The sequence below is a fragment of the Sphingobacterium tabacisoli genome, from assembly GCF_017908035.1.
Classification (GTDB): domain Bacteria; phylum Bacteroidota; class Bacteroidia; order Sphingobacteriales; family Sphingobacteriaceae; genus Sphingobacterium; species Sphingobacterium tabacisoli.
The window spans coordinates 403,700-519,042 of sequence record NZ_JAEQMU010000001.1 but is presented as its reverse complement, the minus strand read 5'-3'; the positions used below and the strand labels follow the sequence as shown (position 1 = coordinate 519,042).

Genomic DNA, 115,343 nt, shown 5'->3' with positions numbered 1-115,343 from the left:
TTTAAAAACATCCAGCGTCCTATCAACAAAGGAAATAGATTAATAGACAAAAGACATAACAAAAAAAAGCAACCATGTACAAACTCATCGCCATCATCACAGCCAGCTTATTTGCATTCGCATCTGGATTTAACGCCTCAGCGCGAGAAACAGTCAACCCACTAAAAAACGTAACCGCTAACAAAATAGTCCTTACTTATGCAGAGGCTATCACTTCGGGCAATACGGACTTCAATAAGCACCTATTCACAGCAGATTTTGAGTACCTCAATTCAGCAAGCAACGACACGTACGATAGAGCAGCCTATTTAGGTTTCTTAAAAGCAAACAAAGGTATCAAATACAATTGCTCCACCGACTATGAGATATTAGACCAAGCAGGCAAAACCTCCGTAGCCAAAGTATCCATGAAATTCGAAAACTTCACCCGTGTCGACTATATTACTATGGTACAATCTACTGACGGATGGAAAGTCAGCAAAGTCGTATCCACATATCCATAAGCGTTTACTAATTTTTACTATAGTTTAATCGTTAAAGCCCCGATAATCGGGGCTTTTTCTTTATTTCGTTTGTTAACCTGCGTAGTGAAACGAAGTCCCGATTTTTCATCGGGAATAACTCGATACCTTCACCACCTCCTCTTTCATAGATTGCTTCACTACGTTCGCAATGACGTAGAAACAATGCACTTGTTAACTCGATAACTCAATACCGTCACCATGTCCTCCCTCACAGACTGCTTTCCCGAAATAAGTTCCCGATTTTCGGGACAGGCGGGACAGGCACCTTCTCCTCTCGCAATGACGTAGAAACAATACACTTGTTAACTCGATAACTTGTTAACCTGATAACTCGATACCGTCACCATGTCCTCCCTCACAGATTGCTTCACCATGTTCGCAATGACGTAGAAACAATACACTTGTTAACTCGATAACTTGTTAACCTGATAACTCAATACCTTCACCATGTCCTCCCTCACAGACTGCTTCGCCATGTTCGCAATGACGTAGAAACAATACACTTGTTAACTCGATAACCTGATAACTTCATAACCTCCATCATCCGATAACTCAATACCTCATCCCCACTAGAAACGTCAGCCGTATAAAAGCGACCTCGCTCTTATCCTGAAGCTGCATTGGAGCATCCAGCGATTTAAGCTCCATACCATCCACAAAAACTACATACAGGCCATCTTCAAAAGCCTGCATCGCCGTATCCAAGGCCTTCTCTATAGCTACCTCTTCCAGGTTATCAATATCACCAAATGCAATCTTTCCCCCTTCCGCCTGTTCTCCTATCTGTTGTGGATTAAGGAAGGAGACCAGTGGTATCTCCTCCCTCTTTTGATTGTACCGTTGTACTTCATTCTTTACACATTCCGTTATCAGCTCTTTCAAGGTAGCGGGCACCACTTCCAGCTGATAAGGGACGTTGATCACCCTCTTCTTGCCCAGTCGCTTCAATTGTAAAGTCAGCTCCATCAGTTAAGCATTAATCTGTTCCAGAATAGTTGGATCCTTAATCTTATTATCCTGAGCCAGGTAGCGCATCTTACTTATTATCTCAGCCGATTTCGGATCATCATCTACAAACGGTAAGAACACCCTTCCCCTATGCTGACTCTGCACCGGTATAATCGAGAGCTGTCTTCCTCCTTTGCTCACCATACCACTGCCTAAGTGTATACTGTACTCCGCCAGTTCCCCACGCACCAGAATATGACGATCTTTAACCTCAATATTATCCAGGCCAAATAGCTGCGCACTTTCGCGTGCCAGTGCCGCCCGCATCTCCATACTGCTGTGACTAGCCTCTGGATCCACCTCGCCCACATGCGCTACAGACACTACCAGATCCATATCCCGCATTACCTCCGAAAAGATGACCGGATCAATAGCATCAAACGGCAATAAAGACCGGTCTTTTAGCGAGTAGAAACAAATCAGTTCCAGTGTCGGAGCTTCCACATCCGATGGTGTAAACCAGTCCGCCATAGCAAACATCGTTACCAGATAACCTTCTTTATGAAACACCTTCTGCAATCCCTCTTCGTAGCTTACCGTCCATCCACGTCCGCGCAATAGCGCTACCGTCTTCTGTGGCTGTATCTGATGTCCCTGATAGCGGGTCGATCGCGTGCGTTGCTCCATTTCATCTGCCGTAGGTACATACAGTTCCCGGAAGACCTGCTTGAAAGGCTGCTTCATCTCGTTAACAAAGAGATAGCGCTGGAAAAGATCCCATTGTACCGAATGGAATAAATCATAAGGGTGCGCAATCACCAGTTCGTCCGTATCCGTCACCGCTATGCCCTTGCCATCGGTATCCATCAGACCAGACTCCGACCAGAAGCCCGCCTTTTGTGTTGTAGGCATATAGAGTACCAACTTGCTCAGCATCGCCCTCACGATCGGGTGTTCCATAATCTGCCTCAATTCAGCGACCGAGTACCTGTCCCTGCGTAGCATTGAATTTTCCAGAGCCAGCTTAGTTCTCGAAAACTGTTTCGTCAGATACGTCTTTCCATCTTTCAGTGCTTCGACCAGCTTGTTCTTCTTATATTTATCCGGAATACTCTTCAGCGCTTTATCCTTTCTGCTCACCAGCAGTTCCGCCTTACCTTCCTCATCCACGATCAGCTCCACCCGCACATCGTCCACCTCGACCACCGACTCCTGCATGATCTGCTGTGTGGCCTTGCCTTCCATCGCCCATACAAAACGGACGCTATCGTCAAATCCCGCATTCCGAGCCAGGTTATCCATTCCAATCTCTACGGCATTCTTTTCACTCTCCTGCCGTTGCGCGCCAAACTGCTTGCTTTCCTTGAGGAAAGTCTGCAATATATTATACCTTTTCAGCAGATCTGCCTCCGGGTTAGCTTTGGATATAGGGATCAGTCCCAATGCCATGACATAGTCCTTATCACGCTTTTCATTGATCTTTTTCAAGGTCTCCGTAATCTTGGTTTCCCCCAATAGTACCGACGAATACGTTTTCACCCGACGGTAGCCCATACCATCCGACAGGTACTTGGCCGATTCGTGCAGCAATTTCCAATTGGCCTTGCCCAGATTGCCATACACCCGTTTGAACCAATCGATATCGATCGCTCCTTTTTGGAAGTCATTACGAGGCACATTCGAATAGCGCGACAGAATAGTTTCCTTTTCTGCATCCATATAGTCCGTCGTATGCGCCAGGAACCACCATACAGCCTCTTCCAGACTTGGTATCTGCATATAGTCCCCCAACCAGTCCGCCCATTGCGTAGCGTAGCAGGATACCTCTACAAGCCGCTTCTTCTCCAGTTTACTGGCTTTAAGCTGCTTGGCAAATTCTTCAAAAAGCTCCTCTTCTGCAGGACGGCATTTTTTTAGGATATGGCTAAAAGTATACTTTCTATCCGTATCCCTACCGTAGCTATACCCTCTATCAAAATTCTCTTTTCCTATACGTTGCAGTACCTCAAAAAAATAGCTGGTTCCTTCCACTTGCTGAATCTTAGCCATATAAGGCGAAGCTTCTGTCGGCATATCGCCCCGTTCCAGTTCGACCGTCAGCATATTTTTCTTCAGCAGACCATTGATTTCCGGCATGGTATAATGCTTGAGGCGTTGCGTATGATAATTCTGTCCCCCATCCAACAGGAAAAACAAATCCTTATTCAAAAGAGATAGAAATAGCAGATCATCGTTATTTAGTAACTGCAGACTATACGCTTTGAACAGCAGTTCAAAACCCGGAATCTCCACTTTTAGGTTATTAGAAGTATCAAATACCTTCTTTAAGAAAGGCACCACATCCTGTATCTTTTCGATAGGCTGTCCCTGTGCCAGCTGCTGACCGGTGATATATAACCGCAATTGATACAGGCGCAACAATTGCTTTTCATCATAGTACGCGTAATCATCGTCCATGATCGGATAGAACATAGCTCCTATCAGATCAGTCCACAGCTGCTGCTGGTTATAATAATATTCGACATTATTAAAGGTCATACTTTTCAGCTCCTCTGGAAAGCGTCCCATGCTATCCTCTAGAACATCCAACTTATACGCCGCCCATGTCGGCTTATCCGCATACGCATCCAACAGATGCGTCAATATCGTTATTATCTTGTTCGAATCACTATAATAGAAATAGTTGACCTTATCATAATTAAGCCCTTCAAATTCAGGAATGTATTGCAAGTGAAATGCTTTTAGTTCCGCTTTAGTCTCTTGCCTATTGTATGCCCCTCTGATATACCATATTACAGCATAGAGTTCAAAATCATTGAGCCCGGCTTCCTTATACCAGGATTTCCAAAGATCAGCCAAAGGCAGATTGTCCAGTCGCAGCATCGGATCACTGTTATCTTCCAAACGTTTTAGATGGGTTATCGAGTTCATCAGCATTACAGTTTCCTGAGATCCCTGATACCCTTCGTATGTATACTCTGTCTTCCTATTTTCATCGAATAGCGCATAGAGCTTATTGATCCCTTTGACAGTTTTTTTGACATCGATCAGATCCGGGAAAAGAAAATCAGATTTCTTGAAGCTAAGTAACTTCTTTTTAGGTTGTTCAAACTGAAGTTTAGGCAATCTGAAATCCGTCAGTCCACTATAGTCTATCGCACCAAAACCATTCGCCAATGTAAACGCTGCTCCCTGAGCGGTATTGTCCAGTTTGGCCAATAAAATAGATTCGTTCTTTCCGACTTTACGTGTTGCATATAAGTCCTTCTGTTCCTGAATAAAGGTATCCCATTCTGCCTCATCCTGTAACATCGTCAACATTTCAAGCCCGCCCAGACGCTGATCTACACTCGACGAAACTAACAAACGTGACAACACATCTTTCAAGGTATCCGTTGGTTGCTGTAACAAAAGCTCCATTGAAGCCTTCCGCAGATCCTTTCCTTTGCGTGTCAGCAAATTTTCCAATAAGGCAACGTCTTCCGCAAGAATGGATACCGACCGCATGAGATTAATCCCCGTAAACGAGACAGAAGTATTCCGATCCACTATCGCCTGCCGGATCACCTTGCGCTGCCAATCATCCTCCTGGAGATCCATCTGACTGACCTTCTCCCCATTATTCTTGAACGACCAACTGTAGGTATAGTGATCTGGGAATAACTTTCGCATTAGATTTTCACGCGAACTGGACGGAACTGCGGCCAGGTCATTCGCCAATAGTACGAATTGATGCGGCTGCAGATAGTCAAACAAGCCGTCATAGATATATTCTGGTTTTATCGTATAGCTCTTCCACGAGAACGCCCTCTCTGTATAGCTCTTTCCGGCTGAAGGCAACTTGGCTGCTGTTGCGACATATTTCGCCATCAGCGCGTCCGACATATCGTGCTGAAATAGATTGACCAATAGCCAGTAGTCCAGCTCAATATCCTCACCCACATGTGCTTCGGCATAATCTATTAAATCCGAATTCGTCCTTGCGGTCTCCCGCATAAAAAACAGCGCAACCAACTTGGATTCCAAAGCACTCTTTTCATCCGTAACAACACGAACAACAAGCGTATTAGCTTCATCTACATCGACTATTGCTTTCGACCACAGCGCAACGTACAATTCCAGATTATCCTTGCTATGCAACGCCCCTTCGACCAACTCCGGCTGATCCAAAAACTGTAGTGCCAACTCCAGCGTCCGCTTTATCGTAGCTGTCTTTGGAGCGTCCCACCCAAATCCGAACCAAGTATCCACCGCTCGTACCACCGACGAAAAACGCACCAGATTATGCTCCAGAATCAGGCGTATAAAACGCTTCAGCGCTTTAACCGAAGTAAAATCCAGCGTTTCCAGTATGGTCTGCCGCAATCCCTCCTGTTGCTGTGCCGCCAATAGCAACTTCTCTACCAACAAATGGTTAGCGTCGTCCTCCGTCAGGAGCAAGGCCCTTATCAGCTCTGCCGATACCCCTCCGATCTCATGCTCCCCTAAAAATATCTCCTCCAGCAGAGGGTAATATTTCTGCGGTTCATCCATCAATAATAAGGCATAATACAGACCGATATCCTGCACATTCTGATACACATCGTATTGCATCTGATCCAGCGGATCCATCGTATTAAAAGAAGTGTAACCACCGTAATACAGCGAATTTAACCTCCCCAGCTTCGTTTTGGAATACGCCCTTGACGGATCTATCCGAAACGGTCTCCGGCTATACCTATCCTGAAAAGGCAGGCTATCCATCAAGTCCCATATCCGGACGATGTAAGGTCCCATCTTAGCGCCGAACAATAAGTTTGCAAGCTCCCCTCCCTCCTTTGTATTCCAGGGATTGGTTTTCGGATCCGTACCAAACTGCTCCTGATAAATACGGAAATTGGCACTGTAGTCATAATATTCAGACAACTGGTTGCTTATATATAGCCCCAGTATTCTATAAGGTTCAGAAAAACGTTCAAAATCTTCCTTAGGAATAGCAATCCTATCATGTTTGTTTATAAATTCTCTGGCTTTCTCAGCAGGGATCATATGTTGTAGTTTTTAAGTTGAAAATCGAAAGATTACGCCCATCCTAAAATAACGAATTAATACGGATGGCTAAAATTTATTGTCCCAACAACTATACCATGATTGTTGTGGAATGAGCCTCTACCCGAAAACTTCATTATTATCGAATGAATCCTACCAGACAATCTACGAAAAACACCACATACCGATCGCTTCTGTCTTATATTCGCACCGTGCGGTTTACAATACGTACTTTTTCCTGCAGAAGCTCGGTTTGTAAACGATGTCGTCTTTGCAAACGGAATAACATAAAGCGAAGCAACCCCGAAGGGCTCATCATAGATAATCCTCTATTAACAATGAGATTGCTTCACTACGTTCGCAATGACGAACGACCTCCTTACTCCTTAGAAATAAGCAAAACATAGATACTGGAAGATAACATCATTACCGCATAGCAGATCACACATATCTTAGTGCTGAGAGTCAAATTATTCGGTTTCCGCTGTATTAGAGGAATCCAAAATAGGCCTAAGACTACAGCTACGGAGACAAGCGACAGTATACAGGAAGTAATCAATAAAAGCGCTTCAAAGTCATACTTCAAGACAAACAAGATACTTCCTACCGCAATGATTAATAGATGTAAACTATTCTTCCGTTCAGAAGTATCTCCGCTCCATAAAAGTTCTTTATATCTTAAAGACACCTGCGCCCCCGCCCAGATCATCGCACTTACATTTCCGATCAGTAGCAGACCAATGATAGACACCACGACACCGCCGTATACAGGGCCAAATACCGCATTACCTACGACCTGTCCTACTTCCGTCACTCCTCTCAACAAGTCTACATCTACACTGCACATAAATACCAAATTCAACAGCACATACAATACAGTAACTAATACTACGGAAAGAAATAAAGAAAAGTAAACCGTACGCTTGTTTTCCAATTGATCAAATACATAGACACTTGTGTTCCACCCTGAATAAGCATAATGTACAAACATTAATGCTCCCAAAAAAGGCGCTGTAAAGATAGGACTGAGCTGTTCACTTTGCATAGTCCAGTTCAGTGTATTCGGATCACCAATATGCAGCAGTCCCCCTATGATAAAAAGTAGGATCATTCCTATTTTAACTACCGCCAGTCCCGTCTGAAAAACCCCGCGCACCGTTAGGCTCAACAGGTGTACTAGACTGACCAGCACGATAGCTAGACTGGCCAGTATTTTTAGATCCCAAGGTATTAGCGTACGCATATAACTGGCAAAAGCAATGGCTGACAATGCTATTGGAGCCATAAAGCCGAAGACAATCGACAGTAAAGCGACAGCATGTCCCCAAGACCTACCGTACATTTGCGTTACAAAATGCGTCTCACCACCAGAGCCAGGATAGCGTAGTATTAAGTTATAATACGCTACAGCACCACAAAAAGCGGTCCCCCCGCCTAAGATCCATAGTAGAGCCACAGACCACACCGAGCTACCGTCATACAGCTGATAGCCCAGACTTGTAAATGCCCCCGTTCCAACCATATTGGAGACCGTGAGTGCTATACCCGCACTCACGCCCAGTTTTTTCCCAGACCTTCCCTTTATGAATAGCTTCATCTACCGTTCGCTCTGCGCTATGTCTCGTAATAGTTCATATGCACTCAGCGTACTATCACTCTTTATGTAACGGCTACGCAGTAGTTTATATTCCTTCAATACGGTTTCAGACCTGCGGTATAAGGCAGAGTCCTGCGGACCGGGAGTATAGTCCATTGGGTATGCATACACAAAATTACCTTCCTCTTTTTCAAAAGTCGGTATATGAAAAAACTTACGGTTTACATGCTTTCCTGTAGCGTCAGACTGCTGGAAGGCAAGAACGAAGAAATCTACCGCATAATCCGGATAACCGAAAAGATACCCATAACCCCGTAGTCGCTCATACTTCTTTTCATACTCATTTACTGTGAGCAGTACTGTAGGATCTGTCCCCGGCACAAAACCATATTGTCCAAAAAACTGTGACTTAGCCTCTAACAGACTGTCCAATCTGGAGACTCGGATCACACTCAACTGTAGTATCCTGTTCTTTGAATATGCACTTCGATAAGGCACAAGAACGAACTTAAGATCCGGTAGGTCGATTAGCGCTACTGCCTGCTGTATTTGGTTAACACGCGCCAGATAACGCAAAGAATCGATCGGTAGCACCGCTTCATCCAGCCGCATACTGCTATCTGCATTTCCTATAGGCAAGGAGAAAGCCACTACACTGCTCAAGGGTTTGATATCCCCCATCAACGTATACAGGGCTTCCCCATCCAACCCCTGCTGCAATATAGAATCCCTCAACCGTACGATGGAGGGTTCTATTATTTCATTTTTCAGTTGAACAGGCTTTACTGCTCGACAACCCGCCAACAATAGTAAACCAAAGTATGCTATTAAAAGTATTTTGTACATATCTATAATTATTAAATGATTTGCCAAGCGGCGGATCGGTTTAGTTCTTAAAATGTCATTCCTAAGGCCAACTCACCACCTTTTCTGTTCGTAACCCCAGCTCCGGCGGGGTCAATCCAAAACAGATTTCCGCGGATATACAGTTCCTGTTGGTTGCCCTTTGGTAGCGCAAAGGTGTAGGTCAGCGGCACATCTACACGCCAGTAGCTGGCCCCTAGATAGCGTAGATCACCCTGCATCAGTTCTGTCACCGGCCATTCATCAGGTCTATTACCCCCATAGCTGTAGTCCGCTGTCAGATTTTGCTTCCTCCAGACTTTAGCTCCGATAGCACATACAGATCCACTCCAACTAAAGGCTCTCGAAAGACCAATTCCGTAGTCAACATGCGCTATATTCATCCTTGACTCCGGCAAGATATAGCGGTCATTCTCTTTTTCATAAGCCACAGTAGCATCAATCTTCCATCGGTATCCCCAAGCTGTCCCATCCATCCACAGATAGCTCGCCTTCCATTGTTGCCCTCCATAGCGGCTACGATTGGCCCGATACCGGTTTACATAACCTTCGCTTTCCAGTCCGGAGACAAATTCATTCCAGAATTCCGTTCCGACGGTACGATTCCAACGATGAGCAAGTGTAATCCGATGCACATGCTGCCCCGTAATTCGTTTGGCCCTAACTTCCGTCGAAATATCCTTCCTTAATAGTAGTCCCTCACTTCGGGTTTCCAAAAGTCCCATGGTGACACGTTCTGCACCTATACCATAAGCGGAGGATACGAATAGATCCCAATCCCCCTCTACCTCATACTGTAGACCAGCTCCCCAGGTATCCCCCTTATAATTGAGATTGGTACCACTACCCACATACGGGACAGCGTGACCTAGACCATAATGTAAATAGTAGCCCTGATCCACATACACATTGACGTTACTATTTTCCGACTCCTCTTTTCTATTTCTATAGGAAATGTGTGCACCTATACGTTGTTTCGAAGTTAGTGCGTAGACCACCCCCGGGGATATCTCTAGTGCATACGAACTGATGTTTGCTCGGATGTCCCGTTGTTTAGCTCCACTTGAAGCCTCATAATTCATCACTACCCCCACAGACCAGCGGTCACGAAATACACGGCTTGTCCAATCAAATCCCATTTTATAATGTTGGTTAATCCAATCACTGGCATTGCTATCCAACACCCGATAAGGCATATCCCGTGTTGGGTCGATCAGCGAGGCATTGAAAGAGGCATCCTCCCGCTTATGCCTGTTATAAGACAGAAATCCTTGGATATAAGAATCCTTGATATGGGTATTTCCGATTGCATATACCCCTTGGCTATTGCTACGCGCCGGCGCTTCTGGACGTTTAAAGTTTCCATCTTCCAAGGCATAGTCCATCTGAATCCTGGAAAAGGCCATCGGCTTATCCCAGCTCAGACCAGCGGCATTCCTGCTATTACGCCAGCTCCCGAGCGAATCCCCCATCTCCAACGTAAAGACATTTTTTTTCGGTACGATCTCCTGCGCCGACAAGGACGATACCGTTAATACAAGCCCTGCTACTAATACAAGCCCTGCTACACCGCAAGTAATGATCTCTTTAAAAATGTTCATATTATACATAGTAGTAGGTAGATTAATTTGCGTTAGACCATGCCGGTATTCCTTGTCCGTAATGACGGAACTGAAGTACTACCTGTCTTTCAAAGTCAACAGTACTATTATTCGTATCCATAAAAATGGGACTGCCATCTGCACGTCTGCCAGCTACCTTACGCCTTACACCTAGCGAATTATACGTAGCGCCTACCCAAGTCATTCCTGCGTCTATCACTGACGGCACCCGTTTAGCACTGATCATACTCTCGTTATGCCCAGCTTCAACGGCGTCCACCACGTATTTCAGCGGCACTTTAGCATAGCGCGTGGCAGAAGTCGTACCTAGATCCCTTGTCTGTAAACTGGCATTTTCTACTGGGTCATAAGTTTCATCTTCAGGTACACGAAATATGATGTAAGCCGCTCCAAACACAGAGGTCAGGTATTGGGGTACGGAACCCTTGGCTGCTCGCCCATCATAAAATACATGCTGCATATCGATTGCCGGCTGATCCGGAAAATTGGGGTTGTTCATATTAAATTCAAACTCAGACTTTGAACAGTCTATCGGTGAGTCTGGATTGTATTGAGGTAGTTTGTGGTTGGCCGCAAACTGTGCGATAGTTACCGCCTCACCGGGTTTTATCGGATAGTCCCGACCAGATCCAGGAATCTTCCATATCCGCTGTGCATAGGCATACGCACCTTGATCTTCTGCCGGCCAAACCGGTAGCGTCGTTGTAGCGATCGTAGGATGCAAATTGGCAAAATACAAGCCATCCAGATAGACCAGTTCGTCCGAGTTGTTCGTAATCTCATAAAATTGGTTCCTGAAGTAAAACGGAGAAGTTCCCGCATAGAAAATTTCCGTAAAAGCAAGCGGTCCCACCTTTGCGCCATCAACATGTACCTGTACCTTTTCGTTGCCAGGCAGCAACATATAGTTGGGTAAACTTCCGTTCAAAAAGAAGCGCTCTCCACCGTTATCCAGCTCTCCCGATATCGTGATACTATAACGCCCAGGTATGATACTATCAATTTTCGTCGTTCCTTCATTCAGTTCACGTTCGATACGGTATTTTTCGGTATAGTTTTCCAATACCACCTTTAGACCAGCCGTAGATTTAATATCTGCCAGCATGGGGAGAGCCTCCAGCTCCAGCTGGATGTACTTGATATCATCTGTCTCTAGGGCTGTATTAATCTTTGCACAGGATAGCACCGTCACAGCAGACAATAGAACACCTGTTTTTAATAGCATATATAGTGTTTTCATTGTTGTATAAATCATTATAAATAGACACCCATTTTAAATCCAAAAAAGAACGGTATGTTTCTACGGTGATAGTCAGAACGAACCCTATCGGAACGCACCACCTGATGGTAGCGAAACATATTATTGGCGAAGAATGACACCCGCATAAAATCCTTTATTTCCTTTGTCAGATTGATATTAAAATTCACCATTGGTGGGTAACTTTCCACCGTTTCCATAGTACGGGCTACAGGACGTAATAAAGCTTTGAACTCTGGTTTTTCGCGGTTTTCGGGATTGAAATCATGAACCTGTCCATCATTCTTATTGATATACTTAACTGGAATAGAATCATTCCCGTACACTGTCCAGTCGGATTCATTCCAGATGATATCCGTCGTAAGCGTAACCACCAGTCCTATCTTAGGGATATTATGTACCATTTTCAATGTCGAGACCAAAGAGCGGTCATACACCTGTGTCATTTCCGGCTCATACAGTCCGATGTGCGTACGGCTATTGGCTCCAGCTCCACTCTGTCCGTCGTAATAAAAATAATCAGCCGAATAGGCCTTCTGGCGGATATAAGCTCCGTACAGTCCAAACTGCGTACGTATACTGTTGATACGGGCCAGATCTAATTGAAATTCCACTCCCGCTTTATCCAACCGATTGTTGTTATGAGGCCTATTAAATTTCGCCAATACAGCATCCGAAGAAATCTCCTTGAATGCAGAGGAAGTACTATTGACTCGTTCATACTGTACAAACTGTACCGGCCTGAAAGATTGGATCGTATTACCTATCCCATAGCCGTTATCTCTGTTTTCCTTAAACCCCGTGATATTCAGTTTGGATTTGCCCAGTTTAAAATCCAGCCCAAGCTCACGTTTGACATTTGTTTCAATCTTTAGTTCCCGATTCTGGGTTTCAAACACGCGCGTTGTCGTCATAAATACGGCATCCTCCCTGCCACTGGCCATCTCGTTAACATTAACATAGTCGAAGTAAGCATTCTCAGGATACTGATACAGTAAGCTAGGCGCCTTGGCCAGCACGCCGTATCCAGCCCGTAAAGTCAATAAATCAGGAAGCACTTCCATACTAGCATTTATACGCGGAGCCCATACCGACCTTCCTTGTCCGAAATAATCGTAACGTAGCCCTGCTGCTATACTTACGTTATGTCCCTTGAACTGAGCAACCATATTATCTTCTATATAAAGTCCCAATTGATGTAAAGCCGGAACATCCAAGTAGCTTCTGTTGCGGTAAGCCGAATTTACATACTGCAGGTTGCGGTATGGCGGAAGGCTATCGGCGAAACTTTTACCCCTCCCGTTATTTGCATCCAAACGGTAATCAGCCCCGATATTCCAGCTATGCTCGGTAGCGCCCAGTCGATTGAAAAATTGTGCTCCCGCATTTAAAAATAGATTGAGTTCCTTCCCATCGATATGATGCTTGCCCAGATAAGTACTAGGCAGATAGACAGCGTACTTATCTTCCTCGCCATCAGGTATCCGTGTAATCTCGATACCGTTGGCATCATAAAGCCGAAGACCAGGCTGATTGCTCAGTATAGTGCCGTCCAGATAGGTCATACTATAAGCAGCGGTAGCTGCAGTATACTGTTCCTGATAGTCCCCGCTCTTGTGCGTGTAGGACAGTCTCGCTGCATAATCCAGGCTTCTCAACCAGTCTTTCTCCGTTCTGTAGTTTCCTCGGGTATTAATAGAGATACCTTTCTCCTGAGCCGACGATCGAATTCTGGTGATTTCATCGTCGGGATTGAGTCTACGGCTATCCCGACCGAGATGCAAAGTAAGCCCTAACGTGTTCGACAGACGATTAGCGAGATAACTATTGCTATACAAAGCATCTAGAGAGGCGCGTTGGTAATACCTATAGGACTGCACCGGATCACTGACATTGTAGGCATAGGTACTTCCGATATTCAACGCTCCCTGGTCCTGCCCTAGCAACATCCCTTTTGAGGCATTTATACTGTACACATTCGGGTTGGTATTGGCTTCGACCAGTAGCGGTTGGCGCCCAGCCTTTTGGTTTACGATAACAGCACCCGAGGCGATATCCCCATACCGTGCTCCGGGTATTCCGCGAATCACCTCGACTGATTCTACGTTATACATCGGGATATTGCGTGTATCGATTCCGCCTCTGGGGATACCTCCCCCTCCTAGGCCTGCAGCTCCACCCGTCATCACTGGTGATAACGATTGTAGGTTTGCGTTGTTTGACAAGGGAGATCCGTTGATAATAATGGACGTCCCGAATGCATTTGCATCACTGCCACCGTCTGCTACCGATCGGATATTAAACTGTTTCGCACCCGTCAGATCGGGATTTGCCGTAAGCCCTCCCGGTAGTAAAGACATCATATCCGCCAGGCTATTGGCTTGTAGATGCGCTATCGCATTCTGACCGATATACGATGTAGATCCTTTAGCCTGACCCGCGGATCGAGCCAGCACGTCCACTTCGCGTAAGCGAAACGAAAGATCAGAAAGTAAAATATCCAATTTTGAACGAAGTGGCACCTGCAATACGGTATCGACAGTGACTTTTCCTACGTATGAAATCTGCATCCGTATTGCACCATTTGGTACAGCAGTAAATGAAAATGCACCATTGGCATCACTGACCGTTGTAAATCCATAAGGTTGTAGTACGATAGAAGCCGAACGGACAGGCCTGGACTGTCCGTTGACCATTTCTGTTACAAGCCCTTGTATGGTGTGCCGATCCTGTGCGTTTCCCCGAAACGAAAAGAACAATAGGATTAATAAATAACACAGTCCAATGAAGGGCCGTATTCGGTAAAGGTGGTAATTTGGCATAGTTGTATAAATAAAGTATTTGATCTTCTTTTCTTCAAATGCAACAATATTGCAAATGTAAAAACAATAAAATCAAATGCAACAATATTGCAACAAATTATTATACATTCCTGATCTTGGGTGACCGGATTTCCCTGCAAAAAAACTTATAGAATAGAAAAAAGAAACTATAGGTCTTTTCAAATTTCAGTTTCAAGCATATATACATTCAAGGCTTAAAGCCAGTCATTAGACGAATGCACCTTGATACACCTTAGGGCAAATTGTCATACCCCTCATCTTATTCCCCCTAAAAGCACAATAAAAACTCCATTTTAAAATTAATATGTATATTCACCCCGCTATTTTCAAACAGACGTTAAAATGACCCAAGTGACACTCAAAGACCAAGAGCATCTTTTCGAATCCTTCAAAAATGGAGATGAAAAATCCTTTGCCCATATCTTTGATATACACTACCGATCCCTTTGTTATTTTGCTACCCCGATTACACAGGATGCACTGCAGGCCGAAGACATCGTCGCCGACTGTATGTACAAGTTATGGCAACAACGTGCCACATTTAAGACTTTACAAAACATCAAGGCTTTTCTATACATCAGCTGTCGCAATGCCTGCTTAAATCATTTACGTAATTTAAAACGGAGAAATTCGGCCCAGGAATTATATCTATCCCAACTGGAAAGTTCTGAAGACACCATCCTTTACCAGATTATTGAGACAGAGGTCCTCAGTCTACTGGATGACGAAATCGAATCACTTCCTGAAAAATGCAGAGCAGTATTCAAACTGATCTATATCGACAACAAGAAAACGGACGAGATTGCAGCTATTTTAGGAATATCTGACAAGACTGTACGTGGCCACAAGGCGCGGGCAATTGAACTCCTCAAAACCCAATTGCTCAAAAAAGGAGTTTCTTCCCTTATTTTGCTTGCCTTCCTCTTCTTGATCGATGCATCTTAAATTATTTTCAAAAAAAACAAAATACTTTCGAGCGTTTGTACCTCCTTTGGTGTTTCTATAAGTAAGAAGACTATATTTTTTGCCACATGGAGACCATAGAAACCGCCTTACGCATTTCATATCTTATTAATGCCCATTTACGGGGTACCATTAGTGATATAGAAGAACAAGAACTTCAAAAATGGCTGACGTCAAAAGCGGACAACCGGGCGCATTTTGACAGCACTTACCAACAAGATATCCTGCAACAAAAAATGCAGGACTATCAGCACGTTGATAAGGCGTCCGTATGGAGAAAAACTTCAGATAAAATACAGAATGAACTTGAGCAACAGCCAAAAAATAAAAATCTAAGACAGCTCTTCCAGAAAATAACAACAGCCGCGGCGGCAGTACTGTTACTATCATTAGGCACCTACTACATACTGCTTCGGCAGCCGGATACGCAACAGCAGAATGAGATAGCGCAGACCGAGATTGCAGACCTGCCGGCGGGCACTAATAGAGCCATACTTACCTTAGAAAACGGTCAATCGATCGATCTTAGCGAACAGGAGACGGGGATCGTTATGAACGGAGAATCCATTACATACAAAGACGGCAGCCCCATCTTATCGAGACCAGAAGAGAGCCAGACCTTGACCCTACATACCCCAAAAGGAGGCAGATACGAACTTACCCTATCCGACGGCACCAAGGTATGGCTTAACGCGGCCTCTACACTGCGCTATCCAGCCAGATTCAACGGACAGGAGCGCCGCGTACAGCTTGACGGAGAAGCTTACTTTGAAGTAGCCCATCAGTCTAACAGCACCTTTAAAGTAGCCAGTAGCGTACAGGAAGTATCCGTACTGGGTACCCATTTCAATGTTAAAGCCTATACGGACGAGCCACTGATTACGACCACCTTGCTAGAAGGTAGCGTACGTGTTATCAATACAGCGGCACAGGCATCCAGCGCCCTGTTAAAACCGGGACAACAATCGACCTTATCTTCATCAGGGCAATTGAAAGTCAGTACCGCTTCTACCGAAGATGCTATTGCCTGGAAAGAGAATATATTTGTCTTTCACCATACCGGCCTACAGACCATCCTATTAGAACTAAGCCGTTGGTACAATTTCAACATCGACATACATACCATCCCGAATAATGAGCTCTACGGCGAGATACCGAAAGACCTCCCCTTATCCGAAGTGCTTAAAGTATTATCCGATATCAGCGGTTACCGATTCAAACTTATTAAAGATGAAACCACTAAAGAAGAAAGGAGGCTTTTATTGATAAATAACTAATCTATTAAAAGCCAAAAACCGGAAGTGCTACCCACACTCCCGGCGAATGTTAAGGCTATAAACCAAATTTATAAATGAAGTAATTTAAGTTCTAACCATCTTAACAAAACAAATATATGTTAAAATATGTCCTTGTTATGAAGTTAACCGTATTTTTTAGCTTATTTTTTAGCTTCACAGCACTGTCCAATGGCTTTTCTCAGGTAACCCTATCTGCCAGAAACAGCCATTTGGGGAGCGTTCTTCAAAATCTCCGAAAGCAAACCGGCTATGCCTTTTTAGTAGACAGCGATGCGTTGAAGACTGCCAATAGTGTAACCGTCGAATTAAAGAATAAATCGATAGAAGAGAGTCTCTCCATGATATTTAAGTCCCAACCTCTAGATTACCGTATAGAAGGCAAGACCATACGTATCAAACCCCGGCAGAGCAAGGCGGACGTTCCGGCGCAACCGTCCCAAAAAGACATCGATATCAAAGGAAAAGTGGTTAACGAATCAGGCAAAGCTCTACGGGGAGCCACGGTCAGCATCGTTGTACAACACACCAAGGCAGATGAGAAAACAGGTGAATTTGCTGTAGTCATGGTCGGTCGTAAGACCGCTGCTATCACTGATGCGGACGGCGCATTCCAGCTCAAAGACGTCGATACACATAGCATTGTCACGGTCAGCTACCTCGGTTATGAACCTCAGTCCTTTGAGGTCAAAGCCGACCTCGGCACTATCAAATTGAAACCGGATGATAGTGCGATACAAGAAGTATACGTGAGCACTGGGTATCAGACATTATCCAAAGAGCGTAGTGCAGGTTCTGCTTCCAAACCGGATATGGCTACGATAGCCGACCGCTCGTCAAGTATGAACGTGCTTCAACGTATGGATGGCCTGATTCCAGGATTAGCGATCAACAATGCCCCTATAGGGCAAGAAGAAGACCGCACTCCATTTTTGATACGCGGTCTCAACACCCTCAATTCGGACAAAAACCCTCTGGTCGTTGTAGATGGTATGCCGATGGATATGGCCAATATCAATTCCATCAACCCACAGGATGTCGCAGACATCACCGTCCTGAAGGATGCCACAGCCAGTTCAATCTGGGGAGCCCGTGCTTCCAACGGAGTCATTGTAATCACCACCAAACGAGGTAGCGAAGGACGTACAAAAGTAAGCTACGATGGCTTTGTCAACATACAGGGCAAGCCACAGTACGATTATTTCCCCGTATTAAACAGTGCCCAGTACATACAGGCCTCACGGGAGACCTTTGATCCTATCAGCTTTCCTTATGCTACTGCATCCATCTATCAGCCTTCGTCCGTCGCTGTAGGTATCGCTCCTGATAGACAGATCCTCTACGACATCGACCGTGGGGTGCTCAGCTCACAAGAAGGCGATCGTAAACTAGACAGTCTCGCACGCCTGGACAACCTTGGACAGATCGGTTCCCTTTGGTATAGACCCGCGGTCCTGACCAACCACAACCTATCGGTATCCGGTGGTGGGCCTAAGCATAACTTTTACAACTCCTTATCTTTTACCAACGCACAGGACTATACCCCTGGCAACACAGATCAGACCTTCAAGTTGAACACCCGTCAGGACTTTGTGCTCAACAAAAGTCTCAGTGCCTACCTCATTGCCGATCTGAACTATCAGACCACTGGGGCGGACAATAGCAAGTCTGTAGACAACCGCTTTATACCTTACCAGTTATTCAGGGACGTTGGCGGTCAGAACCTTGCCATGCCTTATCTGGGATATCTCAGCGAAGCCCAGCGGGGTCATTACGAATCGCTGACCGAGTTAGATCTCAACTATAACCCACTGGACGATGTCAAGAGCGGATTCCACAAACGCAATAATTTTTCTGGTCGCTTCCACGCCGGTCTCAACGCCAAATTATATAAGGGACTCCGTTTCGAAGGTTTCTATGGATACATCCGTGGCAATCGGCGTTCCCAACGGTATATGGACCATACCGGCTATCAGCAGCGCATCAATACCGCTAATTTTTCGGAGCAGGAGTCCGATGGCACCATACGCCGTCATTTACCCAACAGCGGTGGCGAGTACCTAATCGATCATGCGCAACAGGAAAATTGGGTCGTGCGCAATCAACTGGCCTACGACTACCAATCCGAATCCGGCCGTCATCAGCTCACGGCACTATTAGGACATGAGGCACAGCAGCTCCGCACGATCAATAACCACAGTCTGGTATATGGATACGATATCGACCTGCAGACCTCCGCAAAGATAGACTATCACAGCTTGGCACTCACTGGCCCTGCAAATCCGATACTACCAAGAGATGACCGGGGCTCACTGCTCGAACAGGAATATTTTGAGGAGTTTGAAAGCGTACCACGTACCCGCTTTCTTTCCTACTACGCCAACGCAGCGTATACGCTGGATCGCAAGTATACCCTCAATGCCAGTTGGCGTAACGACCAGAGCAACCTATTTGGTGTAAGTCGCTCTGCACAGAACAAACCCGTATGGAGTGTAGGCGTCAAATGGGATATCAACCGCGAAGCATGGATGGCACCATTACAGGAGACCATCTCCGCCTTGGCCCTACGGGCTACTTACGGCATCACCGGAATAGCGCCCAAGCCAGGATTTGCGTCATCCAAAGATATCTTTAAACCCTACTATACGGTCAGTGCGCCAGGAGGTCAGGCCATCGTTATCTCTACGCTGAGCAATCCTTACCTCACCTGGGAGAGCACCCAAAACTATAATATAGGGGTCGATTTCGCTTTCCTGAAGAACCGCCTATCCGGCGCATTAGATCTCTACGAAAAGCGGACTTCCAACCTACTGGGATTACTTCCTGTCAATCCGTTGGCAGGTGTCGAGTATATCAATGGCAATGTCGGCAATCTAAGCAACAAAGGTATCGAGCTAAGCCTAAGCAGTAAAAATATCATACAGCAGGACTTCACTTGGACCAGTATACTCACCATGGCTTATAACAAAAACAAGATTACCGAATTGGGTGCTCTAGTAACACCGATTACTACAGGAAGACAAGTACTCGAACAGGAGTATATTGCCAATCATCCCGCATTTGGCCTATTTGCGTACAACTATGCCGGTCTCGATCACCTAGGCGATCCCCAGATCAAAAAAGCTGATGGCAGTATCACCAAACTAGAATTCGACAACAAACCCGAAGACATGTTATACATGGGCGTATACCAGGCTCCTTGGACCGGAGGACTTTCCAATATGTTTCAGTACAAATCCTGGTCTTTAAATCTGAACATGGTATACCATCTTGGGCATGTATTCTTCAAGGATATCAACCGTACCTATTCGGGCAATGGATTAATCGCTAACCAAAGCCTGCAGGCAGGCAACTATCATGCAGACTTTGCGCAACGATGGAAAGAAGCAGGCGACGAACTGAATACTGATATCCCTTCCTTTGTAGCCAATTCAGGGATATCCCTTAGCAGGCGCTACATCGACTACTATATCTATGGAAATCAGAATATAGCCGATGCCTCCTTCGTCAAGCTACGTGACATTACCCTATCCTACGCCTTACCTACAGAATGGTTAAAGCGCATCAAGGCAGAAGGGCTTTCCTTCCGTTTTCAGGTTTCCAATCTGATGCTATGGAAGGCAAACAAAGACGGAATAGATCCCGAATTTCATGATGCACGCTACCGCTATTCCAGCGCGATGCCGATTAATCAGGGAACATTCACCATAGGCGCACATTTAACCTTATAACACGGAAGATCATGTACAATTTAAGAAAACATCTCGTCCCATTTGTGAGCCTGATTTTGATAGGCTTGACTACAGCAAGCTGTTCGAAGGATTTTTTAGAGATCGATCCGAAAGGCTACCTCATTGCACAGAAAACAGCAGACTATGACCTCATGCTCAATGATCCCACGCTTTCAGTGATATCATCGGTATCGCATATCGTCATGTCGGACGAAGTAGCCGCTTCCTCCAGCTATTTCCCATCGGTATCGCTACCTCATCAAAATGCCTTTAGATGGAAGGATGACATCTACCAATCCAGTGACAAGACCGTAGAGCTCACCTATCTCGTCAAGCAGATCTACATCTATAACAAGGTCATCAATGAAGTAATGGCTTCACAGGGCGGTAGTGAAAAACAGAAGCAGGCCCTACGGGCCGAAGCCCTGGCTGGACGAGCCTGGTGCAATTTCATATTGGCCAACTACTATGGTAAGCCTTATCAGGCCTCCACGGCAGGAACTGACCTAGCAGCTTACTTAGCGACCGAGGCCAATGTCACCAATACCAGCTTCGAGCGCGCTACCGTACAGGCGACCTATGAGAGCATCATTGAAGATCTCAAGACGGCCATTCCATTGTTGCCCAATGTCGCAGTAGCCACAAGCCGGATGTCGCAACCTGCAGCCGAAGCCCTATTAGCTAAAGTCTATGTCAGCATGGGTACCTTCGATCAGGCCCTTGTCCTGCTCGAATCAGCCTTGACAAAACTGACACAGACCGGAAGAGCGGATCTCTATGACCTCAATGTAGAATTTGCACCTGGCGGTATCTATTTCCCGATCAATCCCTATTTCGGTCCACTGCGTACCACACCGAGACAACATCGGGAGATTGTGCTCTTACGTTATTCGCCTACGTACTACAGCTATTTCGTATCCGCGTTGGTAATGGCACCGCAGACTGCGGCACTGTACGGGCAGACGGATACCCGTCTCCATTTTTCATCAGTCAATCCATTTGGCGAATTTGACAAAGTGTACCCTTTAGGGATGCGTCGTGGACAGGGCAAAACCTATAGCGAAATGGGCATAAGCTTAGCAGACATCTATCTGTTACAGGCCGAATGCCTGTCAAGATTAGGCAATACTACCGCCGCCGTTCAGGTTCTCACAGCATTCCGTAGCAAACGCATGCCTATGGCAGATGCTCCTGTACCTGCTCACATTGCAAGCGATCAAGTAGCACTCACCGAGTTTATCTTTCAGGAACGCATCCGCGAATTTGCACTCCATGGCGAGCGCTGGTTTGATATGCGCCGCTTGTCCGTAGATCCGATCTACAAGCATACCGTAGGGCAGACACACACCCTGTACAACGATTCCGGTGCGGTCGTAGAGGTCTACACCCTGAAGCCTGAACGGTTGACGTTCCGCTTTCCACAGTATATCATGGCCGCCAATCCAGAGATGCAACAGAATCCATAAATAAAAATCAAAACTTACAAAATGAAAAAATCGATTATATTGGCACTTTTCTGCCTAACAACCGTTCTAACGACAATAGCACAGACAAAAGATGCACAGCTCATTGTAGATATCAAACCACTCAAAATAGATTCGATATGGATTTCCGTCGATGGAGAAACCGAATTTCTACACAAAAACCAGCAGGGAGATTTCACATTTGATTTCTCCGGAAAATTTCCTAAACAGATTGTGATCGGTGTAGACTCTCCTATAAAAGGCAACCATCTCCTGTTTATAGATAAAGGAAACAAACTGACCGTAAAAACCGATTTTGACCAAAATACTACCTTTTGGGGCAATGGCGCAGAGAACAATAAAGTACTGCATACCTATATGACGGAGTATATCAAAGCCCAGCGAGCTGCAGATGCTACCAAGCTTTCGCCTGAAGAATTCTACGCATTAGGACGCGGTATAGACCAGCGATCGATAGATATTCTCGAGGCCAATAAGAAAAAGGTAACTCCTGGTTTTTACAAAGAGGCTTCCATCACCCTCAAGTATCAGAAACTAAACTCAGAAGTTATGGCCCCGGTACTCTACAGCCAAGGATTCCAAAAACCACTTTCTACGGTCGTTCCTAAGGGCTTCTGGCATCTTGACAAGACTTTTGAATATAACGCAGACTGGCTGGACAACGAGGCGTACAACATATTTATGAGAGGAACCTATCCGCTGTACCTACACCTCAAGGAAATGAACCGTTTGGGCCAACTGGATAACCTTACCAATATTCCTATGGACGAGCGCTTTGCTCAACGCTATACCCTTGTCGAAAAAGCACTTACAGGGAAGCTCCGTAGTTTTTCGTTAAGCGCTACCCTTACTGTACTATTCGAAATAACTAAAGGCGACGAGCAAACAAAGGCTCTATTAGACAACTATCTGGCTAAATACGCTACTCCGGAAGATGGACAGAAAATGCGTGAAAACTATGAGAAAATGCAGAATCTAGCAGCAGGCAAGACACCTCCTCCATTCACGTTAAAAGACACCAATGGAAAAGATGTAAGCTTAGCCGATTTTGCGGGTAAGGTCGTATACATGGACTTTTGGGCTAGCTGGTGTGCACCGTGCCGCTTCGAAATGAAGAACGGCAGTCCCAAGTTACATGATCAATTCAAAGACAACAAAGATGTCGTATTCCTGTACATCAGTATCGATGACAAAGAAACACAATGGCACAAAGCAATTGCAGACGATCATATTGAAGGCGTAAACCTACTGTCCAAAGGTGGGATGAATAGTGTGGTCGCAAAAGCATTCAATATCCAGGGAGTGCCCCGCTACATTATTATTGGTCGTGACGGCAAGATCTTTGACAACGATGCACCTCGTCCTAGTGACAATAAAACACCTGCACGGATTAATGAAGCATTAAATGTCCAATCCTGATAATACCTAAACAGTAGGTATCCTTAAAAACACAGAGGCCGTGACTATTCACGGCCTTTGTGTTTTGTATCTCTTTATACGTATCATGCTCATAAACTTTATCACCGTTACTTTTTTGCTCCCCGGCTAATCAAAGCAAGGGAAGACAAGAACACAAAGTTCCAATCAGCCCGTGTCCAGATCACGGATGATATCCTTCGTGAATTAGGGATATTATAGTGCTGTAAGGAAGGTAAGTACCTACCTGTACAGTTGTAGTAAAGTCGAGTGTATAGTTGATCATGAAATAGAAGCTCTTTTCTATTTTTATGGGGATGTATCGTGGTTAATGAGCTTCTAAAAGGTAAAACAATGGATAGAGGCGATTACTTCAACTCCTTCAGATGTTCAATATGTAAACCAGTCGCTTCAGCAATAACTGCCAGAGACAATCCCATTTTCAATAAATTAGAAGCAATTTGTAAAACCTTTTCTTCAACAGCCTTTTGCCGTACATCCTCTAATAATAATTCTGCAATTCCCATAGTTGTATCTCCTCCAAAATCTCTTTTTAATTGGTTCTCAAATTTAAGCATATTTTCCTGATTATCAAAGTGTACATATCTTGCAAGAAAGTCATAAACACCTCGCATACAATCCACTGTCATATCTCTTCTTATCATCTGTGCATACAGATCCCGTTTGATTGATAAAAGCTCTTCGTCATCCGCCTTTCTATTTTTTAATGCTAGCAGCGCCGTCAGCACAACTACTGCAAAAGGGTTAGGGTTCTCCCGTAACTCACTTTCATCCTGATCTAAAATCTTGTAAGAATTGAATTTAAAGCGAGCTTCTGTCCCCATAAAACTTATGTCATAGCTATTGGGTCGGTACGACCTTGTCCCATCTGCCAGAATTGCTATAGTAGTCACTGGAACCTGGTACTTGTCGTATAATCTATACCAATACTCAAATACCCTTTTTGCAAGACCACCATCTCCTTTTGTAGATTGTACCTCGATATGTATCAAGAAGTAATGATACATTCCATTTTCCAAGATAACTTTCGCTAACTTGTCTACATTACGTACTCCTTTCCTTCCATTTGCTCCAGGTAATAACTGCTGTAATTCCTTATCCAAAAATTCGACTTCACAACTTTCATCCCATTCTAACGTCTTGTCAGGAAACATAAAGTTCATGAAATGCCAAAATGTTGATTCTAGAACCCCTTTCCATAGTAAGTCATATTGGCTTTCACATTTCTCCCCCTCCACTGGTTCTTCTAAGGCCAATAGGATTTCTTCATAACCATAGTATTCTATCATAGCATTAAGTTTATAAACATCTAAAAACCAACACTAATATAAAGAACAAAAACAATAAATACTAATTATTTTAGCAATTAATAAAAATACGTATTACTTCAATAACAATCCCCCTTCTTTTCCCTACACTTCAAAATAGAACCCTGATTCCTTGAGCATTTTATATTTTTCTTTGTTAAAACTGTAGATCTTAGCGGCTGTACTCCCTCTGTCCAACTGCTTCGCACTATGATCGACCAATAATCCCATACCAAGTATCTTCTTTCTAAAATTGCCCCGATCTATACTACGTTGCAGAATAGTCTCATAAAGCTTATGTAGCTCGGGCATGGTAAATTCTTCAGACAGCAATTCGAAGCCAATAGGTTCGTACCGAATCTTTCCCTTTAACCGGTCTACAGCAACTTCCAGTATTTTTTTATGGTCAAATGCCAGCTCGTTAATTTCATCCAACCTGAACCATTGCACCTCATCGATATCTGTACCCGCCTGCACCACATAATCCGTAGATTTGACCAATGCATAATAAGCGATACTAATGACGCGATACCTTGGATCCCGTTGTACCTCCGAAAAGGTATACAGCTGTTCCAGAAAGATATCCTTCAAACCAGCCTCTTCCTGCAGTTTTCTACGTGCACAGTCTTCCGCAGTTTCCATTTCCTGGATGAAACCACCTGGAAAGGCCCATTTACCCATGAAGGGTTCGATACCCCGTTTAGTTAGCAACACTTTAATTTCCCCCTTATCAAAACCGAACAACACACAATCCACTGTCACAGCAGGTCGCGGGTATCTGTACTTATATTCCTTCTCCATAGTTATCTCTTACAATGTCACATCTGTCGATTTTTGGATCTGTATCCCATATTTTTCCTGCAGTAGCTTAAACTGTTCCATCGTACCGGCTTCAAATCCCGCTATGGGCGACATACAATCTTCCAACAACGTGATACGCGATGTAATCTCCCTTTCATCTTTATAATATTCCAGAATCTGCTCTAGAGAGGCCAATACGCAGTGACTAGAAGCTTCCCCAGCCAGATATATAGCATCATACTCTTTTACCGCGTCCAGCACAGCCTGATTCATATAACCATCCGTATCGTACTCGGCTTTAATAATACCGTACATCTCGGTATATGGATTCTGTCCTTTATAAATCATCTGTGGAGCACAGCCGCGTGCGGTAGCGTGAAAATAGAGCATCTTCGTAAACTCACTTTCTAATTTTGCACCGAAAGTACCTTCCAAACAGTGGTAAGGCCATATACAGAGTTGCTTTTTATTCCCCATCTCCAGGTTACGGAGATATTCCAGCGAACGCTCCGTCTCTCCGTTTGCCACTTTCCAGCGTCCCGACTCCACATCCTTAAAGGTAATCATTGTAAATGGCTCGGGACGGTTCCCTTCTTTATCTATCCACCAACTTGCATGGAACACCTGCTCTACCGAGTGACAGTCCAGACTGCATATCACCTGCGTGAGGCCCTCCATATTGTGGTACATCCACTTCGTTAGCCTTCTCACATCACCACGAGATCCCGGCACAGCCAAGCTACCGATATCTTCCATAAAATCATTCTGTATATCTATAGCGAGCAGCAAGTTGCGCTTGCTATCCTCCACAGCAGGTTTACTATTTTCCGCCTCTGCCAATGCGATGATTGCACCTAAATTCTCTTTACTGCCACGCGAAGCAATCCGTGTCGCATCGACAATCTGTTCGTATCTTGTTTTCATACGCTAAGTATATTATTAAACGTTGTAAATAGGAACCGTAGCAAATTTGTGTGCAGACATCGCCATTCTACTACGGATTAGGTCATCGATAGACGTATCGCCAGAACTTCCTTCCAATATAAAGGCGTCGATCTGTGCATAAGACATCCCCAGCTCATCCTCATCCGTCTGTCCCTCCCATAGGCCAGCTGAAGGTTTCTTATCTACAATCGAATCCGGCACCCCGAGATATCTTGCCAAGGTATACACCTCCTGTTTGGTCAGCATCCCTAACGGATTCAGATCCGAAGCCCCATCGCCCCATTTGGTAAAATACCCCACTGTACGCTCAGCCATATTTCCTGTGCCGATCACAAACCGGCTACCAAGTTGCGCCAATTGATAGAGATACGTCATCCGCACCCTTGGCCTTATATTAGCGAGACTCAAGGCTCTATTCGCATCGGTCACGCCTTCCAGCATTGCCTCATCACCCACCGCAATGGCATCAGCGGCAGGCTGAATATCGAAGACCGAGTACTTAAAGTCAAACTTCTCAATAAGCTCCATAGCGTGTTGATAGCTACTGGTATTTTTCATATCACTACCATACGGCATCATCACTAAATACACATCCACTACAGCCCTATGGCACAGACAGGCTACCACACTACAATCAATACCCCCACTCATTCCGAGCAAGACACCTTTACGATTTGCGGTCTTCACCTGTACAGCGATCCATTCCGCTATGCTATCCGCATATTGTGCAACATTTTCATCATCGATGACAAATGGCTTGTTCAGATTATTTTCCATATACACGATTTGATTCCGTTGTCAATCTATTTCTTATTTCCTCAAAATTATTGGTGAATACAAACTCACCGTCCCTATAAAAATCCTTCAGGAGATTATCCTCTTCCAAATCCTGTATAGATTCCGGATTAAGGTTGTCGATCAGTCTGTAGTCGTTATCCCTGAAAACCACTGCCACCATCCCCTTCTGTGATTTCTTAAAATTGCCCGTATCTGTCGCAGGACGCTTCTGTATCGCTTTGAACTGGCCGTCTACCTCTTCGGCAGTACCCTTTAGGGCAAATCCAAACGTATCCCGTGTTACATACTGATAGGTGTACGAGCCGACACCCAATATCGCATTGGTCGAGGCGAAACCTTTATCCACCAATCCCTGACAGATCTTACCTGCACGTTCCACCGTAATCGAATCGCCATACACCACACCGATATGTGAATCCAGTTCCCTGTATCCCTTAGCATTCACCTCGCCGCCAAATATTTCAAATAAACGTTCTACTATTCCCTTCCGTACAGTTTCTCGATCTGCATCTGGGTCACCACAGATTATCTGTACCGGATCACCACTGTCCGGACGGATCACGACCTTACCCGATCTGGCCATAATAACATCTTTCAATTGTGGGAGGACATTATCCACGACATTCCACAGATCATAGGTATCTGATACGATAGAGATATTACCGCTTGGATACACTTCCGTAATCAAGTGCCTGAAAGCTTCAATCTCCTGCTCGCCATAGGAACACATCACACTATGTTCAGTAGATGGTGTATACATCAGGACATCAGCTCTGGCTTCATAAAAAGCTTTGAGGTAAGTGCGGACAGGAAGTGTCGCAGACACCGAAAAACTAAGCAAATGTCCTCCTGCGGTACGGTAAGCGGTCTCCGGCGAACCCATACCTCGCATCGAGAAATCTCCAGCCTGCGTACGCACTTTCTCTACATCTCCACTTATTGCAGCGTAGTGCATCAACACCCTTTTATAGCTATCCGCGATGGTCGCTGCTGTCATAGGTGACCAGATATAAGCCGACAGCTGGGTTTCCAGATATCCCGTTAACCAAAAGAAGTCGGGATGCGTATTCTCTATCGTAAACATAGGAACACCGACAGGAACCAGACTTCCTTCTTTTAACGCCTTTATTTTGATAGGTAGATAACCTAATCGGTGTAAAGCCCGGATATGTGATGAACTATGCGTCTGCGCAAAATTTGCATTGGTATATGCGAAAACCTCCCGTATAGCCTCTTCATACTCTTCAACAACAACATCCTCAGGCTGACCAAAAAAGTACGTCTTGAACGAATTCGTCATTTCGGCCAATGCACCCTGCAGTCCGAAAAAAACCACATGACCGATTCCTTGAATACGCGACATACGGGGAGTCCATGTTTCGTACACCCAGTTTGTCTTTGCAGGATATTGGTCCTTATGGCATAGTTTATAACCATCTGTCCACAGAATAGGATTTTTACTGATTGGATTAAACATAGTCTTCGATATTAATAGTGATATATTCTATTTTAGGATGTACTTCATTCATCATTGAAGTACTTGTAAATATCTTTTCCAGAGGTGAACCTTCATTCAGAAGCTTCCCGGATAATACTCTTCGTTCGCAGTGTGTAACTAGGAGATAGATTTCAGATGCTCCCATTTCCTTAAGAATCTCCGCAGCACCTAAAAAAGTACCACCCGCCGAACAGAGGTCGTCCACAATGATACACTTGGCTCCGATAGGAACATTTCCTTGTTTGAGAATCATATTCTCAATACGCCCTGTCTGCGGATTACGGGTCTTATCAAATACACAACAGTTTGCATACCCTGCTCCTTCATACCGAGCGGCCGCCCCTTTATCGGGAAAAACAATCCGATCTTGATCAGTAAAACCGAGTTCCGCCATCACTTGGGGCAACCAGTCTAAGGCTGGATATATAGCTTCACTATTATTAAGGAGCTGTATGGTTTTCGCCGAATGGGGTTCAATCACGTACACTTGATCAAAAGCAAGACTATTGATAAACTGGCTGACGTAATTGAGTGTAAACAGATCACCTTCTATCTTACGGTCCATACGACTATAAGGCATATAATTGATGACCAGGCGACATCTTACCTCCGCTTCGTCCAACCGTTTCTTTACAAAAAGCAACTTGATGAGGTCGCCGTCCTCCTGATAAGTGAACTGAACAAGATTGTCCGCTGAAATCAAATGATCAAAATCTTTCACTTTAGTCTCTCCATTCGGAAACTGCTCTGTGATTACTGGCTGTTTATTGAGTAGAATCATAGGTATCTGTTTTTAAAATTTACACCTTGAGTATTTTTTACTCAACAAATATGAACATAAGATCTGAAATCTCCAAATATATTGAGTAAAAAATACTCAAATAAAAATATTCAGTAAGAAAGCTCTCCTATGGCAACATAGTGCTGCACCCTTGTATATTCTTAGAACTCCCAATCCAGCACAGTTTTTTCACCGAAACAATCGCTGATTTCACCGAAAAATAAAATCACTTGGTCGAAAGGCCATTTCCAATCTGCCTATACTGCCCTACTTTTGAATCAACAAATAAAACAAATAATAGATGCAACCTTATGAAAAGAATCAGCGTCTAACATAATAACAGAACTAAAGACAATTAAAACAAACTACTCAGATGAAAAAGACTATCGCCACCATCGCAACTGTATTCACACTAGCATTCGGATTTAATGCTTCGGCCACAGAATCAGCCAACCCACTCAAGAAGTTAGACAGCAAAGAAATTGCGCTTACCTACCTTCAGGCTATCTCTACAGGTAATACGCAATACAATAAATACCTTTATACTTCGGATTTTGAATACTCCAACTCTACCAATAATCAGACATCCGGTAGGTCACAATATCTTGCATTTCTAAACGCGAACAAAGGATTAGTATACGACTGCAAAACAACCTACGAGATTATGGACCAGACAGGCAATACTGCAATAGGCAAGGCTACAATGAAGTTTGAGAAATTTACCCGTATAGACTACATCACTATGATACAATCTGCTGAGGGGTGGAAAGTAAGCAAAGTGGTAACGACATACCCATAGTATTCAGGAATCCTCAAACTGAGGAAGTCTTCATAACGAGTTTATTTCAATAGGTATTCAGGAACCTTCAATAAACTGAAGGTGTCTTCAAAATAATTTACGCTAATGGAATTCAGGAATCCTCAAACTGAGGATTTTTGTTTCAACCTAGGCCCGCAGGAGTGTGGGCCTTTTTTTGTTGAATTAAGACTAAATCATAAAAGCAAAAGGGTTCAGAAATATCTGAACCCTTTCTCGCTTTCTTACGCTATCCTTTTTTTTCGTTTCTAAGTTTCTTTTTTCAAATAGACCCTTTGCCTATTCTTTGCGGATATAATAATCAAGCATTTATTTTATATCTCCTAACTTAAGGAGACTTTTGCGTTGCTCTTTAGTATAAGAACGCGCTGTATTTTGAATTATTGTGCTGAACTTTATTTTTTTTTACAACAACCCCATTCCACCTATGCGATAGCGAAAGCCCACCTCATGCGTATTGGTTGATATTTTCTGGTTCAGCGTATGTCCACTGACGCTGAACTGATAACTGTAGCCTATACCGAAGTTGCCAAAATTGAGCTGCATCAGCCCTGACAGATCACCCTGGTTCTGTACCCCCATACCCAGACCGATCTTCGGCCCCATAAAGACCATCGCATTGATATCATAACGCGGCGACATCTCCTGCATATGACTCACCAGGAATGAAGGACGCAGCTTGAAAGTATCGTCCAGATGGATCAGCACACCGCCCGTCACATAGATCACATCGCGGAACTCATACTCGCGGTCTGTATTCCGTTTCAGTGAGAAGCGTGGCATGGACACCCCAACGTAAAATCGATCCTTCTGATAGTATGAGGTACTCACACTCAGTACGCCTGCCGTACCACGTACATCCTCCCAGAAAGCCGGATCCTGATCGTCCAGCTGACGGTAGTTGCCCTGATAGAATAAGAGCCCGCCGCCCATAGATAGGCTCAGGTACTCATTCTCCCCAAGTTGCACGGCCTTGGCCGCATAGGCTGTAATTTCATTCTCACGGACCACACCCAGCGAGGCATTTTTAAAGTCCCCTCCTATGGCCAGTCCCAGGTTCTTCACCATACCATGACCCGACACCCACACCGATTTGGGCGCACCATCCACACCGGTCCACTGGCTACGGCCCAAAGCCGCAAAACTGCCTCCCTGATCCATCGTACTCAGCGAAGAGTTGAAACTGTTGCGCAACTGGCCAAATTGGTTATAGCTTACCCCATGCTGTGCCATACCGCACAGTGGCAGTAGGGATAATAGGGTTATGATTATTTTTTTTGTTATCATGTTGTATTGTTATGTAGTTATGGAGGTTATGTAGTTATGTTGTTATCGAGCTTGGTGTCTTCCAGTTTATCGGAATCCTGTTTTTTCATCGGGATTATTTAGTTAAGGAGTTATACAGTTATGGAAGTCATAACCTCCATAACTTTTATAACCTTACAACCTAACTTGTTCACTCGATAACTTGTTCACTCGTTAACTTCTTCACCGCCTAATCACAAAATATCCTTTCTCCCGCTTCCATACGCCATTATCTTTCACATCGACATAATAGAAATACGTGCCATCACGGTGATCTCTACCGAAGAACACCTTATCCCTGTTATCGTAGCCCTCGATCTCTGCCAGTACCGAACCGTTCTTATCAAAGATGGTCACCTTATTGTCCGGATAATCACGGATACCTTCTATAATCAGGAACTCGTTGATACCGTCGCCGTTTGGCGATAATGCCTGATGCACACGTATAGGCAACGGTGCCGAAGCATCATTGGCCACACGTACCGAAACCGTCACCGGACTTGCTGCTTCATAGTTTTCATTGCCGGATTGTGTAGCCGTGATATGCACCGTACCCAGACGGTGAACATGTAATTCTGTTCCCGATACTGTAGCCACCATCGGATCATCCCCGGTCAATGTCACAGGAAGTCCACTGTTACTCTGTACATCCAGAGCGACTTTCCCCGCATCACGTCCTAATACCTCTGGTGTCATAAAGGTGATCGTCTGTTTAGCCTTACGGATCAACAAGGTTGCTGTAAAGGTTTCGCCAAAGTAGTTTGGTGTCTCTGCTATAACCGCTTTCACTTCATAACGACCGGCATTAACCTTATCATTATTTTCATAGACCACCTTTACTCCAGATGGAAGTGTACCACTTAGCCTGATGGACTGAACAGTACCATCGTAGACCAGGTCTTTATCCGGCAGGCTCAGCCCCGACAAAACAGCTTTAGTAATTGTCAGATCAGCACCTGTATAACTGATGTTATAGTTGCCTCCTGCTGCTAGGTCGCCTATTTCAATCCCGTAACGACCGACATTCTCGCCTGTTGCACGTTTTAATCCACCGACCAGTATCGATACATCATCCGTACCTTTAAATCCCGTAGCAACATACGTCAGTGCAGGGTCATTCTCCCCGTACACCTTCTTCTTCGCTTCGGCAGAGACAAACAATGGAGCTTCGGTAACTGTCAACCGTCCCGTCAGACTCTTCGGTGTATACCCCGGTGCCGTCAATTGCACTTCAACAGTCTGACTTCCTGCGTTGGTACGCGAATTATTGGTAAAAACCACATCTGCACCCGCCGGCGGTATCCCCTGCAGCGTCAGTTGCTTAGCCGTACCATCGTAGGTAAAGTTTTGATCCGGCAGATCTACTCCTGTAAACAGTTTCGTAACCACCGTAATAGAAAACGCAGGCAAACTTGCTGTAAGCGTACCATCGGATACCGAAATCACGATTCCCGAGGCCGTACCCACATCAGAATTGCTCGGCGTACCTGTCAGCGTACCAGTAGTCGTATTAAAAGTTGCCCAACTAGGCCTGTTGACTATACTGAAGGTCAAGACATCCCCATCTACGTCATTCGCTGTTGGTGTAAAACTATAGGTCGCATCCTGATCCACCGTAGTAGCAGGCGTACCGATTATCGTTGGTGCATCGTTCACATTCACCACCGTAATAGAAAACGCAGGCAAACTTGCTGTAAGCGTACCATCAGATACCGAGATCACGATTACTGAGGTCGTACCCACATCAGAATTGCGCGGCGCACCTGTCAGCCTACCAGTAGCAGGATCAAAAGTTGCCCAACTAGGCTTGTTGACTATACTGAATGTTAATGCATTCCCATCTACATCATTTGCCGTAGGCGTAAAACTATAGGTCGCATCCTGATCCACCGTAGTAGCAGGCGTACCGATTATCGTTGGTGCATCGTTCACATTCACCACCGTAATAGAAAACGCAGGCAAACTTGCTGTAAGCGTACCATCAGATACCGAGATCACGATTCCTGAGGTCGTACCCACATCCGCATTACGCGGTGTACCTGTCAGCCTACCAGTAGCAGGATCAAAAGTTGCCCAACTAGGCTTGTTGACTATACTGAATGTCAAGACATCCCCATCTACATCATTTGCCGTAGGTGTAAAACTATAGGTCGCATCCTGATCCACTGTAGTAGCAGGCGTACCGGTTATGGTTGGCGCATCGTTCACATTCACCACCGTAATAGAAAACGCTGGCAAACCTGCTGTAAGCGCACCATCGGATACTGAAATCACAATTCCTGAGGTCGTACCCACATCCGCATTGCGCGGTGTACCTTTCAACCTACCAGTAGCAGGATCAAAAGTTGCCCAACTAGGCTTGTTGACTATACTGAATGTCAAGACATCCCCATCTACATCATTTGCCGTAGGCGTAAAACTATAGGTCGCATCCTGATCCACCGTAGTAGCAGGCGTACCGGTTATCGTTGGCGCATCGTTCACATTCACCACCGTAATAGAAAACGCAGGTAAACTTGCTATAAGCTCACCATCGGATACCGATATCACGATTCCTGAGGTCGTACCCACATCCGCATTACGCGGTGTACCTGTCAGCCTACCAGTAGCAGGATCAAAAGTTGCCCAACTAGGCTTGTTGACTATACTGAAGGTCAAGACATCCCCATCTACATCATTTGCCGTAGGCGTAAAACTATAGGTCGCATCCTGATCCACCGTAGTAGCAGGCGTACCGGTTATGGTTGGTGCATCGTTCACATTCACCACCGTAATAGAAAACGCAGGCAAACTTGCTGTAAGCGTACCATCAGATACCGAAATCACGATTCCTGAGGTCGTACCCACATCCGCATTACGCGGTGTACCTGTCAGCCCACCAGTAGCAGGATCAAAAGTTGCCCAACTAGGCTTGTTGACTATACTGAATGTCAAGACATCCCCATCTACATCAGTTGCCGTAGGCGTAAAACTATAGGTCGCATCCTGATCCACCGTAGTAGCAGGAATACCAGCTATCTTCGGTGCATCGTTCACATTCACAACCGTAATAGAAAATGCAGACAAACTTGCTGTAAGCTCACCATCGGATACCGATATCACGATTCCTGAAGTTGTACCCACATCCGCATTACGCGGTGTACCTGTCAACCTACCAGTGGCAGGATCAAAAGTTGCCCAACTAGGCTTATTGACTATACTGAATGTCAAGACATCCCCATCTACATCATTTGCCGTAGGCATAAAACTATAGGTCGCATCCTGATGCACCGTAGTAGCAGGCGTACCGATTATCGTTGGTGCATCGTTCACATTCACCACCGTAATAGAAAACGCAGGCAAACCTGCTGTAAGCTCACCATCGGATACCGAGATCACGATTCCTGAGGTCGTACCCACATCCGCATTACGCGGTGTACCTGTCAACCTACCAGTAGCAGGATCAAAAGTTGCCCAACTAGGCTTGTTGACTATACTGAATGTTAATGCATTCCCATCTACATCATTTGCCGTAGGTGTAAAACTATAGGTCGCATCCTGATCCACTGTAGTAGCAGGAATTCCCGAAATGGTAGGTGCTACGTTTACCTCGTTGACCGTTACCGTAATCACTTCCTCGTCAAATAGCGCACCATCCGACACTCGAATCCTGAAAGTATAAGACCCCGGTCCCTGTGCCTCTGTCGGTGTCCATGTAAAGACACCTGTTGTAGCATCGATGGAAGCCCCAGTAGGCGCACCGATCAGCGAATAGGTCAGTGTGTTTGCAGGCAGATCCGAATCTGTTGCTGTGACTATAAAAGTAAGCAGCGTCTCCTCGTCTACCGTTTTATTACCAATAGCCACTAATACCGGCGCGGTATTCACCTCATTGACCGTTACTGTTATTGTTTCTTCATCAGTCAATACACCATCCGACACCCAAATGCTGAAAGTATAAGACCCCGGTCCTTGTGCTTCTGTCGGCGTCCATTTAAAAACACCTGTTGTTGCATCGATGGAAGCCCCTGTGGGTGCACCGACCAACGAATAAGTTAATGTATTTGTCGGTAGTCCATCATCCGTAGCTGTGACCGTAAAAGTGAGTAAGGTCTCCTCGTCTACCGTTTTATTACCGATAGTAGCTAGTACCGGAGCAGTATTGACGTTTGCCGTTAGTATAAAATCATTGCCTGTACCACCGATATAACTTACTTCCAGTGGAGTAGCGTTTCCTCCGGCTGTCAAAGTCCCCCCTTCTGCCAAACCGGAAAACGCACCCGTTATAGCCCCCGAAGCCTCATTATTTATAATAGTATACGTATCCCCATGTGCGGCGCTGTAGGCATGATTCACAGCTAGTCTTGCACCACCTATATTAACAGTCCCCTTCACTACAAACTGATCGTATCCGGTACTAGCCGTGGTACCATCGATCTTGACTGCCAAGGTTCCATTTGGATCAATCTTCAGATCGCCCTCAATGGTCAGTAGACCTACATTGTCATTGATACCAGTAGCAAGTGTAGCGGCAGCCTGCACAGTGACATTTCCTACCAATTTTCCAATGGCAGCAAGTTTACCTGCCACTACGTTCGTAGCACCCGTATAGCTATTGACACCCGACAAATTCAAAGTACCAGTACCCGATTTAGCCAACGAGCCAGTACCTGACAGTGTGCTGTTGATACGCAATGTACCTGGAGTATTGACAACGTCCAATGTTGTCCCCCCACCGAGCGTTATAGTACTGCCAGAAATAGTCAAACCACTGGCCGCACTAGCATCTATTGTCAAGGACTCGCCGATAGATAGATTTCCTGCCAGTGTTAGTGTCCCGCCAGTGAGATTACTAGTGAATATCAATGTTTGCCTACCTGTTCCATCCGCCGCTGCAATAGCCACAGCTTCGGAAAAACTCACCCCATTGCTCGGGTCGATCACTCCTGTATCTGTCGTATTTGTAATGTAAATAGAGTCCGAAGTCACAGTAACATTAGCTGTTGATGACATCGAACCGTCATTAATCGTAAAACGAATAGAAGCATCGCCCGCAGGTGTATCATTACGATAGCTGACACTCCGTAACACACTATTGACTAAAACTGTATTAGCAGGCGTAGCGCTACCCGTAAAAGTAATATTTAATACACCCCCCATTAATGTAAACGTGGCGAAAGTCTGCCCCCCGACCTGTAGGTTATTGCCACTCACTGTAAAAAGAGCCCCCACGGTATTGAAACTAAAGAAATCCGAAGATACAGCTGTACCGTTGCGCTGCACCGTCAGCGTTGCCCCCGCCCAATTACCATTACCGTTATTCAGCGCTCCAAGCTCAGCATCCACTACAGTGGCATTCCCACTTGCGTCAAGCGTTACTGTACTCCCTACCCCTGGCCAAGCCACAGCATCTCCATTCAGATTAGTAATCGTCGGAGCAGTATTGACGGAACCGATTATTATATTTTTATTTGCTCCCAGTGACCCTGCACTACCAGGAGCTGGCAGTGTCAATATCGCGTTATTCCCGTCACCATCTCTTATGGTACCTCCGTTCAAAGAGAGCGCACTTGTCGAGATATAGTCCAGATCGGGGCTAACATCCCCAGGCTGCACCGTATAGTTGAATGTCAGCGTACTTGTACCGGATCCACTTACGTAATTGATCACCCGATCGGTGACTCCAGTTTCTAACGTTAGAATTGGGATGCCGGTCACATTAACTGACTTATCAAAATTCACTTGTATACTGATTACATCCCCAACTTTATATATTCCATCAGGTGATGAGGAACTCACGTTCGATATAGATGTAGATAATACGATATTAGGATCTTTGACCCAGGTGAAAGCATCCATCGCCGCATACACAAACTCCCCACCTAAAGTAATAACCAATTCGTCAATCACTATATTGCTATAATTCTGCCTGTTAAGATTAGTCATATCAATCTTCGTATAGCCATTATTTATTGATGAGTTGGTCTGAAAACCATCGGTTTTAGTCGTGGAAAACTTCGTGACACCGCTCAATTTCCCTGTTAACGTGAGGGTTCCCTCCGCATTTAAATTATCATTGGCACCTGCTAAATAAATCCAGAAATTATTCGCTTTAAAAAGATTAGAAGTGGTTTTAATACTGAATGATGCATTTCTCTGCACTCCCTCGCTATTATCCACAAATTTATTTTCTGCTGCTGTCCCGTTCCAACCTTTTCCAGGAACCGACGCTACTTTGAAAGTCCCAGCATGAGAGGCGATGTTAAATATAACCCCATTATCCGTGAAGTTAGTGCTTCCAGTACTTTCTGTCTCAAATGACTCGGTACTTGTCTGCGCCTGCATGGCATTCGCGAGAATTGACAAGACTACGACAACAATAAATTTGATTTTATTCATATAGAATTCCCCTTTTTTCGTAAATAGATAATAGTTTGATTAGCGATTATTATATTGTTAAGCCAATCCTGCTTTTCATAAGAGCACAATACTAATATTTTTTTGATAAAATATGCATTTTAGAGGGGGGACAATTGGGGGACAAATTGGGGACAAATGCAAAAAAGTGAGCCTATGAACAATTAGACGCACATTGCGATAGACCAAGATGGATCTATACATCAGCATAAAGTGATATAGAGTATTACAATTCTACTATCATTTCGATGTGCGCTAAGATAACCTCTCAACAGATTGCTTTCCCGAAATAAGTTCCCGATTTTCCCCGATAAGTCGGGGCAGGCAGGGACAGGCGGGAAAGGCACCTCTCTTCTCGCAGTGACGTTGACTTTCATTCGCAATGACGGTTTGTAAACTATCTCGTCTTTGCGAGGTACGAAGCAACCTCTAAGTAAACCAGGGATTGCTTTCCCGAAATATCGGGACAGGCACCCTTCGTTCGCGATGACGTTGACTTTCATTCGCAATGACGGACAGGATCCTTACTCCTTCACTCGATAACTTGCGTAGTGAAACGAAGCCCCGATTTTTTATCGGGAATAACTCGATAACAGGATAACTTCTTACGACCTCACCTCCACGGCCCATTCTTCCCATCCCTGATCCGTAACTGTCGGGATATTATTCAAAAAACCTTTGATATGCTCTGTGCCACTGCGACCTACCCGGAGCAACTCTCTACTATACTTCTCATTGGAATCAAATAGGATATTATCGACGGTCTCGTCAAGGATTATGTTCTTTCGGTCTTCGAGCGGGCGCTGCAGGTACAGCATATTGACACGTACGGCATTATTGATCTGCACGAACCAACAGCCGAGCAGCCATTCCGACAGCATACTGGGCCGGAACCGTGGCAGGAGATACTTCTCGCCATTGGTGAGTACGGCAAAGTAGTTCTGGTTTTCGTAGAGGATGAATACCATATCAAAAACCCGTATTCTGCCCTCTACTACCGATATCGTAGGATCCAACACCTTGCGGAGCTGTTCGAGCAACATATTCGGCAGACGGTACTCGCGCCAGTCGAAAACAGATACTTCCTCCTGTCTAGGGACAACACTCACTTTATCGCCCTTAAAAAGACGGTACTCCGGCCAGTAGTAGAAAAAGAGTGCGGTGAACAATAGCGGTAACAGGAGAAACGGAAAATCCTCCTTCCAGTAATTCGTGTTAAGGACTATATCTTCCACCCCTACCTCACCGTTGGTCGCGATCACTACTCCCACATGTAGCAGCAAACGGTGGATCAGCAGCGGTACTGCAATTGCAAATAGCAGGTAGTTGCCCAATACAATAATTTCTGACTCCTTATCCTTGGGTACTTTAACAGCCACAATGCCATTGTAGAGCTTATTGATGATCCCTACATAAAGAACCATCAGGGCCACCGTGCCCACATATATACTCCAAAATGTCGGACTACCCGTACGCTCGGCAGGGACGAACAACTTGACCGATACATTGATCAGATATGCAGATAGCATACACCATAGCAAAAGCAACAGAATCTTTAGGATGAGTCGTTTCATATCCAGCTTATATCGGTCCGTACTTCGCCGGCGTCCTATCCGCACAGAACAGACTGTACACGAGCGAAATACCAAGTTAACAATTTACCTCCAGATATCCTAAAAAAGTCTTACAATATCCGACAACTTCTGTACAATATTGGAAACTTATCCTCACCCACTACCGATATCCGACAAAATTTCTGGAACAGAATTTTAAATAGAATACCATTCCGTGCAGCCCTTCACCGCTAGCCTTCCCTGTACACTTTCCCAGACCGGATATCAATATAGTAATACACGAATTCTCCGGAATCAGTTTTCACACTAACCAGCCCGTCCGAATTAATAGAGTGATACTCCTGCGATCCGATATACTGTTTGGCTTTATTGTCATAGAGCCTATAAGGACCTTCCTTATCCTTCTGCAGGGCATGGATACCTCTGTCTATATCAAGAACGGAAATATCCTGGTATTCCGGTTTTATCTCCCAGGATTGCGTACGGCTATTCCACAGCCCTTTAGTTCGCACTTCCTGCTGATCTTCGATAGGGATGATATATAGATCCTCCATCCCGCTGTAGGAAGTGATCTTACCGAATTTCCACTTTTCCGTATTTATGGCATCCGGGAAAACCATTTTTCGATCCGGCCACACCAGGTTGCCGACCTGATCCGTTACCTTAAAATTATACGTCTGCTCCAGACGATCTACCACATCCCCATTCGTATCGATATACAACCAGTCGAATGCCCATACCGCATGATCATAATTGAAAACCCCGAGCAGAAAGTAAGGCGAATTATTGATTGAGTATACCAGCCCTGCTTTCTTAATAAAGTCAATCTGGGCCTCGGTCACCTTTCTGAGCGCTTTGGGAAATACCTTATCGTACTGGGGAAAAGCATACATATCTCCCGACCCACCGTCTACCAATAGTTTAGGGACTTCTGGCTCATAACGCTCCTTATTGACCTCTTCCAGCGTTATCATCTCCTCCCCATAGCGGATAGAAAGCGTCTCCGTCCCTTTCAGACCACTGTAGATTGCTTTTTTTCCATCCGCTCCATACAAGGAGAAACCTCCGTTCGAAGTTTTGATAAAGCGTCCATCCTGCAGCATTTCCGTGATGTTATGCTCCGTCTTATGGAGACTGTTCTTTTTGATTTCGTAGAGCGCTCCGTTCCAGTAGATATGCTTATCATCTATAGAAACGAGATTTAAATAGACATGATCATCCAGATACGGGAGGTCCTGCTTCAACAGGATCTGCCCCGATTCCAGGATCCCGATTTCTGTTTTGTGATAGGTCTGTTCTTTCTTCACTCCACCTCCCATAATATTCCAGTCCCATTTCCATACCGGCATTTTCTTGTCGTACTCCTTTTCTTTTTTATAGAAGGTCAGTCCATTGACACTATTCAGGCTGATCTCCGCATCCGAGAAATCGATCACGGTGTTTCCCTTGGCGTCTATAACGCTGTATTCGTAATCGTCATTGACGACAACCGCAAAGCCGGTCGGTGTAAATAAAGATGCCCGTCGGTACTGCCGGTCCGAGATCGGCTTCAGATCCGCTCTATTTACATAGATATACTTATTTTGCTTCGTTAGGAAAGGAACCATATCTGTCATCTTCGTATTTGAATATAAGGGCAACTTGACCTCTTTTTTTTCCTGTGTACAAGCCATCATTGCTGTCAACATGAAAAGGATACCACACACTGCTGTTTTCATATGCATATTTGATCACTTTAATATATACCTCAATGTTACGGAGAACCTTGAGATAAATATATCCCCGATATCGGTGATATTAAAAACTAGCGGTCGCATCTTGCCAGCCCATTTCTTCGAGCTCGGGTATGCTGTTCAAGAACGCTTTTACTTCTTCGGAGAGGTGGCCGCTTACAGTTAGCATAGACTTGTGGTACTGGCCATCCCTTCGCAATAGCTTCTCGGTGGCTTATCTCCGGATATCCTAAAAAAGCCATACAATATCCGACAATTTCTGTACAATATCGGAAAACCCACCCTCACCCACTACCGATATCCGACAAATAGTGCATGATATTAGTTTTTGTCAGCCAAACAGTTGTTTTTTAACCCTTTACTTATTTACTTACTGTCTTATCAAAACCAGACCAGATGAAACAGAATTTTGACAGCGTGGGGATATCCCACATCGAGACCCAGATCCTGAGCTTAACACCGAGCGGACGCCGCATTGAAACCGACTACCTGCGCGCCCAGCCCCTGCAGTGGATCCACGAGCAGTTTGACCTAACAGACAGGCAGTCTGAGCAGCTCCAATCTATGGATAGCCTCTACCTGCAGCGCATCGCCGCAGGCGTAGCCGACAGCTGGGACCGGGGGCGGCTCATCACCTTCTACAAAGAGGAGCCCACCGTACGGCAGGTTGCAGACAAAAGTCCAAAAGACATCATCTTCTCGCGCCAGTCCACCCAGAGCCAGACCTTTGGCCAGGAGCCCGATGAGGCACTGGAACAGGTGGCTATATGGATCAGATATCGATTGTAAACAGAATATCCCCTAATTTCTTGCCGACAAACCGCAAGACATTAGGGGTGAATATTTAGTAATCCCTAAGACGACAGGCGATATGATATCTACAATAACTCCCCTACAGGAGGCAATCGAGCAGCAACTAGTGGCCACAAACCAAGGGCTTCCATGGCCGGAACTCCCTATCGACGAGCTATGCATCCAGGTCTTGTCCGATATGACTGTTCTCTTCCGGCGGATCAATACACCCAAGATGGCCAGTCAGGTTATCAATCAGTGTTATGTCGCCATCAGCGGTTTGCTTGATCAGATATGGTCCACCCCCAGCCTATTTGTCCATTTCAAGGCCATGGAGAAACTCTACTTCCGTTTTGAGCTATCCTTCAGCCTCTATCTACTCGCTGGCAATACACCACCGTTATATCTGCAACAGCAATTGTCCGGAGAGGTAGAAAGGCGTCTGCCTGCTATCTGCAGCAAACTAGCGAAAAAAGAAGTCCCCAAGAGTTATATTCTAGAGCTACAATATGCGTTAAAAAGCCTTTTCAATCCCTGCAAACAACCGTCCTGTAATTATGCACACCTCAGTTACCTTCCACAACTGCTAAATGCGCTCGAAGAAATAGCCCATGACGACCGGGATAAAGCCTGGACTGAACGTTTTATATTCCTGATGATCCGGTTTAACTTTAACTACCCAGGTTTCTTCAACCGCTGGAGCGAAGAGCTCACAGATGCTCTAGAACTGCTAGGTACGGTACGTGAGCGCCAGTTACACCTATTCCGTATTGAGTCTCAGCTCAATCTCAGCTATCACAGCAGCGACCTCTGTTACAATCTGTACCAAGAACCCTTGCTCGAACAGATGCGTCTGTATATCAACGTTATTATCGAAAAACTCGAGCATAGCCCCGATGACATTACGCTCGAAGAAGACACCGCACTATTGACAAGACTCAGCGGGGACGAACTGAATTTCCTTTTCTATTACTTCTACAAAGCCAAGATCTTCGATTATCCCAGTAAACGAGAAGCTGCCAAAGCCTTTTCAACATTTATCTATAGCAAGACGAACCGTAGAATATCCTATAAGACATTAGAGAAATTCGATAAAGCAGCACTGGAAGCATCGGTCAATAAGATGCGGCGCCTATTAACATCCATTATCAAAGCTATTGACGATGATTTCAGGACTTAAGTATGGTATGAATACGGCTCACAGAACCCGAAGACACTTGTAATCAATAAATTAAATCTGTATCTTCATCATTATAGACCGATTAAAAGGCGTACCCAATTAATAAACTACATTATTTTATAATGGAAAAGCATTTAACAAGAATAGCTTCCAGCGTGTACAAATATATATCCCGTATGGAGATCATCCAGCGAACCGCTAAAGAGCTACGGGAGAAAGAACGCGAAGAGAAGAAAAATCTAAATCTCTTCCTTAACAAACTTAACGTGTTAAGAAGACCCCTGTCTGCATACCAAAATGCTGTAAGTCCAATTCTAGATGAAGTTGGGATCAGCATTCGTGTAGAAACCTGGCAACACGACTCGCACATCGCAAGAAATATGGAAAGACCGCAAAGTCTTATCCTATTGGCCATTGCCCCTAACAGAGCGACACAGCGATTGCGATGGCAAAGGTGCAACTTTTTAGCATTCTACGGTGACATTGAAAAAAAAGAGATCCACATTTACCAATATACACAAGAGCCCCATGATGGAAACGAAGAGAGCAAATCCCTAATCTGGGATGAATTGAAGAAATACTCCGTTCACTTAAAAACATATTCAGTCGACCATTTTAACTTTGACACAGCGATACCTCTTATCACAACTTTTTTATCAAGAGAGCTTCATTATCTGTTAGCCAGATTTAATCCAGATCAAATCATGCAATCCATAAATTCAAAACCATGGAAGACCTATTAGCAAATACCGAATCCGTTTTAAAAAAGTATATATCCTGTAAAAAAACGGCCCAGGATAACAAAGAGTATATACCTAGCAAATCTAGAACAACTAAGGTAACACCCGAGTTATTCCAGAAAAAATTCCTTCCTATAGCTGCTCAGATATGGGCATACCGTGATCTTTTACATGCGATAATGAGGAAGGCTGCTATTGATGTCGTTGTAGAGGATATCGAAACCTATTATTCCAATATTTTGCCCGGGCACTTCGAAGATCTCTCTTCTGAGGGCGAAAATTTCATGCTATTCGCTATTGCGGCCAAAAATAGAGATCGAGTCGTCAGTATTAGTAAAGGTAATTTTCTAGCCTTTTGTGGCGATTCCAAAACCAACCGTATCAGTCTATATGAGTACAGAGAGACACGAAGCTCTGACAACTTTAGAACCCTGTACGAAAGACGTAAGAGATTTAGAGAACACGCTCTCCATCTAACAGACGATCACATCGACAAATTCAATTTCGAAGAAATGATACCCTACATCGAGCGCTTTATAAACAATGAGCTCGAATCAATCATTTCGCGAGGCGAAAAAGCTAACGATAGTTACGCCAAAAAGCGCTAGAAACCTCTTTCAAAAAACACTTTTTTTAAAATAAGGGGGTGTACACCCTTTCACACCCCCATGCAGGCCCCTCAAAACCACCCAAAAACTGCGATTGCGCTCCGTAAACCGGGTTTTGAACAAGAAGCCAAATAGCAAAAATAATCACCTTTTTGCCACCCCAGCCCTCCACTACCCCTCTCCATTGGCCAGAAACGGCATTCGCCCCCTCAGATTTCAACCCCTGACTCACCTCCTATTTGGTATACCTTTGATTTTGAAGGCACACGATAGGTAGAAACAGGTGCTTCGTTAGGCAGCTGCCCCGAATCAGTTTCGGGGTAGCCCCCTAGCTGAAACATCACCTTTATCACTCCGACTAAAGTCGGGACAAGCTTAAAAAAACAAAAAGCATGGACGCAGTACAGATACATAAGACTAAAATACAGCTATCAACTGGTATCGCATACCTGTTCTTATTTGTATTTGTCTATACAGCTTTTGAAAAATCGGTAGATTTTCAAACGTTCGTTCAGAGTATGGAACGATATGCATATTTCAAAAGCTGTGCAAAGCCTATTGCAGCTGTAGTGATAGGTTCTGAAATCCTAATTGCCGCATTGCTGCTATTTGAGAGGACACGATTGATAGGACTCTGTGCCTCACTCCTTCTTATGATAGCATTTACAGGGGCATTATATTATATCACGTATGTGCTACATTCTAGTTATTGCAATTGCGGTGGCTTTATCAATACGCTGTCCGCTAGTCAGCATCTTTGGTTCAATGGCCTGCTGATTGCCTTAGCGATTGCAGGCATATATCTGCATCGGTTTAGATCTCAACTTTCAATAAATTAATAACAGTAAATTTTAAAATCATGGAAAAACAACATGTAATCCAAAAAACAATCAATTTTTTCAACAAAAAAACAAACAAGATCATGGAAAAGCAAGATCAAAACATGGTACAAGTGGAAGCCAAATCCACAAACAGATTCGCTAGCTTGGGAACAGCATTAGCGGTCGTATTTTTAGCTTTAGTAGTAAGCTCTTTTACCGTATTGAAAAAAGGCGAAGTCAACTTGGCGCAGACCTGTTTTGAGTATGCGGGCGCGGATAATCCGACGGATGCTCAAGCGACGAACCCAGCAGATTATGCAACGGCAATGCCTAGTATAACCTGTCCTAGTGTTGAAGCAACATTATGTGGAATTTGCTTTGAGAATGGGGACTTTGAGTTGGATGCTAACAATAAGCCTCTTTTCAAAGACCCAATTACCAATGTGCCTACACCATTAGGCGAAGTCGTATTAGCTAACTGGAATAATCTAAGCGTACATAATGCTCCAATTACTGCTTCAAATGGTAAGACTGTAACTTTATCATTTAGAGCTAAGAAGTAATAATCCCAAAAGACAGTTAATAAATCCCTCTTTGATCAATCTTCAAAGAGGGATTTTATCTTTCAATCGAGAACCACAATCATATTTATTTTCTTTGTTCCCTTAACAAGCTTCAGGTTATTTAATTCCAACACCTGCTGAAATTCTTGCAAATCACTTTCTTTTTTCCATTCGTCGTCCCTTGGTACTACAGCACTGAACTTGATCGACGTATCAGCATCAAGAAAGACATAAGGGTAATCCCCTATTGCTCTAAAATAAGAACTCATCAAATTGTTATAGCTCCAATCAATCGTGATTTCTTTAAAATTTAATTCTTTCAATTTTTTCTTTATTTCATCTTCTGAAAGTTTTGTCAGGCTATTTGCTTTTTTTAAATAATAACATGGGATTTCTACCTCCTCTATATTTACCTTACACCCATATCGAATGCCAAAATAGCGATCGAGATCTTCTTTCATATAACTTAGGGCTTGCTCAGTCGTTACCGTTTGTGGAAGCACTTGTTCATAACAATATAAGCTACGGGTTACGTATTCATCGGTTTGATTCACTTTTGATAATAGACGGTCATCATAAAGCGAGGAATCTTTCACCAAAATCTTAAAATAATCCAGGTAAAGATCGGTACCTGTATTTGGTCCATAAACCTTGGATTTCCATTCCTCATCCAAATTTTTCTTTAAAACATATAAATACAAATTAATAAATGTCTGATTGACATAAGTATTTCGAATATTTTTTGAAACCGTATCCTTAACCTGTAGTTGTGCCCCACTCAAAGGGTAATAATCTAGGTTGACTGGTGTAAACATGGAATAAACCTCCGATTTTTTTGTTTTAGAATCGTTAACCATATTTAACAACGTTGGTTCATTGTCTGTTAGGCCATATTTCACTGCCGGTGCTGCTAGAAACGTGATTTTCTTTCCTTCCAGGACCTCTTTAATCTTTTTAGCATGGATATTATAATCAAGATAGCTATCTAATATAAATTCACCGTCTAGATTTAACCAAACGTAATTACCCGCAAACCGATGCGGGAAGAGCTGTGCAAATGCCTGTTCACCTATTATGGAAGGCATGCGCATTAATTCGGGTGCTATGCTTTTTCGCGCTTTTAGCCTGGCATCCACTTCCTCCTGGGTTTCCCGGATATTGACCAGTATAATGATTATTTTATCTCCGAACTCTTTTTGGAGTTTTTCCATTTTAGGAAAGCCAGCAATACAGGAACTACAATAGGTACTCCAAAAATCAAAGAAGACCAACTTTCCTTTAAAATCAGATATTTTAGCTCTAGACATTTTGTGATTTTGAATAGCAAATTCGAAGTCAGGCATCTTATCGCCTATTTGCAAAGCGTTGTATTGGGCATTGACTTGGCCATATAACAGAATTAGCAGAAATATTATAAATATACTTTTCATTTTATCAGTAGTTTAGATTATTAATTATCTCTTGGATTCTGAGGCATTCCCGAGCGGTTGATGACATCATCTGGGATTTGTAACACCCATCTCGGATCATTTGGAGGCAATATGTATTTTTGTCCATTTACATTCCGTTCTAGGTTAATGTTCCGTCCTTCCAGATTAAACCGGCGCAGATCAGACCAGCGTAGCCCACGGTAGACCAATTCCTTTCGGCGTTCCATTAAAATCTTCTCTAAGGCTTCATCAGCAGATACAGTGGTGATTATAGGATAAGCCTCTGTATTATCCCAACGGGCTTTGAGTAAGATATTCAGATCGGCTAGTGCTAAGTCTGTTTTACCGTCTCTTGCATAGCATTCTGCACGATTCAAATACATTTCTCCCGTGGTAATACCGTTAAATATTCCATTGAGAAACTTCTCACTGTCATAACAACCGCTAAACTCAAAATTTCCTACATTAGCTCCCGTCATTGCTTTAAAAAATAGCTTTTTTCTTAGGTCTTTATCGGAATAGGATTGGTAGAGTAAGGTATCAATACGTGCTCTTGGACTATGCAAAACAGTTAACGTATTGGAACAATAGCTATAATAGATAGTCTCTTTATTGAAACGCTTAAACGGAGCGGAGTCCATTTTTATCGTATTATAATCTATTAATTCTGATTGCTGCTTTAAACACAAATCAGCATATTTACCAGCCTGCGCATAGTCACGCATGGATAGATAACAGCGGGAAAGTAAGCCATATACAGCTACTTTGCTCGGTTGCGTCGGAAAATCCGATTGTTGAGGCAGAAGATCTAGCGCTGCTAATAAGTCGGCAATAATCCGGTCATATGTTTCCTGAACAGATGATCGTACCGAGGGAGTTTCAACGGAGGCTGTCGTACGCAAAGGAATCCCTATGTCGGTTTTGGCCGATTCGGCGTAAGGTTTACAGTACAGCTGTGCCAACTGGTAGAAAGCAAAGGCACGATAGAACAGAGCCTGACCTCTAATGCGGTTATATTGGCTCTGGTTTTCAGCTGTCTCTTTAAAATTCTGCAATTGATCCAACACCACATTAGGATAGTATACCATACTGTTATACAACCCATTCCAGGTTCTATTAGACTGAACTTTAGAGTCCCAATGATAAAATAATTTCCCATCTGCTTCGGTGATACCAAACCAAACAGATTCTTCAACATAATAATTGTCTGCTAAAACTTCGGGCATACTGCTGTTTTGAAGATATAAATTACGGAAGTTCATTAAGGCTTGTAAGTCTTCTAAACTGTTAGGTATCGTCAAGTACTTTGCAGGTTTCTCCTCCAGATATTCTTGACAAGAAAGTGCACTAAGAGACAGGGTGATTAGGAGTAGCCTAATCAATATGATTTTTTTCATGATAGTATGATTTAAAATTGAATATTACACCCCATTGTCCAAACCTTAGAAGAAGGGTAAGTTTGGTATTGCGATGGATATGAAAGATCTGGATCCAGTCCTTTTTTATTAGCACGCCACAGGATAATATTCAAATTGCTCGCATTCAGGAAAAACTGGACCGACTGAATGGGTAACCTAGGCAATGTTTCCTTGTTGATAACATATTGCAAGCGTACATCACGCAAACGTATATGGTCAGCGCGATGTACATTCACCTCAGTATTAGCATAAAAAGAATCCCGGTTACCATCGGCAGGATAGTTCATGGAAGGGATAGTAGTACTATTTTCATCGCCAGGTTGTTGCCAGCGTTTATAGTAATCAGCCTGTCCAATGCGGCTTTGCCCGAATAATGTACTATATTGAATAGTATTCGCTCTAAAGTAATAATCCAATTGATAGGCTATATTGGCAGATAAACTAATATTTTTCCAACTGAACGTATTATTCAGGTGCCCATAGACCAATGGCATACTGGAACCATGAAAGATCTGGTTCTGGATGGAGTCATTACCAATAGCCCGATAATCTTTGGATAGTTCTCCATTTAGGTAGCCTTGCGGATCTCCATTGAGCGGATCTAATCCACCCCATTTATAACTCGATAATCCATAGGCGATCTGTCCCTCTGTAGGGTTTATCATGTAGCTTATAAAGTCACTTGCCCGATAACCGTTATCGGCAAATTTAGTTACGATAGACTTGACATAAGAGAATCCAAACCCGGTAGTCCAGTTGAATGTCCCTTGTACATTTTTGCTCTGCAAATTGAACTCGGTACCGTTGGTCTTTAAACTAGCGGAATTGACCTGTAGTCTTTCAATACCCGTAGTTGGATCAATGGGCATATTTGCAATAAGGTCTATCGACTTTTTATGAAAGTAATCGATATTACCCGATAAGCGATTATTTAATAGACTAAAATCAAGACCAGTATTGATAGTTTTAATTTCTTCCCAGCGTAGTGTTGGGTTTGGTGGTGTTTGAATATTAGCACTAAATAAACCTGTCATTTCTTCAGGAGTTTGTATTCGAAAGATAGTCATTAACCCCGTAATTGGCACCGTATTACCCATATAGCCAAAGGATCCTCTAGCCTTCAAGGAATTCACCCAAGAAGAATCGAAAAATTCTTCATTAGCTATATTCCAGTTCGCTCCTATCGACCACATCGGCTTCCACTTGTTATTGGTTGTCGCACCAAAGAAATTAGTACCATCGCGACGCGCACTCCCGTATATAGTATAGAGATTCTTATAGCTGTACGAGGCATTGGCTAATAAAGAAACGAATCGACTAGTATTTCCCGAAGATACGCTGCTACTCAAAGGCAGCCTCCCTGTTGTGCCGGCAATACGCTGGAATATAGGGTACAACACATTGTAGTTCAAATCCCTCTTGTATGTCTCATACTCATCATCGTAGCCTAAAAAAGTATTGACCCGTTTGCTACTTACCGATTCTGACTTTTCGGCCACCAGCATAGCAGATAGACTATGGTTATTCCAACTTTTGGCATAATCTAACTGCCCCCGTATCTGTTCACTTTTTGTTTCTAGATCATATAGGTTGAGAATAGCGCCCATAGGCATTTCACTCTTGGCAACTCCCCCATTGATCGCGGTAAAACGATTGATCAAATCACGTACATAATACGTCTCTTGGCTACGAAGTTCTTTTTGAAAACCGTTCTGTGTGCGATAATTATAACGTACAGCAGCTGTTAAGCCATCAATGATACGATATCGAGCACCTATATCTACATTGATAGTCTTGTTTTTGCTATTATTATCTGATAGGCGTATTTCATCGAGAGGGCGGTATTGCCAGTCTAGCAGCTTGCCATTGCCTGCAGTATCCAAATAGCTCACCCGGTATTGATAACTGGCAGGCAATGGTTTACCATCAGCATCCGCGAGCGCTTCGTAAGGAATGCTAGAGAAAATAGGTAGCGCGGCGGCAGGGCTTGTAGCACTGGTAAAAAACAAACCTGTATTTACCTCCAGGTTTGTTAAAGGCTTAAAGCCATAGTTTGCTTTTAGGGTATAATCTTTGCCCGCTTCGGTATGCTGTATATTCGATTTCTTGTGATTATAACCAAAAGACAGTGCATAATTGGCATTAGCCGATCCCCCATTCATGCCCAGGTAATGTTGCTGCTGTATGTCATTTCGGTAGACGTAGCGGTCGAGATCTCTACGGATATCATTACTTTTCAGAGCATCGATCTGCGCATCCGCAGTAGCTTGATCAATCTGATTCAATTTAAGACGGTTTAGTATCTCTACGACAGGAGAAACAACAGGTCTATTGGTATTATTGTTCAATGTTGCACTGTAGTGGTCTTTGTCAAACAGATAGCGTTCTATATCTATAACATCTGCAATTTCAATCCGATCGTACGCATACAGATCCGGCTTTTCGGTAATACCGATATTGGAGCTCGCCGAAAAATTAAGCTTTTCATTGTATTTTCCTTTCTTGGTTGTGATAACAATAACCCCATTTCCGGCACGTGCCCCCCAGATAGAGGCTGCGGCAGCATCTTTTAAGACCGAAATATCCAAGACATCGTTCGGATTGATGCTGTTGATATCAAAACGATTATCCATAGGGAAATTATCGACCACTATTAATGGCACATGTACCCCAAGTCCTGCAATAGCATACAGAGTACTCAAGCCGCGGATACTAGGTTCTTTGGTCGCTTCCCTTGGAAAAAGTACCCCGGTTACATTCGCTTTCAATCTTTCAATGATTCCCTTTCCGGCCTGATTGTGAAAGGTGGTACTATCCAGTTTGGAGGCAGCGCCTACAAAGCGTTCGGGGCTGATATGCTGATAACCCGTAGAGACCACCTCGACTTCGTCTATTTCCCTGCTACCGCCCTGTAGCTGTATCTTTAAAAAAGTAGTTGTATTATCATAAGCAACACTTTGCTCTTTAAAACCTATATATTTAATTACTAGCGTCCCATGTGATCTATCTACAGCGATACTAAATGTACCTTTTGCATCTGTCCGCACTGTCTTTTTACCATTTGTGACAGTCGCTCCTTCGATGATCGACCCGTCGGCAGCCGAGCGTACTTCCCCAATGAGTACTGACCTCGACTGCTCCTGAGCGACCGCCTGTGTAAACACAAGCGAACTAAACAACACACACAATATCATTAAACACGCTGATAGCCATACTCTCCCGTCACTGCGAGCTTGTCGAAGCAGTCTACTCAAAAGATTGCTTCTCTCCATTTCATTCCGATTTCCGACAGATCGGAACGCAGCGCAATGACGTACGGCTTTATTTAAGCCCTTCTCCTGCTTTATTTTCTCATCAACGAGCATAGACTCCACTTTGCCTCTAAACTCCTCACAGAGCTCCCGAAAACCCTTTAAAATAAAACATTTATCCCGTAGCTCTTCCACCACCTCCCCGTCATTGCGAATTCTGTTTCCGTCATTTACTACCCTCCCGTCATTGCGCGTTGGAGGAACGACAACAAAGCAATCTCCTTCTCTTTCACTACGCCACTTTCTTGTCTTATCCTTAGTCCGCTCTAGGCTCGTTGGTAGTTCATCCTTAGTTGTTTGGTAGTTCATTCCTAGTTCAACCCTAGTTATAGCCTGTGTTAAGGCTAGTTCAACCTTAGTTCGGCCCCCCTCCGCTTCGACAACTGTTCGAGAGCCCTTCGACTGTCCTTCGACAGCGCTTCGAGACGTGTTCGAGACTTCTTCGACACTCCTTCGGGTGCTGTTCGACTCGCCTTCGAGTGGGCTTCGACTCGCTCTCGAACAGGACTCGAACAACGGCCGAACAACAGTCGAACCTGTCTGCACCGTGGTACGAGCCAATCTCGAAGCCATACCGAACCAACCTGCTACCCTAGCCGAAGCATCCTTGGTGTATGCCCTAAGTATTATCCAAGTATGCGCTAAGTAGTAACAGTGTATTAGGAGTGTATTAAAAGACCATACACTTCCCTTACTTATTCCCTGCTTATTCTCTGCCTGTTCTTCGCTACTTCTCCGCTCTTTCTTTGGGCTTGCCTTGGGCTTCGTTTGGTATTTGTTTGCCTGTTCTCTGCTTGTTCTTTGCCTATCCGTTGCCTGTTCTTTGCCTATTCTCTGCCTATCCCTTGCCTTGGAGGCAACGAAATAACGAGCAGAAGGTGATAAATAAGCAGACAAAGTTCCTCCTTGGTACCTACCAGGACCTAACCACGTTCTACTTTTCTCCGATGGCGCTTCGATGGCGCTCCGATGAGTCTGTGATGGCCCTCCGATGAATGATCGGAGCCACGTCACGGCACGATCACGCAATGATCGAAGCGAGGTAAAACCAAAGTAGAACAAAGGTAGAACCTGGGCAGAACTAAGTTGGTAGTCTTGATACCCTACAGGTTCCTGACCAGATCCATACCTGCTCCGTACCAGCTTCGGAGTTTCATCAGCTTCGGAACACGTTTTCATCACGTTTTGATCGAGGATTCTCGATGCCGAGGTGTTAAAAAGGTATTGAAAAGGTGATGAATGGGTGATGTACGACCGAAGCAAAGGCGAAGCCTGTACGAAGGTGGTAAGAAGACTTCCCCTGTCTTCGTCATTGCTCCCTAACTCCGGCTCGTCATTGCGAGGATCAGCCATTAGGCTGAGACGAAGCAATCTTAATTCATAATTCTGTAATACCGGGCGACCAGAAAGGACATGATAACTTGATAACTCGTTAACACGATCATCCGCCAGTAGTCGGACACGGCTCTGTCCACAGAACATTCCTTCCCCACCCCTATTAAAATTTGTCATTTTTAAGGTTATTTAAAGCAACACAAAACCACAATCGGGACTCTGCCCAACAGCTATTTATGCGTTACTGATTCACGATAAAAAAAGAATTCCCAAGCGCCACTTTTCGTGAATATAATTGGTCTTTTTACGCTGGTAATATGACACTTAGGAAAAATAAAAATACAAGAACCGATCATCATATATTGTATATAACAATAGTACCCCGTACAAAACTATTTGTACCAATAGAAACTAATACCTACCTTTAAGGTTCGAGAATAAAGATGCGATATCGCTCTATTATACAACTTTTTGCGAGAGGTATGACAGATCGGTAGCAGACAAGATAACAACAGGCATTTTTTATGCGATTGTTGTGGAGCAAGAAGTGCATATTGTAAAATATGATATCAACTCCCCTTGTCTGTTTACAGTTATGGCAGGTTTATTCTGGTGGCGAAATGATGTTCTTTATAAGCAATGAAAGGGAAAACCAATGACTGCGATCTCGGATCGAGCTTAAAGGTTTCTTTTGGATGGTTAAATAAATCGTTCTCATAATATTTTAGTTTATGTAGAACGAGAGACGGTGAAAGTAAAAAAGAGCAATGCCCTACTGTACTTACTACAATGTCTGATATAACGACCACCACCATAGTTTTCCAGTAAGGCATGCCCTCCCATAAAGGGAAGTACAAATATAGCACTTTCTTGTGAAAGGGCAATTCTTACCGTTTCGAAGATGGTCGTTAGTCAGACTTCGAATCTCGTAAAATATTTAGACTCCCCTCCTAGAGGGAAGCTTATTGTCAATTAGTTAAAACAAATATAAGAATAAAAATAACGTGTGGCAATAAAACCACAAAATATATTTACCAATGGATCAAAAACATGCCAAATATTACATTAGAGTAGGAAAGAATCTCAAAAAAAAGAGATTAAGTGAAGAGTTAACTCAAGACCAATTGGCCAAAAAGATTCCAAAAATGGACAGATCCAAGATAAGTGATATGGAAAATGGAAAGGAAGATTTTTTCTTTTCGACACTTCTAAATGTATGTGACGCACTAAATCTGACATTGGAAGAAGCAACAAAGGAAAATGAAGAATAGCGCAACCTTTCTTACGTAACAGAATATTATGAATTATTATTCATCGAAAAAGTGGTAGATAAAAACCGAGCGAAAAGACGAAGCATTACCATCAAAAGCATCCTATTAAAATGAATAATTAGAACAAAAATCTACTTCTTATAAGCTAGCAAGGAATTTCTACAAATAATTAGTGCCATTTATACAAAAAAGTAATTAAGAGTATAATTCAAGTTCATTAGTTGTTTTAAAAGAACTCTTAAGAAATAATCAATTTAGATTAAATACAATAATAATAAACGTAACATCCAAAGAAATGAAAATTGGAAATATAACTGAACTACAAGAAACAATATCCTATCAAAATAATAGATTTTCTGATCAAAAATATATAATTTGCATTAGAGATGAGAGATATGAATACAACGTAATCCCTTTAATATGCAATGACAATGGTAAATTAATAGATTTAGATCATTTTGAATTTGAAAACAATTTATTTGCTTCACGTCCTCCATATAATAACCCTCATAATATAGAAGACCTACCTTTAAATAGGTTCTACTATAACCAAATAATAAAAATAAGCTATGGAACCATAGTAGAAAATAACGGTGCGGAAAATCCGAACTTACCAAAAGTAAAAACCTTTAATGCGAATATACGCAATCTAGAAACGAATCAAGTTATAGAAATTTTCGATGGTAAACTTAACGAAGCAGATTCTTTGTTTACTCCTTATTCTAGTCAAATATTCGAGCTAATTAAATATATATATGTTGAAACAGAAAACTGCTTTTTCACTATCGCTAATGGCAAACTTATAGGTCCTTTCCTAGCTCTAAAAGTAAATGATAATTCCTTTACAATAATCAAGAGTTCTTTCAGGGCTTTTGGAGAATATGAATTAAACGAAAAAACCTATTTAGAATTTGAAGCAAATGAACTCTCTCGTAAAATTTATATTCCAGACACCTCAAATCTGGCCTTGAAATTTAAAAAAGATTTTGACTTTATAAGTGATGAAGAGCTTATAAAAAAGTTTGAAATAGAACTTCAGTCTCATCCGGATTACTTCAATGAATCCTCTTTGGAAGCCATAAAAAAAGTAATAAATAAGTCGTCCGAACTAAAATCTTTAGAAAATGTGATCAAAGAAAATCATCGTCTACAAGATCTTCTTGGAAAAAGTAAGAATATTTTAGAAAGAAATATTCAACTGATTAATTTCATACCAGATGTAAAAAAAATCAAAGATGATAAGCAAAAGTTAGAGGAGGATATTTTTGTACTGAACAGAGATTTTGAGAAACTAAAAATAGACATCAACAAAGAAATAGACGAATTAAATCATACCAAAGACACCATCTCAAATGATATATCCAATCTGGAACAGACTAAGAAAGAAGAATGGGATAGAAACAAAAATAATCTAGACAAAGAAATCGAAATACTTACCAATCGCAAAAACAATTTGGAACAAGAGGTAGAACAAAAACAAGCCGACCTTGAGCGCCATCTAGAGAAGACGAAAAAAGATATTGATTACTATGAAAGACAGAAAAACGAGTTAAATCAAACAATTGCAAGCTTGAGAGAGGATTTCAAAGAAGAACAAAAAAATGCTCAAACCAGTTTACAGAATCTAGTAAAATCGAAAATTCATTTTGATTTTATTAGTGGTCGTGATCTTTCGGAACAAGATGACCAACAGGACGCTCATGTCCGCCCCCTAGTCACTGTTGACAAATATAATAAAGAACAATATAGAGAATTTAGAAACGATCTACTAAACATACTGAGACAATACAATAGAAACTTTGAAACCCACTTTATTGACAATTTACTAATTTCTATATTTCAAAATACACTAACAATATTTGCAGGTGTTCCTGGAACAGGAAAAACGACCCTAGCTAGATTATTAACAAGGATTTTAACACCAAAAAACAGAATAAGAGAAGTATCTGTAAACAGAGGATGGACTTCTCAAAAGGACCTCATTGGATTTGTAAATCCCTTAACAAAAAGATTCCATTCATCATCTAGTGACATATATTCCTTGCTAAAGGAAATCAATAACGAGTCAAAGGAGCAAAGTGTTTATCAAAGTTCGCCAATTTCATTCGTTATACTAGACGAAGCAAACCTCAGCCCACTTGAACACTACTGGTCCTCTTTTTACAATCTTACGGACTCTACTGGAATGCTAGAAATCAAACTAGGTCATAATGAAGTTATAAACTTCCCTAATAATCTCCGCTTCATTGGGACAATAAACTATGACCATACTACAGAGGAATTGTCACCCAGGGTTCTAGATAGAGTAAACATCATTCAATTAGATAAATCGCCTGAAATCAATGTTAACAATATATCTACGAACGAAGTGGAGAATATTCGAATTACATTTGAACGTTGTTGTGATTTTTTTGCTCTTTTACCCCAAAATAACATTGATTTTGCGATAGACGATAAAACAGAAAAGATATACAAGGAGATTAAAACTGAATTTAAAAACTTAAAGATTTTTATCAGTCCTAGAGTTGAGATTGGAATTAGAAGATATGTAGCACTTGCTAGCAAATACATGTCTGATGTCAATAAACCATTAGATTATTGTATAGCTCAAAGACTACTTCCACTTATAAATACCCAAGGAGCCGAAAGCAAACACAAACTAGAAAATCTGAAAGAGAAATTAAAAGAGCATAAATGTGAGATATCGTATCGCATATTAGACGGTATTATAACCACAGGATCAGAAAAAGGAATTTATGAAGATAATTTCAATTATTTTTTAACATTATCTAATGTTTAAACTCTTTCATATAAACAAAACAGAAAGAAGGGAAGTTCTTCCCGAAAATGGCATCTATGTTGTTTACGAATTGTATGAATACACTTTCACTTATACCGGGCACATAGTAGAAAAGACTATATTTCTCGAAGACGAAGCCCTTGAATACTCTTTAGTTAGAGCAAATCCAAATAATTTAGAATTAGTTACTAGTTCAAGAATCTTTGCTGACCACTTCGGCTATATAACATTATTAGTTAACAATGAAGAATTTAATATCGAAGTAAGAATACAAAAACTTAAAGTTCCAGAGCTGGAAGATATATTATTATACGTATGGAATCAAGATCCAATAATTTTTGACAACTTCTTTTCAAAAAGCTCTATAAAATCGAAATTAGAATCATCGAATGCTGATTTCAGTTTTAGTTCAAAATTCGTCAATATTTTTGAAGATTATCATGTTTTTTTTAAATCAAAATATTACACGTTCAAGTCATTGTCTCATTATGTATTAAGAAGTGAAGAAATAATCAAAGACTACTCTGATGCTGAAATCACCAGTAAATCAATTGAATGGTTGTTAAACAATATTGATCAATTAGATTTTGATTATAACTATAAAAACGTGGGGGATTCAATTAAAATAGACAATCAATATTCTGTAGTTGATAAAATTCTCACTGAGGAGAGAGTAAATGACTACAACATTTACGAGAATCAGATCATTTTAGGTTCCTTTGACTTTGTGTTGGAACTAATAAAAAAAATAAAAGGAATTATAAAAAGTAATGTTCCGGACATTATATCATACAACAAAGAATATTACAGTATCAACGAATTTAGAGTCATACCTTTCATAAAACTCAAAAATGATATTGAGAAGGTTGAATCAAAAATCAGGTATCTTAAGTTAAAGTATAATGAGATTTTTCCAAATACCACACCGAAAAATGCTATACCAAAACTGACATCTGTTTTTTCGAATAAAAAGCATTATTCTGAGGCCTATATCAAAATCAAGCTGATGCGAGATATGAAATTTAGTCTTGATGGGGAGCTTCGATTGTTAAACATAAAAAAAATAAGCACCCTTTATGAAAGGTTTAATCTGTATGTGCTAATAAATTCTCTATTAAATAAAAAACCTATTACATTCAAAAAGTCGAACTTATGTAGTAACGATATTTTTCATAAATATGTTTTACATTACAATAGTTTCAGCATCACTCTTTTTTACGACTTTTACATTGGAAATATAACTAATGAATCAGGTTTACAGCGGATATCCAATGGTTATTATAAACCAGATTACGTTATAAAAGTCGAGCACCTGAGCTCTAGTAAAATTTATATTCTAGACTCAAAATATTCTTCATACTCAACAGTCAAGGGTAATCACTCGTTAAAATGTATCAAATCATATATACTCGACACAGCCGTGAGCGTAAATCCCACGCGTAAAGTAGAAGAGTTAGTTCTATTATACCCAGGTGAAAATGAAAGTATTCTATATGGAGATAATATATTTAAACCAAAAATATCGATAATGCCTTCAAAAGTTAAAACCACAAATCTTAGCGAATTCATAGATAGATTATTTTTTGAGTTGCTAGAATTGGTATAACCTTAATTAACAGCGACAAAAAACAGTTGGTATAAAATCTAAACCAAGAAAATGGAAAGTATTATCACAAGAAAGAGTTTAATTTCAGTAATTAAATTCAACTTAGAAAACGATCATATATTTAACGCTAAGACCCCAAAGTACAGAGTTAAGAAACTTGATGTAATAAATGAGGATAGCTTAGAATGTATCTATTATTCAAAAGCTAACGAGAGTGCAGAAATAAAAAAGGAAATTGCTGAAATAATGGGATCATTCAATGGCTTCTTTAGAAATGGTGATTACAGAAAAATAGAATTCAAATACTATTGTGTCTCTGCAATCGATGAAGATGACAACGAATTACTTTATGCAATATCATCAAAACAGACTTCTGAATTAATCGGAAACAACGCAATAGAGTGGTTAAAGCTAACATATTTTCAAGAAAACACAAATGATTACAGGACAGCGCAAGCCAAGGTTCTTATTGCAGAGATTGAAAATACTTTGCGAGAAACTATATGTAAAGTTCTTGAGGTAAAAAACAAAAGCAGTTGGTGGAAAATATTTATTGATAACAAAATAAGAAAAGAAACAGAAAATCTATACAAACGTCAATTTGATGAGCAAACGAGTGACGGGGCTATTTTAATCAACTATACTTTTACTTTAGATCTAAAGAAAATAGTATCTTCAAATTGGGATGATTTTTCCAATCTATTCGGAGACCGAGATAGTTTTGCTCAATCTATGGAAGACTTGAATAGGATACGGAGAGAAGAAGCTCACAATAGACCTATTTCACATCAACAACTCGAACTATTGAAACGAGTTCACACGGATGTATTAAAGGGGATATTTGATTTCTTTCCCTCAACCCACTCAAACTATCTAGCCCAAAACTGGAAATTAAAAATTCAGAAAATCTTCACCTATGGATTCCAGTCTTATATTCCAGTAAGCTGCCCTGGAGAATTCACCGTAGATAAAATAGTACAAAGCTCTACTAACTTAATACGTTATATAGAAAACATTGTTGTAGAATTAGAATCTATAATAGTTCCTGTCGAAAAAAAACAAAAGCACACGAAGTTAATCACCTTATTTAATAATTCTATTAAGATAGAAAGAATGAGAATAGATTCTGCTACTTTTGGAACACCCAAAAGTAGCGAAGTCATAGAAATGACGAATCAACACCGGGTTATTATGAGTCAATTCATTGAATCATTTTTACTAGAAGAATCTTAAATAGTTTTTAAGATGGCCCTAAACTAGTTCTATTGATTGGAGTTCTTTTGCAAGATTATGCAAACCATCCTCAATCTTTTTTAATTGAGGTAACCGAGGCTTTTTTAAGCCAGAAGAATAATGTTGTAACTGACGCTGATTGATACCTGTAATCTTTTCTAAAGCGGCATTGGTAAAGATACCTTTATAATAGTTGAGAAAGCTCTCAGCATCGAAATGATAGACAATCTTGTACTCTCCTTTCAGTATTTTTGGTGTATTTTCTAGAGAATTATACTCCTTTAATAATTCAATGCTATCAAGTATTGAATTTTTAGTATCTTCTACTGTATCTCCTGCTCCATAAATACCCGCAACATTTTCGGCATACGCTCCAAACATATCCTCCCCGCGCTCAATTATAATTTTTAGAGTTTTCATATATCCTCCTTTAGTAATAAACATCAGGATCAGGAGCTATTTCAGCCCCAGATCCTTGATGATTGTTAGCAAAAGACCATTCGGAACATTTCTACCTCCATGAAAAGGAACTGGGTAACGAATACCATCCTTCTCATAAATTGGATGTTTGCCATCAGCGACTCTACGCCAACCGCATCTTCTGACTAATCTGTGCAGTTCTTTATACTTCATGAGAAATAATATTATTAGTGCGGCTATATTACCGCCTGTAATTATCACCACACTAACTGAACCACATTACAAAGATAGTAATAATACTACCAATTGCAAATTATTTTTTATTTCTTTTTATAAAATTGCTTTCTATGTACTCAAGTAGATCTAAAAGTCTAAATACATCATTTGAAATAGCATTATTATGATAGATCAACTTTTTGATTATTATATCGTAATCTATCTTCTCACGTCCCTGCACTGGTAAAAATTCCTGCATGATAATTGAATAATTGTGCACCATTTCATTTCTATTAAAAGATAAAAAATCTTCCATTAAGTCCACAAACCATTTGAATTCCTCTAATTCCTTTAGTTCAGGGAATTGCTTCCTAATTAAATCTAGCAACTTCATCATATACACTTCTTTCTTGTCAAGTGGCTTTTCTAGATATAAATTTAAGAGCAGTGCAATCCGATTCCAATATCCGTAAATACAGTGTATTGTTGACTCCATCATAAAAGTCAATCTATGGTTGTAAATGTTAGGATCAGTTTTATCTAAAGATACCAGTGGACGAAATAACAAACAATTTAAAACACCAAAATGAATCTGATTACTCAATGACTGAATTTCATACAATAAATGATAACCATATCCCTCAATATATTTATCGATTACACTTAATCGTGCAAATCTATCCCAATACCCATCATCGGAAAGCTTATTATCTAATTGCAGTAGATTACTTAGTTTGCTTTGTTCACTAAGTTGTTTCAACACTTGGTTGTATTCAAAGATAAAATTCATTATCTCAAGATCTACTAAACAAGCGTAAGCATAAAAGCCCTCATATCCTTTATTGAAGTGCTCAATTGACCACTAGTATATTTTTGATTACGTACGTTTTCAGGATGGTGAATCTGATGCCGTATATACTCTGATAATGTTTTTTGTTCCACTCTTGTACCTCCTCCCTTCAACTCTCTTACGTATGATAAAGTTTGTCTGCCGACAAAGTAATTTGTTAGCTCTCCGATTAGTTCTAAATGTCCGTATAATTCATTATGATATTCTTCTGTCTCATCTCCAAATGCTAAATAATTGACCTCATTTAACGACGGGTATGGTAAACTTCCAGCATTTACATTTGAGACCTCCTTATGCCCCTCTTCTGTTAATGAAACCAGTCTCAGATCCTGGAATGACAATCCTTTAACAACATTCGAACCATGCGTTGTGAGTAGTACTTGGGTATTATTCGCAGAAGCTAATCCGCAAAACGCTTTTATTAGTAATTTTTGATGATGTGCATGTTGCGACGTTTCGGGCTCTTCAATAGCGTAAATTATAGATTTAGAGTTAGACTCTGCTGCTTGCAACCTACGCTCTGCTTCTGCCCTAAAAAAGTTCAATAGTACTAATCTTTTCACCCCACTACCTCTTTTATTAATTGGAATATCATTATCTCCAAATATTGAAACGTTTTTAAAAACATCTAGCCATTTTAGGGAATCTTTTGGAGGAATTATAGGTGTCAAGGAATTTGCTATATCGGGATTCATCTCCCTCAGTTTATCTAAAGTGCTGTCTACTACTCCGGTTAAATGCTGCTCAACTTTTAGTGCAACTTCATTAAGAGAGGCCACGATATCAGCATCTCCTAAAATTTGTCTTACAGCTTCCTTTAATGGATCTTGTACTTCGCTATCCCCATCGCTGTTCTTTCTGTCGGATTGAAAAAGAGAGTATTGAGGCAAAAAGGTTTGAAGTTGATCCCAAATTGTCTTGGTTTCACCTTTAGTTACATCGATTTCTGTCAATTCCAGATCAAGTGCTTCGCCAAAGTGTTGCCAGATAGACTGCCTCAATACTGCATTAGCAGTTTGATTATCACATTGGATCCCATGCGCTTTAACAATGGCTTTTAAATCCGTATTCTTTTTTAAAAGTAAATCAGAACACTCGTCATTCTTTGGATGATTAGCTTTTATATAAACCTTTTCTTTTCCTGCATTAGGATAGCGCTTAATAATCTCTAGATCTCCATGAGAGTTCAACAAATATTCTGAAGACAACTGAGTTCTATTACTTACGTCTAAAACAACATCTGCTGGTAATTCACAAAATGTTGCTGATATCATAATCTCTGTATCTCCCTCTGATAATGCTGTTTTGTTTACATCATCTTTATCTAATTTAATTACACCTTTACCTTCGTTAAAAAAAACATCTAAGGCTTCTAAAATTGTAGACTTCCCAATATCGTTTTTACCGACTAATACTGTAAGGTCATCCATCAGAATTGTAGTCTTATTGTAATACCCTCTAAAATTTTTAATTGTTACCGATTTTAATTTCATATTGATTTAAGTAAATATCTTAATTGCATTCTTGGTGACATCAAGATAGCAAAATATAAAAACCAAAGAGAACAAATTCAACAATTTATTGTAAATGACCTCACGAATTCCTAGTAAAATATACAGAAACCTAACTTTTATACTGCTCAATATCAAACGAGAAGCTCTTTTACATTGTAAAGACATGTAAATTTCACTATATTTAAGTCAGTATAAAAATTACTAGAATTATCTCCGAAATGAAAGTTAACCTGAATAATATTAAACGAGGTTCAAAAGCAAATATCGCTATAAAATGTCCACATTGTGGTCATAATGGAAGCTTTATTCCACTTGAAATGGATGATATTGACATATATTCTAGTAGCAATAATCCAGAAAAAACATTAGGTTTAAGAAAATGCCCTAATCGTAATTGTAACGGTCATTTATTTTTTATCTCTCACTACCGAGGAAATATACTTTTTACGTCACCATCTGAAACTATTCCTTTTGACAGAAACAACATACCAAAAAACGTAATAAATGCCTTTGAAGAGGCAATTAAGTGCCATTCTGCTTCATGTTTTATCGCATCAGCAATTATGATCAGAAAAACTCTTGAAGAAATCTGTATTGATCGAGGATCTACTGGAAATAATTTATTAAAAAAACTTCAAGATTTAGGAAGCAAAATTCTCATACCGCAAGAACTAATAAGCGGAATGAACGAATTAAGACTTCTGGGGAATGATGCTGCACATATTGAAGCACAGACTTTTTCTGAGATAGGCAAAGAAGAAATTGAGATTTCCCTAGAGTTTACGAAAGAGATATTAAAAGCTGTATATCAGTATGAAAGCTTATTATCTAGATTACGTAGCTTGAAAGATAAAAATAACGGACAGTAAGTTGTAATCATTGGCAATGTATTTCTGTTAAAACTGTAACTTCATATAAAACTGTTCGTTACAGCTTTGTACACATTCTCTACTACAAACTCGAATTGAGAAATGGCTTTGTATGAATTTACTTTAGTTCCATAACTTAAGTCCGCACCATGCAATATTTTATTTCGACTTAACACATTTGGATACTTCAATGATTCTTCATCAGAAAAGCGAAGGCCTATAATATCACCATTGCTAACAGCATCTATAATATGAGAGATGAGGGGGAAAATCCTCAAATCAGGATTCCTCTTGGTAAAGTTTTCCATCTTAGACTTCTTTCCTTTTGTAAAAAGATCCTCTCCACATAAGTCTCTAAAAATCCCCTCCGATAGTATCAAAAAAAGCGGCACAGAAGCTGTGTAATCACTTCTTAAATGGGCTTTAAACGCACTGTTGATCATCTTTCTCCTTTTTGGGAAACGTCTAGTTGCTTTCGTCCAAAGAAAGAAGAGACTCCAACGAAGTTGCCTAATAAAATGTCTATCAATAGCCTTGTTCCCTCGTAACATAAAAGGTATTAACTTATTAGGATGTTCCTCTAGTCGCATATGCCATCCATAGTCTCTGAGAAAAATATCATAAGCATCTCCAAATTCTTTAGGCAATCTATTATTAAGTGCATCATCTATAGTGAGCAATGTCTCCTTAAACGTGACGAATTCATCTTCAGTCATATAACCACTTTTTTCTATCTACGAGATGGTTCTTCCCATATTATCTATCTACTATTGTTTAAAACAGTGTGCTTTTCCGTCCCTATTAGTTTATTAACAGTATTTGTAGGGGAAATTACTTCTTCCCATATTTTCGAAATGCTGCTATCGTCTGGAAAACACCATAGCCCATGAAGATAATACCAAATATTCTGGCTAGGTCAGTTAAAACTGTTCCTTGTGCTTGGTAGTTATCCAGTTGTAATTTGGGATAGGTAGCGATATATCGTATATAGTCTGCTGACCAATTCGAATCACAAAAAAGGAAAATCCCTAAAGAGCCTTGATATCCTGCAAAAGAGATTAAACCAGCTATCAAAGTAAAAAACACACCTAAGAGCCAGTTTCTCCCATGCCAGTTGGATAGCTCGTTTAAAAACAGAAGGAGTTCGTCCCCCACATTATCTTTAGTCCGACGGAGATAGTTTTGTTCCCGCGAACGGTATTCTACAGATTTATCAGTATCCCCATTGCGCTCGGCCAGCAATCTCAATTGGTTGTAAGTGAACTTAGCATTGATATTAAAATCTCGTTCATTTTCTATGCAAGGTAGCATACTAAGATTATCCAAATAATTGACTAACCGTTCTGGATAATGAAACAGTTGCATACCCAATATATTCGTGTTGACGAAGTGTATATGTCTAAATGTATTGAGATCAAAAAAGTGTAAGTTAATGTTGTCTAAAATCGAATCGTAGGCCGTCAGGTGATTTGTGTATTTATTGGCTTTGAGAAACCCTTCAGCTGAGCAGGTTGAATTGATGAAATTGATCTTGCCGTGATTAGAGAAGGTGTCAAATGTCAATGCATTAATTCCCGAACCTTTGACGGTAATGTTAGAGAAATTGGTCCCTGCAAAATTGAGATTTACATTGACATGCTCAATCAAAATGTCGCCGGAGTTCTTGTCACCGATTGTTAAATCAGTTGTAGTAACATGAATCCTTTTGTACACAGACTTTACTAGTAAAGGTGTGTCAAATTTGCATTCTTCTACGTAAAGTTTGAGCGGACGAGGGATTTCTAGTGTACTCTTTTCTAAAATTATGCAATTGTTTAGATGAACCTCATCTATCTTATTTCCCTCAAAATAGTCGTCATCGAAATATGCAGTGTAATCGGTGATTTGACTGATACCACAACTTGTTAGTTCTAACTTCTCAATAGGTGACTGGTATAGCCCGTTTAACTTGACTTCATCTATATCATTGATAGTGACATTATGAAGTTCATTACTTTCCCTAATGATGAGCGACAGCTTTTTAGTTTCCTTTACGTTGAAAGACCTTATGCTATCATTTTTTAACTCAACTTCTATACTTCTGTCTACTATAGAAATACTAGTCATAAAAACATCACTATCTTGTATATAGATGTATACTTCTTCTGATTTCTCTTCTAGAACCCCCTTCCTGTTTAGGAGGTTCAACTTCTTGGTTCCTAATCTGTAGCAGTTAAAACGCGTGAAGATGCAGTATGAGTCTAATGATTTGAAAATATCAACTGTATTTAGATAAATCTGATCGATTTGTGATTCACGTCCAAGTGAAAGAGAATCTTTAAAATTCGATCTTTCAATCGATAAGGACATAATTTTACACTGATCTAATCTTAATGAGAGTGTAAATACACAGTTTTCAAAAATTAGATCAATACAGGTCAAGTTGTATATTCGTAAACTATCGCTGTAGTGAAGATTCTTAATTATAACTGTTTTTCTTTGAGTACCATCTAGTTCAAATAGCTTCTTCGGATCATCCTTTAATCCATCAAAATAAAAATCTTCTAATTTTTCCAAGTTCTATGTATGTATCTTTAGACCTAAGTATTCATTAACGACAAGAAGCGAACAATCAAAGCATCTTGTTTATATTACGTAAGCTCGATTAATCGTTTAGATTATGTTTAAGTGTTTTTTAATCTGAGTGTCGAACTCAAACCTGATCCATTCAGATTTTAAATCATCATTCGCGGGAAGCAGTTCTGGATTGCTAAAATCCCACTTATCTAGCACCCTTACAATAAACTTGTTGGCTTTCCCTAAATCATAGAAGGTAGCCACAATTTTGGCTGTGTGAGGATAGGTACCGCACTTATATTGTGAAGCTTCAATCGTACCGTGCTTTCGTGAATATAATACTTTGATTTCTCTCATTTGAACTTTATAAATGCTACGGCTTCGTATACGTAGTTTGGCTTCTCCTAAAATAGTCAAAACTTATTCAGTAACCCAATGCTTATTCAACAAATTATTGCACAAAGGTCATAACTTAAATAGAATAGCATTTACGGGAAGCCGTAACAACCTGTATTATATTATTATTAAAATTGACAATATTGTAAAGTGGATTGTAATTAAATTCAAAAACAATTGATTTCATGAGGTTTATTATCTAGCTTTAGGTAACCATATAAACGGAGAAACATAGTATTGACCAAATCATGTGCTTTTGAGATGCGCATAGACTTTAACAACAAATTATGGAAACAGACTTAAAAATGAAGTTGGAACAGCTGCACCAGCGTGTAGACGCTCTGAAAGAGCAGATCGGTACAGAAGAGGCTACGAAAAATGCTTTTGTAATGCCTTTTATCCAGATACTGGGGTATGACATCTTCAACCCTACGGAGGTGATCCCTGAATTCATCTGTGATATCGGAACGAAAAAGGGGGAAAAAGTAGATTACGTGATTAAGAAGGACGGTGAGCCGATACTGATTATCGAATGTAAACATTGGAAGGGTAACCCTGATGCGCACAACTCGCAGTTACACCGTTATTATCATGTTTCTAAGGCTCGATTTGGGGTATTAACTAATGGCCACATCTACAACTTCTATGCGGATCTGGAGAAGCCGAATATCATGGATGAGAAGCCTTTCTTTACGTTGGATCTGTCGAACCTGAAGGACTCTAATATCAAGATACTGGAAAAATTTACCAAGCAGGGCTATCATCTGGAAGGTATATTGGATTCGGCTGAGGCATTGAAATATATCAAAGCGATCAAGAAGGAGTTTGAAAAAGAAATCGACGAACCGAGTGATGAGCTAGTGAAGTTATTGGTCAGCAAGTTTTTTGACAAGCCACTCACTGCTACTAGAATGCTGGCTTTTAGGGAGTATACCAAAAAGGCATTGACTTCGTCAATCAATGAGTCTATAAACTCGAGGCTAAAAAGTGCGCTGCATATCAACGATACTATTCCGCAGAAGCCAATAGCCGCTGTAGAGCCTATTGATGACAATACGGAGGTGGATGAGGGGCCTAAGATAATAACGACACAGGAGGAACTGGAAGGCTCACAGATTGTAAAAGCTATCCTCAGGGAGCATGTCCCCTCGCCTAGGATTGCATTCAGGGATACACAGTCGTACTTTGGAATATTGCTGGATGATAATAATAGAAAACCGTTGGCAAGGCAACATTTCAACTCGGCAAATAAATACCTGGAGGTATTCCATAATGGCAAAGACAAGGGCGAAAAGAAGCTGCTAGAGGATATCGATGATATATTTACCTACAAAAAGGAACTGGTCGAGACGCTGAAACAGTATGAGTAGAGGCTGTACAGGAAAGGATTATCATTATCTAGGAAATAAATTCGTTGCACATATAGCGCAATAATTGTATTTTTGCACATATAGTGCAACGAATGAACTTCTCGGATACGCTTAATGATTAATCATACAATTCAGCCAGCTTTTGATCCAGAGCATCACCTCTCAAGTCTTTAGCGATAATCTTTCCGGAAGGGTCGACCAATAAATTGCTTGGAATAAATTCGATAGCATAGGCAATAGCAACGTCATTTTTTGCGCCTTTGAGATCGGAGACATTTACCCAGGGCAGTTTATCATCTCGAATAGCTTTTTTCCAACTCTGCATTTTATCATCTAAGGAAATACCTATCACTTCAAATCCCTTTTCTTTATATTTATTATAAACCTTCAACACGTTAGGATTTTCTGCGCGGCATGGTATACACCAACTAGCCCAAAAGTCTACTAAAACATAATGCCCTTTAAACTCGTTGAATGACACAGAATTGCCTAAAGTATCGGGTTGTGTAAAGTCCTTGATTTGCTCACCTACCTGACTTCTGGACAAGGCGCCTAGCTTCTTTGCAACTTTATCACCAGCAAATGTTTGTCTGACGGAATCGTCCAGCAAGCTATATAGATATCGTATTCTGCTAAAATCCCGTTCTAGTCCTATTAAATATAAACTGTAAGAACTCGCTGGGTTATTCAAAATAAATGCCTCGACTCTTTTGTCATTTTGGCTTCGCACAACTTTGCGTTCTTTTTCAATTATTGCCTTTTGCTCTGCAGGCGCTTCGCGGAGTGCAGTATACAAAGAATCCCAAGTATGCCTTAGATCTTTTGTAAAAGCATCAAACAGATCCGCATCACGTTGTACAGAGGAGCCTTTAAGAACATATGTATCCGTCCTGTCAGCAATACCATTTAGTTGAATATTCCCTGGTTCAGCAAAAAAATGATAAAAGCTAGACCCCACTGTCAATGTAATACGTGTGGGCTCCAATAAATCAGTACTCCATTCAAATCTTTCATTCTGGATAAGAGAAGTGTCAACAATGGAAAGACCATCTTTCATATAGAACAACGTAACAGCGCCATTTGACAGCTCTTTGAGATGGGCCGATAATGTGGTATTCTGCCCACTCACTGTTAGACTCAAACTGGATAATATGGCAAATAAAATATAGCGGGAGAAGTTTTTCTTCTTCATTGGGATATCGTTTAAATTCATTTTGTATTTGTGTGTTAATTGTAACCAGGATTCTGCTCCAGCAAATTGTTCAACTGCCGCTGTCCCTGGGGAATAGGATACAGCGCTGCATCAGATGTATAACCTGCCTTTTCATCACCAAGTACAGTGGATGCCGAGCTCTCTATGGTTACGTTCCTCTTTAAATCAAACCAACGATTACCCCACTCAAAGCACAGTTCTAACTGCCGTTCTTTCATAATCGCATTCAACACTACTTGCTGTGAAGTCTTGTCTATGATACTATTCTCCAATCCTGCTCTCCTACGGATGACATCTAGATCTTTCACCGCTTGTTCTAGATTGTGTAGATGCGCGGCCGCTTCAGCACGTATCAGTAATACTTCTCCAAGCCGAACTATCATCAAATTCTCTAGAGGGAGGCTTGATGCCTGCTTGTTCTTATATTTGAAAGGATAATAAAAGCTATCCCCCTTGACAATGGATACTCCTACCCAATGCTGAAGACGTTGATCAGATTTTTCAAATTGATTGAGAAGAAATGGAGTTACCAAATATTTTGGCAATACTCCGGCTGACGGGACAAAAGTCTGAGCGTCATCAGTCTGCCTATAAGAGTTCTTTACAGGTAGTTGCCAAATCGCTTCGTCACTACCTTCTAAGAAAGCTGCGTCTACAGCAACATCGCTGATACTGTAGATCCCACTTTTGATCACATCATCGGCTGCATCATATGCCTCCTTCCAATTTCCGCGGTATAGAAACACTTTGGACAACAATGCTTTTGCTGTGTAAAGATTCGGGCGCTGGCGTCCACTCGATGGATAATCGGGAGATAAATCGATAACGGCCTCCTCTAAATCTTGGATAACCTGTCGATAGACCTCGTCAACGGAAGTCCTTGGAAAACGAGCCGTATGTTGATAATCTGTCGACGTGACTAAAGGTACCCCTCCAAATATATTTACCATATTAAAATAGTATAGAGCCCTGAGAACTTTCATCTCGCCTGATATCTGCCTGATAAACGATTGTGAAAGACCTTTGCTATGTGACACACCCTCCAGAATATCGTTTACTTTGTATACTCCTTGATAAGGATATTGCCATAGAGAGACTATGCCTCCACTCAAAGGTGTCAGCATATAATTATAAAAATGAGTATAATCGGTGTTGCTAGCTGTAACTGAGATTTCGTCGGCAGAAAGCCCTGTGGCCACAGTAAAATTGGCATCGCTATAACCAAATCCTTTGCCTTGACTATAAGAATATGCGCCTACCACCGCAGACATCGCAGTGGCACTATCGGCAAATTGTTGTTCTTTGGTGATGAAGGTCGGCGGGTTGCCCGGTATCTCTATCAGCTTTTTGCAGCTTCCGAAGAGGTATAATGCGGTAAATAAGAAGCTGATTTTGATTATATATATATAAGCGCTTTTTTTCATGATAATAACTGCTTAAAATTTAAGATTCAGACCTAACGCAACAATCCGCTGTAAAGGTAAAGCCGTAATAGTGCCGGGCTGCTCAGGATCGCCAACCTTATAATTTGTAATGGTAAACAAGTTTTGAGCATTGGCATATATCCCTCCTCCTTTTACATGTATGTGCTTCAGGATTCTTTCTGGCAATGTGTAGGACAGAGCTACAGTCTTGACTCTCAAATATGTATTATTGCTATATACGCCGTCAGATTGGGTAAAAATAGGTATAGTACGAAGAGAGCTCGAATTATAACTGCTTGCTAAACGCTGGATGAGAGCATCATCTCCGGGTTGCTGCCAATAGTTATCTAATATCGCTACAGGTTGATTAGTAGGTGCGCCGGGGAAATCTGACGTGTAAAGAGCAGAAAGATAGTTGGGCGAGTAACTACTTGAAAACTGGCAAAATATATATAGACCAAAATCTTTATATGTAAAATTGTTACCAATTCCCCCCATATACTTGATATCCATATTGCCTATAGGCACCTGGTCTCCCCCATTGGCTGCCATCCCGAACTTTGGATTATAGGTGGTGTTACCGTCTTTGTCATAAAATTCATATAATCCGGTGTCTGGATTGACCCCCTTATATTTATATCCTATTATTATAGAAGTCGGTTGTCCAATAATATATTTATTTGCATAAGCAGAGGATGCTAAATCTGGAAAATCAAGCAGTTTATTCCGGTTAAAGGTCAGATTAAAAGTAGAAGACCACGAGAAATTATCATTCTTAACATTACTCGACATGATTGTAAACTCCCACCCTTTGTTTTGTACAAGTGCATCTAGGTTACCAAATACGCGTGTAAAACCCGTCTGTACCGGGAGTGGCATATCCACTAACTGATTGCCCTGTCTGTTTCTATAAAAAGTGGTGTTTACGGATATTCTATTATCGATGAAGCTTAAATCTAACGCTAGGTTCAGAGATTTTTTTGTCGCCCAACTAAAATCTGGGTTATAGAGGTTATAAGCATAGGCTGGTTTAATCCCCTGAAATGGTAGAACTCCTGATAAATTTTCGTACAATGCCTGATAAGAGTAGGCTTTGGAAGCATCGCCGCCGGTAGTACCATAGCTTCCAGAAAACTTGCCATAACCTAAAAAGGAAACAAGATCTCTGACAATCTTTTCTTCTGAAAAAATCCAAGCAGCCCCTATTGATGCGAAATTACCGAACTGACGACCAGGTCCAAAGTTGCTAGAACCGTCCCTTCTTCCCGAAGCTTCCAGGATATATTTCTGATCGTAAATGTATTTAAGACGGGCAAAACCTGCACTATATTTAAATAGATTTTTGGTTTCAAAGGGGTAAGTATCGGTAGCTCCGATAATAGACCCTAAGAAGTTATCATTTGAATAACCATATCCTTCTACCTGGTAAGCATCATTTGTAACCTTCTTATAGGTGCCCCCAAGTAAAGCGGTCAGTATCCCTCCACCAATCGAAAGGTTATAATTCAGTTGTGGCTCAACATTGATCGCCTGTGAGACATTACTGCCAAAGCCCGCGCTTGCTTCTGCAAAGGAAGGATTTTGCGAACGGGCAGGATTTTCAGACCGCTCGTCTGTATTACTCCTACTAAAGCCCACGTTAGTACCTATCATTAATCCTTTCGCTATCTTATAGTTGATCCTCAAGGAACTATTGAAATTATAGTTTTGTAAATACACAGGTTGCATTAGCGAACTATAAAAGTTCTGAACTTCTAAAGGATAACCGTTATAATTCCATACCAGATCTCCATTAGGGGACACCAAATCAGGCATATTGGGTGCTAGTAGTACTCCTTGCCTGCCTTGATAATTGGCTGAATTATTTTGGTCATATCCATAATCAGCGACTAAATCAAGTGTGAAGCGATCATTGGCTGAGGTATTGTGTATAGCGCTGTGTAACGTAAAACGCTTGTCCGAAAAATCACCAGGATAGTTGTAATCAGAACTTGTATATCCTGCTGCCACAAGAAATGTATTGGAAGCAGAACCTCCGGATAGGGTGGCGTGCATATCTGTATTACGTGTCATCTTACCTGTGATTATTTTTTGCCAGTTGGTGTATTTATCCTGTTCAAAAATTGTAAGATCAGGTGCAAATCCCTCATAATCGTTAGGATCATCAGAAGGTACTAGCCCGTCTATCGCATACGCCTCTCGCCGTAACTGAAGATATTGCTGCGTATTCATCAGACGTGACGGCCGAGCGGTGGAATTAAACTGTGTATTTAGATTTATATCAAGTGTAGTTTTTCCAGACTCACCCCGCTTTGTCGTTATTAAAACAACTCCGTTAGCAGCCTGAGATCCGTAGATGGAGGTAGCGGCGGCATCCTTCAATATACTTATACTTTCAATGTCATTGGGATTGATACTATTGAATGGACTGAGTCCTGTTGGCTGGCTTATTCCTCCATTGAAAGACTGTGCCGTGGCAAGATTATTCAATTGATTGATATTGACATTTTGAGGTGCAAACGGAACACCATCAATGATAAATAAGGGTTGGTCATAAGGCTTGACCTGTAGTGTTGTGCCTAAGGTATTCTGCCCACGGACTTGCACCAATGCAGTAGAGCCGGGTACGCCATTGGTAGCAGAAATTGCCAAGCCAGCGACCTGGCCCTGTAATGCCAATAACGGATTGGTGACAGGTTGACGTGCGATTTCATCTGCAGATACGCTTGATACAGCGCCAACACTGAGGCGCTTGGATTCTGTTCCATAAGCGATCACCTGAACTTCGTCTACGGGATTATCATTTAATCTTAATCTGACAGAACCTATATCTCCTGCTCCATTAACTTCTCGATCCAGATAGCCTATAAAAGAGATAATTAGTACACATGAATTCTCTACATTATTCAAAACGAAATACCCCTCATCGTCGGTTGTAGTACCTATTTTTGTATTCTTGACCTTGATGCTAGCTCCAACAAGGGGCTCTCCTCTATCATTCGTCACTCTCCCCTTAATGGAGCTTTGGACTATTACCTTGTCTATAGGCATAGAAGCAGAAATTGCAGGTTTGGACTTGCGAGATATCATAATAGATTTCCCCTGAATGGTATATTGTAGGGATTGCCCCTCCAGTAGTAGATCCAAAGCGGCGGAAAGATCTTTATTGCTAAAGCGCTGGGTTACCTTTTTTGCATCTTTAAAATCCTTATCATCATAAATGAGGATATGTTTGGACTGTTTTCCGATATCGATCAATACTTTTTGGAGGGGTACACCCTTTACGTCAATATGGACCCGCTGCGCAGTCACACCGCCCATAGCTCCTAAAATGGAAATAAAGAATATACATATGGTCAATTTCATCATCAAAAAGATATGTGGAGAGATTATTCCCCTGCCGGTTCGATACGGTTTGTTTTTATACTTCATAAATTGTTCATAAATGAACAATACGCCACCTAATAACAGATATAATACAGTACTTCCAATGAATTTGTAGTGGTACTGTATAATCCGTAAGTTTGTATTGTCCGATTAAAAAATTAAGTTAGTTGCTTAAAATGTGATCTGACATCACTGCCGTTGGTGTTTGCTGCACGACGGCAGTACTTAAAATGTCTAGACAACTGCTGGGTTCGCTAGTTCTTTATTCTTGTACTGTTATCCTCCTTCCTTCTATTTTAAATTGTATGCCTGTTTTTAATTCAATGGCCTGGATTACCTCCGATAGGTTAACGTCGCGTGGAATCATGGCAGATAAGCGCAGATCTCCCTTACTACCCATTTCTATATCCACATTGTACCAGCGCTCGATCTGTTTGCTGAATAACGAAAGTGGCTGGTTCTGAATGATGTAAAAACCTTCCTTCCAAGAAAGAACTTGCTCAATATCTGCTTTTTCAACCCAAAGGCCTTTTTTATTCGAAAGCACGGACTGCTCGCCAGGCTTGAGCTGTACGTTGCTACCATCCACTTTACTAGTCACTTTTAAGCTTCCCTCAGCAAGCGTCGTGTATGTATTCCCATCGTCCGCATAGCTATTGATATTGAAATGGGTACCCAGGACTTCGATTTCCTGTTGGTTGGCGACCACTACGAAGCGTTTTGACGCATCTCTACTGACTTCGAGATAAACTTCGCCTGTGACGGTTATCTTGCGTACATCACTCTCAAAACGTGCAGGATAGCTGATCGAAGACAAAGCATTAAGCCATGCCTTGGTGCCATCGGGCAGTTGAATCTGATACTGTCCTGCGGCTGGAGTCGTCAGTGTGAGCTGTTGCAACATGTTGACCTCCTTTATAGCAGTGCCATCGGTATAGCTAATCATTCCGTCCAGAGCAAGTAGTCCCTCTTGCTGTTCGCTCAACGTAATCTCTTCGCCACTCTCCAACATCAGCATAGCACGATTTGTTCCTGGAGCAATATTACCAGCCAATATGGGATCGGTAGCGGAATACCTTAAAGATAGGTAGGATACCGTCCCAACAATCAAGATAAGCGCAGCTGCCAAGTAAGGTAACAGTCTCCTGATAGTAGTTTTTTCTTTCGGTGGCGCCATTGATACGGCAACCCGAAGCTTTTCTCGAACATTGCTGACCGTATGGGTAATCTGTTGTCGGTGATTGAGGTAGATATCTACCGCATCATCGCTTTCCAGTTCTTGTAGAACCATCTCATGCAGATATTCGGGTTCTATATCGGAACCGAAGTATGCCAACAATTGATGGTATTCCTCTTCGGTGATCGAATTGTCGAGGAGTTTATAATATAAGGGTTTGATGGCGTGATTCTCTTCCAAAATATTTGTTTATAGGTAATACGCTGTTGCTCGTAAAACCTATTGCTCTATTTTTAAAAAAAGAACATAAAAAACATAACAAACTGATATACAGAAACAATAAAATCAATCTAAAAGAGAAGTTGCATAGATAAGAGATAGCATAAAGATAGACTTATCATAATTATTGTAGATAAATCTATTGGCTTTTGCGATATGGTCACCTATAGTCGCTTCAGAGATGGAAAGTATGCGGCTTACCTCGGCATAACTTTTTCCTTCAAGTTTGCAGAGTTTAAAAACGGCTTTGCGTTGTGGCGGAAGCTTATCAATGGTACGCATCAGCTCTTCATCGGCCTGTATCTGTGCTGTAAGATTATCAGGATGGTATAATAGCGAGATTTGTCGGAGCAAACTCTTGGAAAGTTCTTTATCCTTGGACAGCTTTCGGTAGTAATCGACAGCGATATTGCTGGATATCTTGTATAGATAAGCCTGAAATGACCTTCCTGGATCAATATTTTCTCTGTTTTCCCAGACCTTGACAAAGAGCTGCTGCAAAGCTTCTTCGACCTCATTCCAGGATTTGAGTAAGCGGAATAGTTGAGCACTCAGTTTGTCGGCATATCGTAGATAAAGTGACTCGAAAGCTAATGCATCCCCGTTCCGAAGCTGGAGGAGAAGTTCTTTTTCATCGATATCAACATGCGGTATCATTCCTAGGGTTAACTGTTAGTCTTTGCGTAAAAAATTTTGCTAAAGTTAATCAGTATGTAGGGTAGTTGCAAATAGCACTCTATATCGGACAGTAGTCTATCATCTGTGATTAATAAGATGTGTATTACGGGAATCCGTAATATACCTGTGATCGGTTTGTTTAGTTTCGCGACAAATTATTAAAGTATAGAAATCATGATTTTATCAAAGCAAACATTACAAACCATGCGCTCGTATTGGTTACCTCTATTGGCAGGAGCTGTTTTTCTGTCTTCGTGCAGCAAAAAAGAAGAGGCGCCTGTGGAGGAATATGAAGAATATGCTTATGAAGTAGAATGTGATTTTTGTGAGATTTCATATATCGATAAAGCGAACAATACCAAAACGATAAAGAACAACCGTGGTAAATGGGAATACAGATTCGATAGCAAAATTACTTTTGAGCTAAAACTGGAAATAAAAACAACCCTGAGCGACAAACAGACCATCCAGGCCTATATCCTGAAAGATCGGGAGGTGGTATTTGGTGACATCGGTTACAATACTGCTATTATAACTTACAATACTCAAAAAGCGAATGGAACGGGCAGTTATGGCGCTCGACAAAACAATGGGTCCGGAGGCTCCTCGAATGGAGGGGGAAATAATGGTGGAAGCACTACTCCTACCTCATCGGTATGCGGAGCTAAAAATAAGACTGGTGGCTACTGCAAGCGTGTAGTAGTTGGTGGCGGCCGTTGTTGGCAACATCGTTAGAGCAACCTTATGCTGTAACAGATTTAGCAAATATTTGTTACATCGAGAACAGTATTCGGAATTAATATTTTAGTGGGCCGTCCTGAAATAGCTATACAGTTTTTCTAAATCTGGTTGCATGCTGTAAAATATCTATACATGAGGGGGGACTGAAAGATGGGATCTACCTGGGGATACTGAAAGAGGACAGCTCGGTGCTGGACTGGGGTTTTGTAAACGGATTCTGCGGTAATGGGGATTAGAAAGATGGCTCTGGACTCAACCGACAGCTAGCTGCGGGGGGAATCCTGACTAATAGGCTATCGTGAGGATGCTAGGCAGCATAACATAAAAAGCTGAACGTAGTGTTCAGCTTTTTTGTATTTATGATCCTGAGGGTATCTATTTCAGGTGTTCTATTTCTTCGATACGGAGGCCTGTGATCTCCTGAAATTATTTGGTTTTGAATATAGCCAGTTGGGATGAAACTACAGTTTTGAATAGTACTAATTTGCAGAACCAATTATACCAAATAGAGCTTAACATCATTAATTCTCTTCATAATAATAGGAATAGTCAATTCCCTTCATAAACATCTCTCGGCTGTAAATATCGTCTGTGAGCGCACTTTGCAAAGCTACTTTTAAAGGTCGACTGTCTGTCACACTCCTTACCATCGCATGATGATAATCACTTTTAGCAATCTTACTCCAATCTACACATTTTTTCAATTCTCGTTTGAACATAAGATCTAACCATATGCGGGTACTTCGTCCATTGCCTTCCATAAATGGGTGAGGAATGTTCATTTCTATGTACTTGTCAACGATTTGATCGAATGTATGCTCAGCCATGTCATCTATACTTTTTAAAGTGCCTGATAGAAACTGTGCCATTGCGAACTGAAATCCACCCTTAGCAATATTCTTGGTACGGATCTGTCCTGCAAAATCATATAGACCGCCGAATAAATAGGCATGTACCTGCTGTAGACCTTTGATAGTGCCGACTTCTATACTATCGATAAAGGAGCTTTCGAATAAAGCGTAGGCTTTATTTTTACTTTTGCCATCGATGGACTCGTCACTGTAGGTGAACCACTCTATAAATCGGTTTGCTTTCACTGCGGGAAAGGTCTTGCCCAATGCTATAATACCATCGTAGTCTAATACATCTGATTTATAAAGTTTGCCATCTGCCGCTAATAACTTCAGTTGGGTAGTGGCACTAACCAACTGATTGTTCTCTTTCTTTAACTTCGCTTTGAGGTATTTCCAATAATTTCGGGTCTTGGCATAGTCGTCCTGATCGGTCAGTACTGCTACGATATCCAATACCGAAAACCACCATTTACTTTGCTGATCGTCCCAAATAGCACGTACCTCACGGTCATCAAAAAAACGAATGGAAACTTTATTCATATGTATTTAATTATTTATGAGTGTCTATTTTCATTTGTATAAATGAGCTCGTTTCACTCGGTATGTTTTTTAACGGCGATTAACTTGTTCCGATTGTCTCCGACGAGCTCCTTGCGTCGGTTTATCGGAATGGAATATCTAAATTACATTCATTGATGTTTGTGTAGTTACTGCTACATGGATATTTCATAATGATCAATCCGTTGTTTTCGACAGCTAAACTTACATAATTTACCGCTGCTATGCAACACGGGGCAACATCTCTCCGGCGCTTATTTGAGGGGGGGTGGTTAGTTAAAGATGCCTAACGTATTATTTGGTTTTATATCAACTCCACAGCCTGTAGCTCTGCTGTCAGACGATGAAGCCCCTCTTCTATCTTCTTAAGCTGCGGCTGACGGGGCTTTTTCAATCCTGATGAGTTGTTGCAATTGACGCTGATTGATGCCTGTAATCTTCTCTAAAGCGGCATTGGTGAAGATGCCCACCTTCCCTATCTCTTTGCTACCATGGTAAGGAACGGAACAGGTTTTCCCGCCCTTCTCATAAATGTAATGAGGGAGGGGGGCTGTAACAAGACTATTATTATTGAAATGAATAGGAATATATGCTTATTTTTCATCGTTCGTATATGAGGGCTACTATCGGTTATTCAAAACATGAATTTTCCTCTATTTATTCCTTGATTAGGTACTGTCTCTTATTTACCCCATTTTTGTTAAGGGTCAGAACAATCTTCTGGGTATTGGGTATCTGTGTTATATGTTCTATCTCTTGGTCGGCGAATTGTTCGAATTGAACATTGCTGATGTCGACTATCGCGATATCCGAGACCATTTCTCCTTCTTCTTCATCTTTAACAAACCAACTATCGTTGATAGGTAACTTGCCTAAGCCTTTTCCTTTGTAAGCAATCCATGCAGTATTACCAACAATGACAAAGTCATTGATCTCAAGGTACCCCAACCTGTCTCGCCCTGATGTAGATACGGAGAAAGCTTCTTTCATTCCTATTCCTTTATAAATGGTGATATGGCTATGCAATCCAGTATATCCACTTTCAGTGTCCGACATTAAACCGAAATATTTGGCGGACAACCGACCTTTCTTAATACTTTCGTAAGGTCCATTGCTCTTAAGAAGCTTAGTATCGATGAGGCTTACCTGGGCACCTTCTTCTAATATATAAAACAACACATATTTTGGCAAGATTATATTGTCTATAGCTATCAGTTGGTCTCCGTTTAATATTAGGTCGTCAATTTCCTTTCCGCGGTATCTCATATGATCGGGAATATCCAGCTTAAACCATTTTTTGCTTTCCAAATGGTAACCGATGAGCATTTCATCCACCAGGCCTCCTCCTACAAAAAGATAATCACCGTTTATCAATATACATTTAGGATTAAGGTGATATGGGATACGTAAGGTGGTGTCGGAAGCAAGTTCGATATCGTATAAACGAACGCGGTTGCTCGTGGTATCCAAAACAGCAACCCGAGACTGCCCGTCACTTGTGTAGATGGAATTGATGTTGATGTCATATTGTCCCAGAGAAACGATCTTATCTTCTTGATATTTATTTAAAGACAGCTTGTCTTCGCTGCTCGTCAACAAAAAATAGGCTCCCTGCTGTTGTGCGGATATTGGGAATGCTGTAGAATCTATTGCTACAACGTGGTCTTGGGAATCAGTCGGCTGAGACTGTAGACAAGATGCTAGAGCTATAAGGATAAAAGCTGCAATACCCGACTTTAAATATTTCTTCATGTTCTAAATCCTGAAATTCTCTTTTATTTAATGATGTAATCTTGTGGGGTTTTACATAAGTACAGAAGCACGCCTGTTTACTACCCTCCTATTGACATTGACCTATATAACAGCCAAGAGATAACACTATCTACCAATGGTGGTATAATAAACACAAAATTGAGAACATCAAACAGGTCCAAAATACCACAAATCTCCTATCAGGAGGCCAAAATTATTTTCCGAAATCTATTTCTCCATTTATAGCTATCCAGTATAGATGCTTGTGGCCGTTATTGATACTACTGAATGTCGCTCTATATTGATCACGCAAATCTCTGTCTATTGATGCGATCTCATCGAGTGTAAGCAATGTACCTGTCTTTACACCAAAAGTTAAATCAAGTATTTTTCCGTCTGGTGCGAAATAAAACGTTAACATAAGTCTTTCTTTGGTATTGTTCAATGCTTCAATTTTCCTTTTCCCCAATAATGTCTTTACTCTACTTATGTACTCACTTTCATTGGTTACTTTAACATTTATATAGTCAAGAGGAATATTGTCCACTATTTCCCTATTGGGTTTCAGTATTGGCTTATCGCGTCGATATACAGCAGTAGAACCGTAATTATTGGGAGCTCCGACTCTATAAACGACATTATTTATGGTCCAGATGCCTTCCTTTATGTTTTTTTCTTGTGCAGATAATAACCCAGATACAACCAGTAAAAAAGCAAAAAACACTACTGCAACAATATTATTATTCATTTCTGTTAAGTTTTAATTTGAACAATCTGTACCTATATTCCCACTAAAAATTTTCTTTAAAGCTTCAGGTCCCAGTGAAGGTACTATATTGGTTGAGGAATAGTCAATATGCCTGTACTTCTTGAACGCTCCAAGATGCTGTTTATAGTCATTTACAAAATTTGTATTTCCTGCTAAATTAGGATAAATAGTTCCATTATTTGTAATCTGATTAATCCAATTGGTATAAGCAGTTTTAGCATCACTGAACATTGATGCCTGTAATCCTCCCTAAGGCGGTATTGGTGAAGATGCCTTTTTAATACTTGAGAAAGCTCTCCTCACATTAAGCAATCATTCTGTATATTTTTATTTAACAGGGCCTTGTCATTAAATTTCAATTTTACAGGCGATCAAACTTAATATAAAAGAGTAGCCGCAAGGATTTTACCGCTTTTGTGAAAGCAAGCGGTATCACGGAAAAGAGTCTGTCGGGATCAACGATAGCACGACGAAGATAACAAGGGTATTTTTTACACTCAATAACAAAACAAAGGTAATTTTTAACTATTTTTACACTCGTAAAATAAACTGTGGTAATATTTACACTTGAGAAATATGAGAAAATTTGACAAACAAATACCATATAATGATCTTCCTATACTGCCTCCCAAAATAGAGATAGAGACTAAAGCTGTATTACGGAAAACTATTACCGCAGGTCGTGCACTGGCACAATTGAACGGGACGCTTTTAAATTTGCCAAATCCTACTTTATTTCTCGACACGATATACCTACAAGAGGCAAAGGCGAGTTCGGAAGTTGAGAATATAATTACAACAAATGATGAGTTATACCAGTCTTTTATCGCTGAAAAGAAGATCGAGAACACATCGACAAAAGAGGTTTTAAGTTATAAAGAAGCGCTTTGGTTAGGCTTAGAAGAGCTCAAAACAAAACCATTTATTACAACTAATCTTTGCATCAAAATTGTTCAATGCATAAAACGAAACAATGCTTCTATAAGAACAACGCCCGGAACAAGCCTACGTAATCAACAAGGGGAAACAATATACACACCTCCTAGTGGGGAAGTTGTTATTAGAGAAAAAATGACCAATATTGAAAAGTTTATAAATGCGGAAAATGAAATTGACCCACTGATTAAGATGGCATTGTTACACTATCAGTTTGAAGCTATCCACCCATTTATAGATGGGAACGGAAGAACTGGAAGGATATTAATTTTATTATATCTAAAACTCTCTGGCCTTTTAGAAATCCCTGCTATTTACTTAAGTGAATATATTATACAAAATAAAAGGGATTATTATATTAAACTTCGGGGAGTTACAGAAAATGAAAATTGGGAAGATTATATTCTATATATGCTTGACATGATAGAGCAGACCGCATTAAAAGGATTGGAACGTCTAACCTTAATCACTAATGCAATCGAAGAGATGTCTACGGAGATCAAAACTAAACTTCCAAAAATATATTCGAAAGATTTGGTCGAGATTTTATTTAAACTGCCATATACAAAACGTCAGAACTTAATCAATGAGAATTTAGGAACGGCTAAAACCGTTGGTAATTACCTGATTGCACTTGAAGAAAACGGAATCATCCAATCTGTAAGAGTTGGCAAGGAGAAGTTGTACTTAAATCATCGATTATTAAAAATACTAGAGAACAAATAGATTTCATTAGCAATTTGTCTTGCTATTCGGACTTTGTAGTTATATCGGGATAGGCTATGGTAGATTCCTATCCCACCCAATGACAGGGAAGGATAACTCTTGTGCTAATAACGAAGCCCGCTTTCCTAGACTAAATTTTATATGATATAGAATAGAGTTAGGCTCTGAAAGCGGATTTGAAGAGACAATACTCTGATGGTGCTTTCAATAAAGAAAATCACCATATTTTTCCTGCCGAGCCGCAGACTCTATTCCCATCTTCTTATACGCTTCCTTGGCGTATATGATATTAAGCAAAATATTACTCAAAGGTGCAATTTCTTTTTCTAGCGTATTTCTTCCAGTATAATTGTGTGTACAATGAAAGATAGATTTTACAACGGCATCTTCATAAATTATCATTTTCACCTGGTCAGTAGGAAACATTTTTGGTTGCCCTATCCAGTGCTCTCCGCTTACAAATCCGATACGATTTTTTTCAAAAGTGTTTTTTATCAGATTAGCTTCATTAACGGAAAAGCGGATGGTATCAATCAATATATCATCTGGTCGGAATTCTAACTTCAATGTACTTGATCTGTAATCAAAGGTAAGCCAATGGGTTAATTCAATCTGGATATTAATCCTATCAGATAACGGGCTTCCTTGCTTCGGATGACAGCCTCCAAATAAAACGAAAAGCAAAAAAGACAAAATTTTCAATGAATAATTCATAATAACAGTCATATAATTAAAGAAGATTGGGATGAGGTTATCGTCAAAAATAGTCGTATCCTGATATCCCGGATTTGCTCGATCTATCGCTATGTTTTTGATGATGGAATCATGCCAATATAGGTCTTCAAATTTCATAATAAGTTCTACCCTTTAAAAATCAAAAATAACCAAAATTCGCTGTTGTGATACAACAAAATATTGGATATATTAGGGTCATGAACTATTGTAGGGACTACAGCTATCAAAAAATGGGGCGATAACATACCGAAAATGGAAAATCTAAAATTAAAATTTCCTATAGTATTAATCCATGGAACAGCAGCTAGAGATAACAGCTTGTTCTAGGGCCGAATTCCGAAAACATTTTCAGAGAACAATATTCCCTTTTATTATGGAAACACTGATGCATGGGGCGCTGTAACCGACAATGCTAAAATGCTTAAATCGACTCTCCAAGAAATAGCAGAGAGAGACGATGTGGAAAAATTCAATCTAATAGCTCACTCTAAAGGAGGCATAGATGCCCGTTATATGATCTCACAACTTAACGAAGAGAATATTATCGCATCTCTGACTACTGTATCTACTCCGCACCTAGGGACTCCGATCGCTGATTTTTTTCTCGAAAGGTATCTTTCAGAGGATTCGATTACAAGAAAGCTTATTCAGAAGATTGCTTTTCTTTTTGGAGGCAACTCTCCCAACCCAATAGAACTAATCCAGAATCTGAGCACAAGTAATATGTTGCGTTTTAACACGGAGAATCAAGATAGCAATAAGGTATTCTATCAAAGTATGGCGTCAACAATGAACATCCCCCAAGATGATTTATTCTATGCTCTGAGCTTTAAATATCTAAGAAGAACCGCTGGCGAGAATGATGGAATGGTAACTTTGGAAAACACTAGGTGGGGTGAAAAATTTGAGCATGTAAAGACGACAAAAGGTATATCTCATGCGGGTATTACAGATATAGGTCGTATGAAAATCGGAAATCTAAACATACCACAGGTCTATCCGGATGTTGTAGACGGATTGAAAAGCATTGGACTGTAAAGAGTCTATGGAGCTAAGATATAAAATATGAACTGGTTTCCTATACATATCCTTATCAAGGATCTTTCTTTTCTGCTTTTCTACCTGAAGATAATGAAGTATAATCTGACCAATGAGACATTTCTCCCTGAGATTGTATCATCGTTTCCAAATGCTACAAGCATAAGTTTCCTAGAGATGATACAGGCTTCATTATTTTATAATATAATACCTATCGTGGTGAGTTTAGGGGTGTACTATCCTATTGTTCGATTGGGAAAGCTGTTAATTAAGCACAACAGCAAACTGCAACTTATAGCAACTGGTTTTGCGCTAACACTGATCACACCTATTGCCTATTTGACGATGGGAGGTTATGATATCACTGCTCCTAAAAAAGCAGAGTTACTTGCCTGGTTCTTAAATTTTGTGTTTTCGATCTTTATATATTACCTATTGAATAGTAAGAGCAACGAAAGAGAAGTATCAAAGGCTAGTGATGTATCTGCGGATAACTAAAGTTTTATAAAATTGGACTGGGGATATATATTTAAATATTGGATCGTTACATTGGTATTGGCTCCTATTCTGTCGCAGATTATAAAGGATATGGGAATAATCCATCGTGATAAAACTATTGGATTATTCGAAATGTTTCCGGAGGCTTTACAGGCAGGTATGATGCTCTCCCTACCAACGCTATTACTTTATCTTTTTGTCTACCATATTGCGGAGCGGTCTACACTAAAGACGATATGGGTAAAGCTGATCGTAATTTTGTGGACTACGATAGGTATTTGCCTGACACTGTATCTGCTGGACTCTGGGCTTATCTTGCCTATAGGTTCCTATTATATTATTGCTAGCGCTGTCTGCGGCTTGCTGCTTAAGATGAAGCGGATACCGAAGGAGGAGGTGGATTGTGATAATACATAAATAGATAATCTTAAAATTACTAATATTTTTAGCTTAAATAATTTTTTATCCTTATCTTGGTCATAACCAAACAGCTAGATTATGGAACAGCATGCTGAAAACACAGTAGATACGAACCTCGCAGATGAGGTATTGATGAATAGGATATATGTCTTTCGTGGGCAGAAAGTCATGTTAGACAGAGATCTCGCCGAGCTTTATGGAGTGGAAACTAAGAGATTGAATGAGCAAGTCCGAAGAAATTCTTCTCGATTTCCAGCAGATTTTATGTTTCAGCTTGATGATAAAGAGCTTGAAGTTTTGAGGTCGCAAATTGCGACCTCAAAAAAAGGCAGAGGAGGACGGACATATTCACCTTTTGTTTTCACAGAACATGGTGTCCTGATGTTATCTAGTGTCTTAAATAGCGAGTTAGCTATAGCTATCAATATTCAGATCATGCGAATCTTTACCAAAATGAGGCAGTTCTTGAATGATACGACACAGATACATCTAGAGCTTGCGGATATGCGGCTCGCCATGGAAAAGCTCTCCAAGAAGCAGGATTCGCAGGGCAAAAACATAGACCTTGTATTTGAATATATCGATCGTCTGGAGAATAAACTAGATAAGCCTCCCCTACCTGAACGTGATAAAATCGGTTACAAGGTGGGGAAAGAGGGATAGTTCGCCCCTCCTATTTATGAACGATAAAAGAATGAGTATATTAGAGGCGTGAACTAACATTAAATATGATAGATGCTTTCTTTTTTCACCTTATAATATTCGCGCCTTTTATCACTTTATTAGGCCTGATCATATTTGGCATCTATTGGATACTAAAGAAAACGGGGCATAAAGTAGCCGGGGCTATTGTTTCTTCAATCCTGGTACTAATGGTATTGTCTGGGGCTATATTCTTCGTTTTTGAGGACTCTTTTTTCTCGAAATCTGACGCGAATGAGTTATTAAGTAAGCATAACATTGTGTTGCAGGATGACTTTGAAATTCTATCTAATACAAGTGGTGGATTTAACGATTATAGTCATTCGTTGAAGCTTTCTATTTCGGACAGAGATAAACGGTCATTCATCAATCAAAGAGCATGGAGTAGCTATGATAGAGGCACCGACCTATATCTGCCAGAATTGGTAGAGGACAGGTATGAAGGTGATACGCTGAAGGTAAACTATAAGCTGGAGGATCGTTATATTTATACGGTCTATCAACCGAATGGAAAGGGAATCACACCGACGCTCGTAACAATTAGTGTATCAAAGCATGACAATTTATTGATGTATGAAGAGATACTGGATTGAGAACTTCTGATGGATTAATAAAATAAAAAGAGACGTTTTACAGAAAGCCAGATTGTCCGAGCGTGCAAAAGAGTGCCGAAAGATCGAAGACTTCTGCCGTTGTAGTAGAAAAATTGGCAGGACCTCCAATAGTTGAAAGTGGTTTGAGCAAAATGGCTATACGTCTGGAAATGTAGAGTAAATGATGTGCTTGAATTATAGATGAAAATTTATCGAAGAATTTATGAAGAGAAAATTAGTGATACTGCCGGTATTAGCTTTGGTATTGTTAATTGTAATATAAATAGGCATGTACGTGCTGTAAACCTTTGATAGTGCCGACGAACAATGAGTTTACAGACTTCATTACGGAAGATTATTGCCTCAGCGTAGTATTTAGCGAAAGATTATAAATTAATACTCTACCAATAATGAATCTTACTTATATTTGCATTTTAACCTATCTTAATTAAAAATCATATTAATCAAGTCATTTAGTTCTTTATGTTTAATTTCTGCAGGCTTCTATGTGTCTACATGGCTTTCTTTGTTACTACTGTTGGATTCGCGCAAAAAATCAATTCCGACTCTTTAAAGGTGGAGATTTTAGGTCTCAATGATAAAAACCAACATGAGCAGTCTATTTTAGTGCTTGATAGAATAATAGGCAACTCTAGCTCTACTGCTCAGGACTTATTTCATGCCTACTTGCTGCGGTCATTAACGTATAAAAGTCTTTACAATTATACGGGCGCACTTATCAATTTAGATCTTGCGGAGAAATCAGGTCAAAAAACTGACTTTGCAGAAGCAGCAAGCAGCCGTGTCCTTATTGAAAAGCTCTTTATTTATTTTGATACTAAAAGAAATGATGAATTTACTGCGCTTCTAGAACAGGTCACACCCGAAAAATTAAAACATATTGATGGCGAGACCCGTGCTTTTTATGAATGTATTATGGGTCATCTGGAAATGCATAAGGGCAATTATTCTGTTGCAAATACTATTTATGACTATTGTATTATGCTTCTGGAGAAAGAGAATCCCAAGCATCTTCCGATAGTGTATAAAGTAAAAGTAGAACTTTACAATTTAATGGGGCAGCAGGATAAAGCGATTGCCGCTTATGAGAAAGGAATGTCCTATGCTGAACAGTTTGGCATCGATCTTTATAAGATTACTATGCTAGAGACTATTATCTATTTTTACGCAGACAACGGCAATTATAAAGACGCTTATTTAGCTCAACTTGAAGTAACAAAACAGCGCAGAAAGTATGACGCGGCTAATCGCAGCGGCAAGCTAAATGATTTAGAGAAAGAACTGCAGCAGCAAAGGAATGATATAACGTTAAAGAATAGAAAATATATGACAATTGCACTAACGGGTGTCATTGTATTATTATCTGCTTTGTTGTTTCTTCTCTTTAAGCTTTTGAAGTCGAATAAGCAGCGAAGAGTGTTAATGGAAAACGAGGTCGTGCATATGCGAGCTCGGCTTGAGTCGTATGTCAATAGAAAGGAACATCGTGAAGAAGATGATAACGGACTGTTGAATCTGGAGAAATATGACCTTAAAAGGCGGCATATTGAAATTATAAATCTGATCAGAGAAGGAAAAACGAATAAGGAAATAGGGAATACTCTTTTTATTTCTGAGAATACGGTGAAGTATCATCTAAAGATTATCTTTGAAAAACTCAATATTGACAATCGCTCTTCGCTTATTAAATAAGGTGAGCTCTGCAGACGGGCGCTCCTTTGTAAGGAATGCCTTGACCTAATTTATACCGATAGCGTACGGGGAGTTTGTACGGACATCCGCCCGTGCCAGGATTAATATTTTACTAATAAAGCATTATGAGACAAATCTTCTTTTCAATATTACTCATTCTGGGAATGAATATAGCAGAGGCTCAAGACGGCTCTTACATCTTTGTCAACCAGAAAATATCCAATCCTCATCTGAAAGACCAAAGCTCAATCACAGGAGATTATGCCAGAATAGCAAAGCTCCAGGACAGTATATATGAGCAGATAAATTCGTTCCCGAGGAAGTTCCCTACACCTGTGCGTCCAATGCCTGGAAACTCTTTTTATTACGAGATATATTATCATGAAGGAGAACCTGAGCAACAGAAAGGATTGCTTGTTTTTAAGTATGGTAGGTCGGATTATTCTACTGTGCCGATTGAGGAATCACTAGACAATCTGCTTTCAATTTCTCTAGTTGATGAGGAGGAGGACGTATATGTACAGGAGATTATCAAAAGATCTGATCTGGATGCTGGTTACTTTTTTAGGAAGTCGAGAGGGACATGTTTTATCGTCATGCATGCCAAGGGAGGAAAGACGGGTAACCTTACGTTTATGCTGGACATCAGATTACCAGATGCTGAAAAAAAAGCATTCGTAAGGGATTTTATCAATCAGACAGCGTTTTTGTAAAATAAGCTAGTATAGCTTCAAATTGATGCAAAATATTCAATTATCTAATCTGGTAATAATCGCTCACATTTGCTTCCTTTATCCACGCTAATCATCATATCATATTTAGCATCCGGTGAGTGGATATTGATAGCAGGAGAATTACTATCACGCTCGGAATCTGAAACGCCAATTATTAAATATCTATCTGGATGGTTTTCCTTCAGAAAGACCCCGAGCTTCTTATATCCCACAAATGCTGGATCATTTTCAATATGAAAATTATGGGCCCATACAATCACGCGTAAACCAGGAGAAAGATGCTGCTTGAGATTTTCATACATCATAGAATCTCTTGGAAAAGTGGGATCGTCCCATAAGGTTGTAAACTGCTCTAATTCTCGAAAAAAAACAGCGTTTTCTTTGTTGGCGATCTGCCCTTTTAACGTTTGTACATTATACTTCGCCTTTCTAAAATCATGGAGCCATTCGGGAGTCATTGTTACCTCAGGACCACTGTCGAGAATCGAGCGAAGGCTTTTATCTATCAATTTTTGAGTCTCTTGAGTTTCTTCCAACATGCTGAGGTCATCACCAATGTATTTTTCTAATTTGGATAATGGAATAGAATAGTTCTGAAAATCTATACCAACAAGCTTTACACTCTGGTCGTTACCTGCGTTATGCTGTTTTAACCACTCCAACAGGTCTAATATCTCTACAGCATCCAAAAAACCGGCACCTTGCAAAGAATAGGGTTCATTTAGAGAAGCTAAAACACTCTTGGGGTCCAGCTCTACCTTACCGTGAATGTAGCTATTGAGGAGGTCAGTTACGCTCATTGAAGCCTCTAAGGCAATAATATCTATGACATTTTGTTTTACAAAATGCTTTATCAGTTCTACCTTTGACTTGTAATAACCTTGACGAAAATGTTCGGCCTCCCCCAGACCGATAATGTCATGCTGTTTCATAGTATCGATAAGCGTATTTAAATCTTTGTTTGAAAAGGACTGAGAAGATGCTCTTACGGAAAAAAACAACAGTAATGCAATCACTATAAGTCGATGATGACACATAATTTATAGATTAGATATTTTTCTTATATGATATTCTAAGATAGGTAATTCTATGAAATACACAAATATCTGTCGGACTTTGGTCTCCTTAATGTTATACTATATGTTGGATGATCGTTATATCTATGTCATTTATAAACCGAATGAGAACGGTATCAAATCGACGCTCGTAACGATTAGCGTGTCAAAGCATGACAATGTATTGATCTATGAAGAAGTACTGGATTGAAAAGTTCTAACGGATTGAATTGGCTCTAAGGAATTCCACAAGCTTAATTAATTTGACATTCGTAATTAGAAATTATACCAGCCCATTAATTGTAAGAAAAGATTGGATGAGTGATGATAAGGAAATACTGGATATCCGAAAAGTAGGGAATAACTTCTTTATGACATTAATTGTCTTTCGGTCACAGTTTTTATCTAAATTTGGGGTTCAAATTATACATCAAACTATTTTAGTAACTGCCTTGGAATCCGAAACTATAATCAATATTCTGCTCGCTGGAATTGTCGTGAGTAAAACAATAATATTCATTTTGGCCTATCAATTGGTAAAAAAGAATAGGGTTTTGAAAACTGAAAAGATAAAGCTGGAAGAAGCAAATTCTGAACTCGTTAAACAGTCATTAGATATCAAAAATTATGTTGAGGAACTTAAAGCCGCGGAGAATTTCAAGACTAAAGTATTATCTATAGCTTCTCATGACCTAAGAGCTCCTTTTGCATCAATGGAATCATTATTAAAGTTGGAAAGCTTGTGTTTGATGGGAAGACAGGAGTTAGAAGCATTTTTTGAAACCCTAAGACAAGAGGTTGAGAAGTCCAGAATTATGCTCGATGAAGTATTACTGTGGACGGAATCCCAGCTACGGGATAGTATTGAAAACAAAGCTACCTTAAACTTGAATACGGAGATCGATAAATTGCTCAATCAGTTCAGTTATGATATTAAGAAGCAAGGAAAAACAGTTATTAATAATATTGATCAAAACTCATATTTAAATATCAACGAACCTATTTTTACTTTTGTTGTTAGAAATGTGATCAGCAACGCCATTAAATATGGTCGGCCTAACGGTGTTATTTCGGTGGATCACGTTAAAAAAGAAAGTGGAGAATGTGGTGTCGTTATACTGAATGAAAGTGAAGAGTTAGCAGATCATGCTATTCAGAACCTTAACCATGGAAAAAGCTGGGAACGCAGGAAAATGACAGGTAGTAATGGTAGCGGTCTTGGAATTTCTCTTTGTAAAGATCTATTCAAACGTATAGGGGGTATTATATATTTTGAGAACAAAATAGGAAAAGGTATAGCGGTTACCATTATATTCCCTGCTGGCTCATATTGAATCAGAAGACAAAAGTCTAAAAAAATAAAGTAATATTGTCTAGTCATCAGCTGGACTGTAATAAGTTGATAGAGGGGCGGCATGTCCAGCAGAGTGATCAACATCATACCCTGCATATAACAAAACGACTATGACAGAATTTTGGGAGGAAGCATTTAAAGACAAACAAGAAATGTGGGGCTTAGAACCTGCAAAATCTACCATTCTGACAAAGGATCTTTTTCTTGAACATAAAGTGAAGAATGTTCTCATTCCTGGAATCGGCTATGGCCGTAATGCACAAATTTTTATGGAGAGCGGAATGACTGTCACGGGTATTGAGATCTCGCAGACAGCTATTGATCTGGCTCAAAAACATTTTGGAAGCCAATTGACAATTTATCATGGCTCGGTTACAGATATGCCTTTTGATAACCAGTTGTATGACGGAATATTTTGCTACGGATTGATTTACCTGTTAAATAAGGACGAAAGGGCAAAGCTGATCCAAGACTGTTTTAACCAGCTAACCGAAGACGGCGTAATGGTTTTTACAGCAATTACGAAGGACGCTCAAACTTATGGAAAAGGAAAACTGTTAAGCAAAGACCGTTTCGAAATGTTTGGCGGAGTCAAAATATTCTTTTATGATAGACAAACCATTGAACAAGAATTTGGTAATTCAGAACTTCTGGAAATAACTGAAGTAACTGAAAACTATCCATTTTACTTAATAAAATGTGGGAAAAGAAGACCATACTGATGGAGAAGAGCTAGAGCTTGAGTGCAATAAAAAGTATGCTATACCATGCATAATTGATTACATTAGAAACATATTGCTCGATTAAAATGAAAAACATTGATAAGATAGATACATTTGAGACAACGGTCGAAAAGACAAACCTGGGAGTAATAACTACGTTGCTTACGGAAGTCGAAGTATCTGCTAAAGACAGTATTTCCTTTGGTGCAAAAAGCCTTTTGACTAATTATGTATACAAAGAGAATGGGGCTTATAATTTGGTTTACACGATTGTTGGTACAGATGGCACAATAGAAAGTTTTGTGGAAGATGATGGAATTCTTCCTACACAGTTTTTAAATCCAGACGGAGAAAATTATATTTCACTTGTCCCATACCATTCTGACAAAGAGCTGGAAATCAGCATCCCTGTTTTCAATAGGGAAAACATAGATTTACCGAAAGGAAATAGACCTTTTGTGGGTGAATTTATCGGAGTTTCAAACCAGTTTTCGATTTTTTATGATGTTGATTTTTGGTCTGATACCAAACCGGACAAAATGCTGGCGATCGAATTTAAGAACGCTGTGATAAAAAAGAAGCATAATATTAAAGTACAGCTTCCAAGAAATAACAAGATCTTTATTGAAAACAACGAAATCCATTTGCTTACAAAAGATGGAAATAGTTGGCTACACAGGCAAATAGATGAGAAAGGTAATGAAATCAGGCAACGGAGATTTAAAACCGGTTCAAAATCCTTTTTGCAGATCCTGAGTTTATCTTTTGACAAAAGTTCCTATCTACTTGCTCAAGAAAAAGGAAAAATCAGTATTGAAAAGATAGATGAAAATGGTGAAAATTCGCGCATGGATCTTATTGATATAAAGGACCCGTTTTTTAATACCTGGCTACCTGTTAAAATAGCAGAGGATACTTTTGTCACGAGGTTTAATGGGGAATTTGGCAATGGTTGGCTCACCACGAAGAATGGTGTATTACTAGAAATATTTTACGGTAAAGGAGAAAAAGGTTATAAAAACCTGTTGACAGCAGAAGTTCTGAAGCTAAAACAGGACAACTTAGTTATTTCGAGTATTAACAAGACTCAGGATAATAGCTATGCAGTTGTATTCTATCCAATGACAGAAGAGCGAGATAAAAACAGGGAACTAATCATCTTAAACCGTGAGGTAACATTTACTGAGAGTCTCTAGCGGCGAGATCTTTCAAGGTCGCCTGCAAAGCTTCTCCCCCTAACTTTCGGGCCACAATCTCTCCTGCTCGATCTAGAAGGAAGTTGTCGGGTACTCTACTCCAGAAGGTTCTTTTACAGATAATTCTTCCAATGTTTTAATAAAAATACTATTTTGAAAGAGACATTCTACTTTATTAATCGTTTGATTTTCAATTTGGCCGGAGAAGAAGATAACGTGTTAAAAACTATTTAATCCTTCCGCTTTCGCTCTCCAATGCTGATTTTCGAGCGCGCTGGTCTTTGGAGGCGCCTTTTGTGAAACGATATGTAAAACTCAGCCTAGCCTGTCTTGATTCATAATAGCCATAGCTCTGGGATTCGAAACCCGGAAAATCCTGGGTATACCGGCTTATGTTCCCTTTATAGATATCGCTAACAGCCAACCGCAACGACGCTCTGTCCTGGAGGAGGCTTTTTTGAATGGCAATATCGACCTGACCGTAAGCTCTACTGAAGGTATTGGCACCGCTCAGGCGCCTTGTATTGTAGACAGCAGTCAGTTCGGCCCTGAACTTGGAAGGTAACTGAAATGTCTGTTGCAAATTGACGCGTCCGGCCAGCTGTTTTAAATTAAGATTTCTATATTGATCGAAAGATACGTTATTGTGAATGTGGTAAGCCAAACCATTGAAGGTGATATCCCACCAGGTCACCGGTCTCAGGTTTTGGGTAAGCGATAAGGACCAATGCTTCTGTGTGCCGATATTCTTGTTGATCATGACGATCTTTTCTGTATCTACGGTGTCTGTTACCCGAGCATTGAACTGGTCGGTGTAGGCATAGCTGAGTGAGATGACAGTGGTACTCTTTCTGGAATACAACAGGGTAAAACGCTGGGTAAGCTCCGGATTTAAAAATGGATTGCCCTGCCAAAAGGAGAGTTCGTCCAATAGGTAAACGAACGGATTGAGGTCCTGATAAGCCGGTCTTTCTATTCTCTTGGCATAAGACAGGGAGATGTTGTGGTCTGTGGAGGGTTTCAGACTGACGGAAAAGAAAGGGAATAGGTTTCTGAAATTACGTTTTATCTCGCTATCCTGCTTCTGATTGCGCTCCATAAACAATAGTCGGCCTGTGGAATTGGACAGCTCCATACGCAAGCCGGTCTGAAAAGACCATTTGTGCAGGGTGCGTCTGTAATCTACATAGGCTCCAAAAATCCGCTCGTCATAGTGAAAATCATTGGTACGCCTATTGTCCAGACTGTCGGTTTGTCTGATGACATGGTAAAATCTGGAGTCATTGGCGGAGCTGATAGCGGAATACTTTGCCCCTGTTTCAAACTTTCCGCCCCAGAGATTGGCGGAGTAGTCTATCTTGGCTCCTTTTAGATCAATATCAATCCCATTGAGTGTACGGTACAGGCTATCGCTCATGACTGCTCCATGCCTATCTCTGTAGGTATTAGACTGAAGGTTCTTATTCCACTTGTCAAATAAACCGTAATCAGCATCAATGTTCAGTACATGACCTAGTGTATCTTCATACTTATAGTTCAGATTGAAATTGTACCTGCTGGTACCCTGTCCGTAGTAGTCATTTATGGCGTCGAGGGAATGATCAACTTCGGAGGAAGGAAGTATACTGATGTCGGTCTTGGTATCGGTGATGCCTCCGCCGAAAATAAAGTTGCCATTGGCCAGAAAACCTATTGTATTCTTCGCATCGATGGCATAATCGGCTCCGACCTGACCGGACATCTTCTGCCGCTTATCGATATCGTCGGTATGGCTGTCGTAGGACCGGCCGTTCTGCTTTCTATTGGTTCCGTATTCGTAGTTATAATTGCCCAGTGTATGGTTGTAGTTCCCGTATATATTCCACCTGTCGCGTCGGTAACTGATACTCATCTGCTGCATCTGCTTTGCACTGACACCGTAGGCTAAGCCGGTCGTCATACTGCCACTGACGCCTTTTATCTGATTTCTTTTGGTAATAATATTGATAATACCTGCAGCTCCTGTGGCTTCAAACCTGGCGGTGGGACTATTGATGACCTCAATGGATTTAATGGTATTGGAAGATATGGACTTCAAAAGGTCGGTAAGCTCCTTGCCCGACAGGTAGGTCTGCTTACCATCTAAAAGTATCTGCACACCTGATTTGCCATTGAGGGTAATATTAGTTTCGTTTTCAACATGTACACCGGGGGCTTTCTTGAGAGCTTCTAAAGCGGAAACATCTTGGCCTCCTATTGTGCGATCGACGTTGTAGGTGATGGTACCACCGTTTATCTCCAGGACTCTGGGTTTTCCTTTGACTTCAACCTCTTCTAATGCACGGGCAATAGGGACAAGTGTAATGGTATCTAAATCGGCTGCAGCTGTCAGATTAAAATCTGTTCTGTAAACCTGGTAACCTACGGACCTAACGGTGAACTGATATGGTCCTACGGATGGGCAGTGAAGGGTAAACCTACCGCGATGATCTGTGCTGGTCTGGACATCTTTTGGAGCGCCTACCGATGATCCTGTTATGGTAGCAGAAGGTATCGGTTGTGCTTCCTGATTGACTACCACACCGATTACATAAACCGATCCGCTCTGGGCGAATAAAGCAGCGGTGGGTAAATACAGAAAAATAATCCAAAGGAAACGGAGCATAATACTATTAGGTTACTGGTATGTGATATCTTAAATCAGAGCAGTTGTTTAGCGACCGCATCTGATTATCAATATAATTACTGCAGTAAGATTACGAATAATAATCGAAATCAGCAAGAAAACGCACGAAAAAGCAAAGACGCTATATTTGTAAGTTCTCCCATAAAAGTGGACTATAGAACTGACCTTTTCCCGGTTTTATAGCCCTATGGTTTTAGGGAGGATACCGGGAAAACGAAGTGATTATCCTATTTTAATTCCTTACTTTTTCTTCAGTTGCTGTAAACGCTGCTTGGCCAAAGGAATGACATCATCATCGCCTTCATAATTCTCTAGTATGCTTTCTAATGTGCTCTTGGCCTGGGTAGCATTGCCTTTACGTGCATAGGTGTCGGCAAGGAGGATAAAACTCTTAGCGACCCAGTAATCATGGGAATCCATATTCTCGATTACATCAAAGGCGGACTTTTGGGCTTTGTCGTACTCTTTGTTATCGTACTGCATCTGCCCTACGCTATACCTTGCTTCGGCGCTGGCTGCAGATTGGCTTTTTAAGGCTGCCAGATTCAATTCCTTGAGTGCAGACTCTTTATTCCCCTGCTGTAACAGTGCCTTTGCGGTATACAGGTGTGCTGTCGCAATCTCTTCATCGGATGCCTGATCATAATTTTTCACCAGTTTGACGTACTTATCCATCTGCTTTAAGTCACCGATCTGGAAATAACAGATCATCAGATTGGTAACGGCATAACCGTAGTTAGCTTTATAATCTGTATTGAGCTCGAGTTTCTTGAGGTGTACGATGGCCTCGTTGTATTCCTTCAAACCCAGGTACAGGGCAGCGGCAGTAAGAAGCGTCTGTTCGGTATACGGGCTTGTCCAGTCGTTAAGGATAACGTTGAGATCCTTCAATGCTTCTCTCGGGTGACCTGTATGATATAAACTGACGCCTCGGATATAGCGGGCATGCTTTTCTTGTCTGGGCTTAGGAAATTTATCGAAATAAGCATTGATTGCCTCTACAGCAGGACCATACTGGCCTCTTGAAAATAGGGTCTGGCATGCCTTGAATGCGAGATTGTCCTGCTCTGCGGGACTCAGGTCGGTGATATTGTTACTGAGGGCGTACTGTATATAGCTGGTCGCATCGCCTTGATCCAGATAGATGTTTTCAATGGATCGCATGGCTTGTGCGGCTTCTCTGGTTGTGCTGTATCCGGTCACCACTTTCTGGAAAGTGGCCATTGCGGCCTCGGAGTTATCCTGATTGTACTGGACAAGACCAATGGTCAACAGTGCCCTGGGCACATAGCTGCTGCGCGGGTATTTTTTGATCATCTTTTCCAATCCTTTGATAGCATCCTCGTAATTGCCTGCCAGGAAATAGACATAGGGTATCTCGAATGCAACGTCGTCGGCATAGTCTGAGGTCGGAAATTTTTCGACGACGGAACGCAGGGTGTTGAGTTTGGCTTCGTTGTCGCCCTGTAAGCCCTGGATAATGCCGTGCTGGAACAAGGCGTAATCCTGGTTGGGTGCTCTGCTGTTGATGAGCCGGTCATAGTATTGGTTGGCCCGCTGATAATTTCGGGTCGCCAAATAGGAATCTCCTAAACGGGCGATCACATCATACTGTATATTTTTGTCTAAAGAACTTTCGGCTGTGGCCAAAAAGCGTTCAAAATACTGGGCTGCCATGCTATACCTGTGAATACGGAAAGCCGAATAGGCCAAAGCATAGTTGGCATAATTGTAAACATCGGTGTTCCGTGCGGCGGGCAGACTGAGGAATCTGGAAAAGTTGTCGACCGCTTCGCTGTATTTACGTACTTCGTACATGGCCTCTGCTTTCCAATAGGTCGCCAGTGCAGCCATTTCCATATCAATCGGTAATTTTTCTGCCCGCATCAACATGGATATACTGTTTTCAAAGGCACGTTCGTTATAGAACTCTAATCCCCGATAATAGGTTATCTTTTGATAAACCGCATCGGCTTTTTGTTTTCTATTGGGAAATGACTCCAACAAATAGACAGCGGTCTCGAAATTACTGCCACCGGACAGGATTTCGGCGGTGCGTGTTTCGCTGTTCTCATTTCGATCTGCTTGCAGATCAATATTTGCGTACTTGAGCTCGAGATATTCTCGAAGGGGTGCCACGGCAGCCTGGATCGAATCCAACTCGCCTAAGATTTTGGCGTAGTTATAAAGGGCATCTGCTTTCAACTCCTGATCGAAATCCATTTGTGAAGCTTTGGAAAATGCTGCCCGTGCACCTTGCCTGTCTCCCGTTTCTTGGGCAATCTTGCCTAATGCAATGATTGAGCTCTGGTAAAAAGCATCGGATGGGGCGACTTTCTTCAGAATGGAGGCAGCTCTTTCGTACTCGCCGGCATGGTATGCCATGATACCAATCCGGTTATTATCGATATTATTTCGGGGAGCGTTGGGGTATCTATCGGGCAATGGACTATGAAAAGGCCGTCTAAAATCATTCATATCAAGATAGATGCTAGCAACGACCTGCCGCAATTCGTTCTCAAGATCTTTTCGTTCGATCTTCATGCTCGGACTCCGGCGGATCTTGACGGCATCGGCAAGCATGGGACGGTAGTCACGTACGATCTCTATGGAATCTAAAACTGATGATTGGGTACCGGTCTTTTGTTCAGCAGGCGGCTTCTTTTCGCCAGTTTGCTTACCCTGCTCCTGGGCATACCCAGCAAGCAGTAACACTGAAAAAATACCGGTAAGTATATGTCCCTTATAGCCTATATGTTGTTTCTGTACCATTGTTCTTCCTATTTTCTGACTTTTCTCCATCTATTCCTTACCCTGGTAATATACAGAATTAATCTGCCAGGTTGTAATAATTAGATGCATTAAAACCATGCCATAATATTAAGGACATTGACATCAACAATCCTATCTATCGGAAGAACCCCCTCCTCTTTCTTGGCCTATGTTCCTTAAAGTGATAATACCTACAGGTGGTAGAAATATCATCACGGTTTCGCTATTCTATTTCACTATATGGCCGGCCTGTATCACTTTTTCCGGTTCGAACAACGAACGTAGGTTCTTTAATGGATCACTGTCCAAGATCAGAATATCAGCCCGCAAACCCTTTTTAAGATAACCACGATCGTGCAAACCTGTGACCTGAGCAGCATTGTAGGTTAGACTCTCTAGCACCTCCAACGGAGTCATTCCTGCCCGATCTTGGTATAGTGATACTTCGTTGTACAATGGAACCATATCGCTATTTTCCGGGTAAATCCAATCGGTGCCTGCAACTATCTTCACCCCTGCCCCGTGCGCTAATTTCAAAATCTCTAAGGAGTAGTCCAATTTATTATTGGTGGCATGAAAAACCGTAGGGTCAAAGAAGACTTTATTCTCCTTCATCTGAGTAAACAAAGGATTTAAGATATTCGGATCAACTTTAATTCCCTCATATACTCTTTCCCAAGCATAACTGATGTTAAGGCTATCGGATGGTATCTGCTCGAAAATCACATCCGCGGCGTGGGAGATGCTATTGACAGAAAGGGATACGGCGTCGGATGGCTTAATGGGGTATATTGTAGCGTGACTCCATACCAATAGGTTTTGCTTTCTTGCTGCTCTAACAATCTTTTCCAACAGTTCACTGGACATTTCTGCGTAGGTTTTGATGGCGGTCACTCCAGCGTCTTTGGCCTGCTTAACGACCTGAGCAATATCTGTTGTGTCGCTGACGGCACGCTCCCAGGGTGAATTTCCCATTTTGATACGGCTACCTTGTGAAAACATTTCAAAGTAGCCAGGACCGGCAAACTGGGCCGCGTAAAAGATGTCAGGGCCTGCTTTTGCTCCACTTTTAATTTCTTGTTTATATTGGGCCAAATAAGGAGCGTTTCCTGCCATATCGCGAACCGTAGTGATGCCATGCTGCAGCATATTTTCCAGTATTTTGTCTGTAGCATTCCTTGCCTTTTCTATATCGGATAAATCTATGGTCGCCAAATGGATGTGGGTGTCAAATAATCCCGGTACAATGTACTTGCCAGTACAATCTATCTCCTGAACATTACGGCCTACGTTGATTTTCTTTTTTGAAATAGCCCTGATAAAACCATCCTGGATAAGTATAGATGCCTGATAGGGTCTGACATTGGATCTTCCATCTATTATGGTAGCATTGTGTAATAGGATCGAATTCGTGTTTTTCTGTGCTAACGATGAACCTGCTCCTATATGGAGAAGAAGAAGCCCGAGACAAAGTTTTTTAATAAGATGCTGTATCATTATAATAAAGGGTTTTAAACTGAATTTCTGGCGACCGATATCATCGGTCAGCCCTTAGATAAAACAACTTACACAGCCCTAAGATATATCTGCTGTTAAAATAATTATAACAACGCCCTATTTTCTACTCACAAGCCTCTACTGGTCTATTTAGCTTTTGAAGTAGCCATCTTGATGGTGAGAAATAATAAAGTGCTTGCCATAAACCATTTCTGCACTTTAACCCATTTCGGATTCTGGGCGAAAAAGCCTGCAACTTTTGCTGCAGTCAATACAATAAAAAAATTGACAGTAAGGCTTACGCAAACCTGTACAATCCCCAACTCTAAACTCTGGAAAAGAACCGATCCATATTCAGGCTTGATAAACTGTGGAAAAAACGACAGGTAAAAAACGGCAACTTTAGGATTGAGGACATTGGTAAAAAAACCAATGGTGAATAACTTGTAAGGGCTATCGGTCCTTATATCATCATCCACTTCAAACAGGTTTTTACTATTAGGCCTAATCGCCTGATAAGTTAGGTACAGAAGATATACGGTACCAAATACTTTTAGAATTGTATAAGCAAATGGGACGGCAAACAAGATGGCAGTAAGTCCGAAAGAAACCATCACAATGTGAAATAAAAAACCACAAATAACACCGGCAAGTGACATCAAGCCTGCCTGTCGACCTTGGGTTATGGTGCGTGATATGATATAAATCATATTCGGCCCCGGACTGATCACTAACACGAATGCGGCCAATGCAAAAAATAAAATCTCATTGAATGGAACCATAACTTTATGAATATCTTATGTGGAACGATTTTTCTCTAATGTATGTTGCAAATAAAGCGAATTTTTAAAATTTCTGAAAACAAAAAACAGGTTATAAACACATTATTTATAGAATAAGATGAGAACGGTAGTTCTTTTGATTTCTGATAATGCCACGCAGTTTATGTAGCTTCAAATGAGATAGACCTAAGAAGATCTTTTTGAATGTTTAAAAGAATCCAAAATATCCTGACATTGGACGACATGTCGGAAGTTATGGTAAACAACTACACGGAAGGTATCTCCTAGTCTTAGCTTAATCCACTTTGAGATTGAGATAGCGGTTTTTACTTTTGTCAAATCTATATTTTTAGATTTTTCTAAGAGCGCTAGTAGCTGCTGTTGGTATGCTATAAATTTATCTAGAACATCTATATTGACCTGACTATTTATTGGGTTCATAGCCTGAAAGGTTTTGATTTTCTTAAATCCTTCCCGAGGCAACATGCTGTTGGCGAAATAGCTTCCCAAAAGACCTGGTTTGAATGTAGTCGATTGGCGATATGTGGATGTTTGGATCCGCTTACTAAGCTCGGGGATATAGAAGTCTGCGTAACGGTTTAGATGCTCGATACACTCTAGGATACTCCAACTATCAGGGTTTTGCTTATATTGTAATTCGGATATACTCCGTGTTTTGAAAGCCTGGACTTGGTCTAAATCTCTTTCAGTATATTCAATCAGTTCACGAATTAACTCTGGTGCATTCATATTAATCTTTTCTCCAAATATCCATAATATAGCATATCAAAACATTGATTGAAATCATGACTTTTTTAATCTGGAAAGTGTCTCAGGTGCCATTCTTAGATAAGAGGCAATATGTCTGTCGGGAATTTCCTGAAATAGTTGGGGGCTACGCTGTAAAACGCGCTTATATCGCTCGGTAGGGGATGATATCAGTATGTCTTTTTCGCGCTCTAGCTGCTGTACGATAAGTTGTTCCTGAACGATATTCCACAGTACTTTTAGATGCTCGCTTGAATTCATTAAAGCGTGATAACTTTGCTTTGAAATCACTTTTACTTCGGTCTTTTTAAGTGCCTGTATATAATAGTCTGTGGTATGCCCGGTAATGAAGCTGTCCAGTGCCGTGACGAAATTGTGTTTATAACCAAAACGGATAATGCGATCTTCATCCCCATCAATCATACTGACCTTGACACTACCTGCAATGATATAATATAGACTGTCTTCTATCTCTCCTGCCCTACGCAAATATTCATTTCTCTTTACGCCGACCGTTTTACTCCAAAGACCGGCACGTTCTATCTCCTGGTATATTTGCTGAATGATGTCCATACTATTGCCTTTATTATGTCTGCTGATGTATGGTGACTATAACAGAACAATCGGTGCAGATTTCGATGTAAAGTGTTCCTTCTGAAGCTTCAATCAATTGGTCCCATTGGAGTGCTGCCAGTAATTTCATTTTCTTCTGACAGTCTGGACAATCTTCGTATTGCCAATCTTGGATCCAGTCGGGATTGCCACCGATCGTAGAAACATCATCATTACCACAGGAAAAATAAGCAGGTTTTTCGGTCTGCGACAGAACCATTTTGCTGTTCACTAGACTTGTGAGGTCCGCATCGGAAATATACTTCTCGTTTGTATAGGGTTCTACGACTTCGAATGTACTCTCTCCATCCAACTGATAACGAACGATGGTTCTGTCACACATGCTTGCGCAATTGGGGCAGATCGGGATATTCAATTGACCCGGCAGGCCCAGAAAGGACAGTCGCTGATCTCTCCCATCAAGGGATAATATATCGATGGTCTGGCAGGAGCAAATGGCGCATTCTTCAGCTCTTGCCCGGGCAACGAGGACAGCATTATCTTCCCGAGACTCTTTGATAAGGGAATAGCAGCTGTCGTAGTTCAGCTGAATCCGGGTTCCATCAGCACCAAAAGTCCAACCTGCCTGTTCGGCGTAGAATGAGGGATCGACATACAGATTCTTTCTCCAAGGTAGAGGGTTCTTCTCCAACTGGTAAAAGGCGCTCTGTACGTTATCGTTTCCTATGACGGAAAGGCAACTTAAGATATCTCCCGCGTGTGCACAATAGGGATCATTGATTAACGCAATCAATTCGTCTTGGAGTTCTGGAGAAGCGTCCCGATACAAGGTGGCTGGATTGTAAATTTTATTCCTAAAGGCGGCGTCAGCAATTTCGCGGGTATTGATGTCACGGTAAGCCAACAGTCCGGTGAAGTCTTTGTAAACCTGCTCCCACTTACCTATGGTTTCTATATTTTGAATTATGTTCTGTACTGTGGTTTGGATCTGTCCATCGCTCATCGACTCATAAGATTCTCTTACTTTTCTATTTGTACAAGCATAGCATAGTCCTTCGAAATATTTCTCTCGGTCGCACTCAGGGCAAGGTATAGGGGTTCGATCTCTCATTTTTCTTATTTAAAGGACTTCAGAATTACTGCTAATATACTTTTTTTTTAGGTTTACTTATACTTCTCAAAACCCCATATTTCAGCACCTAAGACCAAAAGGGCCATGACATGGTAAGGAGTACTAAAACCGAATTTATGACTATCACTAATAATAAATCTATCTTTTACGGGAACCCGTATTTTACTCTTAATGTGTTTATCTACCTTGCGCATAATATTAGACAATATTAAAATCGGTTAGTGCGTGCGTAAGAAGGCCGTCTCCCCAAGAGATGGCTTTCTTCACTTTAAGCATTTATTTTATGCCTGATGTATAGCTATTTATTATCCCTAAAAAAGGCCTATATTTCGGCTATTAAAGATCTTAAACGATGAGTTGAGTCACCAAATTCCAGCATTGTTATATTGCATGTAAAGGTGAATTTATGTAGGTTTGTTTACATCAGCATAATAGTCCATCTTCAATTAAACTATGGTCTTATTGTTGCTACTCATCATTGGATCTCTTTGATACTTTAGAGTCTATTGGTTATCTTTTTATTTTAGAAAACGCTTAATATGGAACTTAACTTACCTAAGAAACTGGCAAAGGCTTTGGAAAAAGAAGCTACGGATGCCCGTATCAGCTTACATGCCCACATCGTTAAGAAGCTTGAAAATATTACACCCAGTACGGAGTATATAGATATCAATAAGCTTAAAAAAGGTCTACCCGTACTTGTGGAATTCCTGAATAAGATACCTTCCGTCAAGGTAATCGCTAGCGATCTATCTGCTGATGCGTATTGGTGGGTGAAACTGGATATTGATATTAAACATAAACTCGCCTGGAACGTGGTGCAGGAACTGGGATTCGTGCTGAATTATATTTCTATACAGGAACCGATGCCTACGGTTTTTAAACCAGTATCTCCTCCCCCTTACCTGAACGGTGGTCCAGCAGAATTTTTATCCTGGGTTGTCGAATCGACATTTAACTATATAGACCCTGAATGGGTTAAAGAGATGATTGAAAGCAGGTTGCCAAATCCAATAGAGGATCAGAAGAAATGGAACAAGTATTAATGTTCTATAAATCAGTAAATGTATAACGATGAATATAGAAGAACTGATCGATCAACTCAATGCAATAAATCCTAATGATGAGTCTCTTTATGAGGTGGATTCTATTATAGATCTGTTGCACAAACTGGATATCGGTGAGGCAAAAAGGGCTATTGGCCCCTTGTTTAAAATATTTGAAAGGTTGAATGAAGGACATTATGATGGTGTTTTGTGGTCTATCATCCATGGCATTGAAGGGTTTAATGAATATGAAGATGATCTGATACAATCGGTGAATAGATGCCCCAATGAATATAATCTGTTAATGATAAACAGAATTCTGAATTCGGGTAAGCAGTCTTATAAATCGACTGATTATCTTTTGTTGCTGAAGGAGCTACATACTGATAATAACCTATCAGACTTTCTGAAAGAAGAAATCAACGGTTACATAGATAGACACTCACAACCATAAAAGGATCTTGACGGTAATTATTTAACGGTTGTATCACCGTTGTAACATGACAGCGATATCAGGTAAGAGAGGTCATCTATTTTCGTTATCTTTAACCTAACAATTATAAAACATAATGACAAAAGATGCTATTTTAGAGTTAGAAAATAGGCTTTATAGTGCTATTAAGGAAAGCGATCTGCAAGCTCTTGATGAACTGTTGCATGAAGATTTGCTTTTCATCGCCCCAAGTGGTGAAGTAATTACAAAGGAGATCGACTTAAAAACGTATCGTGAGGGGCAACTAAAGATCACCGAACTGGAACCTCAGATTGAAAATCTACATATTATAGATGATACAGCTGTCATTACTCTAACCATAGAAATGAAAGGAAATTATAATGGACAGCCATTCGAAGCGAAATACCGTTATATCCGATTTTGGAAGCATACTTCTCAAGGTATCCGAATAATTGGAGGCAGTGGAACCCAAATCCCAATTTAAGTCACCTTGTTACAAACTATGCAACATCAGGCATAACTATTCTCTCTCCCACGCAGCGTATCGAAGAGGATGTACACGGCCTCTCTGTTGATCACGCCCGCCAATCCTCAGGCAACTGATTTACAAAGGAATATTCGCTATTACACCATAATATGGGGGCAATAGCAGGCTGCATTCTGGTAGCCAGAAAAGATCATTCATAAAGGCCCCAGATTTAAAATCGCGTATTCAAAAAAGATAGAAACTTGTCATTTTCTCTTAGATTAGCAAAAAGTGGGAGTAAAAAAAGGCCTCTTAGAAGGCCGTAAATCAATAACACACAAACATGATCGAGACAGATAAAATTTTAATAAGCGAAAATCCCCAAAGTGTGTACACACTGGAACTCAAAGACGGGAAACCTTTTAATGGCTATGAGGTAACAGAGGAAAAATTACTAGGCGAATTCCCTTTTGTCAATTACTACGAAAATGGCGAACTAACGATAAAATATGCTGTAGATTTTATCGCGAAAGATCAATACGTGGCTCCAATAGTCTATACGCTAAAAACCACTTATGCTGCGGGGATAGCTGTAACAGGAAATGTATACCGCTATTCGGGTATCGGATTTCTCCTTACAGATCACTATCTCGATGGAGAAAAAGTCGGATTGACGGTAGATATGTTTGCAATGCATTATTTCAACCGCATAACGTTTAAAATAGAAAGCGACCAACTCGTAATCCAAAGCTTTGACACGAGCGATGAAGTAAAGATCCGCCAAAAAGACGAATGGGCAGTAGCAGATTATTATGTAAATGGGCAACTGGTACAGCAATCGCAGCCTATGCTATTTCGAGTAGAAGAAGGCAGACCACACTCAAGTTCTGTATTCTATTATGATTCGAATAAACAGCTCCGCCAATATAATATGTTGCCGAATCAGGAACGTACACCGTGTTCTGACCACGAATTGTTATCCAAATTCTATGCTCAGTTCTCTTTTGAGTACGCGGGTACAATTGAAGGACTATTGCAACAGATAGATCAGTACTTCAGTACGGCAACGGAAGATACGGAAGAACCTATAGAATCTATATTCGAGCATCTCGCAATACCTTATACACAGGAAACAATGCTGGGATACGTGAGCTTTGACCATACTGGACAGCCCCATATCGGCGTACTATTCCAGAATATGGAAGAAAAATACGCGCAGTTTACAACGGTCAATGAAGAGATAAGAGATCCGGAGATCATCAGCCGATTGCTACAGGTTCTAAAAGAAGACAGCAGTCATTAATCAAAAGAACTGCATTCGGGTTCCTATCCTAAGATTCCTGAATGCAGTTTATCAACTAATTGAGCAAGCTTGGCAACTTGGTACCAAGTTTGCAGCACAGATGATGGAGTCACATTCCTCTAATGATCGTTACTATATAAAATATGAAAATTGCTTTAACTGCGATATGTGTATTACTAGGTTTAATGATAGCACCAAAACTACAGGCACAGAACAGTCTTTTTGGTCCTTCGATAAGCTATCAGTACCAAAAAGGCAGTATCTTAAAAACGGGCGTGTATTATTGTTCGGAAATTAACACCAAAAATTTGTTTAAAATAGATGCTACAGCTAACTTCAGCTGGATACAAAATAAGTCTACCGTAATCCCAGAAGTAGCGGGCACTTACTATTCGGCGATGTATATAATAGGCCTACTCGGTAGAGCAGAATTCACGCCCTATACGATAACTCCTAAGGTTGGCTTTACGATACTGACATTGCTCGAATTAGACTTTGGATATGGGTTTGCTATTTCGGACAAGAAGAACTACAGCCCTATCAAGGGCTTTGCTACGTCATTGCGTTTTAATATTCCGATCAACAGTAGACTATAGTCGTTACAATATTTAGCTTCAGGGAAGTTAGATGATGACAAGAAAAAAGCATAAAATGGTTTATCAAGAGTTTCGTCCAATCAAAGTGTTAGAAGATTACATCCAATACTTCTGGGTATTGGAAGATCATGCAGACAACTCTAATAAGACTTTTTTTAGAGTAATTCCGGATGGAGTACCTGCATTGATATACCAGGAAGGGCCATCGCTTTTTTATGACCACAGGAGCCTGCCTCTACCTCAGCTCTATATCTATGGACAATCGTCCCGATACATTGAAAATAGCATAACGGGATATTTTAGGATTATTGGAGTCTACCTACACCCTACAGCGCTGAAAACTATTTTTAATATAGACGCTTTTGAGCTGAGCAACCAGAATATCCCTTTATCGGATATTGTGTCGGACAATATCCTTGAGCGGCTGCTGAACGCTAACACTATAGGTAAAAAGATAGCAATCCTATCGGATTTTCTTCTAAAACGGATACGGTCAGTGAAAATAAACGGTGAAAAAGCAGCATTTGCCACCACACTTCTCCAAAAAGGGGCTAGCCTCAAGGATATACAGTCTGAAATGGCCTTGTCTGAACGTTCGTTAGAAAGGTTGGTAAAGCAATATGTAGGCATGTCTCCCAAAATGTTTTCGAGAATAGCTCGCTTTCAATCCGGTCTGGATATTTTGCGGAAGTCAGATTCACATAACCTTACCACACTGGCCTACGCCAAGGCGTATTTTGATCAATCGCATTATATCAGGGAGTTTAAAGAATTCACAGGAACCACCCCAAAGATTTTTTTACTCCGCTCGGATGAAACATTGGCTAATTTTCCAAAATGGAATCTATAGCATCTCTGCTCTTTCCATAATTGTCGGTTTTATCCAATTCCATTAAAGTTGCTGTCCCTAATTTTGCCTTAAATATAGCGCGCCCCTCATCGAGGGATGGAGTATGCTCGTCCTGTGCTAATGGTTGAACATTCATAAAACAGCAAAAAAATGAGAACAGAAGAAAATCAAAAAGTAGTCCGCCTAAACCCTAGACATGTCCCGGCACCTGTCGGTAACTATTCGCATGTCACCGTAATTCCTAGAAACTCGGATCTCTATACATTTTCGGGGCAGATCGGCATTGATATTAATGGAACTATCCCCGATTCGATAAATGAACAGGTGGTCTATACGTTTGATAATATCGCAACGCTCCTAAAAGGCCAGGGGTTGTCTCCTGATGATGTAATCAAAGTGAATATCTGGGCCACAGAAGAAATCGACTGGGATTTTATGGATGTTGCTTGGGAGAAATTATTCGGGAAGATATACCCGTCCATGACTATAGCTTATATAACAGCACTCGGATTGCCAGAACTGAAGATAGAGATTGAAATCTGGGCGGCGAAACAGTAGTAAGCAAACCATTGGAGATCAAAAGAAGATCTCCAATGGTGCTATAAAATAGATTAGGGAAATAAAACTCCTTTCCACAACTCAGGCTGATCGGTCTGAATAATCCGTATGAATGGATATGTTTTCAAAAAAGATGTATAAGCAGCCTGTCCCTCCAATGTCGCTTGTTGGTCTACTTTTCCCAAACTATTTAGCCAAAGGTATATCCCTTGCTCTTTGAGTTTTAGCAACCGTGCTGTATCTGTAAATGACTCGTCAATATGTATTACCTTGGTCTGGCCTGTTTTCAGAATAGCATTCAAGTCTTTCATGTTATTGGCCCTAGGGAAGAGGGTAATCTGTCTATCAATTTTTGATGCCGAGGCCATATCCTTGTAATCGTACAAGAAAAATAAAACCTGATCCTGCATCCCTGCCTCTACAATCTGTTCAAAGGCTGTGCGGATATAAGACCTATCTTCCTCCTTAAAATCTATATCTATGATACACTTGTCTTTGCAGACTGCTAAGGCTTCTTTGAAGGTCGGAACCCCATGTATCGAAATCTCACCGTGTGCGGTCTGCCGGAGCTTTAAAGCACTGATTTCGGCATAGGTTAGGTCGCTCACCTTGCCCGTACCGGTAGTCGTACGATCTACCGTCTTGTCGTGCATAAGTATTAACACGCCATCTTTAGTGCTACGAACATCGATCTCAACGATAGATAGCCCTAGACGACTCGCTTCCTGAAGGGAAGCAATGGAGTTTTCAGGATATTGATTGTGTGCTCCCCGGTGTGCAGCTAAATGAAATTCCTGTTGCGCCAAACGATCTAACAATGCCTGTGACTGTCCATAAACTGTAGATATCAAACTCCAAATAATGGTAATTAATAAATAGCGAAAGAATCTGGTCATGATTTACTTTTTTTGAAGTTCAAAAGAATCAAACAATTGGCCATTTAACTTATAGCTTGAAAAATACAACCTACTGTCGGTAATCCGGATCACCTGGTAAAGCTGGGTACGTGAAGCGGATACTTCCATCCAACGATCAGAGTCAGAATCGTACATTTTAGGTCCAGCTACAGAAAGAAGATATACAGGACGTTGTCGTCCGGCTGCACCGCGAGCATAAGTATGGTCGTGTCCTTGCAGAACAAGATCAACGCCATATTTTTCAAAAATAGGTTTGAACCGTTCGCGGAGAATAGTGTTATCCCTATTCTTGGCAGTAGAATATACAGGGTGATGCATCAGTACGATATTCCATTTTTTTGGAGATGCTGCCAATACTTGCTCGATCCACCTTTCCTGCACTCCAGCAATAGCCGAATCCAACATAATCAACTGTGAATTTAATGAGATAACCCTAAGATCCTGATAATCGAGATAATATACTGCATCTTGAAGCTGTGAAGGTCCATTTTGGGGAAGCTCAAACTGTACCTTCCAATGTGGATCCAATACCAAATTTCTCAACGAATCCCGGGTATACTCATGATTACCAGGAGTGGGAACAGCAGGGATCATCTGATGGATAAATCCGGCCCCTTCGTACCATTCACCCCATTCGCTGTCTGTATTAGATCGATTGATCAGGTCTCCCGCATGCATGATAAACCGTGCATTCGACTCGTGTTGGAATGCTCTACGAATGCTGCGTGACCAACGTGAACGCAGGTCATTCTGTGCATCACCAAGATAGATGAAGGAAAAATCTCCCGAAATATCTGCTGTACGGAACTGATTCCACGCACTCCAATATGCACCATCTCCTACCCGATAGGCATATACTGTTCCTGGTTTTAGATTTCCAAAAGTAACCCGACCGTACTTATCTTTCTGTCCGGCACCACGATCAAGATCCAGGAAACTACCCTGAACCAAAAGGGCTTTTTCTTCGAGCTCGGGGCTACTCTGCTCTTCGACAAGCTGTGCAACAAATCTGCTAGCTCCGTCGGGCGCCCGCCAAGTCACGGATTGAGTCGTCGCTGGGCTATCCGACCAGGTCAACATGATACGGTCTGGGAACTCCCGCGCAGACATCTCTTGTCCGTAACCATAAGAAAGTGTAGCGCATAATGCGATACTTAAAAACAACTTTGATATTATACTCATATTCATATATTTGACAAAAAACTACCAAGGTTTACCTGTACCTTGTAATAACCAGGGTTTGGACCATGCGCTATTCTCATTATCTGCTTGTGAATGGGCGGTTTTCTCGATCCGAGATAAGGCCTCTTCGGCATTTTTTTGATTGACGGTCATCTCATTCTGCATATAAGGTATACGTAGAGGGAGTTCTGTACGTATTGATGAGGGACCGGCTTTTAACTGAGGATAGCCAGTTCGCCTGTAATCAAACCAGGCTTGTGCGGCAGTAGACCAATTCGATATCCATTTTTGTTCTATAATCTGTGCTTGTGTATTTTCAAAAGCAACGCCTTGCTGTTGTATGTAACTGGAATAGGTCGCCGACTTACCCCAACTCTCTAGTGATAACTGCACCGCTCTGTCATAATATGCTTTTGTACTCTCAGGTGTTGTCCAACCTTTCCAGGCTGCTTCCGCCAGAATAAAGCTAACTTCGGAAGCGGATAAAAGACGTGCTTTGAGAAGAGGTCCTTTGGCTTCGCGGTAGATATCATTGAGATAAGATACATGGGGATTCATCGAGGTCTGCCCCGGTGTTGGATTAAGGTTGTAAGCTGATGGATTTTTTGAACCACTGGCTGGTAGTCCTACATAATCCTGATCTGTATCTACAGGTATCCCTTTTACAACGTCCGGAGACACAATACGTACACCATTGACAATCTTGTCCGTATTAGGAGGCTCGCTCGCACGCACCTGTATGGGAACCTCTACCCGCTTGGCCCATACCGAAAGACGTGGATCATGGAGCTGCTGTAGCCGGTCTACAAAAGTAGCACACATCTTGACGCGTCTAAAATTGCTGCCACTGGCGTCGAATATAGCGTTGGAAGGCCATGAATCACCAGAATTGGTACCAACATATCCCATAGTGACTTCCTGGTCTACTGAGGTAATCAACGGGAATTCATTTGGATTGGCCAATATATGTTCGATTCCCTGCTTGGCAAAAGCAGCTTCTTTCTCTGCTAACCGCATATAATAGCGTAGGGCAAGTGAGTTGGCAAAACGTCTCCATTTGGACACATCTCCATTGAAATACAGATCTGCTCCTGCTAAGACATCGTAAGTACCATTGGGCTTGGAAAGAATAGTATTGGCTTGCTTGAGTTCATCAATGATTCCCTTGTAGATAACATCTTGTCTATCAAATTTGGGAAAATTGTACTGAGGTCCACCTAAATCTGCTTTGAGCGCGTCCGTATAGGGAGCATCTCCCCACAGGTCGGCTATCAGTCCAAAGATGTAAGCGCGCATGATAAGGGAGACACCATGATGAAAATCAAGTCCCAATGCCTGTGAGCGTCTCAGCATCAATTCATTGTCCCGTAGGTAACCATAATAACCTTCCCAGCTCAGAATGCCACCTGTCCATTCGTAGTCATTGTGGGCGCCAAACCAAGCGTCCAGCTGGGTGTATTGTACTACGCCAGATAGATCACCAAAACTAAGGTCATTGTATTTGCTGGCTGTTCCACTCAATACGGTAGGAAGTAACAGGTTGGGATTGGCATCTTTTTCACTGATGTTATTGGGATTTACATTCAACTCTGTCAGATCTTTACAGCCTACTAGGCTCAAGGTAAGCATGAGCACTAGTATATGTTTTTTTAGATGTATCAATGTATTTTTCATGTTATCAAACTTGATAAATTAAAAAGTTAAGTTCACTTTGAATCCCAGAGGCAAAGACCAAGGTGTGACGTTATATCGTTCTATTCCTTGTTTGAAACCGACACCGGTCTCGGGCTGAAAGGCCATCTCGGGATCTATGCCGACATTGGCCTTGGTCCAAAGAATCAGATTACGCGTGTACATACCAACGCTACCTGATTCTATCCCCATACGCTTTAACCATGCACCAGATACGTCATAACTGAAGGACAATTCTCTAAGCTTGATAAAGGAGGCATCAAATGTAGCTGCATTCATAAAATCCCAAGGATAATTGTCTGAGTAAGCGATATACTTTGTCCCGCTTCCTCCCAGGTTCTCGGTATATCCTGTAATATTGCCATTGGCATCATACTGGGCGATAACCCCTGGATTAAATACGCCAAAATTGCCCACTGCACCGCCTACATTAATTGGGTAGCCGCCATACTCATCACCAGGACCTCCGACGATCGGATAGCGGTTACCTTTTACCTTCACCAGATCATTTTCGATCAGGTAGTTACGCAATGCATCACCAGTCAGACCGTTTGGATTAATCAATTCATCCAAGAAACGTTGTGTCGTCAGATTGGACTCAAAGTAACGATATGTCTGTGACATGAATTTGCCTCCGAAGCGCATATCTGCGGCAAGATGCATACTCCATTTTTTATAGCGCAGGGTGGATTGTATCCCCATACTGAAATCGGGATTAAAGTTTCCGATTTTATTGCGGCTATTGTTAATGCGTATCGCCTGCCACGCTCCATTCTTATTGAGAATAGGAAATCCAAAATACGGAGAGGAAGGATCCTCGACGGTAACTAACTTGGAATCATAGAGATCGCCAATCTCTTCACCTACGTATGTTCTCGCTCCACCACGTCCATCGGTCCAGAAGGTATGGAATTCGGCACCTTCGGACAGTTCGACGATGCGGGTGCGGTTACGATGCCAGTTAACTCCAATATCCCAGGTCCAGTTATCATTTAAGATTGGACGCCCTGATAATGCAAGCTCTACCCCCTTACTACGTAAAAGTCCGGCATTCATGTTTTTGGATGTAAATCCACTCGAACTAGGTAAAGCTGTCGAGAATATCTGATTACGGTTATCGAGCTGATATACGGTAGCCTCCAGTTTGAGTCGATCGCGATACAACCCGATATCTAGCCCATATTCAAAAGAAGTTGCGATCTCGGGTTTCAGGTCAGGTACTAATAGAGAGCCTGAACGTGTCAAACGTAACACTTCGCCCCAGCTTCCCGGATTGGATACCACATTATAAAGACGGTAGGCGTTGGTATCATTACCGGCCCTAGCGATACCGCCCCTTAGTTTAAATAGATTGATCGTTTGTGGCAATGGGAGTATCTGATCCACCAATAAGCTCAATGATGCCGAAGGATAGAAATAAGATCGATTGTCTACAGGTAGTGTACTAGACCAATCGTTGCGCGCGGTAAGGTCTAAATACACCATATCGCGGTAACCTAGATTTACAAGTCCATACACACTGTTGACAGCTTTTTCGGAAATAGCACTGTAAAAATCCAGATTAAGCGGACTGATGTTTGTTAGGTTATACAGTCCTGGCGTAGTCAAACCTGCACCATTCTTGGACATGTTCTGTACGGAAGTACCTTTGTAGTAGCGCATATTCCCTCCGAAGGAACCTGCAACGTGAAAATCGCTAAACTTACGATTGTACGAAGTGAGGAAGTCAATGTTTTGCTCCATATTGGTCAGATTGACTATACCGTAGGCTCCCCGGGGTTCATTGGTATAGCTATAAGGAATTTTAGTTTCCCTATTCTCCCAGAAAATGTCATTTGCATAACGAACCATCAATGTCCAATCTTTTTTGAGCTCCCAATCAAGTCTTAGATTGCCGAATACACGGTCACGTAAAAACGCATTATTGACGCCATAGGCTAAAAAATAAGGATTGTTATGATTACCGAAAGAAGGCGAACGCTGTTTCA

88 protein-coding genes (1 of these 88 cut by a window edge) are annotated in these 115,343 nt (G+C 41.3%); 39 read left to right on the top strand and 49 right to left on the bottom strand.

Annotation, left to right across the window (positions count from 1 at the left end):
* Positions 1–74: 74 nt before the first annotated feature.
* Positions 75–503, top strand: a complete 429-nt coding sequence (locus JKG64_RS02015; protein WP_210352672.1) for a nuclear transport factor 2 family protein — start codon at positions 75–77, stop codon at positions 501–503.
* A 573-nt stretch (positions 504–1,076) separates the two neighbouring features.
* On the opposite strand, the gene JKG64_RS02010 is transcribed toward JKG64_RS02015, so the two are convergent.
* The 7 genes from JKG64_RS02010 to JKG64_RS01980 form a co-directional block, all read right to left on the bottom strand.
* On the bottom strand, positions 1,077–1,490 hold the full coding sequence (locus tag JKG64_RS02010) for a hypothetical protein (protein ID WP_210352671.1): 414 nt from the start codon (positions 1,488–1,490) through the stop codon (positions 1,077–1,079).
* A 3-nt stretch (positions 1,491–1,493) separates the two neighbouring features.
* Complete coding sequence (locus JKG64_RS02005; RefSeq protein WP_210352670.1) at positions 1,494–6,500, bottom strand: DUF4132 domain-containing protein; 5,007 nt, start codon at positions 6,498–6,500, stop codon at positions 1,494–1,496.
* Positions 6,501–6,879: 379 nt separating this feature from the next.
* The gene (locus JKG64_RS02000; RefSeq protein WP_210352669.1) at positions 6,880–8,097 is read right to left on the bottom strand and encodes an APC family permease; all 1,218 of its coding nucleotides are present in this window, start codon (positions 8,095–8,097) and stop codon (positions 6,880–6,882) included.
* A complete protein-coding gene (locus JKG64_RS01995) occupies positions 8,098–8,943 on the bottom strand; it encodes a hypothetical protein (RefSeq protein ID WP_210352668.1) in 846 nt (281 codons plus the stop codon).
* Between the two features lie 47 nt (positions 8,944–8,990).
* Positions 8,991–10,562, bottom strand: coding sequence for a DUF6850 family outer membrane beta-barrel protein (locus JKG64_RS01990; protein WP_210352667.1), 1,572 nt, complete (start codon positions 10,560–10,562; stop codon positions 8,991–8,993).
* Between the two features lie 22 nt (positions 10,563–10,584).
* Complete coding sequence (locus JKG64_RS01985; RefSeq protein WP_210352666.1) at positions 10,585–11,823, bottom strand: DUF4876 domain-containing protein; 1,239 nt, start codon at positions 11,821–11,823, stop codon at positions 10,585–10,587.
* A 14-nt stretch (positions 11,824–11,837) separates the two neighbouring features.
* Complete coding sequence (locus JKG64_RS01980) at positions 11,838–14,663, bottom strand: TonB-dependent receptor (protein ID WP_210352665.1); 2,826 nt, start codon at positions 14,661–14,663, stop codon at positions 11,838–11,840.
* A gap of 363 nt (positions 14,664–15,026) precedes the next feature.
* On the opposite strand from JKG64_RS01980, the gene JKG64_RS01975 reads away from it, so the two are divergent.
* The 5 genes from JKG64_RS01975 (at position 15,027) to JKG64_RS01955 (ending at position 23,576) form a co-directional block, all read left to right on the top strand.
* Positions 15,027–15,629: an RNA polymerase sigma factor gene (locus JKG64_RS01975; protein WP_210352664.1), complete on the top strand. Its 603-nt coding sequence runs from the start codon at positions 15,027–15,029 to the stop codon at positions 15,627–15,629.
* A gap of 86 nt (positions 15,630–15,715) precedes the next feature.
* Positions 15,716–16,924 carry a FecR family protein gene (locus tag JKG64_RS01970; protein ID WP_210352663.1) on the top strand — a complete coding sequence of 403 codons (1,209 nt, stop codon included), beginning with the start codon at positions 15,716–15,718 and terminating at the stop codon, positions 16,922–16,924.
* Positions 16,925–17,061: 137 nt separating this feature from the next.
* Positions 17,062–20,673 (top strand): SusC/RagA family TonB-linked outer membrane protein, encoded by a 3,612-nt coding sequence (locus JKG64_RS01965; protein WP_210352662.1) that lies wholly within the window; start codon positions 17,062–17,064, stop codon positions 20,671–20,673.
* Positions 20,674–20,684: 11 nt separating this feature from the next.
* A complete protein-coding gene (locus JKG64_RS01960; RefSeq protein WP_210352661.1) occupies positions 20,685–22,139 on the top strand; it encodes a RagB/SusD family nutrient uptake outer membrane protein in 1,455 nt (484 codons plus the stop codon).
* Positions 22,140–22,160: 21 nt separating this feature from the next.
* Positions 22,161–23,576 (top strand): TlpA family protein disulfide reductase, encoded by a 1,416-nt coding sequence (locus JKG64_RS01955; RefSeq protein WP_210352660.1) that lies wholly within the window; start codon positions 22,161–22,163, stop codon positions 23,574–23,576.
* A 365-nt stretch (positions 23,577–23,941) separates the two neighbouring features.
* Here the strand turns inward: JKG64_RS01955 and JKG64_RS01950 are convergent, their stop codons facing one another.
* The 6 genes from JKG64_RS01950 to JKG64_RS01925 form a co-directional block, all read right to left on the bottom strand.
* A complete protein-coding gene (locus JKG64_RS01950) occupies positions 23,942–24,883 on the bottom strand; it encodes an RpnC/YadD family protein (protein WP_210352659.1) in 942 nt (313 codons plus the stop codon).
* A 123-nt stretch (positions 24,884–25,006) separates the two neighbouring features.
* Positions 25,007–25,702 (bottom strand): NUDIX hydrolase, encoded by a 696-nt coding sequence (locus JKG64_RS01945; RefSeq protein WP_210352658.1) that lies wholly within the window; start codon positions 25,700–25,702, stop codon positions 25,007–25,009.
* 9 nt (positions 25,703–25,711) lie between these two features.
* Positions 25,712–26,626 (bottom strand): cysteine hydrolase family protein, encoded by a 915-nt coding sequence (locus JKG64_RS01940; RefSeq protein WP_210352657.1) that lies wholly within the window; start codon positions 26,624–26,626, stop codon positions 25,712–25,714.
* A 15-nt stretch (positions 26,627–26,641) separates the two neighbouring features.
* Positions 26,642–27,424 (bottom strand): NAD(+) synthase, encoded by a 783-nt coding sequence (nadE, locus tag JKG64_RS01935; protein WP_210352656.1) that lies wholly within the window; start codon positions 27,422–27,424, stop codon positions 26,642–26,644.
* A complete protein-coding gene (locus tag JKG64_RS01930; protein ID WP_210352655.1) occupies positions 27,414–28,922 on the bottom strand; it encodes a nicotinate phosphoribosyltransferase in 1,509 nt (502 codons plus the stop codon). Before JKG64_RS01930 ends, nadE begins: the two co-directional genes overlap by 11 nt.
* Positions 28,915–29,724 (bottom strand): phosphoribosyltransferase family protein, encoded by an 810-nt coding sequence (locus tag JKG64_RS01925; RefSeq protein WP_210352654.1) that lies wholly within the window; start codon positions 29,722–29,724, stop codon positions 28,915–28,917. Before JKG64_RS01925 ends, JKG64_RS01930 begins: the two co-directional genes overlap by 8 nt.
* 373 nt (positions 29,725–30,097) lie before the next feature.
* On the opposite strand from JKG64_RS01925, the gene JKG64_RS01920 reads away from it, so the two are divergent.
* Positions 30,098–30,523: a nuclear transport factor 2 family protein gene (locus JKG64_RS01920; RefSeq protein ID WP_210352653.1), complete on the top strand. Its 426-nt coding sequence runs from the start codon at positions 30,098–30,100 to the stop codon at positions 30,521–30,523.
* 423 nt (positions 30,524–30,946) lie between these two features.
* On the opposite strand, the gene JKG64_RS01915 is transcribed toward JKG64_RS01920, so the two are convergent.
* The 4 genes from JKG64_RS01915 to JKG64_RS01900 form a co-directional block, all read right to left on the bottom strand.
* On the bottom strand, positions 30,947–31,828 hold the full coding sequence (locus JKG64_RS01915) for a PorP/SprF family type IX secretion system membrane protein (RefSeq protein ID WP_210352652.1): 882 nt from the start codon (positions 31,826–31,828) through the stop codon (positions 30,947–30,949).
* Between the two features lie 201 nt (positions 31,829–32,029).
* Positions 32,030–38,224: a putative Ig domain-containing protein gene (locus tag JKG64_RS01910; RefSeq protein WP_210352651.1), complete on the bottom strand. Its 6,195-nt coding sequence runs from the start codon at positions 38,222–38,224 to the stop codon at positions 32,030–32,032.
* Between the two features lie 623 nt (positions 38,225–38,847).
* The gene (locus JKG64_RS01905) at positions 38,848–39,816 is read right to left on the bottom strand and encodes a hypothetical protein (protein ID WP_210352650.1); all 969 of its coding nucleotides are present in this window, start codon (positions 39,814–39,816) and stop codon (positions 38,848–38,850) included.
* A gap of 230 nt (positions 39,817–40,046) precedes the next feature.
* Entirely contained in the window at positions 40,047–41,540 is a 1,494-nt protein-coding gene (locus JKG64_RS01900) for a hypothetical protein (RefSeq protein ID WP_246512457.1), read from the bottom strand.
* 405 nt (positions 41,541–41,945) lie between these two features.
* On the opposite strand from JKG64_RS01900, the gene JKG64_RS01895 reads away from it, so the two are divergent.
* The 4 genes from JKG64_RS01895 to JKG64_RS01880 all read left to right on the top strand — a co-directional run bounded on the left by JKG64_RS01895 (position 41,946) and on the right by JKG64_RS01880 (position 44,869).
* Positions 41,946–42,338 (top strand): hypothetical protein, encoded by a 393-nt coding sequence (locus tag JKG64_RS01895; RefSeq protein WP_210352649.1) that lies wholly within the window; start codon positions 41,946–41,948, stop codon positions 42,336–42,338.
* Between the two features lie 82 nt (positions 42,339–42,420).
* The gene (locus JKG64_RS01890) at positions 42,421–43,521 is read left to right on the top strand and encodes a hypothetical protein (protein WP_210352648.1); all 1,101 of its coding nucleotides are present in this window, start codon (positions 42,421–42,423) and stop codon (positions 43,519–43,521) included.
* A 122-nt stretch (positions 43,522–43,643) separates the two neighbouring features.
* The gene (locus JKG64_RS01885; RefSeq protein WP_210352647.1) at positions 43,644–44,264 is read left to right on the top strand and encodes a hypothetical protein; all 621 of its coding nucleotides are present in this window, start codon (positions 43,644–43,646) and stop codon (positions 44,262–44,264) included.
* The gene (locus JKG64_RS01880; RefSeq protein ID WP_210352646.1) at positions 44,249–44,869 is read left to right on the top strand and encodes a hypothetical protein; all 621 of its coding nucleotides are present in this window, start codon (positions 44,249–44,251) and stop codon (positions 44,867–44,869) included. The genes JKG64_RS01885 and JKG64_RS01880 overlap by 16 nt, the downstream gene beginning before the upstream one ends.
* A 25-nt stretch (positions 44,870–44,894) precedes the next feature.
* Here JKG64_RS01880 and JKG64_RS01875 read toward each other — a convergent pair whose 3' ends face one another.
* Positions 44,895–45,101 (bottom strand): hypothetical protein, encoded by a 207-nt coding sequence (locus JKG64_RS01875; RefSeq protein ID WP_210352645.1) that lies wholly within the window; start codon positions 45,099–45,101, stop codon positions 44,895–44,897.
* A 160-nt stretch (positions 45,102–45,261) separates the two neighbouring features.
* Between JKG64_RS01875 and JKG64_RS01870 the strand changes: the two genes are divergently transcribed.
* Positions 45,262–45,708, top strand: a complete 447-nt coding sequence (locus tag JKG64_RS01870; RefSeq protein WP_210352644.1) for a MauE/DoxX family redox-associated membrane protein — start codon at positions 45,262–45,264, stop codon at positions 45,706–45,708.
* Between the two features lie 83 nt (positions 45,709–45,791).
* Positions 45,792–46,253, top strand: a complete 462-nt coding sequence (locus JKG64_RS01865) for a hypothetical protein (protein WP_210352643.1) — start codon at positions 45,792–45,794, stop codon at positions 46,251–46,253.
* 62 nt (positions 46,254–46,315) lie between these two features.
* Here the strand turns inward: JKG64_RS01865 and JKG64_RS01860 are convergent, their stop codons facing one another.
* Genes JKG64_RS01860 through JKG64_RS01850 form a run of 3 tightly spaced genes read right to left on the bottom strand, consistent with a single transcriptional unit; the run spans position 46,316 to position 53,924 of the window.
* A complete protein-coding gene (locus JKG64_RS01860; protein ID WP_210352642.1) occupies positions 46,316–47,683 on the bottom strand; it encodes a TlpA family protein disulfide reductase in 1,368 nt (455 codons plus the stop codon).
* A gap of 20 nt (positions 47,684–47,703) precedes the next feature.
* Positions 47,704–49,080, bottom strand: a complete 1,377-nt coding sequence (locus JKG64_RS01855) for a RagB/SusD family nutrient uptake outer membrane protein (protein ID WP_210352641.1) — start codon at positions 49,078–49,080, stop codon at positions 47,704–47,706.
* 11 nt (positions 49,081–49,091) lie between these two features.
* Positions 49,092–53,924 carry a SusC/RagA family TonB-linked outer membrane protein gene (locus JKG64_RS01850; RefSeq protein WP_210352640.1) on the bottom strand — a complete coding sequence of 1,611 codons (4,833 nt, stop codon included), beginning with the start codon at positions 53,922–53,924 and terminating at the stop codon, positions 49,092–49,094.
* An 860-nt stretch (positions 53,925–54,784) separates the two neighbouring features.
* Here JKG64_RS01850 and JKG64_RS01845 point away from each other — a divergent pair.
* From JKG64_RS01845 to JKG64_RS01830, 4 genes are all read left to right on the top strand, one after another.
* Positions 54,785–55,018 (top strand): helix-turn-helix transcriptional regulator, encoded by a 234-nt coding sequence (locus JKG64_RS01845; RefSeq protein ID WP_210352639.1) that lies wholly within the window; start codon positions 54,785–54,787, stop codon positions 55,016–55,018.
* 295 nt (positions 55,019–55,313) lie between these two features.
* Positions 55,314–57,818: an AAA family ATPase gene (locus tag JKG64_RS01840; protein ID WP_210352638.1), complete on the top strand. Its 2,505-nt coding sequence runs from the start codon at positions 55,314–55,316 to the stop codon at positions 57,816–57,818.
* Complete coding sequence (locus JKG64_RS01835; RefSeq protein ID WP_210352637.1) at positions 57,811–59,424, top strand: hypothetical protein; 1,614 nt, start codon at positions 57,811–57,813, stop codon at positions 59,422–59,424. The genes JKG64_RS01840 and JKG64_RS01835 overlap by 8 nt, the downstream gene beginning before the upstream one ends.
* A gap of 51 nt (positions 59,425–59,475) precedes the next feature.
* Complete coding sequence (locus JKG64_RS01830) at positions 59,476–60,657, top strand: hypothetical protein (RefSeq protein ID WP_210352636.1); 1,182 nt, start codon at positions 59,476–59,478, stop codon at positions 60,655–60,657.
* An 18-nt stretch (positions 60,658–60,675) separates the two neighbouring features.
* Here the strand turns inward: JKG64_RS01830 and JKG64_RS01825 are convergent, their stop codons facing one another.
* The 4 genes from JKG64_RS01825 to JKG64_RS01810 form a co-directional block, all read right to left on the bottom strand.
* Complete coding sequence (locus JKG64_RS01825; protein WP_210352635.1) at positions 60,676–61,077, bottom strand: type II toxin-antitoxin system HicB family antitoxin; 402 nt, start codon at positions 61,075–61,077, stop codon at positions 60,676–60,678.
* 36 nt (positions 61,078–61,113) lie between these two features.
* Entirely contained in the window at positions 61,114–61,290 is a 177-nt protein-coding gene (locus JKG64_RS01820) for a type II toxin-antitoxin system HicA family toxin (RefSeq protein WP_210352634.1), read from the bottom strand.
* Between the two features lie 100 nt (positions 61,291–61,390).
* The gene (locus JKG64_RS01815) at positions 61,391–62,083 is read right to left on the bottom strand and encodes a hypothetical protein (protein ID WP_210352633.1); all 693 of its coding nucleotides are present in this window, start codon (positions 62,081–62,083) and stop codon (positions 61,391–61,393) included.
* A gap of 14 nt (positions 62,084–62,097) precedes the next feature.
* Positions 62,098–63,636 (bottom strand): ATP-binding protein, encoded by a 1,539-nt coding sequence (locus JKG64_RS01810; protein WP_210352632.1) that lies wholly within the window; start codon positions 63,634–63,636, stop codon positions 62,098–62,100.
* A 239-nt stretch (positions 63,637–63,875) separates the two neighbouring features.
* Here JKG64_RS01810 and JKG64_RS01805 point away from each other — a divergent pair, with 239 nt between their 5' ends.
* Positions 63,876–64,526 (top strand): DUF4145 domain-containing protein, encoded by a 651-nt coding sequence (locus JKG64_RS01805; RefSeq protein WP_210352631.1) that lies wholly within the window; start codon positions 63,876–63,878, stop codon positions 64,524–64,526.
* 41 nt (positions 64,527–64,567) lie between these two features.
* Here the strand turns inward: JKG64_RS01805 and JKG64_RS01800 are convergent, their stop codons facing one another.
* Together JKG64_RS01800 and JKG64_RS01795 are read right to left on the bottom strand one after the other, a co-directional pair.
* On the bottom strand, positions 64,568–65,242 hold the full coding sequence (locus JKG64_RS01800) for a hypothetical protein (RefSeq protein WP_210352630.1): 675 nt from the start codon (positions 65,240–65,242) through the stop codon (positions 64,568–64,570).
* Between the two features lie 115 nt (positions 65,243–65,357).
* A complete protein-coding gene (locus tag JKG64_RS01795; RefSeq protein ID WP_210352629.1) occupies positions 65,358–66,875 on the bottom strand; it encodes a hypothetical protein in 1,518 nt (505 codons plus the stop codon).
* Positions 66,876–67,765: 890 nt separating this feature from the next.
* Here JKG64_RS01795 and JKG64_RS01790 point away from each other — a divergent pair.
* Complete coding sequence (locus JKG64_RS01790) at positions 67,766–68,848, top strand: type I restriction endonuclease (protein WP_210352628.1); 1,083 nt, start codon at positions 67,766–67,768, stop codon at positions 68,846–68,848.
* Positions 68,849–68,966: 118 nt separating this feature from the next.
* On the opposite strand, the gene JKG64_RS01785 is transcribed toward JKG64_RS01790, so the two are convergent.
* From JKG64_RS01785 to JKG64_RS01765, 5 genes are all read right to left on the bottom strand, one after another.
* Positions 68,967–70,040, bottom strand: a complete 1,074-nt coding sequence (locus JKG64_RS01785; RefSeq protein WP_210352627.1) for a TlpA disulfide reductase family protein — start codon at positions 70,038–70,040, stop codon at positions 68,967–68,969.
* Positions 70,041–70,075: 35 nt separating this feature from the next.
* Positions 70,076–71,485, bottom strand: a complete 1,410-nt coding sequence (locus tag JKG64_RS01780; RefSeq protein ID WP_210352626.1) for a RagB/SusD family nutrient uptake outer membrane protein — start codon at positions 71,483–71,485, stop codon at positions 70,076–70,078.
* Positions 71,486–71,497: 12 nt separating this feature from the next.
* Positions 71,498–74,917: a SusC/RagA family TonB-linked outer membrane protein gene (locus JKG64_RS01775; RefSeq protein ID WP_210352625.1), complete on the bottom strand. Its 3,420-nt coding sequence runs from the start codon at positions 74,915–74,917 to the stop codon at positions 71,498–71,500.
* 217 nt (positions 74,918–75,134) lie between these two features.
* A complete protein-coding gene (locus tag JKG64_RS01770; protein ID WP_210352624.1) occupies positions 75,135–76,289 on the bottom strand; it encodes a FecR family protein in 1,155 nt (384 codons plus the stop codon).
* Positions 76,290–76,394: 105 nt separating this feature from the next.
* Positions 76,395–76,985, bottom strand: a complete 591-nt coding sequence (locus JKG64_RS01765) for an RNA polymerase sigma factor (RefSeq protein WP_210352623.1) — start codon at positions 76,983–76,985, stop codon at positions 76,395–76,397.
* Between the two features lie 195 nt (positions 76,986–77,180).
* On the opposite strand from JKG64_RS01765, the gene JKG64_RS01760 reads away from it, so the two are divergent.
* Entirely contained in the window at positions 77,181–77,741 is a 561-nt protein-coding gene (locus tag JKG64_RS01760; RefSeq protein WP_210352622.1) for a hypothetical protein, read from the top strand.
* A 527-nt stretch (positions 77,742–78,268) separates the two neighbouring features.
* Here the strand turns inward: JKG64_RS01760 and fic are convergent.
* From fic to JKG64_RS01745, 3 genes are all read right to left on the bottom strand, one after another.
* The gene (gene fic / locus JKG64_RS01755; protein ID WP_210352621.1) at positions 78,269–79,141 is read right to left on the bottom strand and encodes a protein adenylyltransferase Fic; all 873 of its coding nucleotides are present in this window, start codon (positions 79,139–79,141) and stop codon (positions 78,269–78,271) included.
* A gap of 675 nt (positions 79,142–79,816) precedes the next feature.
* Positions 79,817–80,911, bottom strand: coding sequence for a hypothetical protein (locus JKG64_RS01750; protein ID WP_210352620.1), 1,095 nt, complete (start codon positions 80,909–80,911; stop codon positions 79,817–79,819).
* Positions 80,912–81,125: 214 nt separating this feature from the next.
* Positions 81,126–81,659: a hypothetical protein gene (locus JKG64_RS01745; protein WP_210352619.1), complete on the bottom strand. Its 534-nt coding sequence runs from the start codon at positions 81,657–81,659 to the stop codon at positions 81,126–81,128.
* A gap of 597 nt (positions 81,660–82,256) precedes the next feature.
* On the opposite strand from JKG64_RS01745, the gene JKG64_RS01740 reads away from it, so the two are divergent.
* The gene (locus JKG64_RS01740) at positions 82,257–83,342 is read left to right on the top strand and encodes a Fic family protein (protein ID WP_210352618.1); all 1,086 of its coding nucleotides are present in this window, start codon (positions 82,257–82,259) and stop codon (positions 83,340–83,342) included.
* Positions 83,343–83,546: 204 nt separating this feature from the next.
* Here JKG64_RS01740 and JKG64_RS01735 read toward each other — a convergent pair whose 3' ends face one another.
* Positions 83,547–84,194 carry a hypothetical protein gene (locus JKG64_RS01735; protein WP_210352617.1) on the bottom strand — a complete coding sequence of 216 codons (648 nt, stop codon included), beginning with the start codon at positions 84,192–84,194 and terminating at the stop codon, positions 83,547–83,549.
* Between the two features lie 216 nt (positions 84,195–84,410).
* On the opposite strand from JKG64_RS01735, the gene JKG64_RS01730 reads away from it, so the two are divergent.
* The 7 genes from JKG64_RS01730 to JKG64_RS01700 all read left to right on the top strand — a co-directional run bounded on the left by JKG64_RS01730 (position 84,411) and on the right by JKG64_RS01700 (position 89,754).
* Positions 84,411–85,115 (top strand): alpha/beta hydrolase, encoded by a 705-nt coding sequence (locus tag JKG64_RS01730; RefSeq protein WP_317195841.1) that lies wholly within the window; start codon positions 84,411–84,413, stop codon positions 85,113–85,115.
* Between the two features lie 27 nt (positions 85,116–85,142).
* Positions 85,143–85,613, top strand: coding sequence for a hypothetical protein (locus JKG64_RS01725; RefSeq protein WP_210352615.1), 471 nt, complete (start codon positions 85,143–85,145; stop codon positions 85,611–85,613).
* A 12-nt stretch (positions 85,614–85,625) separates the two neighbouring features.
* The gene (locus JKG64_RS01720; RefSeq protein ID WP_210352614.1) at positions 85,626–86,030 is read left to right on the top strand and encodes a hypothetical protein; all 405 of its coding nucleotides are present in this window, start codon (positions 85,626–85,628) and stop codon (positions 86,028–86,030) included.
* Between the two features lie 81 nt (positions 86,031–86,111).
* Complete coding sequence (locus JKG64_RS01715) at positions 86,112–86,696, top strand: ORF6N domain-containing protein (protein ID WP_246512456.1); 585 nt, start codon at positions 86,112–86,114, stop codon at positions 86,694–86,696.
* Positions 86,697–86,761: 65 nt separating this feature from the next.
* Positions 86,762–87,328, top strand: a complete 567-nt coding sequence (locus JKG64_RS01710) for a hypothetical protein (protein ID WP_210352613.1) — start codon at positions 86,762–86,764, stop codon at positions 87,326–87,328.
* Between the two features lie 516 nt (positions 87,329–87,844).
* Entirely contained in the window at positions 87,845–89,041 is a 1,197-nt protein-coding gene (locus JKG64_RS01705; RefSeq protein WP_210352612.1) for a helix-turn-helix transcriptional regulator, read from the top strand.
* 125 nt (positions 89,042–89,166) lie between these two features.
* The gene (locus JKG64_RS01700) at positions 89,167–89,754 is read left to right on the top strand and encodes a hypothetical protein (protein WP_210352611.1); all 588 of its coding nucleotides are present in this window, start codon (positions 89,167–89,169) and stop codon (positions 89,752–89,754) included.
* A gap of 44 nt (positions 89,755–89,798) precedes the next feature.
* Here the strand turns inward: JKG64_RS01700 and JKG64_RS01695 are convergent, their stop codons facing one another.
* Complete coding sequence (locus JKG64_RS01695) at positions 89,799–90,707, bottom strand: erythromycin esterase family protein (protein ID WP_210352610.1); 909 nt, start codon at positions 90,705–90,707, stop codon at positions 89,799–89,801.
* Between the two features lie 157 nt (positions 90,708–90,864).
* Between JKG64_RS01695 and JKG64_RS01690 the strand changes: the two genes are divergently transcribed.
* From JKG64_RS01690 to JKG64_RS01675, 4 genes are all read left to right on the top strand, one after another.
* The gene (locus JKG64_RS01690) at positions 90,865–91,041 is read left to right on the top strand and encodes a hypothetical protein (protein ID WP_210352609.1); all 177 of its coding nucleotides are present in this window, start codon (positions 90,865–90,867) and stop codon (positions 91,039–91,041) included.
* A 106-nt stretch (positions 91,042–91,147) separates the two neighbouring features.
* On the top strand, positions 91,148–92,164 hold the full coding sequence (locus tag JKG64_RS01685; protein ID WP_210352608.1) for a sensor histidine kinase: 1,017 nt from the start codon (positions 91,148–91,150) through the stop codon (positions 92,162–92,164).
* 130 nt (positions 92,165–92,294) lie between these two features.
* Entirely contained in the window at positions 92,295–92,906 is a 612-nt protein-coding gene (locus JKG64_RS01680; RefSeq protein ID WP_210352607.1) for a class I SAM-dependent methyltransferase, read from the top strand.
* A gap of 86 nt (positions 92,907–92,992) precedes the next feature.
* On the top strand, positions 92,993–94,102 hold the full coding sequence (locus JKG64_RS01675) for a hypothetical protein (RefSeq protein ID WP_210352606.1): 1,110 nt from the start codon (positions 92,993–92,995) through the stop codon (positions 94,100–94,102).
* A 226-nt stretch (positions 94,103–94,328) separates the two neighbouring features.
* Here JKG64_RS01675 and JKG64_RS01670 read toward each other — a convergent pair whose 3' ends face one another.
* The 7 genes from JKG64_RS01670 to JKG64_RS01640 all read right to left on the bottom strand — a co-directional run bounded on the left by JKG64_RS01670 (position 94,329) and on the right by JKG64_RS01640 (position 104,270).
* Entirely contained in the window at positions 94,329–96,746 is a 2,418-nt protein-coding gene (locus tag JKG64_RS01670) for a TonB-dependent receptor (RefSeq protein ID WP_210352605.1), read from the bottom strand.
* A 261-nt stretch (positions 96,747–97,007) separates the two neighbouring features.
* Positions 97,008–99,539 (bottom strand): tetratricopeptide repeat protein, encoded by a 2,532-nt coding sequence (locus JKG64_RS01665; RefSeq protein ID WP_210352604.1) that lies wholly within the window; start codon positions 99,537–99,539, stop codon positions 97,008–97,010.
* 228 nt (positions 99,540–99,767) lie between these two features.
* Positions 99,768–101,036: an amidohydrolase family protein gene (locus JKG64_RS01660; RefSeq protein ID WP_210352603.1), complete on the bottom strand. Its 1,269-nt coding sequence runs from the start codon at positions 101,034–101,036 to the stop codon at positions 99,768–99,770.
* Between the two features lie 146 nt (positions 101,037–101,182).
* Entirely contained in the window at positions 101,183–101,818 is a 636-nt protein-coding gene (locus tag JKG64_RS01655) for a LysE family translocator (RefSeq protein ID WP_210352602.1), read from the bottom strand.
* 186 nt (positions 101,819–102,004) lie between these two features.
* The gene (locus JKG64_RS01650; RefSeq protein WP_210352601.1) at positions 102,005–102,568 is read right to left on the bottom strand and encodes a DinB family protein; all 564 of its coding nucleotides are present in this window, start codon (positions 102,566–102,568) and stop codon (positions 102,005–102,007) included.
* 54 nt (positions 102,569–102,622) lie between these two features.
* Positions 102,623–103,159: a Crp/Fnr family transcriptional regulator gene (locus JKG64_RS01645; protein ID WP_210352600.1), complete on the bottom strand. Its 537-nt coding sequence runs from the start codon at positions 103,157–103,159 to the stop codon at positions 102,623–102,625.
* A gap of 13 nt (positions 103,160–103,172) precedes the next feature.
* Positions 103,173–104,270 (bottom strand): hypothetical protein, encoded by a 1,098-nt coding sequence (locus JKG64_RS01640; RefSeq protein WP_210352599.1) that lies wholly within the window; start codon positions 104,268–104,270, stop codon positions 103,173–103,175.
* Positions 104,271–104,830: 560 nt separating this feature from the next.
* On the opposite strand from JKG64_RS01640, the gene JKG64_RS01635 reads away from it, so the two are divergent.
* From JKG64_RS01635 to JKG64_RS01610, 6 genes are all read left to right on the top strand, one after another.
* A complete protein-coding gene (locus tag JKG64_RS01635; protein ID WP_210352598.1) occupies positions 104,831–105,337 on the top strand; it encodes a hypothetical protein in 507 nt (168 codons plus the stop codon).
* A gap of 28 nt (positions 105,338–105,365) precedes the next feature.
* Positions 105,366–105,791, top strand: a complete 426-nt coding sequence (locus JKG64_RS01630; protein WP_210352597.1) for a hypothetical protein — start codon at positions 105,366–105,368, stop codon at positions 105,789–105,791.
* 115 nt (positions 105,792–105,906) lie between these two features.
* A complete protein-coding gene (locus tag JKG64_RS01625; protein WP_210352596.1) occupies positions 105,907–106,275 on the top strand; it encodes a nuclear transport factor 2 family protein in 369 nt (122 codons plus the stop codon).
* Positions 106,276–106,600: 325 nt separating this feature from the next.
* Positions 106,601–107,560, top strand: coding sequence for a hypothetical protein (locus JKG64_RS01620; RefSeq protein ID WP_210352595.1), 960 nt, complete (start codon positions 106,601–106,603; stop codon positions 107,558–107,560).
* Between the two features lie 143 nt (positions 107,561–107,703).
* Positions 107,704–108,156 carry a hypothetical protein gene (locus tag JKG64_RS01615; RefSeq protein WP_210352594.1) on the top strand — a complete coding sequence of 151 codons (453 nt, stop codon included), beginning with the start codon at positions 107,704–107,706 and terminating at the stop codon, positions 108,154–108,156.
* Between the two features lie 31 nt (positions 108,157–108,187).
* Positions 108,188–109,006: an AraC family transcriptional regulator gene (locus JKG64_RS01610; RefSeq protein ID WP_210352593.1), complete on the top strand. Its 819-nt coding sequence runs from the start codon at positions 108,188–108,190 to the stop codon at positions 109,004–109,006.
* Here JKG64_RS01610 and JKG64_RS01605 read toward each other — a convergent pair.
* Complete coding sequence (locus JKG64_RS01605; RefSeq protein WP_210352592.1) at positions 108,981–109,142, bottom strand: hypothetical protein; 162 nt, start codon at positions 109,140–109,142, stop codon at positions 108,981–108,983. The two genes, JKG64_RS01610 and JKG64_RS01605, sit on opposite strands and share 26 nt — an antisense overlap.
* Positions 109,143–109,156: 14 nt before the next feature.
* Here JKG64_RS01605 and JKG64_RS01600 point away from each other — a divergent pair, with 14 nt between their 5' ends.
* On the top strand, positions 109,157–109,564 hold the full coding sequence (locus JKG64_RS01600) for a RidA family protein (protein WP_210352591.1): 408 nt from the start codon (positions 109,157–109,159) through the stop codon (positions 109,562–109,564).
* 53 nt (positions 109,565–109,617) lie between these two features.
* Here JKG64_RS01600 and JKG64_RS01595 read toward each other — a convergent pair whose 3' ends face one another.
* The 4 genes in view from JKG64_RS01595 to JKG64_RS01580 are tightly spaced (at most 21 nt apart) and all read right to left on the bottom strand, a layout consistent with a single transcriptional unit that may run on beyond the window.
* Positions 109,618–110,460, bottom strand: coding sequence for a glycerophosphodiester phosphodiesterase family protein (locus JKG64_RS01595; RefSeq protein ID WP_210352590.1), 843 nt, complete (start codon positions 110,458–110,460; stop codon positions 109,618–109,620).
* Positions 110,461–110,463: 3 nt separating this feature from the next.
* Positions 110,464–111,663 carry a purple acid phosphatase family protein gene (locus JKG64_RS01590; RefSeq protein ID WP_210352589.1) on the bottom strand — a complete coding sequence of 400 codons (1,200 nt, stop codon included), beginning with the start codon at positions 111,661–111,663 and terminating at the stop codon, positions 110,464–110,466.
* Positions 111,664–111,684: 21 nt separating this feature from the next.
* A complete protein-coding gene (locus JKG64_RS01585) occupies positions 111,685–113,337 on the bottom strand; it encodes a SusD/RagB family nutrient-binding outer membrane lipoprotein (RefSeq protein WP_210352588.1) in 1,653 nt (550 codons plus the stop codon).
* 18 nt (positions 113,338–113,355) lie between these two features.
* Positions 113,356–115,343, bottom strand: partial view of a SusC/RagA family TonB-linked outer membrane protein gene (locus tag JKG64_RS01580; RefSeq protein ID WP_210352587.1) — the 3' portion only. The gene runs 1,657 nt beyond the window's last position; only the last 1,988 of its 3,645 coding nucleotides appear in the window; its start codon lies off the right edge, out of view — the gene reads right to left on this strand; the stop codon is at positions 113,356–113,358.

What these genes read in the sequence shown, in the direction of transcription:
- JKG64_RS01910 (WP_210352651.1), bottom strand. Translation starts at nt 38,224, where the DNA reads ATGAATAAAATCAAATTTATTGTTGTCGTAGTCTTGTCAATTCTCGCG.
- JKG64_RS01865 (WP_210352643.1), top strand. Translation starts at nt 45,792, where the DNA reads ATGGAAAAGCAAGATCAAAACATGGTACAAGTGGAAGCCAAATCCACA.
- JKG64_RS01600 (WP_210352591.1), top strand. Translation starts at nt 109,157, where the DNA reads ATGAGAACAGAAGAAAATCAAAAAGTAGTCCGCCTAAACCCTAGACAT.
- JKG64_RS01645 (WP_210352600.1), bottom strand. Translation starts at nt 103,159, where the DNA reads ATGGACATCATTCAGCAAATATACCAGGAGATAGAACGTGCCGGTCTT.
- JKG64_RS01870 (WP_210352644.1), top strand. Translation starts at nt 45,262, where the DNA reads ATGGACGCAGTACAGATACATAAGACTAAAATACAGCTATCAACTGGT.
- JKG64_RS01775 (WP_210352625.1), bottom strand. Translation starts at nt 74,917, where the DNA reads ATGAAGTATAAAAACAAACCGTATCGAACCGGCAGGGGAATAATCTCT.
- JKG64_RS01835 (WP_210352637.1), top strand. Translation starts at nt 57,811, where the DNA reads ATGTTTAAACTCTTTCATATAAACAAAACAGAAAGAAGGGAAGTTCTT.
- JKG64_RS01615 (WP_210352594.1), top strand. Translation starts at nt 107,704, where the DNA reads ATGAAAATTGCTTTAACTGCGATATGTGTATTACTAGGTTTAATGATA.
- JKG64_RS01925 (WP_210352654.1), bottom strand. Translation starts at nt 29,724, where the DNA reads ATGATTCTACTCAATAAACAGCCAGTAATCACAGAGCAGTTTCCGAAT.
- JKG64_RS01630 (WP_210352597.1), top strand. Translation starts at nt 105,366, where the DNA reads ATGAATATAGAAGAACTGATCGATCAACTCAATGCAATAAATCCTAAT.
- JKG64_RS01985 (WP_210352666.1), bottom strand. Translation starts at nt 11,823, where the DNA reads ATGAAAACACTATATATGCTATTAAAAACAGGTGTTCTATTGTCTGCT.
- JKG64_RS01625 (WP_210352596.1), top strand. Translation starts at nt 105,907, where the DNA reads ATGACAAAAGATGCTATTTTAGAGTTAGAAAATAGGCTTTATAGTGCT.
- JKG64_RS01585 (WP_210352588.1), bottom strand. Translation starts at nt 113,337, where the DNA reads ATGAAAAATACATTGATACATCTAAAAAAACATATACTAGTGCTCATG.
- JKG64_RS01860 (WP_210352642.1), bottom strand. Translation starts at nt 47,683, where the DNA reads ATGAAAAGTATATTTATAATATTTCTGCTAATTCTGTTATATGGCCAA.
- JKG64_RS01965 (WP_210352662.1), top strand. Translation starts at nt 17,062, where the DNA reads ATGAAGTTAACCGTATTTTTTAGCTTATTTTTTAGCTTCACAGCACTG.
- JKG64_RS01885 (WP_210352647.1), top strand. Translation starts at nt 43,644, where the DNA reads ATGGAAAAGCATTTAACAAGAATAGCTTCCAGCGTGTACAAATATATA.
- JKG64_RS01745 (WP_210352619.1), bottom strand. Translation starts at nt 81,659, where the DNA reads ATGAATAATAATATTGTTGCAGTAGTGTTTTTTGCTTTTTTACTGGTT.
- JKG64_RS01855 (WP_210352641.1), bottom strand. Translation starts at nt 49,080, where the DNA reads ATGAAAAAAATCATATTGATTAGGCTACTCCTAATCACCCTGTCTCTT.
- JKG64_RS01780 (WP_210352626.1), bottom strand. Translation starts at nt 71,485, where the DNA reads ATGAAAAAAAGCGCTTATATATATATAATCAAAATCAGCTTCTTATTT.
- JKG64_RS01900 (WP_246512457.1), bottom strand. Translation starts at nt 41,540, where the DNA reads ATGCATATGAAAACAGCAGTGTGTGGTATCCTTTTCATGTTGACAGCA.
- JKG64_RS02015 (WP_210352672.1), top strand. Translation starts at nt 75, where the DNA reads ATGTACAAACTCATCGCCATCATCACAGCCAGCTTATTTGCATTCGCA.
- JKG64_RS01790 (WP_210352628.1), top strand. Translation starts at nt 67,766, where the DNA reads ATGGAAACAGACTTAAAAATGAAGTTGGAACAGCTGCACCAGCGTGTA.
- JKG64_RS01820 (WP_210352634.1), bottom strand. Translation starts at nt 61,290, where the DNA reads ATGAAGTATAAAGAACTGCACAGATTAGTCAGAAGATGCGGTTGGCGT.
- JKG64_RS01890 (WP_210352648.1), top strand. Translation starts at nt 42,421, where the DNA reads ATGATATCTACAATAACTCCCCTACAGGAGGCAATCGAGCAGCAACTA.
- JKG64_RS01705 (WP_210352612.1), top strand. Translation starts at nt 87,845, where the DNA reads ATGGCTTTCTTTGTTACTACTGTTGGATTCGCGCAAAAAATCAATTCC.
- JKG64_RS01915 (WP_210352652.1), bottom strand. Translation starts at nt 31,828, where the DNA reads ATGATAACAAAAAAAATAATCATAACCCTATTATCCCTACTGCCACTG.
- JKG64_RS01635 (WP_210352598.1), top strand. Translation starts at nt 104,831, where the DNA reads ATGGAACTTAACTTACCTAAGAAACTGGCAAAGGCTTTGGAAAAAGAA.
- JKG64_RS01655 (WP_210352602.1), bottom strand. Translation starts at nt 101,818, where the DNA reads ATGGTTCCATTCAATGAGATTTTATTTTTTGCATTGGCCGCATTCGTG.
- JKG64_RS01590 (WP_210352589.1), bottom strand. Translation starts at nt 111,663, where the DNA reads ATGAGTATAATATCAAAGTTGTTTTTAAGTATCGCATTATGCGCTACA.
- JKG64_RS01920 (WP_210352653.1), top strand. Translation starts at nt 30,098, where the DNA reads ATGAAAAAGACTATCGCCACCATCGCAACTGTATTCACACTAGCATTC.
- JKG64_RS01605 (WP_210352592.1), bottom strand. Translation starts at nt 109,142, where the DNA reads ATGAATGTTCAACCATTAGCACAGGACGAGCATACTCCATCCCTCGAT.
- JKG64_RS02000 (WP_210352669.1), bottom strand. Translation starts at nt 8,097, where the DNA reads ATGAAGCTATTCATAAAGGGAAGGTCTGGGAAAAAACTGGGCGTGAGT.
- JKG64_RS01990 (WP_210352667.1), bottom strand. Translation starts at nt 10,562, where the DNA reads ATGAACATTTTTAAAGAGATCATTACTTGCGGTGTAGCAGGGCTTGTA.
- JKG64_RS01715 (WP_246512456.1), top strand. Translation starts at nt 86,112, where the DNA reads ATGGAACAGCATGCTGAAAACACAGTAGATACGAACCTCGCAGATGAG.
- JKG64_RS01825 (WP_210352635.1), bottom strand. Translation starts at nt 61,077, where the DNA reads ATGAAAACTCTAAAAATTATAATTGAGCGCGGGGAGGATATGTTTGGA.
- JKG64_RS01805 (WP_210352631.1), top strand. Translation starts at nt 63,876, where the DNA reads ATGAAAGTTAACCTGAATAATATTAAACGAGGTTCAAAAGCAAATATC.
- JKG64_RS01690 (WP_210352609.1), top strand. Translation starts at nt 90,865, where the DNA reads ATGAAATACACAAATATCTGTCGGACTTTGGTCTCCTTAATGTTATAC.
- JKG64_RS01735 (WP_210352617.1), bottom strand. Translation starts at nt 84,194, where the DNA reads ATGAAATTTGAAGACCTATATTGGCATGATTCCATCATCAAAAACATA.
- JKG64_RS01895 (WP_210352649.1), top strand. Translation starts at nt 41,946, where the DNA reads ATGAAACAGAATTTTGACAGCGTGGGGATATCCCACATCGAGACCCAG.
- JKG64_RS01765 (WP_210352623.1), bottom strand. Translation starts at nt 76,985, where the DNA reads ATGATACCGCATGTTGATATCGATGAAAAAGAACTTCTCCTCCAGCTT.
- JKG64_RS01970 (WP_210352663.1), top strand. Translation starts at nt 15,716, where the DNA reads ATGGAGACCATAGAAACCGCCTTACGCATTTCATATCTTATTAATGCC.
- JKG64_RS01930 (WP_210352655.1), bottom strand. Translation starts at nt 28,922, where the DNA reads ATGTTTAATCCAATCAGTAAAAATCCTATTCTGTGGACAGATGGTTAT.
- fic (WP_210352621.1), bottom strand. Translation starts at nt 79,141, where the DNA reads ATGAATAAAGTTTCCATTCGTTTTTTTGATGACCGTGAGGTACGTGCT.
- JKG64_RS01620 (WP_210352595.1), top strand. Translation starts at nt 106,601, where the DNA reads ATGATCGAGACAGATAAAATTTTAATAAGCGAAAATCCCCAAAGTGTG.
- JKG64_RS01750 (WP_210352620.1), bottom strand. Translation starts at nt 80,911, where the DNA reads ATGAAGAAATATTTAAAGTCGGGTATTGCAGCTTTTATCCTTATAGCT.
- JKG64_RS01840 (WP_210352638.1), top strand. Translation starts at nt 55,314, where the DNA reads ATGAAAATTGGAAATATAACTGAACTACAAGAAACAATATCCTATCAA.
- JKG64_RS01725 (WP_210352615.1), top strand. Translation starts at nt 85,143, where the DNA reads ATGAACTGGTTTCCTATACATATCCTTATCAAGGATCTTTCTTTTCTG.
- JKG64_RS01700 (WP_210352611.1), top strand. Translation starts at nt 89,167, where the DNA reads ATGAGACAAATCTTCTTTTCAATATTACTCATTCTGGGAATGAATATA.
- JKG64_RS01850 (WP_210352640.1), bottom strand. Translation starts at nt 53,924, where the DNA reads ATGACAAATTTTAATAGGGGTGGGGAAGGAATGTTCTGTGGACAGAGC.
- JKG64_RS01650 (WP_210352601.1), bottom strand. Translation starts at nt 102,568, where the DNA reads ATGAATGCACCAGAGTTAATTCGTGAACTGATTGAATATACTGAAAGA.
- JKG64_RS01845 (WP_210352639.1), top strand. Translation starts at nt 54,785, where the DNA reads ATGGATCAAAAACATGCCAAATATTACATTAGAGTAGGAAAGAATCTC.
- JKG64_RS01800 (WP_210352630.1), bottom strand. Translation starts at nt 65,242, where the DNA reads ATGACTGAAGATGAATTCGTCACGTTTAAGGAGACATTGCTCACTATA.
- JKG64_RS01710 (WP_210352613.1), top strand. Translation starts at nt 86,762, where the DNA reads ATGATAGATGCTTTCTTTTTTCACCTTATAATATTCGCGCCTTTTATC.
- JKG64_RS01675 (WP_210352606.1), top strand. Translation starts at nt 92,993, where the DNA reads ATGAAAAACATTGATAAGATAGATACATTTGAGACAACGGTCGAAAAG.
- JKG64_RS02010 (WP_210352671.1), bottom strand. Translation starts at nt 1,490, where the DNA reads ATGGAGCTGACTTTACAATTGAAGCGACTGGGCAAGAAGAGGGTGATC.
- JKG64_RS01680 (WP_210352607.1), top strand. Translation starts at nt 92,295, where the DNA reads ATGACAGAATTTTGGGAGGAAGCATTTAAAGACAAACAAGAAATGTGG.
- JKG64_RS01995 (WP_210352668.1), bottom strand. Translation starts at nt 8,943, where the DNA reads ATGTACAAAATACTTTTAATAGCATACTTTGGTTTACTATTGTTGGCG.
- JKG64_RS01980 (WP_210352665.1), bottom strand. Translation starts at nt 14,663, where the DNA reads ATGCCAAATTACCACCTTTACCGAATACGGCCCTTCATTGGACTGTGT.
- JKG64_RS01665 (WP_210352604.1), bottom strand. Translation starts at nt 99,539, where the DNA reads ATGGTACAGAAACAACATATAGGCTATAAGGGACATATACTTACCGGT.
- JKG64_RS01975 (WP_210352664.1), top strand. Translation starts at nt 15,027, where the DNA reads ATGACCCAAGTGACACTCAAAGACCAAGAGCATCTTTTCGAATCCTTC.
- JKG64_RS01740 (WP_210352618.1), top strand. Translation starts at nt 82,257, where the DNA reads ATGAGAAAATTTGACAAACAAATACCATATAATGATCTTCCTATACTG.
- JKG64_RS01940 (WP_210352657.1), bottom strand. Translation starts at nt 26,626, where the DNA reads ATGAAAACAAGATACGAACAGATTGTCGATGCGACACGGATTGCTTCG.
- JKG64_RS01695 (WP_210352610.1), bottom strand. Translation starts at nt 90,707, where the DNA reads ATGAAACAGCATGACATTATCGGTCTGGGGGAGGCCGAACATTTTCGT.
- JKG64_RS01640 (WP_210352599.1), bottom strand. Translation starts at nt 104,270, where the DNA reads ATGAGAGATCGAACCCCTATACCTTGCCCTGAGTGCGACCGAGAGAAA.
- JKG64_RS01670 (WP_210352605.1), bottom strand. Translation starts at nt 96,746, where the DNA reads ATGCTCCGTTTCCTTTGGATTATTTTTCTGTATTTACCCACCGCTGCT.
- JKG64_RS01595 (WP_210352590.1), bottom strand. Translation starts at nt 110,460, where the DNA reads ATGACCAGATTCTTTCGCTATTTATTAATTACCATTATTTGGAGTTTG.
- JKG64_RS01660 (WP_210352603.1), bottom strand. Translation starts at nt 101,036, where the DNA reads ATGATACAGCATCTTATTAAAAAACTTTGTCTCGGGCTTCTTCTTCTC.
- JKG64_RS01960 (WP_210352661.1), top strand. Translation starts at nt 20,685, where the DNA reads ATGTACAATTTAAGAAAACATCTCGTCCCATTTGTGAGCCTGATTTTG.
- JKG64_RS01950 (WP_210352659.1), bottom strand. Translation starts at nt 24,883, where the DNA reads ATGATAGAATACTATGGTTATGAAGAAATCCTATTGGCCTTAGAAGAA.
- JKG64_RS01760 (WP_210352622.1), top strand. Translation starts at nt 77,181, where the DNA reads ATGATTTTATCAAAGCAAACATTACAAACCATGCGCTCGTATTGGTTA.
- JKG64_RS02005 (WP_210352670.1), bottom strand. Translation starts at nt 6,500, where the DNA reads ATGATCCCTGCTGAGAAAGCCAGAGAATTTATAAACAAACATGATAGG.
- nadE (WP_210352656.1), bottom strand. Translation starts at nt 27,424, where the DNA reads ATGGAAAATAATCTGAACAAGCCATTTGTCATCGATGATGAAAATGTT.
- JKG64_RS01815 (WP_210352633.1), bottom strand. Translation starts at nt 62,083, where the DNA reads ATGAATTTTATCTTTGAATACAACCAAGTGTTGAAACAACTTAGTGAA.
- JKG64_RS01795 (WP_210352629.1), bottom strand. Translation starts at nt 66,875, where the DNA reads ATGTCCTTATCGATTGAAAGATCGAATTTTAAAGATTCTCTTTCACTT.
- JKG64_RS01830 (WP_210352636.1), top strand. Translation starts at nt 59,476, where the DNA reads ATGGAAAGTATTATCACAAGAAAGAGTTTAATTTCAGTAATTAAATTC.
- JKG64_RS01610 (WP_210352593.1), top strand. Translation starts at nt 108,188, where the DNA reads ATGATGACAAGAAAAAAGCATAAAATGGTTTATCAAGAGTTTCGTCCA.
- JKG64_RS01905 (WP_210352650.1), bottom strand. Translation starts at nt 39,816, where the DNA reads ATGAAACGACTCATCCTAAAGATTCTGTTGCTTTTGCTATGGTGTATG.
- JKG64_RS01785 (WP_210352627.1), bottom strand. Translation starts at nt 70,040, where the DNA reads ATGAAGAAGAAAAACTTCTCCCGCTATATTTTATTTGCCATATTATCC.
- JKG64_RS01945 (WP_210352658.1), bottom strand. Translation starts at nt 25,702, where the DNA reads ATGGAGAAGGAATATAAGTACAGATACCCGCGACCTGCTGTGACAGTG.
- JKG64_RS01955 (WP_210352660.1), top strand. Translation starts at nt 22,161, where the DNA reads ATGAAAAAATCGATTATATTGGCACTTTTCTGCCTAACAACCGTTCTA.
- JKG64_RS01685 (WP_210352608.1), top strand. Translation starts at nt 91,148, where the DNA reads ATGAGTGATGATAAGGAAATACTGGATATCCGAAAAGTAGGGAATAAC.
- JKG64_RS01880 (WP_210352646.1), top strand. Translation starts at nt 44,249, where the DNA reads ATGGAAGACCTATTAGCAAATACCGAATCCGTTTTAAAAAAGTATATA.
- JKG64_RS01810 (WP_210352632.1), bottom strand. Translation starts at nt 63,636, where the DNA reads ATGAAATTAAAATCGGTAACAATTAAAAATTTTAGAGGGTATTACAAT.